90 protein-coding genes, 1 other RNA gene and 3 pseudogenes (1 of these 94 running past the window's edge) are annotated in these 115,343 nt (G+C 58.8%); 52 read left to right on the forward strand and 42 right to left on the reverse strand.

Annotated features, from left to right (window positions below):
• Nucleotides 1-115 precede the first annotated feature (115 nt).
• Nucleotides 116-451, reverse strand: coding sequence for a hypothetical protein (locus ACI77D_RS15895; RefSeq protein ID WP_407017004.1), 336 nt, complete (start codon nt 449-451; stop codon nt 116-118).
• Between the two features lie 487 nt (nt 452-938).
• Here ACI77D_RS15895 and ACI77D_RS15900 point away from each other — a divergent pair.
• Nucleotides 939-1,544, forward strand: a pseudogene (locus ACI77D_RS15900) (mechanosensitive ion channel family protein); the annotation flags it as partial.
• A gap of 47 nt (nt 1,545-1,591) precedes the next feature.
• Here ACI77D_RS15900 and ACI77D_RS15905 read toward each other — a convergent pair.
• From ACI77D_RS15905 to ACI77D_RS15915, 3 genes are all read right to left on the reverse strand, one after another.
• Nucleotides 1,592-2,458 (reverse strand): carboxylate/amino acid/amine transporter, encoded by an 867-nt coding sequence (locus ACI77D_RS15905; protein ID WP_064453537.1) that lies wholly within the window; start codon nt 2,456-2,458, stop codon nt 1,592-1,594.
• Between the two features lie 212 nt (nt 2,459-2,670).
• On the reverse strand, nt 2,671-3,273 hold the full coding sequence (locus ACI77D_RS15910) for an FMN-dependent NADH-azoreductase (RefSeq protein WP_262665854.1): 603 nt from the start codon (nt 3,271-3,273) through the stop codon (nt 2,671-2,673).
• Nucleotides 3,274-3,424: 151 nt separating this feature from the next.
• Complete coding sequence (locus ACI77D_RS15915) at nt 3,425-3,739, reverse strand: hypothetical protein (RefSeq protein WP_064453539.1); 315 nt, start codon at nt 3,737-3,739, stop codon at nt 3,425-3,427.
• 49 nt (nt 3,740-3,788) lie between these two features.
• Between ACI77D_RS15915 and ACI77D_RS15920 the strand changes: the two genes are divergently transcribed.
• From ACI77D_RS15920 to ACI77D_RS15935, 4 genes are all read left to right on the forward strand, one after another.
• Nucleotides 3,789-4,712, forward strand: coding sequence for a LysR family transcriptional regulator (locus ACI77D_RS15920; RefSeq protein WP_064453540.1), 924 nt, complete (start codon nt 3,789-3,791; stop codon nt 4,710-4,712).
• A 14-nt stretch (nt 4,713-4,726) separates the two neighbouring features.
• Nucleotides 4,727-5,530 carry an alpha/beta fold hydrolase gene (locus ACI77D_RS15925; protein ID WP_407017005.1) on the forward strand — a complete coding sequence of 268 codons (804 nt, stop codon included), beginning with the start codon at nt 4,727-4,729 and terminating at the stop codon, nt 5,528-5,530.
• A gap of 3 nt (nt 5,531-5,533) precedes the next feature.
• Nucleotides 5,534-6,097, forward strand: coding sequence for a peptidylprolyl isomerase (locus tag ACI77D_RS15930; protein WP_128590780.1), 564 nt, complete (start codon nt 5,534-5,536; stop codon nt 6,095-6,097).
• Between the two features lie 82 nt (nt 6,098-6,179).
• Nucleotides 6,180-8,012, forward strand: coding sequence for an ABC transporter ATP-binding protein (locus tag ACI77D_RS15935; RefSeq protein ID WP_262665858.1), 1,833 nt, complete (start codon nt 6,180-6,182; stop codon nt 8,010-8,012).
• A gap of 36 nt (nt 8,013-8,048) precedes the next feature.
• Here ACI77D_RS15935 and ACI77D_RS15940 read toward each other — a convergent pair whose 3' ends face one another.
• Entirely contained in the window at nt 8,049-9,173 is a 1,125-nt protein-coding gene (locus tag ACI77D_RS15940; RefSeq protein ID WP_407017006.1) for a GNAT family N-acetyltransferase, read from the reverse strand.
• Between the two features lie 284 nt (nt 9,174-9,457).
• On the opposite strand from ACI77D_RS15940, the gene ACI77D_RS15945 reads away from it, so the two are divergent.
• Nucleotides 9,458-10,780 carry a putative porin gene (locus ACI77D_RS15945; RefSeq protein ID WP_064453545.1) on the forward strand — a complete coding sequence of 441 codons (1,323 nt, stop codon included), beginning with the start codon at nt 9,458-9,460 and terminating at the stop codon, nt 10,778-10,780.
• A gap of 82 nt (nt 10,781-10,862) precedes the next feature.
• Here the strand turns inward: ACI77D_RS15945 and ACI77D_RS15950 are convergent, their stop codons facing one another.
• From ACI77D_RS15950 to aceK, 5 genes are all read right to left on the reverse strand, one after another.
• Nucleotides 10,863-11,096, reverse strand: coding sequence for an anti-sigma factor (locus ACI77D_RS15950; protein WP_064453546.1), 234 nt, complete (start codon nt 11,094-11,096; stop codon nt 10,863-10,865).
• A complete protein-coding gene (locus ACI77D_RS15955; RefSeq protein ID WP_064453547.1) occupies nt 11,090-11,704 on the reverse strand; it encodes an RNA polymerase sigma factor in 615 nt (204 codons plus the stop codon). Before ACI77D_RS15955 ends, ACI77D_RS15950 begins: the two co-directional genes overlap by 7 nt.
• Nucleotides 11,705-11,769: 65 nt before the next feature.
• On the reverse strand, nt 11,770-12,891 hold the full coding sequence (locus ACI77D_RS15960; protein WP_407017007.1) for a beta-ketoacyl-ACP synthase III: 1,122 nt from the start codon (nt 12,889-12,891) through the stop codon (nt 11,770-11,772).
• Between the two features lie 342 nt (nt 12,892-13,233).
• A complete protein-coding gene (hrpA, locus tag ACI77D_RS15965) occupies nt 13,234-17,145 on the reverse strand; it encodes an ATP-dependent RNA helicase HrpA (RefSeq protein ID WP_407017008.1) in 3,912 nt (1,303 codons plus the stop codon).
• A 125-nt stretch (nt 17,146-17,270) separates the two neighbouring features.
• Complete coding sequence (gene aceK, locus ACI77D_RS15970; RefSeq protein WP_407017009.1) at nt 17,271-18,980, reverse strand: bifunctional isocitrate dehydrogenase kinase/phosphatase; 1,710 nt, start codon at nt 18,978-18,980, stop codon at nt 17,271-17,273.
• A gap of 452 nt (nt 18,981-19,432) precedes the next feature.
• Here aceK and ACI77D_RS15975 point away from each other — a divergent pair, with 452 nt between their 5' ends.
• Nucleotides 19,433-20,995, forward strand: a complete 1,563-nt coding sequence (locus ACI77D_RS15975; RefSeq protein ID WP_407017070.1) for a methyl-accepting chemotaxis protein — start codon at nt 19,433-19,435, stop codon at nt 20,993-20,995.
• 64 nt (nt 20,996-21,059) lie between these two features.
• Entirely contained in the window at nt 21,060-21,992 is a 933-nt protein-coding gene (locus tag ACI77D_RS15980) for a DMT family transporter (RefSeq protein ID WP_407017010.1), read from the forward strand.
• Nucleotides 21,993-22,238: 246 nt separating this feature from the next.
• On the opposite strand, the gene ACI77D_RS15985 is transcribed toward ACI77D_RS15980, so the two are convergent.
• Nucleotides 22,239-22,697, reverse strand: a complete 459-nt coding sequence (locus tag ACI77D_RS15985) for a hypothetical protein (protein ID WP_407017011.1) — start codon at nt 22,695-22,697, stop codon at nt 22,239-22,241.
• Nucleotides 22,698-23,933: 1,236 nt separating this feature from the next.
• Between ACI77D_RS15985 and ACI77D_RS15990 the strand changes: the two genes are divergently transcribed.
• The 8 genes and pseudogenes from ACI77D_RS15990 to ACI77D_RS16025 all read left to right on the forward strand — a co-directional run bounded on the left by ACI77D_RS15990 (nt 23,934) and on the right by ACI77D_RS16025 (nt 36,521).
• Nucleotides 23,934-24,767, forward strand: coding sequence for an ABC transporter permease (locus ACI77D_RS15990; RefSeq protein ID WP_407017012.1), 834 nt, complete (start codon nt 23,934-23,936; stop codon nt 24,765-24,767).
• Complete coding sequence (locus ACI77D_RS15995) at nt 24,757-26,076, forward strand: ABC transporter ATP-binding protein (protein WP_407017013.1); 1,320 nt, start codon at nt 24,757-24,759, stop codon at nt 26,074-26,076. Before ACI77D_RS15990 ends, ACI77D_RS15995 begins: the two co-directional genes overlap by 11 nt.
• Nucleotides 26,077-26,080: 4 nt before the next feature.
• A complete protein-coding gene (locus ACI77D_RS16000; protein WP_407017014.1) occupies nt 26,081-30,772 on the forward strand; it encodes a glycosyltransferase in 4,692 nt (1,563 codons plus the stop codon).
• Nucleotides 30,769-32,100 (forward strand): glycosyltransferase family 4 protein, encoded by a 1,332-nt coding sequence (locus ACI77D_RS16005; protein WP_407017015.1) that lies wholly within the window; start codon nt 30,769-30,771, stop codon nt 32,098-32,100. The genes ACI77D_RS16000 and ACI77D_RS16005 overlap by 4 nt, the downstream gene beginning before the upstream one ends.
• 60 nt (nt 32,101-32,160) lie before the next feature.
• Nucleotides 32,161-33,666 (forward strand): glycosyltransferase, encoded by a 1,506-nt coding sequence (locus tag ACI77D_RS16010; RefSeq protein ID WP_407017016.1) that lies wholly within the window; start codon nt 32,161-32,163, stop codon nt 33,664-33,666.
• Nucleotides 33,663-34,610, forward strand: a complete 948-nt coding sequence (locus ACI77D_RS16015) for an NAD-dependent epimerase/dehydratase family protein (protein ID WP_407017017.1) — start codon at nt 33,663-33,665, stop codon at nt 34,608-34,610. The genes ACI77D_RS16010 and ACI77D_RS16015 overlap by 4 nt, the downstream gene beginning before the upstream one ends.
• A gap of 238 nt (nt 34,611-34,848) precedes the next feature.
• Nucleotides 34,849-35,145: pseudogene (locus tag ACI77D_RS16020) on the forward strand (acyltransferase family protein); the annotation flags it as partial.
• 213 nt (nt 35,146-35,358) lie between these two features.
• Nucleotides 35,359-36,521, forward strand: a protein-coding gene (locus ACI77D_RS16025; RefSeq protein ID WP_407017018.1) for an IS3 family transposase whose coding sequence is annotated in 2 segments (ribosomal slippage) — nt 35,359-35,614 and nt 35,614-36,521 — 1,164 coding nt in all. Because the reading frame shifts where the segments join, the coding sequence is not laid out codon by codon here.
• Nucleotides 36,522-37,761: 1,240 nt separating this feature from the next.
• Here the strand turns inward: ACI77D_RS16025 and rfbC are convergent.
• From rfbC to ACI77D_RS16050, 5 genes are read right to left on the reverse strand one after another with little or no spacing between them, the layout of a single operon-like run.
• Nucleotides 37,762-38,307: a dTDP-4-dehydrorhamnose 3,5-epimerase gene (rfbC, locus tag ACI77D_RS16030; protein ID WP_407017019.1), complete on the reverse strand. Its 546-nt coding sequence runs from the start codon at nt 38,305-38,307 to the stop codon at nt 37,762-37,764.
• On the reverse strand, nt 38,307-39,191 hold the full coding sequence (rfbA, locus tag ACI77D_RS16035) for a glucose-1-phosphate thymidylyltransferase RfbA (RefSeq protein ID WP_407017020.1): 885 nt from the start codon (nt 39,189-39,191) through the stop codon (nt 38,307-38,309). The genes rfbC and rfbA overlap by 1 nt, the downstream gene beginning before the upstream one ends.
• Nucleotides 39,192-39,193: 2 nt before the next feature.
• Nucleotides 39,194-40,090, reverse strand: coding sequence for a dTDP-4-dehydrorhamnose reductase (rfbD, locus tag ACI77D_RS16040; protein ID WP_407017021.1), 897 nt, complete (start codon nt 40,088-40,090; stop codon nt 39,194-39,196).
• Nucleotides 40,087-41,157 (reverse strand): dTDP-glucose 4,6-dehydratase, encoded by a 1,071-nt coding sequence (gene rfbB / locus ACI77D_RS16045; RefSeq protein WP_064453568.1) that lies wholly within the window; start codon nt 41,155-41,157, stop codon nt 40,087-40,089. The genes rfbD and rfbB overlap by 4 nt, the downstream gene beginning before the upstream one ends.
• A 4-nt stretch (nt 41,158-41,161) precedes the next feature.
• The gene (locus ACI77D_RS16050) at nt 41,162-42,136 is read right to left on the reverse strand and encodes a glycosyltransferase family 2 protein (protein ID WP_407017022.1); all 975 of its coding nucleotides are present in this window, start codon (nt 42,134-42,136) and stop codon (nt 41,162-41,164) included.
• A 591-nt stretch (nt 42,137-42,727) separates the two neighbouring features.
• On the opposite strand from ACI77D_RS16050, the pseudogene ACI77D_RS16055 reads away from it, so the two are divergent.
• Nucleotides 42,728-44,132, forward strand: a pseudogene (locus tag ACI77D_RS16055) (FAD/NAD(P)-binding protein).
• 69 nt (nt 44,133-44,201) lie between these two features.
• Here ACI77D_RS16055 and ACI77D_RS16060 read toward each other — a convergent pair.
• Nucleotides 44,202-45,062, reverse strand: a complete 861-nt coding sequence (locus tag ACI77D_RS16060; RefSeq protein WP_407017023.1) for a DMT family transporter — start codon at nt 45,060-45,062, stop codon at nt 44,202-44,204.
• Between the two features lie 420 nt (nt 45,063-45,482).
• Between ACI77D_RS16060 and ACI77D_RS16065 the strand changes: the two genes are divergently transcribed.
• Nucleotides 45,483-46,274, forward strand: a complete 792-nt coding sequence (locus ACI77D_RS16065) for a lysostaphin resistance A-like protein (protein WP_407017024.1) — start codon at nt 45,483-45,485, stop codon at nt 46,272-46,274.
• A gap of 73 nt (nt 46,275-46,347) precedes the next feature.
• Complete coding sequence (locus ACI77D_RS16070) at nt 46,348-47,913, forward strand: PAS domain-containing methyl-accepting chemotaxis protein (RefSeq protein ID WP_221295383.1); 1,566 nt, start codon at nt 46,348-46,350, stop codon at nt 47,911-47,913.
• 95 nt (nt 47,914-48,008) lie between these two features.
• Here the strand turns inward: ACI77D_RS16070 and ACI77D_RS16075 are convergent, their stop codons facing one another.
• On the reverse strand, nt 48,009-48,701 hold the full coding sequence (locus ACI77D_RS16075) for an alpha/beta family hydrolase (protein ID WP_407017025.1): 693 nt from the start codon (nt 48,699-48,701) through the stop codon (nt 48,009-48,011).
• Nucleotides 48,702-48,780: 79 nt separating this feature from the next.
• Here ACI77D_RS16075 and ccoN (ACI77D_RS16080) point away from each other — a divergent pair, with 79 nt between their 5' ends.
• The 14 genes from ccoN (ACI77D_RS16080) (at nt 48,781) to hemN (ending at nt 63,092) form a co-directional block, all read left to right on the forward strand.
• Complete coding sequence (gene ccoN, locus ACI77D_RS16080) at nt 48,781-50,214, forward strand: cytochrome-c oxidase, cbb3-type subunit I (RefSeq protein ID WP_064453575.1); 1,434 nt, start codon at nt 48,781-48,783, stop codon at nt 50,212-50,214.
• Between the two features lie 10 nt (nt 50,215-50,224).
• A complete protein-coding gene (gene ccoO / locus ACI77D_RS16085; RefSeq protein WP_053257421.1) occupies nt 50,225-50,833 on the forward strand; it encodes a cytochrome-c oxidase, cbb3-type subunit II in 609 nt (202 codons plus the stop codon).
• Nucleotides 50,834-50,836: 3 nt separating this feature from the next.
• Nucleotides 50,837-51,037 (forward strand): cbb3-type cytochrome c oxidase subunit 3, encoded by a 201-nt coding sequence (locus ACI77D_RS16090; protein WP_064453576.1) that lies wholly within the window; start codon nt 50,837-50,839, stop codon nt 51,035-51,037.
• The gene (ccoP, locus tag ACI77D_RS16095; RefSeq protein WP_221295385.1) at nt 51,034-51,948 is read left to right on the forward strand and encodes a cytochrome-c oxidase, cbb3-type subunit III; all 915 of its coding nucleotides are present in this window, start codon (nt 51,034-51,036) and stop codon (nt 51,946-51,948) included. Before ACI77D_RS16090 ends, ccoP (ACI77D_RS16095) begins: the two co-directional genes overlap by 4 nt.
• Nucleotides 51,949-52,489: 541 nt before the next feature.
• The gene (gene ccoN / locus ACI77D_RS16100; protein ID WP_064453578.1) at nt 52,490-53,932 is read left to right on the forward strand and encodes a cytochrome-c oxidase, cbb3-type subunit I; all 1,443 of its coding nucleotides are present in this window, start codon (nt 52,490-52,492) and stop codon (nt 53,930-53,932) included.
• Nucleotides 53,932-54,540, forward strand: coding sequence for a cytochrome-c oxidase, cbb3-type subunit II (gene ccoO, locus ACI77D_RS16105; RefSeq protein ID WP_407017026.1), 609 nt, complete (start codon nt 53,932-53,934; stop codon nt 54,538-54,540). Before ccoN (ACI77D_RS16100) ends, ccoO (ACI77D_RS16105) begins: the two co-directional genes overlap by 1 nt.
• Before the next feature lie 5 nt (nt 54,541-54,545).
• Nucleotides 54,546-54,731: a CcoQ/FixQ family Cbb3-type cytochrome c oxidase assembly chaperone gene (locus tag ACI77D_RS16110; protein ID WP_003193169.1), complete on the forward strand. Its 186-nt coding sequence runs from the start codon at nt 54,546-54,548 to the stop codon at nt 54,729-54,731.
• A complete protein-coding gene (ccoP, locus tag ACI77D_RS16115; RefSeq protein WP_064453579.1) occupies nt 54,728-55,705 on the forward strand; it encodes a cytochrome-c oxidase, cbb3-type subunit III in 978 nt (325 codons plus the stop codon). Before ACI77D_RS16110 ends, ccoP (ACI77D_RS16115) begins: the two co-directional genes overlap by 4 nt.
• 431 nt (nt 55,706-56,136) lie before the next feature.
• Nucleotides 56,137-57,552, forward strand: a complete 1,416-nt coding sequence (gene ccoG / locus ACI77D_RS16120) for a cytochrome c oxidase accessory protein CcoG (RefSeq protein ID WP_407017027.1) — start codon at nt 56,137-56,139, stop codon at nt 57,550-57,552.
• A gap of 31 nt (nt 57,553-57,583) precedes the next feature.
• A complete protein-coding gene (locus ACI77D_RS16125) occupies nt 57,584-58,123 on the forward strand; it encodes a FixH family protein (RefSeq protein WP_262665895.1) in 540 nt (179 codons plus the stop codon).
• A 115-nt stretch (nt 58,124-58,238) separates the two neighbouring features.
• Nucleotides 58,239-60,689, forward strand: coding sequence for a heavy metal translocating P-type ATPase (locus tag ACI77D_RS16130; protein ID WP_407017028.1), 2,451 nt, complete (start codon nt 58,239-58,241; stop codon nt 60,687-60,689).
• A 22-nt stretch (nt 60,690-60,711) separates the two neighbouring features.
• Entirely contained in the window at nt 60,712-60,930 is a 219-nt protein-coding gene (ccoS, locus tag ACI77D_RS16135) for a cbb3-type cytochrome oxidase assembly protein CcoS (RefSeq protein WP_064453583.1), read from the forward strand.
• Complete coding sequence (locus tag ACI77D_RS16140; RefSeq protein ID WP_064453584.1) at nt 60,923-61,606, forward strand: sulfite exporter TauE/SafE family protein; 684 nt, start codon at nt 60,923-60,925, stop codon at nt 61,604-61,606. Before ccoS ends, ACI77D_RS16140 begins: the two co-directional genes overlap by 8 nt.
• 103 nt (nt 61,607-61,709) lie before the next feature.
• Nucleotides 61,710-63,092, forward strand: a complete 1,383-nt coding sequence (gene hemN / locus ACI77D_RS16145; protein WP_221295389.1) for an oxygen-independent coproporphyrinogen III oxidase — start codon at nt 61,710-61,712, stop codon at nt 63,090-63,092.
• Between the two features lie 6 nt (nt 63,093-63,098).
• Here the strand turns inward: hemN and ACI77D_RS16150 are convergent, their stop codons facing one another.
• Nucleotides 63,099-63,584, reverse strand: coding sequence for a hypothetical protein (locus tag ACI77D_RS16150; protein WP_064453586.1), 486 nt, complete (start codon nt 63,582-63,584; stop codon nt 63,099-63,101).
• Between the two features lie 153 nt (nt 63,585-63,737).
• Here ACI77D_RS16150 and fnr point away from each other — a divergent pair, with 153 nt between their 5' ends.
• Both fnr and ACI77D_RS16160 read left to right on the forward strand, forming a co-directional pair.
• The gene (gene fnr, locus ACI77D_RS16155; protein ID WP_064453587.1) at nt 63,738-64,472 is read left to right on the forward strand and encodes a fumarate/nitrate reduction transcriptional regulator Fnr; all 735 of its coding nucleotides are present in this window, start codon (nt 63,738-63,740) and stop codon (nt 64,470-64,472) included.
• An 81-nt stretch (nt 64,473-64,553) separates the two neighbouring features.
• Complete coding sequence (locus ACI77D_RS16160) at nt 64,554-65,102, forward strand: adenine phosphoribosyltransferase (protein WP_064453588.1); 549 nt, start codon at nt 64,554-64,556, stop codon at nt 65,100-65,102.
• A gap of 108 nt (nt 65,103-65,210) precedes the next feature.
• Here the strand turns inward: ACI77D_RS16160 and ACI77D_RS16165 are convergent, their stop codons facing one another.
• From ACI77D_RS16165 to dnaX, 5 genes are all read right to left on the reverse strand, one after another.
• Nucleotides 65,211-66,359, reverse strand: coding sequence for an acyl-CoA dehydrogenase family protein (locus ACI77D_RS16165; RefSeq protein WP_407017029.1), 1,149 nt, complete (start codon nt 66,357-66,359; stop codon nt 65,211-65,213).
• Between the two features lie 289 nt (nt 66,360-66,648).
• Nucleotides 66,649-67,251, reverse strand: coding sequence for a recombination mediator RecR (gene recR / locus ACI77D_RS16170; protein ID WP_064453590.1), 603 nt, complete (start codon nt 67,249-67,251; stop codon nt 66,649-66,651).
• Between the two features lie 66 nt (nt 67,252-67,317).
• The gene (locus ACI77D_RS16175) at nt 67,318-68,352 is read right to left on the reverse strand and encodes an NADP-dependent oxidoreductase (protein WP_064453591.1); all 1,035 of its coding nucleotides are present in this window, start codon (nt 68,350-68,352) and stop codon (nt 67,318-67,320) included.
• Between the two features lie 180 nt (nt 68,353-68,532).
• On the reverse strand, nt 68,533-68,871 hold the full coding sequence (locus ACI77D_RS16180; RefSeq protein ID WP_010563853.1) for a YbaB/EbfC family nucleoid-associated protein: 339 nt from the start codon (nt 68,869-68,871) through the stop codon (nt 68,533-68,535).
• A gap of 43 nt (nt 68,872-68,914) precedes the next feature.
• Complete coding sequence (gene dnaX / locus ACI77D_RS16185) at nt 68,915-70,993, reverse strand: DNA polymerase III subunit gamma/tau (RefSeq protein WP_407017030.1); 2,079 nt, start codon at nt 70,991-70,993, stop codon at nt 68,915-68,917.
• Nucleotides 70,994-71,126: 133 nt separating this feature from the next.
• Here dnaX and ACI77D_RS16190 point away from each other — a divergent pair, with 133 nt between their 5' ends.
• Both ACI77D_RS16190 and ACI77D_RS16195 read left to right on the forward strand, forming a co-directional pair.
• Nucleotides 71,127-71,894 carry a substrate-binding periplasmic protein gene (locus ACI77D_RS16190; protein ID WP_407017031.1) on the forward strand — a complete coding sequence of 256 codons (768 nt, stop codon included), beginning with the start codon at nt 71,127-71,129 and terminating at the stop codon, nt 71,892-71,894.
• 54 nt (nt 71,895-71,948) lie between these two features.
• Nucleotides 71,949-72,320: a VOC family protein gene (locus ACI77D_RS16195; RefSeq protein ID WP_407017032.1), complete on the forward strand. Its 372-nt coding sequence runs from the start codon at nt 71,949-71,951 to the stop codon at nt 72,318-72,320.
• Here ACI77D_RS16195 and ACI77D_RS16200 read toward each other — a convergent pair.
• Nucleotides 72,234-73,193, reverse strand: a complete 960-nt coding sequence (locus ACI77D_RS16200; RefSeq protein WP_407017033.1) for a DMT family transporter — start codon at nt 73,191-73,193, stop codon at nt 72,234-72,236. The two genes, ACI77D_RS16195 and ACI77D_RS16200, sit on opposite strands and share 87 nt — an antisense overlap.
• 101 nt (nt 73,194-73,294) lie before the next feature.
• Between ACI77D_RS16200 and ACI77D_RS16205 the strand changes: the two genes are divergently transcribed.
• Nucleotides 73,295-74,158 carry a LysR family transcriptional regulator gene (locus tag ACI77D_RS16205; RefSeq protein WP_221295393.1) on the forward strand — a complete coding sequence of 288 codons (864 nt, stop codon included), beginning with the start codon at nt 73,295-73,297 and terminating at the stop codon, nt 74,156-74,158.
• A 61-nt stretch (nt 74,159-74,219) separates the two neighbouring features.
• Complete coding sequence (locus ACI77D_RS16210) at nt 74,220-75,122, forward strand: DUF2167 domain-containing protein (protein ID WP_407017034.1); 903 nt, start codon at nt 74,220-74,222, stop codon at nt 75,120-75,122.
• Between the two features lie 85 nt (nt 75,123-75,207).
• On the opposite strand, the gene ACI77D_RS16215 is transcribed toward ACI77D_RS16210, so the two are convergent.
• From ACI77D_RS16215 to ACI77D_RS16225, 3 genes are all read right to left on the reverse strand, one after another.
• Nucleotides 75,208-75,798, reverse strand: a complete 591-nt coding sequence (locus tag ACI77D_RS16215; RefSeq protein ID WP_407017035.1) for a hypothetical protein — start codon at nt 75,796-75,798, stop codon at nt 75,208-75,210.
• A 1-nt stretch (nt 75,799) separates the two neighbouring features.
• Entirely contained in the window at nt 75,800-76,846 is a 1,047-nt protein-coding gene (locus ACI77D_RS16220; protein ID WP_407017036.1) for an N-acetylmuramidase family protein, read from the reverse strand.
• A gap of 156 nt (nt 76,847-77,002) precedes the next feature.
• Nucleotides 77,003-77,944, reverse strand: coding sequence for an N-acetylmuramidase family protein (locus tag ACI77D_RS16225; protein ID WP_064453600.1), 942 nt, complete (start codon nt 77,942-77,944; stop codon nt 77,003-77,005).
• Between the two features lie 298 nt (nt 77,945-78,242).
• Between ACI77D_RS16225 and ACI77D_RS16230 the strand changes: the two genes are divergently transcribed.
• On the forward strand, nt 78,243-78,833 hold the full coding sequence (locus ACI77D_RS16230) for a hypothetical protein (RefSeq protein ID WP_407017037.1): 591 nt from the start codon (nt 78,243-78,245) through the stop codon (nt 78,831-78,833).
• A gap of 105 nt (nt 78,834-78,938) precedes the next feature.
• Here ACI77D_RS16230 and ffs read toward each other — a convergent pair.
• The 6 genes from ffs to ACI77D_RS16260 form a co-directional block, all read right to left on the reverse strand.
• Nucleotides 78,939-79,035: signal recognition particle sRNA small type (ffs, locus tag ACI77D_RS16235), an RNA gene on the reverse strand.
• A gap of 233 nt (nt 79,036-79,268) precedes the next feature.
• Nucleotides 79,269-80,435, reverse strand: a complete 1,167-nt coding sequence (locus ACI77D_RS16240) for a putative zinc-binding metallopeptidase (protein ID WP_407017038.1) — start codon at nt 80,433-80,435, stop codon at nt 79,269-79,271.
• 65 nt (nt 80,436-80,500) lie between these two features.
• The gene (ligA, locus tag ACI77D_RS16245) at nt 80,501-82,867 is read right to left on the reverse strand and encodes an NAD-dependent DNA ligase LigA (protein WP_407017039.1); all 2,367 of its coding nucleotides are present in this window, start codon (nt 82,865-82,867) and stop codon (nt 80,501-80,503) included.
• A gap of 87 nt (nt 82,868-82,954) precedes the next feature.
• Complete coding sequence (gene zipA / locus ACI77D_RS16250; protein ID WP_064453604.1) at nt 82,955-83,818, reverse strand: cell division protein ZipA; 864 nt, start codon at nt 83,816-83,818, stop codon at nt 82,955-82,957.
• 291 nt (nt 83,819-84,109) lie between these two features.
• Complete coding sequence (gene smc / locus ACI77D_RS16255; protein ID WP_407017040.1) at nt 84,110-87,598, reverse strand: chromosome segregation protein SMC; 3,489 nt, start codon at nt 87,596-87,598, stop codon at nt 84,110-84,112.
• A gap of 2 nt (nt 87,599-87,600) precedes the next feature.
• On the reverse strand, nt 87,601-88,260 hold the full coding sequence (locus tag ACI77D_RS16260; RefSeq protein WP_064453606.1) for a GntR family transcriptional regulator: 660 nt from the start codon (nt 88,258-88,260) through the stop codon (nt 87,601-87,603).
• Between the two features lie 280 nt (nt 88,261-88,540).
• Here ACI77D_RS16260 and xdhA point away from each other — a divergent pair, with 280 nt between their 5' ends.
• The 4 genes from xdhA (at nt 88,541) to guaD (ending at nt 94,654) form a co-directional block, all read left to right on the forward strand.
• Nucleotides 88,541-89,989 (forward strand): xanthine dehydrogenase small subunit, encoded by a 1,449-nt coding sequence (xdhA, locus tag ACI77D_RS16265; protein ID WP_064453607.1) that lies wholly within the window; start codon nt 88,541-88,543, stop codon nt 89,987-89,989.
• Nucleotides 89,982-92,381 (forward strand): xanthine dehydrogenase molybdopterin binding subunit, encoded by a 2,400-nt coding sequence (gene xdhB, locus ACI77D_RS16270; protein WP_407017041.1) that lies wholly within the window; start codon nt 89,982-89,984, stop codon nt 92,379-92,381. The genes xdhA and xdhB overlap by 8 nt, the downstream gene beginning before the upstream one ends.
• Nucleotides 92,382-92,499: 118 nt before the next feature.
• On the forward strand, nt 92,500-93,342 hold the full coding sequence (gene xdhC, locus ACI77D_RS16275) for a xanthine dehydrogenase accessory protein XdhC (protein WP_053257456.1): 843 nt from the start codon (nt 92,500-92,502) through the stop codon (nt 93,340-93,342).
• A gap of 7 nt (nt 93,343-93,349) precedes the next feature.
• Nucleotides 93,350-94,654, forward strand: coding sequence for a guanine deaminase (guaD, locus tag ACI77D_RS16280; RefSeq protein ID WP_407017042.1), 1,305 nt, complete (start codon nt 93,350-93,352; stop codon nt 94,652-94,654).
• A 185-nt stretch (nt 94,655-94,839) separates the two neighbouring features.
• Here guaD and ACI77D_RS16285 read toward each other — a convergent pair whose 3' ends face one another.
• Nucleotides 94,840-95,604 (reverse strand): GntR family transcriptional regulator, encoded by a 765-nt coding sequence (locus ACI77D_RS16285; RefSeq protein WP_017134778.1) that lies wholly within the window; start codon nt 95,602-95,604, stop codon nt 94,840-94,842.
• Between the two features lie 227 nt (nt 95,605-95,831).
• Between ACI77D_RS16285 and ACI77D_RS16290 the strand changes: the two genes are divergently transcribed.
• Nucleotides 95,832-97,022: a benzoate/H(+) symporter BenE family transporter gene (locus ACI77D_RS16290; protein ID WP_407017043.1), complete on the forward strand. Its 1,191-nt coding sequence runs from the start codon at nt 95,832-95,834 to the stop codon at nt 97,020-97,022.
• 56 nt (nt 97,023-97,078) lie between these two features.
• On the opposite strand, the gene ACI77D_RS16295 is transcribed toward ACI77D_RS16290, so the two are convergent.
• Nucleotides 97,079-97,423, reverse strand: coding sequence for a YggL family protein (locus ACI77D_RS16295; protein ID WP_003219101.1), 345 nt, complete (start codon nt 97,421-97,423; stop codon nt 97,079-97,081).
• A 237-nt stretch (nt 97,424-97,660) separates the two neighbouring features.
• On the opposite strand from ACI77D_RS16295, the gene dacB reads away from it, so the two are divergent.
• The gene (gene dacB / locus ACI77D_RS16300) at nt 97,661-99,136 is read left to right on the forward strand and encodes a D-alanyl-D-alanine carboxypeptidase/D-alanyl-D-alanine-endopeptidase (protein ID WP_407017044.1); all 1,476 of its coding nucleotides are present in this window, start codon (nt 97,661-97,663) and stop codon (nt 99,134-99,136) included.
• Between the two features lie 108 nt (nt 99,137-99,244).
• Here dacB and ACI77D_RS16305 read toward each other — a convergent pair whose 3' ends face one another.
• Both ACI77D_RS16305 and rlmKL read right to left on the reverse strand, forming a co-directional pair.
• Nucleotides 99,245-101,629: a diguanylate cyclase gene (locus ACI77D_RS16305; protein ID WP_407017045.1), complete on the reverse strand. Its 2,385-nt coding sequence runs from the start codon at nt 101,627-101,629 to the stop codon at nt 99,245-99,247.
• A 159-nt stretch (nt 101,630-101,788) separates the two neighbouring features.
• Nucleotides 101,789-104,053 (reverse strand): bifunctional 23S rRNA (guanine(2069)-N(7))-methyltransferase RlmK/23S rRNA (guanine(2445)-N(2))-methyltransferase RlmL, encoded by a 2,265-nt coding sequence (rlmKL, locus tag ACI77D_RS16310; protein WP_262665940.1) that lies wholly within the window; start codon nt 104,051-104,053, stop codon nt 101,789-101,791.
• A 531-nt stretch (nt 104,054-104,584) separates the two neighbouring features.
• Between rlmKL and rmf the strand changes: the two genes are divergently transcribed.
• Entirely contained in the window at nt 104,585-104,800 is a 216-nt protein-coding gene (gene rmf / locus ACI77D_RS16315) for a ribosome modulation factor (RefSeq protein WP_002553055.1), read from the forward strand.
• A gap of 127 nt (nt 104,801-104,927) precedes the next feature.
• Here rmf and ACI77D_RS16320 read toward each other — a convergent pair whose 3' ends face one another.
• The 4 genes from ACI77D_RS16320 to sctC all read right to left on the reverse strand — a co-directional run bounded on the left by ACI77D_RS16320 (nt 104,928) and on the right by sctC (nt 108,533).
• On the reverse strand, nt 104,928-105,953 hold the full coding sequence (locus ACI77D_RS16320) for a quinone-dependent dihydroorotate dehydrogenase (RefSeq protein WP_221295407.1): 1,026 nt from the start codon (nt 105,951-105,953) through the stop codon (nt 104,928-104,930).
• Between the two features lie 86 nt (nt 105,954-106,039).
• Entirely contained in the window at nt 106,040-106,495 is a 456-nt protein-coding gene (locus ACI77D_RS16325) for a transglycosylase SLT domain-containing protein (protein WP_407017046.1), read from the reverse strand.
• On the reverse strand, nt 106,488-106,889 hold the full coding sequence (locus tag ACI77D_RS16330) for a winged helix-turn-helix domain-containing protein (protein ID WP_221295408.1): 402 nt from the start codon (nt 106,887-106,889) through the stop codon (nt 106,488-106,490). The genes ACI77D_RS16325 and ACI77D_RS16330 overlap by 8 nt, the downstream gene beginning before the upstream one ends.
• A 189-nt stretch (nt 106,890-107,078) precedes the next feature.
• Complete coding sequence (gene sctC, locus ACI77D_RS16335; RefSeq protein WP_407017071.1) at nt 107,079-108,533, reverse strand: type III secretion system outer membrane ring subunit SctC; 1,455 nt, start codon at nt 108,531-108,533, stop codon at nt 107,079-107,081.
• Nucleotides 108,534-108,819: 286 nt separating this feature from the next.
• Here sctC and ACI77D_RS16340 point away from each other — a divergent pair, with 286 nt between their 5' ends.
• The 5 genes from ACI77D_RS16340 to nirB all read left to right on the forward strand — a co-directional run.
• A complete protein-coding gene (locus ACI77D_RS16340) occupies nt 108,820-110,046 on the forward strand; it encodes a CmpA/NrtA family ABC transporter substrate-binding protein (protein WP_064453618.1) in 1,227 nt (408 codons plus the stop codon).
• Nucleotides 110,047-110,060: 14 nt separating this feature from the next.
• The gene (locus ACI77D_RS16345; protein WP_053257467.1) at nt 110,061-110,636 is read left to right on the forward strand and encodes an ANTAR domain-containing response regulator; all 576 of its coding nucleotides are present in this window, start codon (nt 110,061-110,063) and stop codon (nt 110,634-110,636) included.
• Nucleotides 110,637-110,847: 211 nt separating this feature from the next.
• Complete coding sequence (locus tag ACI77D_RS16350) at nt 110,848-112,059, forward strand: NarK/NasA family nitrate transporter (RefSeq protein ID WP_064453619.1); 1,212 nt, start codon at nt 110,848-110,850, stop codon at nt 112,057-112,059.
• The gene (locus tag ACI77D_RS16355; RefSeq protein WP_407017047.1) at nt 112,059-113,729 is read left to right on the forward strand and encodes a protein kinase domain-containing protein; all 1,671 of its coding nucleotides are present in this window, start codon (nt 112,059-112,061) and stop codon (nt 113,727-113,729) included. Before ACI77D_RS16350 ends, ACI77D_RS16355 begins: the two co-directional genes overlap by 1 nt.
• A 234-nt stretch (nt 113,730-113,963) precedes the next feature.
• Nucleotides 113,964-115,343, forward strand: the 5' portion of a protein-coding gene (gene nirB, locus ACI77D_RS16360; protein ID WP_407017048.1) for a nitrite reductase large subunit NirB. 1,074 nt of this gene lie beyond the right edge of the window; the window shows 1,380 of its 2,454 coding nt (coding positions 1-1,380); the start codon lies at nt 113,964-113,966; the stop codon falls past the right edge of the window.

Consider the following 115,343-nt stretch of genomic DNA (forward strand, 5'->3'; position numbering starts at 1 on the left):
TAATGCCGTAAGCTCGAACGCAGGGGCCGGAGGAATCTTGATGGGTTTTTCACCAATTGGCATTAGCAGCACCCCCGGAAAGGTACTGTGATTGCTGAATTACAATATGAGAACATCATAATCCGAGGTCGCGCTCCAACTGAAGAGCTAGGATACGATTTGGCATATCACCAATAATTTTGCTCGGATTATTCCGCAAAGCGCTCGTGAGCTTCTTCAGGAAACGCTGATTCAACTCCATGTTCCCTACCAGTTCACCAATGATGATATCAGGGTAAACATCAGCGCCTTCCAGCCCAATTGTGATCGCCGCGCGGGCTGCGCCAATGGGCTTATCCATTGCGTATTCGACCAGATCAGCGGGATGAAAAACGTATTCCTGCTTCTGTTCCTGTCCGTTTTCCTGTCCGTTTTCCTGTCCGTTTTCCTGTCCCTGTTCCTGCTCACTCATGCATGAGTACCTAGGTTATTGAGATATTGTTCGTATGGGTAATTCGTTTGGGTTCTTGAATTATTGGGCTTCCAGGATTTCGGGCTTTCAAGCGGGCGCTCGTCAAATCGCAGGCACGACGATGACTCCCAACTAACGGCCTCGGGATATGATGATTGTCTGTCTGCGTTTCTGTGGCGTGGCTGATCCATGCCGAGCTCCTACCGCCCCTCTCAATCGCCATGCGAAAGGTACTGGGCATCCGGTGTCCCTACGTAATGGCACAATACTATCTTCATTACGCGGTGCAGGGGAACCCGATTGTGTAGCTTTGGGCCTACCAGGAAGGGTCGTGGAGGCTCTGGTGAGGCAGAGGGCTATGGGACTGCGAGCGTTGCGGAACGGCAGGGCTGTCCATCGACTTGGGGAAAAATGGACAATGGACAGAGAATCTCAAGCTGCTGATTCGTATGGATTTAGCATGTCCATTTACGGGATTAGCTCACTCGTGCAGTACTTCGACAAGACCATCGTCTCCATCCCGACCTGGCGCCTGATGTCCGAGTCGTTCAAGAACTGGCGCGGCATGCAAGCGTCCGGCGGGCGCCGCATCAAGCGCAGCCTGTATATCGACGCCAGCGGCGTGCGGTTCCTGCGCGACGATGAAGAAGTCCGCATGACCCAGGTGCACCTGCTCACTGACTACATCAGCCGCAAGCAGGCCGAACTCAAGGCCTGGAACGAAGCCCAAGGCAACAGCGCGCAACTGTCGGCCAACCGCCGCCGCATGACTAACCTCGGCACTTTCCGCGCGTATGCCCTGGCGTATCTGAAAAGCCACCCGGACATCCAGCCGAACATGACCTGCATGGTGCGCCAGATGCAAACCACCGCCCAGGGCGTGCCGCTGGAAATCTACTGCTTCACCCGCACCACGGCGTGGGCGGATTACGAGCGTATCCAGGGGGATATTTTTGATTATCTGCTGGCGGTGTTGCCGGAGTTCGGCTTGAGCGTGTATCAGCAGCCGAGCGGCAATGATTTACGCGCAGGTGTTTTGCCCGCGGTGTTGGGGGCCAGTCATTTGCCCGCACTCGAACGCAGCGCTGTATAACGCCACCCTTCTCCTGTGGGAGCGGGATTGCCCGCTCCCACAGGCGGTCAGCGGTGGATCGCTTCCTTGCGTACACCCAACCGACTGATCCACACCGCCCCCAGAATCACCAAGCCACCCAGCGCCAAGCGACCCAGCGGCTCGTGCTGGTTCCAGATCAGCAGGTTCAGCAACAGCCCCACCGGCACATGCAGGTTGTTCATCACCGCCAGGGTGCCACCATTGACCAGGCAAGCGCCCTTGTTCCACCAGTACATACCCAGCGCGGTGCTGACCAACCCGAGGAACACCAGCACGCCCCATTGCAGTGGCGCTTGCGGCAGGAAGTCGGCTTTGCCGAACAGCAGGAATGCCGGCAACACCACGATCAATGCGCCGAGGTAGAAGTAGCCAAACCGCCGATAATGCGGCAAATCACTCGGATAACGCGCCACCAGATGCTTGTACATCACCTGCCCGGCCGCGTAGGTGAAGTTGGCCAGTTGCAGCAGCAAGAAGCCGCCAAGGAAGTGCGGGGTGATCTGGTCGAAACGGATCACGGCCGCGCCGCCCACCGCCACCAGTGCAGCGACCAGCGCCCAAGGATTGAAGCGTCGATTGAGGGCATCTTCAATCAGCGTCACGTGCAATGGCGTGAGGATGGTGAACAGCAACACCTCCGGCACCGTGAGCACGCGAAAGCTCAGGTACAGGCACACATAGGTCACGCCGAACTGCAGCGCGCCAATCACCAGCATGCCGCGCATGAACCTGGGTTCTACCGAACGCCAGCGGGTCAGCGGGATAAACACCAACCCGGCCAGCACCACGCGCACCAGCACGGCGAAGTAGCTGTCGACATGACCGGCGAGGTATTCGCCGATCAAGCTGAAGGAAAATGCCTGAATCAGGGTGACAACCAGTAGATAGCCCATGCGCGCCTCGTTTCGAATGGGCGCGACTTTAAGGGTTTTCGGTGTTTGACGGAACTCGGGGCAAAAAAAACCCGACCTCGCTATAGCGGCAGTCGGGTAGGAGCACTCAGGAGCAACAAGTGCAAAGGGAGGTTCGATACGCGTACTTGAAGGGTTTGCGTGAAGCGATATAAACACCCCGCGATTATGTGACGATTAAACGTTTACTCGGCTCATGCCACGAGTTGCGCCAGCAGCGCTTTGGCGTGGTTAATGCCTTTTTCCTGGAAGTCACCGCTCAAGTTCACCCCTTCGGCATGAATGAAAGTGACGTCATGAATCCCGATAAAGGCCATGACCTGGCGCAGGTAAGGTTCCTGGTGATCGGAGCTGGCACCGGTATGGATGCCGCCGCGAGCGGTCAGCACAATGGCGCGCTTGCCGTTCAGCAAACCCTGTGGGCCAGTGGCGGTGTACTTGAAGGTCACACCGGCACGCAACACGTGGTCCAGCCAGGCCTTGAGGGTGCTGGGGATAGCGAAGTTGTACATCGGTGCAGCCATTACCAGCACGTCGGCGGCGAGCAATTCGTCGGTCAATTCGTTGGAGCGGTCCAGGGACGCCTGTTCGATAGTGCTGCGCTGTTCGGCGGGCTTCATCCAGCCGCCGAGCAGGTTGGCATCCAGGTGCGGCACGGGGTTGAGCGCCACGTCACGCACGGTGATCTGATCCGCAGGGTGAGCATCCTGCCATTGGCTGATGAACTGTTGGGTCAGCTGGCGGGAGATTGAATCCTGCTGGCGGGCGCTGCTTTCGATGATCAGAACGTTGGACATGGCTAGGTAGGCTCCATCTGCAAATGCTGTAAGGCGATGGAGAAAAGATTAGCCAGGGCTCATTCGATAAAAAAGCGCAAAAAACTGCTATAACCAATCTATAAATTTGTTTATAAGCGGAGTATTGCCGTGGGCATGCTCCGCTGCTGCTTTATTTTGGAACGCAGGTCAGCTTGATGCGCATTTTGATAATGCTCCGGCTGAAATTGACCGTGGTGTTGGTGCTTTTTCCCGCTTCGACCGTGACTTTACGCGCACGCGGCGCCTCCGGGCCGTTGGTGAAGACCATTTTGCATACCGCGTCGTTGGCCCCGTAGTTGGTCAATCGAATCGAACTGATATTGCTGTCGATGTCGGACGCGCTGTAATCGATCTTTACCCCCTGAATATCTTTGGAAACATCAGTGGTATAGGCAAACGCGGTCAATGGCAGCAGCGCCAGCAGCACACAACAGAATTTTCTCATTCGGCAGTCTCCAATAAGGACTGCCAGCTTAGGACAAGAGGAGCTCATCTTGAAAGCGCCCCGCGTTACCCTCGATCAATGGCGCACGCTGCAGGCCGTGGTCGACCATGGTGGCTTCGCCCAGGCGGCTGAAGCGCTGCACCGTTCGCAGTCCTCGGTGAGTTACACCGTGGCGCGCATGCAAGACCAGCTCGGCGTGCCGCTGCTGCGCATCGACGGGCGCAAGGCCGTACTCACTGAAGCCGGTGAAGTGCTGTTACGGCGCTCCCGACAACTGGTGAAAAACGCCAGCCAACTGGAAGACCTCGCCCACCATATGGAACAAGGCTGGGAAGCCGAAGTACGCCTGGTGGTGGATGCCGCCTACCCCAATGCGCGCCTGGTGCGCGCCCTCACCGCCTTTATGCCGCAAAGCCGTGGCTGCCGCGTTCGCCTGCGCGAAGAAGTGCTGTCAGGCGTTGAAGAGCTATTGATGGAGGGCGTGGCCGACCTGGCCATCAGCAGCTTTATCATCCCGGGCTACCTGGGCACGGAATTGAGCGATGTGGAGTTTATTGCCGTGGCCCACCCCGAGCATTCCCTGCATCGCCTGAACCGCGAGTTGAGTTTCCAGGACCTGGAGAGCCAGATGCAGGTGGTGATCCGCGACTCCGGCCGCCAGCAGCCGCGGGATGTCGGCTGGCTCGGCGCCGAACAGCGCTGGACCGTCGGCAGCCTGGCCACCGCCGCCGCTTTCGTCAGCAGCGGTTTGGGCTTTGCGTGGTTGCCCCGGCACATGATTGAGCGCGAACTCAACGAAGGCCTGCTCAAGCAGCTACCCTTGGAAAAGGGCGGCAGCCGCAACCCGACGTTCTACCTCTATGCGAACAAGGACAAACCTCTGGGCCCGGCCACGCAGATTCTTGTGGAGTTGCTGCGCACCTTTGACACCGCCCCTCTGGATGCGCCTTTCGCCGCCCCCCAGCAAGCCTGAAACGGAGTTCGTACATGGCCTGGTTCGACCATGAAGGATGCAGCCTGCATTACGAGGAATACGGCCACGGCACCCCGCTGATTCTGATCCACGGCCTGGGTTCCAGCAGCCTGGACTGGGAGCTGCAAATTCCAGTGTTGGCCAGGCATTACCGCCTGATCGTAGTGGATGTACGCGGTCACGGTCGTTCCGACAAACCGCGCGAGCGCTACAGCATCAAAGGCTTCACCGTCGACCTGATCGCCTTGACTGAACACCTGAACCTGCCACCGGCCCATGTGGTGGGCTTGTCCATGGGCGGCATGATTGCCTTTCAGTTGGCCGTGGATGAACCCCGTCTGGTCAAGAGCCTGTGCATCGTCAACAGCGCGCCCGAAGTCAAAGTGCGCAGTGCCGATGACTATTGGCAATGGGCCAAGCGCTGGAGCCTGGCGCGATTGCTTAGCCTGGCGACCATCGGCAAGGCGTTGGGCGACCGATTATTCCCCAAGCCGGACCAACACGACCTGCGTCGCAAGATGGCCGAGCGCTGGGCAAAGAACGACAAACGTGCTTATCTCGCCAGCTTCGACGCAATTGTGGGCTGGGGCGTGCAGGAACAACTTTCCAGAATTACCTGTCCAACCCTGGTCATCAGCGCCGACCACGATTACACCCCCGTGGCGCAGAAAGAAATCTATGTAAAACTGCTGCCCGATGCGCGGCTGGTGGTGATCGAGGATTCCCGCCATGCCACGCCCTTGGATCAACCCGATGTCTTTAACGCTACCTTGCTCGATTTTCTAAAGACAGTCGAAACCACTACCCAGGATCACTGACCCATGCTGAAAAAAATCGCCTTCTTTGCCGGCTCCGTACTGTTCGCGGCCAACCTGATGGCTGCCGAGCCCGCCAAGGCCCAGCACGTACTGATCACCACCACCAATGGCGACATTGAAATCGAACTGGACCCGGTCAAGGCGCCAATCAGCACCAAGAACTTTCTGGCCTACGTCGACAGCGGTTTCTACACCAACACGATCTTCCACCGGGTAATCCCGGGCTTCATGGTCCAGGGCGGCGGGTTCACCGCGCAGATGTCGCAGAAGGAGACCAAAGCGCCCATCAAGAACGAAGCCAGCAACGGCTTGCATAACGTGCGGGGCACTTTGTCCATGGCGCGCACCAATGACCCGAACTCGGCCACCAGCCAGTTCTTCATCAACGTGGCCGACAATGCGTTCCTCGACCCGGGCCGTGACGCCGGTTATGCCGTGTTCGCCAAAGTCGTCAAAGGCATGGACGTGGTAGACGTCATCGTCAACTCGCAGACCACCACCAAGCAGGGCATGCAAAACGTGCCTATCGATCCTGTTTTGATCAAGTCGGCCAAACGCATCGACTGAGGTCTGCAGGTAGTTCCGTGCGGTGCTCACAAGGCACCGCGCGCATTTGAACAGGAGAGCCCGCCAGGCGGGCGTCAACCTAATGCTCTATCGTCGCTTTGAACAACTGATCGATATCTTCCGCGACGCCCCCAGCGCCGCCCCTCCCGACAAAGTCCTGCCCTTCTACCTCTACTACCTGCGCCAGGTGTGGCCAAGCTTTGCCGCCTTGCTGGTGGTGGGCCTGATCGGCGCGCTGATCGAAGTGGCATTGTTCAGCTACCTAAGCCGCATCATCGACTTGGCCCAGGGCACGCCGCCTGCCAACTTCTTCCAGATCCACAGCACCGAGCTGATCTGGATGGCCGTGGTCGCCCTGTTGCTACGCCCGATCTTCAACGGCCTGCATGACTTGCTGGTGCACCAGACCATCAACCCCGGCATGACCAGCCTGATTCGCTGGCAAAACCACAGCTACGTGCTCAAGCAGAGCCTGAATTTCTTCCAGAACGATTTCGCCGGGCGCATCGCCCAGCGCATCATGCAAACCGGCAACTCGTTGCGTGACTCGTCGGTGGCGACGGCGGAAGCCATCTGGCACGTGTCGATCTATGCGATCAGTTCGCTCGTATTGTTTGCCGAGGCCGACTGGCGGCTGATGATCCCGCTGATCAGCTGGATTATTTGTTACAGCGTTGCACTGCGCTACTTCGTGCCCCGCGTGAAGGAACGCTCGGTGATTTCCTCCGAGGCGCGATCGAAGTTGATGGGCCGTATTGTCGATGGCTACACCAACATCACGACCTTGAAGCTGTTCGCCCATACGCAGAATGAGCAGGAATACGCCAAGGAAGCGATCATCGAGCAAACCGAAAAAACCCAACTGGCCGCACGCGTGCTCACCAGCATGGACGTGACGATCGCCATCTTGAACGGCCTGCTGATTGTCACCACCACCGGCCTGGCCTTGTGGCTGTGGACGCAGTCACTGATCTCCGTCGGCGCGATTGCCCTGGCCACCGGCCTGGTGATTCGTATCGTCAACATGTCCGGTTGGATCATGTGGGTGGTCAACGGCATCTTCGAAAACATCGGCATGGTGCAAGACGGTCTTAAAACCATCGCGGCACCGCTGGCGGTGACCGACCGCGAGAATGCCCCCCGCCTGAACGTGCCGCATGGCGAAGTGCGTTTTGAGCAGGTGGATTTCCACTACGGCAAGAAGAGCGGGATCATTGGTGGCCTGAACCTGAACATCAAGGCCGGGGAAAAAATCGGCTTGATCGGCCCGTCCGGTGCAGGCAAGTCGACGCTGGTCAACCTGCTGCTGCGCCTGTACGACCTGCAAGGCGGGCGTATCCTGATCGACGGTCAGAACATCGCCGAAGTCGCCCAGGAAAGCCTGCGCGCACAGATCGGCATGATCACCCAGGACACCTCGCTGCTGCACCGCTCGATCCGTGACAACTTGCTGTACGGCAAGCCGGATGCCACCGACGAGGAACTCACTGCCGCCATCCGCAAGGCCCGCGCCGATGAATTCATCCCGCTGCTGTCGGACGCCGAAGGCCGCAACGGCCTGGATGCCCACGTGGGTGAGCGCGGCGTGAAGCTTTCCGGCGGGCAACGCCAGCGCATCGCCATCGCACGGGTACTGCTCAAGGACGCGCCGATTCTGATCATGGATGAAGCCACTTCGGCGCTGGACTCGGAAGTGGAAGCGGCGATCCAGGAAAGCCTGGAGACCCTGATGCAGGGCAAGACGGTGATTGCAATTGCGCACCGGCTGTCGACCATTGCACGGATGGACAGGCTGGTCGTGCTGGAGAAAGGCCAGATCGCCGAGACGGGCAGCCATGCCGAGCTGCTCGCCCATGGTGGGCTGTATGCCAGGTTGTGGCAGCACCAGACTGGCGGGTTTGTCGGCATCGATTAATGCGTTGGGGCTCAGCCAAGCCCCTTCTGCACGAATTCAGCCCTGCCGATAAGGCAGGGCTGCCCTCGCCTCTTCGGCATACGCCAGAATCCCCACGCGCTCGCGCTCCAGAAAATCCTCGACAGCACTCTTCAAACCCGGATGGCGCAGGTAGTGCCATGAGCGCGTAATCACCGGCTCAAACCCGCGAATCAACTTATGCTCGCCCTGGGCGCCCGCGTCGAAGCGTTGCAGGCCTTCGGCGATGGCGTAATCCATACCCTGGTAGAAGCAGGTTTCGAAATGCAGGCGGTCGAACTCCGCCAGGCAGCCCCAATAACGTCCGTAAAAGCTGTCGCCACCGATCAGGCTGAATGCCATGGCCACCGGGCGTGACCCTTGTTTGGCCAGCACCACGCGAATCGCCTCGGGCATACGCTCGGCCAGCAGGCTGAAAAATGCACGAGTCAAGTAGGGCGATTGGCGGCGCACCGCGTAGGTGTTGGCGTAGCAGGCGTAGACAAAATCCCACTGCGCTTCGCTCAGTTCATGGCCTTGCAGCCATTCGAAGTCGATGCCCTGCCCCGCCACTTGCTCGCGTTCTTTGCGCATCTGTTTGCGCTTGCGCGAACTCAAAGCGTCAAGGAAGTCCTGAAAGTCGCGGTAGCCCCGATTTTGCCAATGAAACTGGCAGCCCAAACGTTGCAACCAGCCCGGTTGTTGCGACAACGCATCGTCGGCCAGCGGGTCGGTGAAATTGATGTGGGCGCTGGAAAGCCCTTCGATTTCCAGGTAGCCCGGCAGGCTGTTGAGCAGTTCAAAACCGTCCTCGACGTTCCTCGCCAGCAAGCGCGGCCCGCTGACCGGACTGAACGGCACCGCCGTCAGCAACTTGGGGTAGTAATCAATGCCCGCGCGCTCACAGGCATCCGCCCAACCGTGATCGAACACGTATTCGCCGTAGGAATGCCACTTGCGATAACTAGGCAGTGCCGCCACCAGGTGATCGCCCTCCCAATGCAGCAGATGCTCAGGTTGCCAGCCCGATTGCGGGCCGAGGCTGGCGCTGTCTTCCAGGGCACTCAGGAATGCATGCCGCACAAAGGGCTGCGCCTGCGGCACCAGGGCATCCCAAACATGGGGGGCGATTTCGGACAGGTTGTCCAGGCGTTGCAACGGCATCGGCATCCTCACTGTTTGTTGGCGTGAAAGCTTCGCGAGTATCGCCTATCACAGCGCTGGGCACACCTCGAACCACGCCAGACAAACCCAGAAACAATTGGTTCCGTTATTAAATAATTTGTCATCTGTGTGACATCACTTAGCCACTGTCTCGTCATGAGTGATCGCGATACTGACGCCTGTTTTTTAGAGCGCCTGGTTCTAGCAGGCGGCTATTTTCCGTCCGTCATCGGTCGGTTGTGTCCTGGATGGTTTGCCATCCCTCCTCACTTTCGGAGATTGATATGCGTCTTGCTTCCACTAAAACTGCGGCGGTCCTGTGTGGCGGCCTGTTGCTGGCCCTCAGCGTTCCGGTCAGCGCTGCAGTCGACGCTAAATTGCTCGACATGCTCAAGGCCAACGGCCAGATCACCGCTGCGCAGTACACCGAACTGCAAGCGGAATTGGCCAAAGACCAGAAGGAAAAGCAGATCGCACAGCAAGCTCAACAAGAGACCAACGAACAGATCGCGGCCACCGCGAAAAAAACCAACGACCTGAGCGTGTTCGACCAGAAGCTGGCGTGGGCCGCCCGCACCCAACTCAAGGGTGACGTGCGCTTCCGTCAGGAAACCGTGAAGATTCAGGGCGAATCCAACAACGGTGGCCGTGACAAGGACCGCCAGCGCATCCGTGCCCGCCTGGGCGCGTACACCGAAGTCAACTCGCAAGTGGACACCGGCATTCGCATTGCCACCGGCAGCAGCGACGACGCGCGGTCCACCAACCAGGACCAGGACAACTACTTCGACAAGAAGTCGATCTGGCTGGACCTGGGCTACATCGACTACCACCCGGATCAGATCAAGAACCTGCACGTGATCGGCGGCAAGATGCTGCAGCCGTGGGTGAACATGGGCGATGTGATCTGGGACAGCGACATCAACCCGGAAGGCCTGGCCCTTACCTACAAATACCCATTGGGCAGCAGCGCAGAGCTGTTCGGCAGCCTGGGTAACTACAACCTCAAGGACAACGTCGACGGCGACGGCGTGCAATTTCGCCACGACCTGCGCCTGACATCCGGCCAGTTGGGGACGCGTTTCTCGGTCACCGACAACCTGAAAATGACCCTGGGTGGCAGTGTCTACGCCTACCAGAACGACAAGGACAGCCGGTGCACGACGACCACTACGCCTTGCGCACTGGCAGTCAACGGCAACTCGGCCGACAACCAATTCCGCCTGTATGAAGGTTTCGCCCAGGCTGACATCGGCGGCCTGGCAGTGCCCCTGGCGTTCTACGGCCAGTACGTGAAAAACAACGATGCCGTGACCGATCAGGACACCGCGTGGTTGATCGGTGCCAAGTCCAAGGTGTTCGGCTTCAACCTGGACTACAACTACCGTGATATCCAGCGTGACGCCGTGGTTGGCGCCTTCACCGACTCGGACTTTGCCAACGGCACCACCGGTTCGCGCGGTCACAAGATGAAGGTCAGCTACGACATCGACAAGAACTTTGCCCTCGGCGCCACGTACTTCCTGACCAAGGCTGACTACGCCAGCCGCACCCAGCGTGATGCCAACACCAACACCCTGCAGTTGGATGCTGAAGCCAAGTTCTAGAAAAACAGCGTTGAGCGGCAAGTGGCAAGCTTCAAGAAGAGGCGCGCCACTTGCAGCTTGTAGCTTAAAACTTGTAGCCGCTTCACTTCCCTTTCAGGCGTTCGGCCGCCAACTGCTCAGCCAATGCATCAGCATCCTTCACCGGCGCCTCCGGCATGATTTTCAGCGTCGCCTGCATCAGGCGCATCTGGCGGATAAATCGCCGGCAATTAGGGCAGAACATCAAGTGATGACGCACCAGCAGACGCTCACGAAAGGTCAATTGCCCATCGAGATAGTCACTGGACCGCGCCACTTGCTCTTTACAGGTCAACATTCGCCCGTTTCCTCAAAATGCTCCACCGTGGCGAAGACTTTAAGCCGTGCTCGATGCAACAGCACACGAACATTGGAGAGCGAGAGCGTCAGAAGATTACAAATCTCCTCCAACTCCAAACCTTGGCGCTCACGCAGCACCAGCACGCTGCTTTGCAACTCCGACAAACTCAGCAACGTATGCTCCAGGCATTTGCGCAGCTCATCCTCGGTCAGCAGGGCTTCCGGAGTGTCCTGGTGCCAGGCGTAGGGGGCGACAGCCCAGTGCCCGTCGTCGGGGACGAAGCGATCGTCACCGATGGTGCCATGGGGTGAGGGCAAATCGTCGAGCAATACTTCCCGTCGATTTTGTTTATAGCGGCCCTTGGCCGAGTTGGCCGTGATGGTCAGCAGCCAGGTCTTGAGGCTGGAGCGCCCTTCGAACTTGGCCAGGTTGCGCACCACCGACAGCCAGGCGTCCTGCACGACTTCGTCGGCGTGACGCTGGCCGACAATCGCATAGGCCACCGCGCGCATGGCGCTCTGGTAGGTCGTGACCAATTCTTTATAGGCCCGCTGCTCGCCTTTGAGCAGCCGTTCAAGCAGGTGCGCGTCGTCCGCTGCCGCCATTGGAACCTCTATTTCAAAGTGCAAACCCAATCAGTGTGGCAAACCCGATGCCACATTGACCACGTTTAGCGCTTGCGCAGGATCACGCTGCCGATCGAATAGCCCGCACCAAACGAACTGAGCACTGACACGGAGCCTTTGGGCAAGTCATCCTGGTAGGTGTGGAACGCAATCACCGAACCGGCCGAACTGGTGTTGGCGTAGGTGTCGAGAATCACCGGCGCCTCTTCCACCGAGGCTTCACGGCCCAGCAGTTTTTTTACGATCAGGTGGTTCATGCTCAGGTTGGCCTGGTGCAGCCAGAACCGCTTCACGTCGGAGACATTCAACTGGTTTTCTTCAAGGTGCACAGCGATCAGTTCGGCGACCATCGGGCAGACATCTCGGAAGACTTTGCGGCCTTCCTGCACGAACAGTTTGTCTGGCGCGCCGACACCCTCTTCCGCCGTGCGGTTGAGAAAGCCGAAGTTGTTGCGGATGTTGTTGGAGAACTTGGTCAGCAGCTTGGTGCTCACCACGTCGAACTGATGCTCGGAGGTCGCCAGGTCGGCGCGCTCGAGGATCACCGCAGTGGCCGCATCACCAAAGATGAAGTGGCTGTCGCGGTCGCGGAAATTCAGGTGACCGGTGCAGACTTCCGGATTGACCATCAGGATCGCCCGCGCCTGGCCCAGCTGGATGCTGTTGGCGGCGTTCTGGATACCGAAGGTGGCCGAGGAGCAGGCCACGTTCATGTCAAAACCAAACCCCGCGATGCCCAGGGCTTCCTGGACTTCGATGGCGATGGCCGGATAAGCGCGTTGCAGGTTGGAGCAGGCAACGATTACGCCGTCGATGTCGGCAGCCGTCTTGCCGGCGCGCTGCAGGGCTTGCTCGGCAGCACCGATGGCCATCTGGCAGAGTACCGACCACTCGTCATTGCTGCGCTCGGGCAGGCGCGGCGCCATGCGCTGCGGGTCGAGGATACCGTCCTTGTCCATGACAAAACGGCTCTTGATGCCGGACGCCTTTTCGATAAAGGCCGCACTGGACTCGGTCAGCGCCTGCACGTCACCGCGCTCGATGGCGGCAGCGTTGTCGCTGTTGAACTGCTGCACGTAGGCGTTGAAAGACTGCACCAGCTCTTCGTTGGAGATGCTGTTGGCCGGGGTGTACAGGCCAGTGCCGCTGATGACGACGTTATGCACGGTCGTTCCTCTAAATCTGTCAGGCAGAAGATATTGGTACCGTCGTACCAAACTTTAAGTCGTTCGATCCCGTCCAGCGGGCATCAAACTGGCAACGCTTTATTCCATCGCGCCGCGGCTGCGCACCAGCCCATTACGACGATCCCGGCATTTATAACCGCGAAGTTTGCCACAACCCTGGGGATTTGGCGCCATTTGCCGGATAAACCCCCGATTCATCTGTAGGAACTGGCTTGCCTGCAATGGCATCGACCCGATATCAATCAGACACGGTGGTGTCAGCATCGCGGGCAAGCCAGCGCCCACATTGGATGGGGTGTGTCCGGTTAGCCAAGAACCACGTCAAGCTTCCACCAGGCTCCATTGCTTGCTCAAACGCTTGTCGGAAATCGGCACTTTGGTGCCCAACTGCTGGGCAAACAACGACACCCGATATTCCTCCAACCACCAGCGATAGAGTGCCAGCTGGGGGTCGCGCTTGCCTTCCTGGGCGTGTTTGTTCAGGCGGTTCTGGTACTGCGCCCACAGGCCGCCCAGCTCAGAGCTCCAAACGCGATCTTTTTGCACCTGGCTTGGCAACTTCTCCAGGCGCAGCTCGATGGCCTTGAGGAAACGCGGTAACTCCTTGAACCACTGCGCCGGCGTTTCCCGGACAAAACCGGGATAAACCAGGTTGCTGAGCTGTTGCTTGATATCGTTCAACGCCACAGCCTGGGCCAGGTCGATCTTGCCTTTGAAACGCTTCTGCAAGCCGTGCCACAGTTTCAGCACCTCCAGGGTCAGGCGGGCCAGGCGCTCGGCGTGTTCGGTCCAGCTGCCACGCTTGCGCTCGGCCAGGGCGGCCAGGCCCGCGCCGTCTCGCGGCAGGCTGGCTTCGCCGTCCAGTACGCAGGTGTCGAGGCTGGCCAACAAAATGTCTTCCACCAACGCGTCAATGCGCCCCAACTCGCGGTACATGAGGCCCAACTCGGTCAGCCCGGGCAATTTGCCACGCAGGAACTTGGCCGGTTCCGCCAGTTGTTGCATCAGCAGGCGTTGCAAGGCGCGGCGGTGCTGGAACTCGGCTTCGGCGGCCGTCGAAAAGCGCCCTTCCTTGACCGTAGCGTTCTCTTCGACCAGCGCCGGGTAGACCGTCATCGACAGGCCGGCGATCTTTTGCTGGGTCTTCTCAGCCACCGCCGCGAACACCTTGGCCTCAACCGGCTGTTGGCTTTTCGCGGTTTGCGGCACGGCCAAGGCAGCCTGGCTGGCCTCGGCAAAGCGTGCAGTCAGCTCGGCCAAGTCGCGGCCTTCGCCGAGGAACTTGCCCTGGCCGTCGACCACTTCCAGGTTCATCTTCAGGTGGTTTTCCACCTGCTGCGCCGCTTCGGCCCAGGCTTCATCGCTGACCCGTGCGCCCGTCATGCGCAGCAATTCGCGCCCGAGCGCCTGGGGCAGTGAACCCTGGCCAAATTCGATACGTTGCAGCGCCGCCTTGACGAAATCCGGCACTGGCACAAAGTTTTTGCGCAGCGCCTTGGGCAAGTTGCGCACCAGCGCGATGCACTTGGCTTCGATCACCCCCGGCACCAGCCAGTCCAGGCGCTCCGGCGGCAGCGCCGGCAGCAGCGGTGCCGGCACGCGCAGCGTCACACCGTCGCGCGGGTGGTTGGGTTCAAAGTGATAGCTCAGGGCCAGGGCCAAGTCGCCCAGGTGAAGGGTGTCCGGGTAATGCGCGGCGGTGACTTCACTGGCCTCGCGGGCCAGCACGTCTTCCTCGCGCATGATCAGCAATTGCGGGTCTTTCTGACTGTTGACCTTGTACCAGCTGTCGAAGGTGGCCGTCTGGTGGATCTCCGCCGGCAGCCGCGCGTCGTAGAAGGCGTAGAGGGTTTCTTCGTCTGCCAGAATGTCACGACGCCGCGCCTTGGCCTCCAGTTCATCAAGCTGCTCCAGCAGTTGCTGGTTCGCGGTCAGGCACTTGGCCCGGGATTGAATCTCGCCCCGCACCAGACCTTCGCGGATAAACAGCTCGCGCGACACCACCGGGTCAATCGGCCCGTAATGCACCGGCCGCCGCCCGACCACAATCAACCCGAACAGGGTGATCTGCTCAAACGCCACGACCTGGCCGCGCTTCTTCTCCCAGTGCGGTTCGAAGTGGTTTTTCTTGATCAGGTGCCCGGCCAGGGGCTCGATCCAGTCCGCATCAATTTTCGCCACCATGCGCGCATACAGCTTGGTGGTTTCCACCAGTTCAGCGGTCATCAGCCATTGCGGGCGTTTTTTGCCGATGCCCGAGGACGGGTGAATCCAGAAGCGCCGCTGACGCGCGCCGAGGTAATCGCCGTCTTCGGTCTTCTGGCCAATTTGGCTCAACAGACCGGACAGCACGGCTTTGTGCAGTTTCGCAAAGTCCGCCGGCTCTTTGTTAACGGTCAGCTGCATATCGCGGCAAATCAGGCTGAGCTGGCGATGAGAATCGCGCCACTCGCGCAGCCGCAGGTAATTCAGGAAGTTCTTGCGGCACCAGTTACGCAACGGGCTGGCGGTGAGTGCCTGGCGCTGTTCTTCAAAACCACGCCACAGGTTAACCAAACCGGCGAAGTCGGAATCCACATCCTTCCACTGTGCGTGGGCCTGATCGGCAGCTTGCTGACGCTCGGGCGGGCGCTCGCGCGGGTCCTGGATCGACATCGCACTGGCGACAATCAACACTTCCTGCAAGCTGCCGAGCTTGGCAGCTTCGAGCAACATGCGCCCCATACGCGGGTCCACCGGCAGACGCGCCAATTGGCGCCCCAGTGGCGTCAGTTGGCTGTTACGGTCTACCGCCGAGAGTTCTTGCAGCAGGTTGAAACCGTCGCTGATGGCCTTGCCATCCGGCGGCTCGATAAACGGGAAGTCGGTGATTTCGCCAAGGCGCAGGTGCAGCATCTGCAGGATGACGGCAGCAAGGTTGGTACGCAAAATTTCCGGGTCGGTAAATTCCGGGCGCCCAATAAAATCCTCTTCGCTGTACAAGCGGATGCAGATGCCCGGCTCTACACGGCCACACCGGCCTTTACGCTGGTTGGCGCTGGCCTGGGAAATCGCTTCGATCGGCAGGCGCTGCACTTTGGCGCGATAGCTGTAGCGACTGATACGCGCGGTGCCGCTGTCGATCACATAACGAATGCCCGGCACGGTCAGCGAGGTTTCCGCCACGTTGGTCGCCAGCACTACGCGCCGACCCGGGTGGGACTGGAAAATACGCTGCTGTTCGGCCGGTGACAGCCGCGCATACAGCGGCAGAATTTCGGTGTGTTTGAGCTGTGCCTTGCGCAGCATGTCGGCGGCGTCGCGAATCTCGCGCTCACCCGGCAAAAACACCAACACATCACCGGGGCTGCGCCGTTCGCTGCGCTCATAGGCGGCAATTTCATCAAGGGTGGCGAGGATTGCCTGGTCAACGGTCAAATCGTCCTCGACACGGTTGCCCTCCTCGTCCTGCTCCAGGGTCAGCGGGCGATACCAGGTGTCCACCGGGAAGGTGCGGCCCGAGACCTCGACAATCGGCGCATCGTCGAAGTGCTTGGAAAAGCGCTCCAGGTCGATGGTCGCCGAGGTGATAATGACTTTGAGGTCCGGACGACGCGGCAGCAGGGTTTTCAGGTAGCCGAGCAGGAAGTCGATGTTCAGGCTGCGCTCGTGGGCTTCGTCGACGATGATCGTGTCGTAGCGTTCCAGGTAGCGGTCGTTCTGGGTTTCGGCCAGCAAAATACCGTCGGTCATCAGCTTGATCAGGGTGTTGGAGTCACTCTGGTCTTCGAAGCGCACCTGATAGCCAACCAGCGCGCCCAGCGGCGTCGCCAGTTCTTCAGCGACACGGCTGGCGACGCTGCGCGCCGCAATTCGGCGCGGCTGGGTATGGCCGATTAAACCGTACTGGCCCCGACCGATTTCCAGGCAGATCTTCGGCAACTGGGTGGTCTTACCCGAGCCGGTTTCGCCCGCAATAATGAGCACCTGATGCTTGAGGAGTGCCTCTTTGATCTCGTCGCGCTTGGCGGCAATCGGCAGGCTGTCGTCATAACGAATCACCGGCAGGCTGGCACGCCGCGCCGTCACCTGGGCGCAGGACGCCTGCATGCGCGTAACCCATTGCGCCAGCTTCTCCTCATCGGGTTTCTTGCGCAGCTCGAGCAACTGGCGCCGCAAGCGGTGGCGGTCGGCGAGCATGGCGTGATCGAGGTTTTTCAGCAGTTGGTCGATAGCGGGCGCTTGGTCAGTCATCAGGTACTTTGCAGGTCGTCTATTTATGCACGGCCGGCAAGTGTGGCAGAAAAGCAGCTATTAGCGTCAAGCTTCAAGCGGCAAGTAGAAGCAAAACCGCTTACTTGTGGCTTGCCGCTTGAGGCTTACAGCTGCTCTTTTCTGCGGTACGGGAACACGTCGATGACCTTGCCGGCGCGAATCGCCTCCTGCAGGCCTTTCCAATAATCGGCGTTGTACAACTCGCCATGCAGCTCATTGAACAGCTTGCGCTGGCTGGCGTCGGCAAACAGAAAGGGCGGGAATTCCTCGGGGAACACGTCCAGTGGGCCGATGGAGTACCAGGGCTCCGAGGCCATTTCATCCTCGGGGGTACGCGGTGCGGGGATATGCCGAAAGTTGGCCTCGGTGAGGAAGCAGATTTCGTCGTAGTCGTAGAACACCACGCGACCGTGTCGGGTAACGCCGAAGTTCTTCAGCAGCATGTCGCCGGGGAATATGTTCGCCGCCGCCAGTTGCTTGATGGCCAGGCCATAGTCCTCAAGGGCTTCGCGCACCTGGGCGGCGTTGGCGTTGTCGAGGTAAAGGTTGAGCGGGGTCATGCGCCGTTCGGTCCAGCAGTGGCGGATGAGCACGCTGTCGCCCTCCACTTCCACCGTACCGGCAGCGACTTCAAGCAGCTCGGCCAGGCACTCGGGCTCGAACTTGCTCAGGGGGAAACGGAAGTCGGCGAACTCCTGGGTGTCGGCCATACGCCCAACCCGGTCGACGCTTTTTACCAGGCGATACTTCTCGATCACCGTGGCGCGATTGACGTTTTTCGACGGTGAAAAACGGTCCTTGATGATCTTGAACACGGTGTTGAAGCCCGGCAGCGTAAACACACTCATGACCATGCCGCGCACGCCGGGTGCCATGATGAATTGATCATCGGTGGTGGCCAGGTGGTTGATCAGCGCGCGGTAGAACTCCGACTTGCCATGCTTGTAGAACCCGATGGAGGTGTACAACTCGGCGATGTGCTTGCCGGGCAGGATGCGCTTGAGAAAGCCGATGAATTCCGCCGGCACCGGCACGTCGACCATGAAATAGGAACGGGTGAAAGAGAAGATGATCGACACATCGGCTTCGTCCGTGATCAGCGCGTCGATCTGGATGCCGCGCCCTTCGCGGTGCAGCAGGGGAATAACCAGCGGCCATTGTTCGTCGCGGGTATAGATGCGCCCTACGAGGTAGGCGCCTTTATTACGGTAGAGCACCGAGGAAAACAGCTCGACGTTGAGGTCCGGGTCTTTGCATACCCAGTCCGGCAGGTTCTCGCGCAGTTGGGCTTCGAGCCGGCGCACGTCGGCCGCCAGGTCCGCATAGGGTTCGCTGAAACGGTAATCGGCGAAGATCTGCGCCAGCGTCAACGCCAGGTCGCCCGTCGGTTTATAGGTCCGGGTCTGCGCCGCACGCGCACGGCGCAGGCTGGGCCGTGTGGTGTGGATGAACATGCAGCCATCACTGATCAGGTCATGGCTGAACAGGCCGCAGAAGATCGAGTTGTACCAGGTCTCGGACAACTCATCGTCAAAGCGCAGGTCGATCAGGCCGATATACGCGCTCTTGACCAGGGGCCATGTGTCGATCTCCAGCAAGGCAGCCTCGTCGAAGCCGGCCCGCAGGCGCGCCGTCACTTCAGCCACCTTGTCTTCATACAAGTTGATACGCGCCGCCGAAGCCGCCTGCCCCTGCTGCCACTGGGCCTTTTCGAAACGTTCGCGGGCGCCGTCGGTGATCTGGCGAAAGTGCTCACGGTAATCGTCGAAGCCATCGAGGATCATGCGGGCGATGGCGAGGGCGGATTGCGACATGCGGGAAACCTCGAACGGGCATCTGGAAGCCCTGAGCTTAGCCAGTGAAACGAGGCAGGAGAAGGATGATTTTCAGGGCGTATCTGTACACCTTCGCGTGACTTGTACATTTATTTTCAAATTTCACAACTCGACCAAGCGGTCAGTAAATACACCGAAAAGTCCCCTGGCACACCGCTGTAGACCCATAACCGCGTGGCTTGGCGCTGGCGCTGGAAAAAACCTGTGCTGTCACAGATTCACAACACCTGTAACCGCTTTGATACACCGTAAGGGAAACCCTGATTACCACCTTGATGGCACTTTGATATATAGCGCGCCCTCTCCCACCCTAACAAGGTCAGAAGACCGATCCGGGAACAGATTCTAATCGCCTAAGGAGCACCAAGATGTCATTGAGGAATATGCGAATCGGTCTGCGCGCCAGTCTGAGTTTCGGGGTTTTGGCCAGCATGCTGGTGATTGTCGGTCTGTTTGGCCTGGGCCAGATGGCCAAGCTGCGTGAAAGCGCGCTGATCATCGAAGAGTCGTGGATGCCGAGCATCGAGAATATCCACGACGCTGCTGCCTGCATTGCCAGCATCCGCCTGGAATCCATGCGCATGGCGACTACCGACGAGTCCCGGATCCGCGACAACAGCAAAAGCCTGATCGCCAGCCAACGCAACGAACTCAAAACCCTGCTTGAACACCACGAAAGCCTGCTCAGCGGTGATGAAGAACGGGCGATGCTCAAGCAGCTCAACGTTAACGTGAACACCTACAACAGCATCGTCAGCCAGATGGTTGAACAGGTCGACAAGGACCAGCAGCAAGACGCCATTGACCTGCTCACCACCCGCCTCGGTCCCCAGGGCACCGTCCTCAATAAAAGCCTGGAGGACATGATCACTTTCAACCAGAAAGGCGTGGAAGCCGCGGCCGACTCGGCAGCGCAGATGTACGCCAGCGCGCAATGGGTGGTTGGCCTGATCATCGTGTGCGCATTGATTGCGACCTTATTACTGGCCTGGCTACTGACCCGCAGCATCACGGCACCGCTCGGCCAGGCGCTGGCTGTGGCGCGCACCATTGCCGGTGGCGACCTGAGCCGGCCGATTGTAGTGAAGGGCAGCGACGAGCCGGCGCAATTGCTGACGGCCCTGGCCACCATGCAGGACCAGCTTAAAACCACCCTTCGCGGTATCAGCGAGTCGGCGCAGCAACTGGCCTCTGCCGCCGAAGAGATGAGCTCGGTGATGGAACAGAGCACCCGTGGCCTGCAAGCGCAGAACGATGAAATCGAACAGGCCGCGACCGCCGTCAACGAGATGAGCGCAGCCGTGGATGAAGTGGCGAACAATGCGGTGTCCAGCGCCGAGGCGTCCAAGGCGTCCGACGAAGACAGCAAGCACGGCCACTACCAGATCAGCGAAACCATCAGCGCGATCCAGAACCTGGTCGACGAAGTGCTCGGTGCATCGAACAAGGCCGAGGGCCTCGCGGTCCAGGCCCAGGACATCAGCAAAGTGCTGGAAGTGATTCGCGGCATCGCCGGGCAAACCAACCTGCTGGCGCTCAACGCCGCCATCGAAGCTGCCCGCGCAGGCGAGGCCGGGCGTGGTTTTGCGGTGGTCGCCGACGAGGTGCGCTCCCTGGCGCAGCGCACACAGGATTCCACCGAAGAAATCGAGCAGATGATCAACGGCATCCAGCAAGGCACCCAGGGCACCGTCGACGCGCTCAACAGCAGCGCTGAACACGCCGGCCAGACCCTGCAACGGGCCAATAGCGCCGGCAGCGCCCTGGAAAAAATCACCGCCGCCATTTCGCAGATCAGCGAACGCAACCTGGTCATTGCCAGCGCCGCCGAACAACAAGCGCTGGTCGCCCGTGACGTCGACCGCAGCCTGGTGAACATTCGCGACCTGTCCACCCAGACCGCCGCCGGTGCCACCCAGACCTCGGCGGCCAGCCAGGAGCTGTCACGCCTGGCAGTGGACCTCAATGGCCTGGTCACGCGGTTTGCCCTGTAATTAGCGATTGTGTCAGGCATGCCTCTAGGCAACACTCGCCGCCTTATTGATGTAGGAGTGTTCCGTGAGACCTGTCGACACCCTGTACCTGTTGGGGCTGGCTGCCATTTGGGGCGCGAGCTTCCTGTTCATGCGCATCATCGCGCCGGAAATCGGCACGGTGCCGACGGCGTTTTTTCGCGTCTCGATTGCAGCGGCGGGCTTGCTGGTGATCCTCACGTTGATGCGCGTGAACTGGGACTTCCAGGGCAAATTCAAGACCGTCCTGCTGCTGGGCGTGATCAACTCCGGGATTCCCGCGACCATGTACTCGGTGGCGGCCCAAGTGTTACCGGCGGGTTATTCGGCGATCTTCAATGCCACCACGCCGTTGATGGGTGTGTTGATTGGCGGGCTGTTCTTCAGTGAACGCCTGACGCCGTCGAAAATCGCCGGGGTCAGCCTGGGCTTGTTTGGCGTAGGCGTGCTGACGCGCGCGGGGCCGGTGGCGTTTGATCTGGAATTATTGATGGGCGCATTAGCCTGCCTGTTGGCCACCACCTGCTATGGCTTTGCCGGCTTCCTCGCACGGCGCTGGCTCGATCAACGTGGCGGCCTGGACAGCCGACTCGCGGCGCTGGGCAGCATGCTGGGCGCTAGCCTGTTTTTGCTGCCGTTCTTTGCCTACAGCGCCATCACCCACCCTCCAGCAAGTTGGGGCGGCTGGCAGGTGTGGGCGTCACTGCTGGGGTTGGGACTGGTTTGCACGGCGTTTGCCTACATCCTGTACTTCCACTTGCTGTCATCCATTGGGCCGGTCAAGTCGATGACCGTGACGTTTATGATTCCGCCGTTTGGCGTGTTGTGGGGCGCGTTGCTACTCGATGAGCCGTTGTCGATGGCCCATCTATATGGCGGCCTGCTGATTGCGGGGGCGTTGTGGTTGGTGTTGTGGGTGGGGAAGCTGGACAACGCAAGGAAGAAAAAAGCTAGCCTCCACAGGCTTGATCGCAGCTGATCTATAAAAGTTCGGGCGAATCAATACAGCGATTGCCGCCTGCTTTGGACCTGAAACATCTACCCGATGAATCAAGGCGGCGGTAATGAATCGCTACCCGCGAACAGTTCCGAGGCGGATCAGTATCCGCCTCATCACTTCTAATCGCGGCCTAAGCAGCAAAGAAACTGGGACCAGTGCTTCAAAATAGACGAATTTGCAGCTCCTGTAGAGTGCTCAGGCCTGGTATACCGAGCAAGCCCTATCTCAGTTCGTTGGGAAGATAGCGCGATGACCATCCCAGTCCGAACGGCCTTCCTTCACTACCAATTGAACGCCTGGCGTACTGTAGGCGACAACGCCCAGCGATTTGGAGTGCTCGAAACCACTCAGGGAGAGCGGAATGGAACAAGTCAATACGTCGGTTCCCGTACAAAATTTAGCTAACTCAAAATCACCCACATTTTCCGCGATAGTTTGCTTGTCATCATTCAAGTGAACCGCAAACGACAGACCGCTTTCCTTGCCGCGTGCCACCTTCATCACAGCAACTTTATGCTTATCCAACGAATCGGTTGAGTCGAAACGCAGATCCGAGATGGTCGTACCATCGGCGAATACAGTTGTTTTGGACCCCACTGGGCTTTGCGTAGCGGTCGACGTGTAAATGATGCCAGCTACGATTGCAGCAACCGCTACCGCAGGAATAATCCAAAATTTGCTCATGCTACGTTCCTTTTCAATTCAGTTGGATACAACAATTCAGTGGACACAAACACACGTTATAGAGGAGGCACGCTGCGACTATCCCAGGGGGCATTACAACAACCCCACGCCGAGGAAAGGCAGTGTCATAGCAACAAATTCGGCTCTTACATAAAAAGATTTGACCGAATTGGCTGCCATTGCTTGATGACTTTACGACCTTCCATACGGACAACTGACGCGGCTATTACCATCTATCAACAGCCTAACCCGAAGCATGAACACCGAAGTCACTACCGGCTACTTCAAGGACAGAGGTCCTATGAATTCGAAAGCACCATTTGCAAAGCCTTCTCTACACTCTATAGGCCGGCATTTTGACGGGCAGGTATCATAACTTTGTACAGCCAGCTTTGGTAGGGCAAGTGAGCAACGAAAACGCCTGCGCGCTCACCCCAAAGGCTACCCACTCTCGTTTGCATCTCCTTGCCCACCCTTCGTTGAAGTAAATTCCCACCGCCACGTTGATCTCGAGACCTGAGAAGCTTTATTACCGGCCTTTGACACACAACCGCCTGAATTTATCCGTCGCCAGGCTAGCCATCTGTCGGATCACTGCAGCATGTGGATCCAAGGAAGGTGCGGCCTTAAGACTGCCCGTGGACGAAATCGATCGGAGGGTGCAAAGCCTCATCTCCGCTGAGGTTTGCGTGTACCGAGATGCTTAGCGTTGCAAAAATTCAGGCACGAGCGCTTCCGCTTACTGACCCATGGACCAGACGAATGGCCACAAGAAATTATCGCTAGTCCCATAATGCCAATAAAGCTAAACTCTACGCTTTGAAGCTTTAGCCGACATCGGTACCGCTTTTTGACACGACCGAGCAACGTCTGAATGAGTCCGCCAAAGCAAAAAAATCTCGATGAACGCCATAACGTCAAGATCTGGAGAGGCAGCGTCAAAGGGCCCAATCAGACGCCTGCAGAGGTCATCGCCCCTCCCTTTGGCACTCGACAAAGGTCAATTTATGGGACGCACGCTCCTCTGCACCCGCTTTTCATTCTTAATTGCTGAATCCCTGCTCAAAGCCCAATTTTCCCGGATGAAGAGAAAGCATCTGCTATGAAAGCGCCGTCCATTCAAATACCCGATACCGTTTTTATTGAACAAGTAGTAGTGGACGATGGTCAATCCTATTCTATTAATGACCGTATTCAGCAATACGCTCTAAATTTACATCAGGTTAGAATCAACTAATGGAAATGCATACCGCTCAACCACTTTCCCCTTGGCAGATGCTGAAAAGTGGCTTTAGACATCGTCAATTGATATTCCAATTGACCCAACGAGAGATTTCCTCGCGCTATCGTGGCTCCGTCATGGGCGTGGCGTGGTCATTTATCAACCCGCTTCTGCTACTCACCATTTATACATTTGTATTTTCGACGGTCTTCAAGGCACGCTGGGGCGCTGGCTTGGGCTCTGAGTCAAAAGTCGACTTCGCGCTCGTGCTATTCGCCGGACTGATCATCCATGGCTTCTGTGCAGAATGCATCAACTCGGCACCCAAGCTGATCCTGAGCAACGTCAACTATGTCAAAAAAGTAGTATTCCCTATTGAAGTGCTTACTATGACCTCAGTACTGAATGCCTTGTTTCACTTTACAGTTAGCCTAAGCGTACTACTCGCCACTCAGCTTTTTTTCAACCACACAGTCCCGCTGACGGTGCTCTACTTCCCAATAATTATAATACCGCTGGTATTTATGATGATGGGCATCTCATGGCTACTGGCTGCACTCGGCACTTATATCAGAGACATCGGTCAAATTACCGGCATGGCAGTGACGGCGCTACTCTTTTTGTCGCCGGTTTTTTACCCTACATCGGCACTGCCTGAACAGTATCAAGGCTGGCTATATCTGAACCCACTGACAGCCATTATTGAAAACGGAAGAGCGACCTTGCTATTTGGACAACTACCAGACTGGCACAGCTTGGCAATAAGCTTCGGGATTGGAGTTATCACTTGCGCCTTGGGCTACGCCTTCTTTCAAAAAACTCGTGCAGGTTTCGCAGATGTACTCTAACGATGTTGCTATCAGTGTCAGCGGTCTGTCCAAGCGTTTCAATATGTATGAAAAAGCTCAAGATCGTCTGTTGCAAATGTTTCTCCCCTCGTTGAAGGCGCACAAAGAATTTTGGGCGCTTAACGATATTAACTTTGAAATCGCACGCGGCGAATCGGTCGGCATCATTGGCAAGAATGGTTCAGGCAAATCAACGCTGCTACAAATTATTTGCGGAACGTTAACCCCCACCTCTGGCACAGTAAATGTGAACGGAAGGATTGCCGCTTTGCTGGAACTCGGGTCTGGCTTCAATCCAGACTTCAGCGGTCGTGAAAACGTTTACCTCAATTGTGCTATTCACGGCTTGAACCGCCAACAAACCGATGAATTGATGGATGACATTCTTTCTTTCGCAGATATCGGTACGTTTATCGATCAGCCCGTAAAAACGTACTCCAGTGGCATGTTCGTTAGGCTGGCGTTTTCCGTACAGGCTAACCTGAAACCGGATATCCTGATCGTCGATGAAGCGCTTGCCGTCGGTGACGCCCTCTTTCAGAAACGTTGTTACGAACGCATCGAAATGCTGACCAGCAGTGGCACTACTCTGCTTTTTGTATCTCATGATGAGGAGTCGGTGCGCACACTCACCCAGCGCGCAATTTTCCTGTCCAATGGCAGAATTCAAAGCGCTGGGCCTTCGGCAGAAGTCATTCTGGATTACCGGAGAGACCTGCACGCCCAAGAAAGTGCCTACCTTGCGCACCTGACGAAAGTTGTTTCAAACAAGACTCAGGCAGCGCCCTCCGTCAAAGGCAAAGCCCCTGACAAGTTCTCATTCGGCAATTTCGACGCAGAAGTCATTTCGGTCAAAGTGCTTGACACGGACGGCGCAGAGAAACAAGTTTTCTACCCTACCGAGACCGCAGTACTGCGCGTAGAGTGCGTCAGTCACTCAGACCTTAGCAATCTCAACGTCGGTATTCGGCTGCGCAACAAAGAAGGCGTGAAAATTTACTCCTGGGGCACGTTGAATCAGGACATGGCTATTGATGCGAAACTCTGCGAGGGCGAGCACTTTTGGGGTAAAAGTTTCTCCGCGGGCGAAACATTCACCGTAGATTTCGAATTTGTCTGCAGCCTTGGTGTAAACCTTTATGAGGTGCAGGCGGCCATTTCCCACGAAGGTAAACCTTATTACGCAGAACAGCGCATCATTCACTGGCGCGATGAGGCTGCTTTTTTCTCGATTGCGACCAAGCCTCGTGAATACCATTTTGGCGGTGTAATGGACCTCCGCATGAAAGCCATTTCGATTAAGGGTTGAACAGATGACTTTGAATTCTGCTGATCTTATTGAATACAGCTCAACCTGCGCACCCATTTTCATGTCGTCCGATGAAATATCCAAAGTTGCCGAGCAGTTGCTTGGGAGTTGCGGTAACGGCCCGCTTTTGCATATAGGTCTTTCTGACCTACCCCTTATTCAGTATTTTTTGGCCAGTGGTATTCAAGTCATCAGCCTGGGAATGGATCCCGCCCGAACTGACTATTGTGCACACCGGCTAAACGGTCGCTTTCAACAGCTTGAGGGTGAGCAGTTTCCGTTCGCCAATAACCAGTTCAACACTGTTTTGGTCACCGAACTCCCTCAACCGGGTGTTCTGGAGACGCGCTTTATAGAAGAGATTATTCGCGTCTCCAATGCTAACGTGTTTTTGTATCTGGACCATCCAGAACCCTCGCAGGCTTCTGCGTTCCGCAAATACTGTGAAGCTCAGTTTTTTCAAGCCGGAATGCGTAAGCACGCGGCTTACTACAGAGTAAACGACTACCAGGCGCTTCAAGAGGAACAAGGCAAGGTCGCCATCCCGCTGGAGAAAATCCCCACCGAGGCCGCACTTAAGTACCCACTGACTGCGCTGGTCGAAGAGCGCGACTTGCACATGGATATGACCCGTGAGCCAGGTAGTCGCTCTGATGCTCATATCATTCGCTACGTTTTAGCCAGCCGCTATATACGTCCGGGCGATCGCGTGCTCGACGCTGCATGCGGGCTGGGTTACGGCTCCTACCTTTTACGCAAGTGCTCTGATGCCGCTAGCGTATTGGGTATTGACGGCAGCGAATACGCTATTGAATACGCCAAGCTAAACTTCGCATCGCAGTCGACCCACCTGAGTTTCAAAGAAGGGTGGCTTCCAGAAGCACTCTTTGATATCCCTGACAACTCGATCGACCTGGTCACGTCTTTTGAAACCTTGGAGCACGTACAGGATCCGAAAGCCTTGATGGCAGAGTTCCACAGGGTGCTTACGCCCGCGGGGCGCATCGTGTTGTCCGTTCCCAGGGACTGGTCCGATGAGACCGGAGAAGACCCCAACCCCTTTCACTTTCATGTCTACACATGGGAAAAAATCCTCCAGGAAACACAACAGCACTTTTTGGTGGAGGCTGCGTTCGGGCAAACAGCCGATCAATATAAGAAAAACAAACAATGGGCGGTGGGCACACGCCAACTTTTCCAAACCAGCGTCGACGCACTCGCCACAGACGACCCAGAATGCGAGTGGTGCTTGCTGGTCGGAATGAAAGCACCGAGTAAAGGCGCTGATGTGCCTTACACGGAAACAACCTATGACCAATATCCGGAGAACCCGGAATGGCACGTAACGCGATTCGAAGAATACGACAACCCTTGGCTGGTCAAAGGTATGGTCACGATCGGGCATCGCATCAGTAATGCCCAACTGCTCAGCGCCCTCAGCCAGCAGGTAGCACTGGAGGCCCCAGCGACCACACCAGACCAGGGCGCGGCGCTATGCGTGTCGGGTTATCAGCTATACGCCAGCGCTGAATGTGGCTGGCTTGATGTTGAGCTCTTTGAAGGGCAATGCCAGCCTTATCTGAACGCGACTGCTTCAACGCCTCAGCAACTAAGATGGCAGGTCTCCCTTTGCTATCTGCTTGCGCAGCTCTGGCAAAAATACGGTGAGAGCGAAAAAGCTATCTCTTATTACGTAGCCTGCACCGCCTTCAACTGTGCCGATTACAGCCCAACGCTCATCACCAAACAGATTCATGCATTCTTGAATCTCGGACTGATAGAGTCCGGCCGCTCTCACACTCAGGCCGCTATTGACTACTGGCAACAAGGCTTAATCGCAGCCGAAGTGGCATTGAAACTCGATTGGAAAGCCGCCTATGGATCGCTGGAAAACCCAAGCGACTTTGGCCTGTATGAACTAGGCGCTATCGTTGAGTATGCAACCTCCTGCGCGTATGCCTTGAGGTACGTAGAAAATGCCGAGCAGAAAACTCCACAATGGTGGCACCAACTACAACGCGACCGGATCTCGCAGCTGCGCCAGCTCGATAAAATGCGCGTTGAAATTGATCGACTGAATAAGCTCCTGATTAACAAAGACATTTTAATAGGTGAAGTGTCTGAAATGGCGAAGCGTGAAGTTAACGCGTTTTATAGCCACACCGTAGAAAAAGACCAGAAACTCAACCAATCTGGTCTGGAACTGCAAAGATTGAATTTATTGATCGAGGCTAAAAACGGCCTGCTGAATGAGATCGGTCAAAAACTCAACCACCTGGATCATGTTATTGTTGAAAAAGACCTGCGCCTGAATGAAGTTGGTCAGGAAATTGCTTCGCTAAGTTCAACCACCAGTCACAAGGAATCCAAGCTCAATGAGCTGGGCGTCGAGATCAATCGTCTGAACCTGCTGTTGACCGAAAAAGACGCTTACCTCAATGAGCTGGGCAGTGAGATTGCTCTTTTCAGTGAACAAAGTGAATTAAAAAGCACCCAGCTATACGAACTTGGCACTGAGGTGCACCGCCTACAATCGATGATTACAGAGAAAGACTCTCGTCTCAATGAACTGGGCAATGAAATTGCCAGCTTCAATGAACAGTATGAATTAAAAAACATCCAGCTAGGCGAACTCGGCACCGAGGTGCACCGCCTGCAACTGATGATTACAGAGAAAGACTCTCAGCTCAGTGAACTGGGCAACGAATTTGCCAGCTTCAGTGAACAGTATGAATTAAAAAACACCCAGCTAGGCGAACTCGGCACCGAGGTGCACCGCCTGCAACTGATGATTACAGAGAAAGACTTACACCTCAGTGAATTGGGTAGCGAAATCGTTGTTTTCAGTAAACAGAGTGAATTAAAAAGCACTCAGCTAGGCGAACTCGGCGCAGAGGTACACCGTCTGCAACTGATGATGACAGAGAAAGATTCGCGCCTCAGCGAGCTGGGCGAAGCCCTTTCCAACCTTAACGAACAGTATGAGCAAAAAGGCAATCACCTTGGCGAGCTGGCGCTTGAGCTAAACCGCTTGAATTTGGCGATTGTCGAAAAAGACTTGCTACTCAATGAGACCGGTCGGGAAATATCCCGGCTCAACGCTCATTGCGAGGATAAGGAACACCAATTGAGCGAACAAGGGCTGGAGGTTGAACAGCTTAACCTCATGCTCTTGGAAAAAGACTCATTGCTTGCCAACACCCACCAGGAAATTTTCGAGGCCAATTTGCAAATCCGCCAGAATGACTCTCAGCTAGATGAGCTGAGCACGGAAGTTAATCGTCTCAACGCGGCGATTAACGAAAAGGATAATGTCATCAACCTACTGAAGGAACAGCTGGAACGGTCCGCAGTGCAATTATCGGAAGAACAAAAAAATTGGTCTCATGCGATCGAGCAAGAAAAATCTCGCTTTAACCAATTGCGCCAAACTCGACTGCTGCGCTGGCGTGATGCGATCGCGGCACGCCCCGTATCACTACGAGGTATAGCCAAAATCATCTACCTGAGTGGTAGTCTGGTCATGCCGTCCGCACTGAGAAACCGACTGCGTGTTGCACTGCTCCCAGCGGTACGCCGGTTGCGTAATCAACAAGGGGGTACCGCCGTCAGTACGACTCCTGAGACCGGCTATCTGGTAAAACAGCCGAAGAAACTGGCCGCGGCCCGGCCGGTTGTGGTGCATGTCATTGCTAACTTTATGACCGGCGGCTCATCACGATTAGTAGTCGATATTTATGAATATCTGGGCGGAAAGTACGACCAGAGGATAGTCACCAGCTACGCCCCTCAACCAGCGGCATATGTTGGAATCCCCGTTGAAGAAGTTCGCTTCCCCGACGATGAAGCACCGTTCGTAAAACTTTTTAAAGACACTCAACCAGACTTTATCCACATGCACTATTGGGGTGACTGTGATGAGCCATGGTATGCGAAGGCGGTACAGGCGGCCGAGGTGATGGGCATCCCTGTCATTCAAAACATCAACACCCCGGTTGCACCCTACTATTCGGAAGCGATCAAACGCTACGTGTACGTCAGCGATTACGTAAGACGTGTATTCGGGAAAGATCAATCCAACCACCTCACGGTTTACCCCGGCTCTGACTTCGCCATGTTCCAGTCGCGTAATAGCCGCAAGCCCAAGGAAGACTGTATCGGTATGGTTTACCGCCTTGAGGGCGACAAACTCAACTCCGAATCCATTATGCCTTTCATTCTCGCCGCCCAGAAAAAGCCATCGATCAAAGTATTGATCGTGGGTGGAGGCAGCCTGATGGAGCCTTTTATGAAGGCTACCGAAGAGGCCGGTGTTGCGGAAAACTTTGAGTTCACCGGTTACGTGCCTTACGACACCCTGCCTGCCATTTACGACCGCATGAAGATTTTCGTCGCCCCCGTCTGGAAGGAAAGCTTCGGCCAGGTCAGCCCGTTCGCGATGAACATGCGTGTGCCGGTGGTGGGCTTCGATATCGGCGCTATTGGAGAAATCGTTGAAGACGATTCTCTGCTCGCACCGCCAGGCAACTCTGATGCGCTGTCCGATATCATTGTGTCGTTGCTTGAAGATGATCCTCGTCGCCTGAAAATCGCTGAACTTCACAGAAAACGAGCCCAGAATAATTTCTCTATTCAAGCAATGATTAAGGGTTATCAAAATATTTACAGCGACATCATGGTTGAAAAGAAAAAATGAAAATCGTCTTTTTTGTACATTGTTTCTTCCCCGACCATTTCTATGGGACGGAAACTTATACCTTGGAGCTGGCGAAAAACTATGCTGCCTGGGGCCATGACGTTACTGTCGTGAGCGCGATTTTTCAGGGCGAGCCCGCAACAGAAAATCTTCTCTCTCATTTTGAGTATGAGGGCATTAAGGTTATCTGCCTGGACAAGAACAAGGTTCCGCACAGCCGTATCAAAGAGACGTACTACCAGCCGGAAATGCGCGAAATTCTCAAGTCGCTGCTGTCTGAGCTGCAACCAGATGTCGTGCATGTCACACACTTGATCAATCATACTTCTGTGCTGCTCGAAGCGACAACGGCACTGGGTATTCCGACTTACGCCACATTCACCGACTTCTTTGGTTTTTGCCTCAACAATAAACTGGAAGCCGCAGATGGCGCGCTCTGCGCGGGCCCGTCCCGGAGCCGATCCAACTGTGTCGCCTGCTACATAAAAGAAGCTGCTCGCGGCAAGGTTGGGGGCTGGATGGGGTATGCCAAATCAGCCACGGCAGCAAAGGTCATTGCGACCTCAGCCACGTTCTTGCGCAAAATGCCAGGGCTCAAAAATGGTGAAATTGACGGCACTATTGAAGACATTGCACGCCGCCCCGACACACTGATTTCGCTTTATAACCAGGGCTACAAAGGGGCCGTCGCGCCTACGGCGTTTCTGAAAAAAGCCTACCTGGCCAACGAAGTAAAAGTGCCTATGCACGCACTCTGGTTCGGCATTGATATTGATCGTACGGCCAAGCCTACGCGTTCGTCCGATCATGTCCCGACCATAGGCTTTATCGGTCAGATCGCTCCCCACAAGGGCACGGACCTGTTGGTAGACGCCTTCCAACGGCTGCCGAAAAACTCTGCGCGCTTGAAGATATACGGTCCGGCGGATCAGGACCCAGCCTACATGGCTGACCTCAAAGCGAAAGCAGCGGGTGGCGACATCGAATTCCTAGGCACCTTTGACAAAGGTGACATGGTCGATATCCTGAAGGATCTTGACCTGCTCGTCGTGCCGTCAAAATGGTACGAAAACAGCCCGCTGGTATTGCTCAATGCATTGGCAACGCACACCCCTGTGCTCGTTTCCGATGTACAGGGCATGACCGAGTTCCTCGAACCAGGCGTTAACGGGTTAGCGTTTGCCAGAGGAAGTGCCGACGACTTGTATAAAAAGCTGTCCAGCCTGGTGTTGGCGCCGGCCACACTCTATGGCATGTCCACTACCACAAATTATGACCGGACCCCGGAAACGATGGCCAAGGAAACCTTTGCCATGTATGGCGTCTGATTATTGAACCGACGACTGCCATCAACACCGCCCAAGGTTTGATGGCAGGCCGTTGCCAAAATGAAGTACGTTATCACGCAGCATGCTTTTCCTTCCGTCGACCCCGTATTCAAGGCGAGGGCCGTAAATGGCGATTTCCTCCGAGGCCATATGAGCAGCTTATCCTTGCCCTCCAGCGCCCCACGCATTCTGCTTTGCGTCCATCAATTTTTTCCGACGTTCAGTGCTGGCACCGAAGTGCTCACTCTATCTACCGCTAAAGCGCTGCGTAGCCTTGGCTATGACGTGCGTGTGGTGACGGGCGCCCTGACGCAAGCTCAGCTCTATTCCAGCGATAGCTACGAGTTTCAAGGTTTTACCGTCCATCGTATTTGGACGCCCTATCGACAGGGGCAATTCACAGCCGAGACGGTCGTGGATGAGTATGACAATCAAAATATCGTGCCCGAGTTTGAGGCGGTACTTGAGTCATTTGAACCAGACCTAGTACATTTTTTTCATTTTAAAAACCTCACGTTATCGTGCTTGCAATCCTGCCTTAAGCGAAATATACCCACTGTATTTACGCCTACCGATTATTGGCTGACGTGCAGGACCTGTCAGTTGCTGAAACCTTGGGGAACTCCGGAGTGCAATGGTCCGGCCAGCCACGCGGAAAATTGCCTGAAGCATCTTCTGATGAATACCAATAAGAGAGTGTTGGTGGACTCGGTAAAAATAGTACCCGCAAAGATGATTGCTTTGCTCTTCCAGATCCTCTCATATCTCCCGTTTTCAAGGCTGGCTCGATATCGAAGAATGTATATCGATCTAAAAAGTCGAAAGTCAATTATTACTGGCTATTTATCAAAAACAGACTTGATCCTGCCGCCGACGCGGTCAATTAAATCCTTACTTGAAGCCAATCAAATTTCCGGAAGAAAAATACAGCCGCTTAAGTACGCGGTCGAACCTCCTGTCATTACGCAGGAACTGATACTCAGGGAGCACTCGAAGTCAGGCAGCTACACCATTGGCTTTATAGGCACGCTAATAACCCATAAAGGTTGCCATGTGTTGCTGGACGCCATCAAGATGATCGACAACAAAAATATCGACATCCGAATCTACGGCGATACCGAACATTATCCAGACTATGTAGCTTCACTACGGGCACAGTGCGCAGAAGACGAGCGGGTTCATTTCGTCGGCACCTTCGCTCCCGATTTGATCGGTGACGTCATGGCCGATCTCGACGCTCTTGTCATCCCATCAATTTGGAGAGAAAACGCACCCTTGGTGCTCCTGAATGCCTTAGCAAGTGGCCTTCCTGTGATCGCCAGTGACGTCACCGGCATCACGGAGTACCTCAATAGCGAAGACGCCGTTGAATTGTTTCCAGCAGGTAACAGTCATGCACTCGCTCAGGTGCTGAAAAACCATCTCAACGCATTCAAGTCTGGAACCACTGGCCTACATCGAACGCCAAGAGTTGCAGGCTCTACCTTAAAAATATACGCCAAGGCTCTGGACAAAGCGTATATAGGGCTGATTAAAAGGCCTCATGAAAAAACGGAGATTTTATGAAATATGTAATTTTTGGTGGCGGCGGTTTTATTGGTTCCACAATCGCGGATCAACTGCTGAAAGAAGGGCACAGCCTGCGTATTTTTGAGCGCCCCCGTGTGGAGCCTTACCGCAAATTTAAGGACGACGAATCGGTTGAGTGGATCACCGGTGACTTCCAGAGCAAGCACAATCTTCACAGTGCCATGGAGGGCACCGACGGGATACTTCATCTGGTATCCACCACCCTGCCCAAGTCTTCCAACGAAGATACCATTTACGACATTCAAACCAATGTCGTCAGCACCTTGAATATGCTCGACTCCATGGTTGAGCTTAACATCAAGAAAATTGTGTTTATCTCGTCGGGCGGAACTGTTTACGGTCGTCCACATCAGATGCCGATTCCTGAGACCCACCCCACTGAACCGGAAGTGTCTTACGGTATCAGCAAGCTGACTATCGAAAAATATTTATATCTCTATAGCCAACTTCACGGCATCGAGCCTATTACCTTGCGGGTTGCCAATCCATATGGAGAGCGTCAGCGTATCGAGACCGCCCAAGGCGCAGTAGCTGCCTTTATCAATCGTGCGGTAGCCAACAATCCCATCGAGATATGGGGTGACGGCAGCGTGACCCGTGATTATATTTATATCAAAGATCTCGCCGACGCTTTCGTCAAAGCACTGCGTTATACCGGTAAACAACAAGTTTTCAATTTGGGTTCCGGCACCGGCACTTCGTTGAATGAGCTTATTAATGTTATTGAGAAAATCGTCAACAAACCGATTGAGCGCACGTACAAACCCGGTCGCCCCTTCGACGTACCCATGAACGTGTTGGACTGCAGCCTAGCCGAACAGGAATTGGGCTGGTCTACTCAACACAATCTGACAGGTGGCCTTACCAGAACTATTGCGTGGTACTTAGAGCAAATGGAAAATAAACCTAAAACTGGCTGAAAAATGCGCCCTCTCCTGAGTCAGTCTAACTCTCGCGAGAAATACGCGGCATCAGCGATAGGTCAGGAGTGGGCGGGTTGATGGTATACAATTTGCAGCCGCCTACATGCGTATCCTTAAAAGGATGGCTACTTAGAACGTAAAGCGGGCGGTGCGCCAGCACCAAGTTATTTTCGTCATTTTTATTGATAGGCCATGTGATGGAACACAATGAAAAAAGCTTGACGCCTTAACATCCTTACGATTTTTCGCGGCGGCGATGATCGTATTGGGTCATAGCCATCCGCTATTCGGCTCCTTTGGCATAGCCAATAATTTCTCCCTTTCTCAGGGCGTCTCGTTTTTTTTCACGTTGAGTAGCTTCATCTTAGCCTACAACTACGAGAGCCTGCCGGATTGGGATTCGGCAAAGCGGTTCATAGTCTCGAGGTTTACTCGTATTTGGCCTCTGCATATTGCAGCCCTGCTGTTATGGATGCTGCTTATAACGCCTAGAATTTCCATGGAGTTTTCTGCCCCGGGGGGCAATGCTTAAACTGTTGGCCAACGTGACATTGTTATAGTCTTGGACCTTTACCGCGCCTTACGTGCTCTTATTTAACGGCGTGGCCAGGAGCATTTCCACCAAAGCATTCTTCTATGTGATTTTTGTCTTTGTCGCCCTGAGCCCGAGAAAGCGGCTACTGTAGTGGTCTAATGAAACCGGACACCCATTTAGGCGAGAATGCTCGCCAGATCGAGGTGTCAGATGACCAAACAACGCCGTTCCTTTGCTCCTGAATTCAAGCGCGAGGCTGCTGATCTCGTGCTCAAACAAAACTACAGCTACATCGAAGCCAGCCGTTCACTCGGCATTGGCGAGTCGGCATTGCGCCGCTGGGTTGACCAGATTCAGAAAGAACATAAAGGCATCACCCCGCAGAGCAAGGCGCTGACGCCGGAACAGCAAAAGATTCAGGAACTGGAGGCCCGAATCGCTCGGCTTGAGCGAGAGAAATCCATACTAAAAAAGGCTACCGCGCTCTTGATGTCGGAAGATCACGAGCGTTCGCGCTGATTGACCAGTTGAGCGCCCATGAGCCGGTTGATTGGCTGTGCAAGGTGTTTGACGTCACTCGCTCGTGTTACTACGCCCAGCGCCTGCGGCGCCGCACGCCCGACGTTGAACGGCTTCGATTGCGTAGTCACGTCAGTGAGCTGCTCTCGCAAAGTCGTAGCTCTGCGGGCAGTCGCAGCATCCTGTCGCTGATGCGTGAAGACGGTGAGCAACTCGGTCGATTCAAAGTGCGTAGCTTGATGCGCGAGCTTGATTTAGTCAGCAAACAACCCGGCTCCCATGCCTACAAACGAGCAACAGTAGAAAGACTCGATATCCCGAACACATTGAACCGCGAGTTCGATGTGCCAGCGCCCAATCAAGTCTGGTGCGGCGATATCACCTACATTTGGGCGCAAGGAAAGTGGCATTACCTGGCTGTCGTCCTGGATCTTTGCACGCGTCGGATCGTGGGTTGGGCGCCGTCGGAAAAGCCAGACGCTGAGCTTGTGATCAAAGCGTTGGATATGGCCTACGAGCAGCGTGGCAGGCCTTCGGATCTGCTATTCCACTCGGACCAAGGATCGCAATATGCAAGCCGACTCTTTCGCCAGCGGTTGTGGCGTTATCGCATGCGTCAGAGCATGAGTCGTCGAGGAAATTGCTGGGACAACGCGCCGATGGAGCGCGTGTTCCGCAGCTTGAAAACTGAATGGATACCGACCGTGGGCTACAGAACTGCTCAAGAAGCCCAGCGCGATATCAGCCATTTCTTGATGCATCAGTACAACTGGATTCGACCCCATCAATTCAACGGTGGGCTGGCGCCAGCTCGGGCCGAAGAAAAACTTAACGTCGTGTCCGGGATTAGTTGACCACTACATCTAGCCGAAGCCCTGTGGCGAGGCTGTTATCAACCCGACCGCAAGTGTTTTTGGGTGAGATCAGCTTTGCACTCTATCTCGTACACATGATCTTCTTTAACTTGGCAAGCTTGAACGCCCCCTTATTCAAGGGGTTAACCTGGGGATGCCCATCTTCTGGCTTATCTGCATTACAAGCGCCGCCGCCTTACACTTGACTGTGAAGACCCGTGCAGACGTCTGATCGTCAACTGGTGGGACAAAAAGCCACGCATTGCTATCAAGAAACTTTATCGTGCCCCGCAGTGGCCAATCCTGATTGTTCTCGTTGTAGGGTCTACCGTGGCCTCTAATTACCAACCAAGCACAGTCGTCGGCATTAGTCGCCCACAAAACCCCATTGAGAGCGCAGGGAGCGTAATTCCCACTAACCGTTTCGCAAACGGTATTAGCTTGACCGACATCACCTCGTCCGCGCCTAAAGACGGCTTGATCACTCTCAACTTTACTTTACGACCCGCGACGATATCTCTCTCAATCGTCACTTGGGTATCCACCTTAACGATGAAAGGGGAAATATTATCGCCGTGGTAGGGGATATCGTGATTGATAGATCCAGCACATCACACGCGAAGGGGTTTTCGTGGATGAACAAGATAACTGTTAGGGAGGCTAATCTGAAAAACACAGTTCCAATTGGCATTGCCAACTTTCAAGATGTAAACACATTGAATGAGATCGTCGAAAGACCATCGGTTTGGGGTGGAAAAAGGCTAGTGATATCAACAGCGTGTCTTCGGCAATAACCAGTCCGCACACCTCGCTTTGCTTTTTACTTCCGCGCGATCGCTGACCAGACCTCCGCCAAGGAAGAGGGTATACTTAAACTCAAGTACACTCCCCTTCTAAGCGTTACAAGAGCATTTCACCGCATGCGTCCTAACATCCTGCCCTACGTAACAAAGCAGACTATCAAATAAGCTGCAATCCTGCACAACAACATGAATAATGTTGTGTAAGGTTTTTTTGGCCTATTTAGTAGCCATCGCGTCCGCTTAAATACAACAAGACAGCATATCATTGAACTGTAAGGATTGAGAACGAAAGGCGTGTTGAATGTTTGCTTATTGCAAATCGACCTGCGGCGCCGGATCGGAAAGAAGAGTGGCTAAAACCTAATCTTTCATTCTGAAACAGAATGAAATCACCTTAAATTACGCCCACTCGCCTCTCCTTTGACAATTGCCTATCCTTATTCAAACACCTCAGCATCTGCGATGAACTTGGCACTTGCATCCTTTGCAGCCAATATAACATCCCCCTCAAATGGCCAATCAATAGCCAGCGAGGGATCATTCCAACGAATACTACGCTCATATTCAGGAGCGTAGTAATCCGTGGTTTTATAGAGAAACTCCGCCGTCTCAGAGAGCACAACAAAGCCATGCGCGAAGCCTTCCGGCACCCATAGCTGGTGTTTGTTCTCGGCAGACAAATAGGTACCTACCCATTTGCCGAAAGTCGCGGAGCTACGACGAATATCCACAGCCACATCAAATACTTCACCTTGAACCACACGCACCAACTTCCCTTGAGCCTGTTGGATTTGGTAATGCAGCCCGCGTAACACACCCTTTGCCGATCGCGAATGGTTGTCCTGAACAAATTGCACAGTACGACCGATAGCACTTTCAAACTGTTGGTGGTTGAAGCTTTCGAAGAAAAACCCCCGATCGTCGCCGAATACCTTGGGTTCGAATAGCACTACTTCAGCAATAGCTAACGGCGTTGCTTTCATTAGTAAATGGTCTCGCTCAACAGCCGCTTGAGGTATTGCCCGTAACCGTTTTTGGCCAGTGGTGCCGCCAGACGCTCCAGTTGCTCAGCATCGATCCACTTCTGACGGAACGCAATTTCTTCAGGGCAGGCAACTTTAAGACCCTGTCGATGCTCCAGAGTGGCGATAAAGTGACTTGCTTCAAGAAGAGACTCGTGAGTACCGGTATCCAGCCAAGCATAACCCCGCCCCATGATCTCGACAGAAAGACTGCCTCGCTCCATGTAAACGCGATTGAGGTCTGTGATCTCCAGCTCGCCACGAGGCGAAGGTATGATACTTTTGGCAATATCAACTACCTGCTGATCATAGAAATACAGCCCAGTGACCGCATAGTTCGATTTCGGCTTGAGCGGTTTCTCTTCCAGGCTCATTGCCTTGCCCTGCTTATCGAACTCCACCACGCCATAGCGCTCCGGATCGTTCACGTGATAAGCAAAGACGCTCGCGCCTTCCTCGCGGACCATTGCACTTTTGAGCAACTGATCAAAATGATGACCGTGATAAATATTGTCACCCAGCACTAGGGCAGACAAATGATTACCGATGAAATCTTCGCCAATGATGAACGCCTGCGCCAAGCCATCCGGTGAAGCCTGCACGGCATACGAAATGTTCAAGCCCCACTTGCTGCCATCACCTAAAAGCTGCTCAAAGCGCGGGGTGTCCTGCGGCGTGGAAATGATCAGGATGTCGCGAATACCCGCCAGCATCAGCGTGGTCAGCGGGTAGTAGATCATTGGCTTGTCGTAAACCGGCAGCAATTGCTTGGAGATTGCCAAGGTTGCAGGGTGCAGGCGTGTGCCCGAACCACCGGCCAAAATGATTCCTTTACGTTTAAGCATGGTCATTTCTCTAGAATTTCTTTAAGCATCCGTGCCACGCCGTCCTGCCATTCAGGCAGGCGCAGTGAGAAGGCATTCTGCAGTTTTTGAGTGTTGAGTCGGGAGTTGCCAGGGCGCTTGGCCGGCGTCGGGTAGGCCGCGGTGGTGATCGCGCCCACGTTGGCCGGTTCGACCTTGAGCTGCACACCCGCCGCTTGCGCCTGTTCGAGCACAAAGCGGGCATAGCGGTGCCAGGTGGTCTCGCCCGCAGCCGCGAGGTGATACACCCCGCTCAACTGCGGGTTTGAGCCCAGGATGCGGATCGCGTGAGCGGTGACGTCGGCCAGCAGGTCCGCCCCGGTGGGCGTGCCGAACTGGTCGTCAATCACGTTCAGGCTGTCACGCTCGATGGCCAGGCGCAGCATGGTCTTGGCGAAGTTGTTACCGCGTGCTGCGTAAACCCAGCTGGTACGCAAGATCAGGTGCGCACAGCCACTGGCCTGAATGGCCTGCTCGCCCTGCAGCTTGGTCGTGCCGTAGACGCTCAGCGGGCCGACAGGGTCGCTTTCCAGCCAAGGTGTGTCGCCGGTGCCGGCGAACACGTAGTCGGTGGAATAGTGCACCAGCAAGGCATTCAGCTTCAGCGCTTCGGCCGCCAGTACCGCCGGGGCTTCTGCGTTGACACGCAGGGCCTGGGCGGGCTCGCTTTCGGCTTTGTCGACGGCGGTGTAAGCGGCGGCGTTGACGATGACGTCAGGCGCAAACCGCTGCACAGTCGCGGCCAAGCCCTGCAGATCGTTCAGGTCGCCGCAGTAGTCCTGGCTTTTCGAGTCGAGCGCAAGCACTTGGCCCAAAGGGGCCAAGCTGCGTTGAAGCTCCCATCCCACTTGGCCATTTTTGCCAAGTAGAAGGATCCTCATGCCGAACGCTCGGCGTAGTTCTTTTCTACCCACTCGCGGTACGAACCCGATTGGATATTGCTCACCCAATCCTGATTGTCCAGGTACCACTCCACGGTCTTGCGAATACCAGTCTCGAATGTCTCGGCCGGTTTCCAACCCAACTCACGCTCCAGTTTGCGTGCGTCGATGGCATAACGGCGGTCATGGCCAGGGCGATCCGTCACGTAAGCGATCTGGTCGCTGTAAGGCTTGCCATCCGCTTGAGGGCGCAGTTCATCGAGCAAGGCGCAAACGGTGTGGACGATGTCCAGGTTTGGCTTTTCGTTCCAGCCGCCCACGTTATAGACCTCACCCACAGTGCCAGCTTCCAGTACACGACGGATAGCGCTGCAGTGGTCTTTTACGTACAACCAGTCACGAATTTGCTGACCGTCGCCGTACACCGGCAGTGCTTTGCCTGCCAGTGCGTTGACGATCATCAACGGAATCAATTTTTCCGGGAAATGGTACGGGCCGTAGTTGTTCGAGCAATTGGTCGTCAGTACCGGCAAGCCATAGGTATGGTGGTAGGCACGTACCAGGTGGTCGCTCGCAGCCTTGCTCGCCGAGTAAGGGCTGTTAGGCTCGTACTGATGAGTTTCGGTGAACGCAGGATCGTCCTTGGCCAGGGAGCCATAGACTTCGTCAGTCGACACATGCAGGAAACGGAAAGACTGCTGTGCATCAGCGTCCAAACCTTTCCAGTAGGCGCGCACCGCCTCCAGCAGACGGAAGGTACCGACGACGTTAGTCTCGATAAAGTCTTCCGGGCCATGGATAGAGCGGTCAACGTGCGACTCGGCGGCGAAGTTCAGGATAGCGCGCGGCTGGTGTTCAGCGAGCAAGCGCTGGACCAGTTGGGTATCGGCGATATCGCCCTGTACGAACACGTGGCGCTTGTCACCCTCGAGCGAGCTGAGGTTCTCCAGGTTGCCGGCATACGTCAGCTTATCCAGATTAATGACCGGCTCATCCGCCTGGGCTACCCAGTCCAATACAAAGTTTGCACCGATAAAGCCAGCACCGCCGGTTACTAAGATAGTCATTGAGTCAGATCTTTTTCAGTAGTGTTGCAAGAATTAGCCCGAGGTTACCCATGAACGTCTGCCGATATAAACCGGCCGACCGGAACCCCAGCACTCGTCTAAATAACGTTTGACTCCGCGCACCTTTAAAGCGCGCAAGGGTCGTTCGATGCTCTTCGCAAAGACGATGCTGCATGGCTTCGAGTGCACGAATGTTCTGTTCGTTCCACTCGTAAAAACGTCCTTGAAAGATCATCCGTAGCCGAACCAGGCGAGCTGCCCAGCTGGAATTGCTGCCAATCAGATTTTCATCATGCTGGCGGTACTGCATTCTAGGCTCGGGATCGTAGTGAACGACGCCTCCCGCACCCGTGACGAGCTGATACGCCCACCAATCATGAGAAGGGACTACGACATCCAGCCCCGCTTCCATGATCAACTCGCGAGCCGCCTGGTTGAACACCATCGTATTGCCGCCCGCAATGCTCTGAACGAGCGCGTTCGAGAAGTGAGGAGGCAACGTGAATAGCGGCGAATAACCAAGCGTGACACCCGAGTCACTGACCAGTTGAGTGCGGCCACAGTAAAGGGCCGGAACATCTGAGGGCTGGGCCTGCAACCACTCAATGGCCACCTGCAGCTTCTCGTCATTCCAGATATCGTCCTGATCGCACCATGCAAAATAATCTGCCTGGATATCGGCGCGACACGTGAGCGACAGAAAATTGGCGACAAAGCCTTTTTGAGGACCCGCCACGACGCGCAAGCGGTCGCTGCCCCAACGATTGCAGTACTTCTGGAAGATCTGCGAAGTACCATCTTTGGAACCGTCATCAGAAATGACTAATGTCCAGCCGCTATGGCTCTGCCGTTCAATGGAGTCGAGCTGTTCAGCAAGGAACGCTTCACCATTGTACGAGCACATCAATACCGCGACGTTTGCCAGGCAAACATCGTTCGGCAGAGCATTGGAAAGGCTACGCGATGCTAAAATAGACACAATATCCCTTTGCGAGCGTACTACATATCCTGTAGGGAGGTAGGATATAGGCCACAATAAGGTCGGAATTATTACAGCATTACATGGTAAGAGCAATCTTACTGGTGACCAACGGTCGACGGCCTCGCCTCCCTCAAATGCTCTAGTATGAGGTGTTGCGCCTCCAGACCGGGGGTTAGTAACGTTACGCTGCCTAAATAGCTGGATGGCATCAATCCCACACCCGTCCGACATGACGAGCTAATGTGAGTGCGCCATCGACTCATCAGCCCAACAGCAGCGACTTGCCCCACACGCAGCGACCGGAAAAACCTATTCATCCGAGGCGCCCGGGCTGCAAACGCCGAGGAAGGTATAGTTCATATTCAGCTATGATGCGTCGACAACGCCTATCGGGAGTGCGACTGATCTATATCAACGAACGCTGAATGGCCGCAGTTGCGCACTGGATGACGAACCCGATCCACTTCATTATCACGCTCATACAATCCATCGGTCGACTCTACACATCACTTATCGGCTCTTATTCAAAAAGAGCAATAGAACAACTTTGTCAAATGAAAAATGAGCAGCGTTGAAACTGGAGCTGGAATGAATACCAAGACCCTCGCGATTATCGGCGCAGGCTTCTGCGGCTCGACGCTGGCCGTACATTTATTGCGCCACCCGCCGGTCACCCCTTTGAAAATTCTGTTGATCAGCCGGCCTGGCACTATGGCCCGGGGTGTCGCCTACAGCACCCGTGCCCGCGCGCACGTACTCAACGTGCCCGCAGGCAGAATGAACGCCCTCGCCGGCGAAGACGACAGCTTTTATGACTACGTCAAACGCAGCACCCCCAACGGCTACACCCGGCTCCTTTGTAGAGCGGCGCGTGTATGGCGATTACCTGGAAGCGCTGCTTAACGATGCAACCTGCCGCGCACCGCTGGGCTGCGAGCTGCAAGAAGTTATTGGGGAAGTGGTGAAAATAGTTCCCCAGCCCAATGCACAGGGTGCACTGCTCTTGATGGATAACGGAGAGCATTATCGGGCCGACACCATCGTTTTGAGCATTGGTAGTTGTGCACGCCAAGCACCTTCTATTGCCCCCCAATATCGACAGTTCTACGAAAGCCCACGCTACGTGCATGACCCATGGCAACCCGGCGCACTCGATGGCATCAGTGCAAATGACCCTGTCTTCCTGATCGGTAGCGGGTTGACGATGCTGGATGTCGTGCTCGACTTACGTGATCGGGGCCACAAAGGCACTATTCAGGCCGTCTCACGCCGTGGCCTTCTGCCACAGCCCCACCGTGAGTTGAATGCACATCCTGCTTACGACGAAGGGCTGTCACAGCACATGTTGACCGATTGCAGGGTGCGTCATTACGTGCGCGCAGTCCGTGATGCGGTCAGGCTGCACGCCCAAACCGGAGGAGACTGGCGCGACATCATCGGTGGGTTGAGGTCTGCCACCCTGCAGTTGTGGCATGCATTGCCGCTCGATGAACGCCGGCGATTCTTGCGGCATATACGCCCCTACTGGGATGCCCATCGGCATCGTTGCGCGCCCCAACCGGGAGCCCGCCTGCACGAAGAACTTGCCAGCGGACAGCTCAAGCTGCTGGCCGGGCGCATCGTCGGCTACGCGTCCAATCCTCAGAGCGTAAGCGTGTCGGTACGTCGTCGTGGCGCAAGCACCGAGGAACATCTGGAGGTCAAAGCGGTGATCAATTGCACGACGCCGGCACTGGACCTTCGCCAATTGGACGACCCCCTGCTCAAATCCCTGCGTGCAGATGGGCTGTTAGTGCCTGACGCACTCGGAACGGGTATGGCTATCGCACCGTCAGGCGCACTGCTCGATTGCAATGCAGTGCCGTCAGACTGGCTGTATTACGTCGGCCCCTTCCTCCAGGCGCGTGACTGGGAAGCCACCGCAGTGCCTGAATTGCGCGAGTATGTGAAAAGCATGGCGCAGACGCTGACGACTGCACTCACTCGACAATAGATCGCAGGCCTGACGGGCGCCCGTTTTGGCGGGCTCCCGTCAGGGTTGATTCAGCGCTCAGCGCCACACTCAACGTCTACGAAACACAAACCCCAACCCTATGATGATCAACCCCATCCCCAGCAGGCTCAACAGCGCGAGCCGATTGCCAAAGATCAGGTAATCCATCACCGCCGTCACCGCCGGCACCAGATAGAACAAACTGGTGACATTCACCAGATTGCCGCGCGCGATCAGACGGTACAGCAGCAGCGTCGCCAATAACGACACCACCAGCCCCATCCACAGCACCGGCAGGTAAAAGCTGGCGCTTTGCTCAAAGTGGAAAGGCTGGAACGGCACAAACACGGCACACAGCAGCAGCCCCGCCAGGTACTGCACGGGCAACGTCCCGAGAGGGTTGTCGGTGATACGCTTTTGCATGATCGAGCCGAACGTCATGCTCGCCAGCGCCAGCAAGCCGAACACCATCCCGGCCAGGGACATGCCCGACACTCCAATGCCCTGATAGACCACCATGATCAATCCCGCCAGCCCCAGCCCAAGACCGAACATCCGGCTTAACGAACGCTGACGCTCTACCAGTACCACCGTGAGTATCGGCTGCACGCCCATGATGGTGGCCATCACCCCTGGCGTGACTTTGAGATCCAGCGCCAGCAGATAGAAAATCTGATACGCCCCTAGCAACACCAGCCCCGTCGCCGCCGCATACAGCAGGGGCTTGCCGGGACGTGGCAGTTTCAACCTGAGGATCGGCACCAGAACCACCAACCCCGCCAGGGCGATGGCAAAACGAATCAGCAGAAAGGCAAAGGGCGAAGCATGGGCCAGACCCCACTTGGAGAAAATCGCCCCGCTGCTCCACAACAGGACAAACAGGCTCGTCGAGGCCGCCGCGGCCACGGATTGTTTCGAAAGAACAGACATGGTTACCACCTGTCATCAGGCAAAAAAGCCAATTCAGCCAAGGCTGAAACTCAGTAGGTTTTTTTCAGGCGGGCACAGGGCACAGCGATTCGCTGATCAGCCCGTAATGCCAACACCCGGCGGTGATACGACTGCGTACACCGGCGTGCGACTGACAGGTGGGGGGTAGTGACTGATCTGCGCAGGCTGCTTATTCCCGCACGGCACGACCACAGCGTTGACCGCTGAATCGACTACCGCTATGCGCAGGGAAGCTGGCATGTGCTGATCTTTTTTGAAGGGATAAGGACGCGACGACTATAACCAGCCGCCTTGCAGTTATGCAATCACTTCCACCAGGCGCTGTGCGTGGAAGAGTTTTCATGCCTGCGAACAAGCTCGGTCGCTATAATGCCGGCCAGTTTTTTTGAAGGATTTCACATGATCGCTTTGCCCTGGCTGTACCTGGTGCTTCTTTCCATTGGCTATGTTCTGGCCTTGACCTACGGGCAATTGGGCATCCTGGCGGTGGTCTCCGTTGCGATGCTGCTGATCGCCGGGTACGCCGTACGCCAGCAACGCAGCCCTTGGGCGCGCTACCTCGGGCATGGATTGTTCGTGGTGCTGGCATTGGGCCTGGCGATGCACTGGCTGCCGGGCTTCTACAACGGCCGTGGCATCGCGCCCGAGCGCCTTACACCGGACTCGGTGCCGTTCTCGATGTACCTGAACCAGGACAAACCGCTGATTGGCTTCTGGCTCCTACTCGCTTGCCCATGGATTGTGGCGCGGCGTTCGTTGCGCCTGTCGATTTATGTCGCCACCCTGGCGGTGACCCTGACGGCGGTCGCGGCCTTGGGTGGCGCCGCATTGCTGGGGATGATCAGCTGGGCACCCAAATGGCCGGAACAGGCGTGGCTGTGGGTGCTGAATAACCTGCTGCTGGTGACCCTGGTCGAAGAGGCGCTGTTTCGTGGCTATATCCAGGGCGGCCTGAGCCAACGCTTCAAACACCTGCCCTACGGCGAGAACTTGGCACTGCTATTGGCCGCGCTGTTATTCGGCCTGGTGCACCTGGGCGCAGGCTGGCATTGGGTGCTGCTGGCGAGCATCGCAGGCGTCGGTTATGGGCTGGCCTATCGCTTTGGCGGCTTGGGTGCAGCAATCGCCACGCATTTTGGCTTGAATCTGCTTCACTTCGGGTTGTTTACCTACCCGATGCTGGCGGGCTGATTGTTGCAAAAATAAGTTAAATAAATGCCCGCAATGGCCGACAACCCATGAAAGCCTTGCGGATTGAACAATCATGCGTAATAACCAACCCGTTACCCAGCGCGAACGTACCTTCCCCGCTCAGCAACGGTTGATCTCCACCACAGACGCCAAAGGCGTGATTACCTACTGCAACGACGCCTTCGTCGAAATCAGTGGGTTCACTCGCGACGAGCTTATCCGTGCCCCGCACAACCTGGTCCGTCACCCGGATGTGCCACCGGCCGTGTTCGCGCACATGTGGTCCACGCTCAAACAAGGCTTGCCATGGATGGGCATCGTTAAGAACCGCTGCAAGACGGGCGATCACTACTGGGTTAACGCCTACGTGACGCCGGTCTTCGATGGCAACCAGGTGATCGGCTACGAATCGGTGCGCATCAAGCCCACCGCCGAGCAGATCCGACGGGCCGAAGCGCTCTATCAACGCATCAACCAGGGCAAGTCGGCCGTGCCTCAGCGGGACAAATGGCTGCCGGTGCTGCAAGACTGGCTGCCGTTTATTCTGGTCAGCCAGTTGAGCTTCATGATCGGTGCTTCGCTCAACTCCCACTGGGGCTTTGCCCTTGCGGCGGGTTTGTCGGTGCCGCTGGGCCTGCTGGGCCTGAGCTGGCAGCAGCGCGGCCTCAAGCGCTTGTTGCGCCTGGCTGAGCAGACCACTTCCGACCCGTTGATCGCGCAGATGTACACCGACAGCCGTGGCGCACAAGCGCGGCTGGAGATGTCGATCCTCAGCCAGGAGGCGCGTTTGAAGACGTGCCTTACACGTTTGCAGGACACTGCCGAGCACCTTAACGACCAGGCGGCGCAGTCCAACACCCTGGCGCACAACAGCTCCAGCGGCCTGGAACGTCAGCGTGTAGAAACCGAACAGGTGGCCACCGCAGTCAACCAGATGGCGGCGACCACCCAGGAAGTCGCCAGCCATGTGCAGCGCACCGCCGACGCCACTCAGGAAGCCAATCGCCTGACCGGTCGCGGCCGCGACATCGCCGGGGAAACCCGCGAGGCGATTCAGCGTCTGTCGGTCGCCGTGGGCGAAACCGGTGTGACCGTTACGCAATTGGCCAAGGACAGCGATGAAATCGGCGGCGTAGTCGATGTGATCAAAGGCATCGCCGACCAAACCAACCTGCTGGCGCTGAACGCCGCCATCGAAGCGGCGCGGGCCGGTGAGATGGGCCGCGGTTTTGCGGTGGTGGCCGACGAAGTCCGTCAACTGGCACAGCGCACCGCTGAGTCCACCGGGCAGATCCATGCCCTGATCGCCAAGCTGCAGCAGACCGCCGCCGCTGCGGTGCAAACCATGGACGCCGGGCATCGCCAGGCCGAAGAAGGTGTGGCGCGGGTGATGGAGGCGGATCAGGCGTTGGTGGGCATCAGTGAGGCCGTGGCCAATATCACCGACATGACCACCCAGATCGCCGCTGCCACCGAGGAACAAAGCGCGGTGGCCGAAGAGATCAGCCGCAACATCAGCACGATTGCGCTGTTGGCGGATCAGACCTCGGAACAGGCGATGAACTCGGCTCAGTTGAGTGAAGAGTTGACGCATACCGCCAATACCCAGTATTCGCTGGTAGAGCGTTTCAACCGGTAGACCGCTATCGCAGGCAAGCCAGCTCCCACATTTGACCGCGTTGTTCTGAATGAACATGGTCAAAATGTGGGAGCGGGCTTGCTCGCGAAGGGGCCCTAACAGGCACCCAGAAACTCAGCGACTTTCACCGCCGCAGCCTCCACATGCTGCTCATGACTAAACCCCGACGCCTTCAACGGCTTCAAGTCATGATCGCCCGCCACCAGCCACATCACCTCGATGCTCGGCGACAGCTCATACCCCTCCACCGCCGCTCGATTGCCCAAGGCATCGCGCTCACCCTGCACAATCAACGTCGGCGTCTTCAGCCCGGCCAGATGCGCAACCCGGGGCTTTTCCGGCTTGCCCACCGCGTAGAACGGATAGCCCAGGCACACCAACCCATCGGCGCCCAAATCATCGGCCAAAATACTGGCCATGCGCCCGCCCATGGACTTGCCGCCAACCGCCAATTTCCCAGCGACATGACGTCGCACCTCGGCATACACCTGATGCCAGGCTTCCAGCAGTTTCGGCGCCGGGTTCGGCGGACGTTTGCCGCCGTCCAACCGGCGCTGAGCCATGTACGGGAACTCGAAGCGCAACACGTTCACGCCGTGCCCGGCAAGGCGTGCAGCCATGTCGCTCATGAAGGATGAGTCCATCGGCGCACCCGCGCCATGAGCCAGGATCAGCGTCACCGGCGCACGCGCGATAGACCCGGTCGCGGCATCCCACAACCAGCCATGCTCCCGCACACACTGCGCCCATTGATCCCCGTCAATACTGGCCTTGTGCTCTTTGCCCATGCTTGCCTCGCTTTTTAGTCTGCCTATAACTCCAGCCCAAGTGCCGCATTTGCTTGGGTTGAACCGTGGATGGGGAACCATGAACACTACTTTAAGTACCGCCTATAACTACAAGGTGGTCCGCCAATTCGCCATTATGACGGTGGTGTGGGGCATCGTCGGCATGGGGCTCGGGGTTTTTCTCGCCGCCCAATTGGTTTGGCCTGCACTCAACTTCGACTTGCCCTGGACCAGCTTCGGCCGCTTGCGCCCGCTGCACACCAACGCGGTGATCTTCGCCTTCGGCGGCTGCGCACTGTTCGCCAGCTCCTTCTACTCGGTGCAACGCACCTGCCAGACACAGCTGTTCGCACCGAAAATTGCCGCGTTCTGCTTCTGGGGTTGGCAATTGGTGATTGTGCTGGCGGCCATCAGCTTGCCGCTGGGCTACACCACTTCCAAGGAATACGCCGAGCTGGAATGGCCGATCGCTATTCTTATCGCCATTGTCTGGGTCGCCTACGGCATCGTGTTTTTCGGCACGGTGATGAAGCGCAAGACCAAGCACATCTATGTCGGTAACTGGTTCTTCGGCGCGTTTATCATCACCGTGGCCATCCTGCATATCGTCAACCACGCCTCCCTGCCGGTGAGTTGGACCAAGTCCTACTCGGCCTATGGCGGCGCGACAGATGCCATGGTGCAGTGGTGGTATGGGCATAACGCGGTAGGCTTTTTCCTCACCGCCGGCTTCCTCGGGATGATGTACTACTTCGTACCGAAACAGGCCGAGCGGCCGGTGTACTCCTATCGCCTGTCCATCGTGCACTTCTGGGCCCTGATCACCCTGTACATCTGGGCCGGCCCGCACCACCTGCACTACACCGCACTGCCGGACTGGGCACAGTCGCTGGGCATGGTGATGTCGCTGGTACTGCTGGCACCGAGCTGGGGCGGCATGATCAACGGCATGATGACCCTGTCGGGCGCCTGGCATAAGTTGCGCAGCGACCCGATCCTGCGCTTCCTGGTCGTCTCCCTGGCCTTCTACGGCATGTCGACGTTCGAAGGGCCGATGATGGCCATCAAGACCGTCAACGCCCTCTCCCACTACACCGACTGGACCATCGGCCACGTGCACGCCGGCGCCCTCGGTTGGGTGGCGATGATCTCCATCGGCGCGCTCTACCACATGATCCCGAAAGTCTTCGGCCGCGAGCAGATGTACAGCCTCGGCCTGATCAACGCGCACTTCTGGCTGGCCACTATCGGCACCGTGCTCTACATCGCCTCGATGTGGGTCAACGGCATCGCCCAGGGCCTGATGTGGCGTGCGATTAACGAAGACGGCACGTTGACCTACTCCTTCGTCGAAACCCTGGTGGCCAGCCACCCTGGCTTCATCGTGCGACTGGTGGGCGGGGCGATCTTCCTCAGCGGCATGTTGCTGATGGCTTACAACACATGGCGCACCGTGCGTTCGGCGTCATCCCTCCAAACCGCCGAACACGCCACCGCTGCGCAGATGGCCTGAGGAGTCAGTGATGAAACACGAAACGATTGAAAAGAACGTCGGCCTGCTGATGCTGCTGATGGTGCTCGCCGTGAGCATCGGCGGCCTGACCCAGATCGTCCCGCTGTTCTTCCAGGACGTCACCAACAAACCGGTGGAAGGCATGAAGCCCTACACCGCGCTGCAACTGGAAGGCCGCGACATTTACATCCGAGAAGGCTGTGTGCAGTGCCACTCGCAGATGATCCGCCCGTTCCGCGCCGAGACCGAACGCTACGGCCACTACTCGGTCGCCGGCGAAAGCGTATGGGACCACCCGTTCCTGTGGGGCTCCAAGCGCACCGGGCCGGACCTGGCGCGCGTCGGCACGCGCTACTCGGATGACTGGCACCGCGCGCACTTGTACAACCCGCGCAACGTCGTGCCGGAATCGAAAATGCCGGCCTATCCATGGCTGGTCACCGCCCCCGTCGACAGCAGCCACACCGAGACCAAGTTGCACGTGATGCGCACGCTCGGCGTGCCGTACACCGACGAAGACATCAGCGGTGCGGTAGCAAGCCTCAAGGGCAAGACCGAGATGGACGCGCTGGTTTCTTACCTGCAAGTGCTCGGCACTGCCATCAAGAGCAAGAGGTGAGCCATGGGATTTGAATTCGATGCGGGCACCATCCGCGGCCTGGGCACGCTGGTGGTCGCCATCGCCTTTATCGGCCTGTCGCTGTGGGTGTTCAACAACCGGCGCAATGAAGAGTTCGAGCAGGCACGCCTGCTGCCTTTCGCCGATGAACCTTCCCCATCCGACGCTCAAGAAGAGCCTGCAACAAGGAGCACTCGCCCATGACTACCTTCTGGAGTACATGGATCTGCGTACTGACCCTCGGCAGCCTGATCGGCCTGACCTGGCTGTTGATCGGCACCCGCAAGGGCGAGACCAAGGGCAGCGTCGACCAGACCATGGGCCACGCCTTCGACGGCATTGAGGAATACGACAACCCGCTGCCCCAGTGGTGGTTCATGCTGTTCGCCGGCACTTTGGTGTTTGCCGTCGGCTACCTGATCCTCTACCCGGGCCTGGGCAACTGGAAAGGCGTGTTGCCGGGCTATGAAGACGGATGGACCTCGGCCAAGGAATGGGACAAGGAAATGGCCAAGGCCGATACCAAGTTCGGGCCGATCTTCGCCAAGTTCGCCGCCATGCCGGTAGAAGAAGTCGCCAAGGACCCGCAAGCGCTGAAGATGGGCGGTCGCCTGTTCGCCTCCAACTGCGCGGTGTGCCACGGCTCGGATGCCAAGGGCGCGTATGGCTTTCCGAACCTGGCGGACAACCTATGGCGCTGGGGCGGCTCGGCCGACGCGATCAAGACGACCATCCTCAATGGTCGCCACGCGGCGATGCCGGCCTGGGGCGAGATATTAGGCGAGGACGGTGTGAAAAACGTCGCCGCCTTTGTGCGCCACGACCTGGCCAAGCTGCCATTACCCGCTGACAGCACCGCGGATCTGGCGGCCGGTCAAGCCGCCTTCAACACCACCTGCGTGGCGTGCCACGGGCCACAAGGCCACGGCACGGAAGCCATGGGCGCGCCGAACCTGACCGAGCCTGCCGGCTTTATCTACGGCACCAGCCTGGCGCAATTGCAGCAGACCATCCGCCATGGCCGCCAAGGCCAGATGCCGGCGCAGGACGCGCTGCAAGGTAATGACAAGGTGCACCTGCTCGCGGCCTATGTTTACAGCCTGTCCCATCAATAGCAGCAGGTGAGCTGCAAGTTTTAAGCTTCAAGCTGCAAGTGAAGAGCTCCCAACTTTGATCTTGCAGCCGTTTTTTCTTGGGGCTTGCAACTTGCCGCTTGACGCTGCCGCCCCGCGGCTCTTTGTCACACCCTTCCCCACCCCAACTTTCCCCTCCTGCCATTCGGGTCTACGCTTGTTCCCACAGTGGATCGGTATTGACCGGTCGACGGCCGATTTGCACTCGATGGGTTGAACATTTTTGCAGGGTGACAGGCGCAAAGGCTGGCAGTGACCGGCTATCGTGCCACTGACCACTCGTCACCTCGAGAGCGTGTTTACACACACCAAGTTACAAGTCCCCGCCAGCAATAAAATTTCCTGTCCACTCGATCAGCTTTCTATTTCCGATTTTGTCCTTACGTAAAACATGGAAAGGGCGCAGAATCTGGCGTGGAACGCATTGATACAGGTCAGCCATTGCGTTGCAATGGCCCCTCGCTTTCTACATACTTGCGGCCGATTTATACCTATAAAAAAACCTAAACCGTGGAACCTTAGAATGAGCACAGCAATCAGTCCGACTGCTTATAACTATAAGGTAGTCCGCCAGTTCGCCATCATGACGGTGGTCTGGGGGATCCTTGGCATGGGGCTCGGGGTGTTTATCGCCTCGCAACTGGTTTGGCCGGAATTGAATTTCGGTTTGCCATGGACGACCTTCGGCCGCCTGCGCCCGCTGCACACCAACCTGGTGATTTTTGCCTTCGGTGGCTGTGCGTTATTTGCCACTTCCTACTATGTCGTGCAGCGAACCTGCCAGACGCGACTGATCTCCGACGGCCTCGCGGCCTTCACCTTCTGGGGTTGGCAAGCCGTCATCGTCGGTGCGGTCGTGACCCTGCCGCTGGGCTACACCACCACCAAGGAATACGCCGAGCTGGAATGGCCGATCGCCATTTTGCTGGCCATCGTCTGGGTGACCTACGCCGTGGTGTTCTTCGGCACCATCGTCAAGCGCAAGACCAAGCACATCTATGTCGGTAACTGGTTCTACGGTGCCTTCATCCTCGTGACGGCGATGCTGCACATCGTCAACCACGCGTCCCTGCCGGTCAGCCTGTTCAAGTCCTACTCGGCGTATGCCGGTGCGACGGACGCGATGATCCAGTGGTGGTATGGCCACAACGCCGTAGGCTTCTTCCTCACCACCGGTTTCCTGGGGATGATGTACTACTTCGTGCCGAAACAGGCCGAGCGCCCCATTTACTCGTATCGCCTCTCTATCGTGCACTTCTGGGCGCTGATCACCCTGTACATCTGGGCCGGTCCTCACCACCTGCACTACACCGCGCTGCCGGACTGGGCGCAATCGCTGGGCATGGCGATGTCGATCATCCTGCTGGCCCCGAGCTGGGGCGGCATGATCAACGGCATGATGACCCTGTCGGGCGCCTGGCATAAGCTGCGCACCGACCCGATCCTGCGCTTTCTGGTGGTGTCACTGGCGTTCTACGGCATGTCGACCTTCGAAGGGCCGATGATGGCGATCAAGACCGTCAACTCCCTGTCCCACTACACCGACTGGACCATCGGCCACGTACACGCCGGCGCCCTCGGTTGGGTGGCGATGATCTCCATCGGCGCGCTGTATCACATGATCCCCAAACTGTTCGGCCGTGCGCAGATGCACAGCGTCGGGCTGATCAACACCCACTTCTGGCTGGCCACCATCGGCACCGTGCTCTACATCGCCTCGATGTGGGTCAACGGCATCACCCAGGGCCTGATGTGGCGTGCGATCAACGATGACGGCACCCTCACTTACTCCTTCGTCGAAGCGCTGCAAGCCAGCCACCCGGGCTACATCGTCCGCGCCATCGGTGGTGCGTTCTTTGCCAGCGGCATGCTGTTCATGGCCTACAACGTCTGGCGCACCGTGCGTGCTTCCGACCCGGTAGAAGCCGAAGCCGCCACCAAGATCGCCGTTGTGGGAGCTCACTGATGAAGCATGAAGTAGTCGAGAAGAACATCGGCCTGCTGGCCTTCTTCATGGTCATCGCCGTGAGCATCGGCGGCCTGACCCAGATCGTTCCGCTGTTTTTCCAGGACGTGACCAACAAACCCGTAGAAGGCATGAAGCCGCGCCCCGCGCTTGAAGTTGAAGGCCGTGACGTGTTCATCGCCAACGGCTGTGTGGGTTGCCATTCGCAAATGATCCGTCCGTTCCGCGCCGAAACCGAACGCTACGGCCACTACTCGGTTGCCGGTGAAAGCGTCTGGGACCACCCGTTCCTGTGGGGTTCCAAACGTACCGGCCCGGACCTGGCCCGCGTCGGCGGTCGTTACTCCGATGACTGGCAGCGTGCGCACTTGTACAACCCGCGCAACGTGGTGCCTGAGTCGAAAATGCCAGCGTATCCGTTCCTCGTGGAAAACAAGCTCGACGGCAAGGACACCGCGAAGAAACTCGAAGTCCTGCGCACCTTGGGCGTGCCCTACACCGATGAAGACGTCGCCGGTGCAGCCGCCGCCGTGAAGGGCAAGACCGAAATGGACGCACTGGTGGCCTACCTGCAAGGCCTTGGCACCATCATCAAAAGCAAACGGTGATCTTCATGGATATCGGGATGATTCGAGGCCTGGGCACCGTTGTCGTGATGGTGGCCTTTATCGGCCTGGCGTTGTGGGTGTTCAGCCCACGGCGCAAGTCGGAGTTTGACGACGCGACCATGCTGCCCTTTGCAGATGATCCCGAAGCCATCAAGCACGTCGAGCAAGCGTCTAGGAGTAACAAAGAATGACTACGTTCTGGAGTCTGTACGTCACAGTCCTCAGTCTGGGTACCATTTTCGCCCTGACCTGGTTGCTGCTGTCGACCCGCAGGGGGCAGCGCGCCGAGCAAACAGACGAGACAGTCGGCCACTCGTTCGACGGCATCGAGGAGTATGACAACCCGTTGCCGAAATGGTGGTTCATGCTGTTCGTCGGCACCATCATCTTTGCCCTTGGCTACCTGGCGCTGTACCCCGGCCTGGGTAACTGGAAGGGCTTGCTGCCGGGCTACAACTACCTCGACAACGACAAGCAAACCCCATTCGCCAATGGCCAGACCGGCTGGACCGGCGTGCACGAATGGGAAAAGGAAATGGCCAAGTCGGACGCCAAGTTCGGGCCGATCTTCGCCAAGTTCGCCTCAATGCCGATCGAAGACGTCGCCAAAGACCCGCAAGCCTTGAAGATGGGTGGCCGCCTGTTCGCCTCCAACTGCTCGGTATGCCACGGTTCCGACGCCAAGGGTGCCTACGGTTTCCCTAACCTGACCGACGCCGACTGGCGCTGGGGTGGTGAGCCCGCCACCATCAAGGAAACCATCATGAAAGGCCGCCATGCAGTGATGCCGGCCTGGGCCGAAGTCATCGGCGAGCAAGGCGTGGCCGATGTGGCAGGCTTTGTGGTGACCAACCTCGACGGCCGCAAACTGCCCGAAGGCGCCAAGGCCGACGTCGCCAACGGCGCGAAACTCTTCGCCGCCAACTGCGTGGCCTGCCACGGCCCTGCCGGCAAAGGCACCCCAGCCATGGGCGCGCCGGACCTGACCCACCCGGGTGCATTCATCTACGGTTCGAGCTTTGCGCAACTGCAGCAGACCATCCGTTATGGCCGCCAGGGCCAGATGCCTGCGCAGGAACTGTTGCAAGGCAATGACAAGGTGCACTTGCTGGCAGCGTATGTTTACAGCCTGTCCCATGGCGATAAGCAGGCTGAAGCGCAGTAAGGCAGACGCCAATAGAAGGAGGCTCTGTCAGCCGTCGCTGACAGGGCCTTTTTTCTGCACACACTACAGATCCAGTGTGGGAGCGGGCGTGCTTGCGAATGCAGTGTGTCAGTAATGAATAAGGTGACTGACACCGCGAATTCGCGAGCAAACCCGCTCCCACATTCGAACTGTTTGTTGTTAGACCTCGGTCTCTTGGGTGGAGGGCTTTAAGACTCGCACGACCACCACAACCGCCAAAACCGTCCATACTTGCCAAGTCAATTGATCCAGATCACGTACACCATCAATTGATTTCCCCCAACGCGACCAAAGGTCGCACCCTTTGAGCAGGACCGGAGGCGTATCATTACGCCACTGCAAGACCCTATTTTTGACCCCGGTTGGCACGTACTGGCCGAGGCAAATCTCCACCGCCGTGGGATGCAATGATGAGCAACCAGATACCGGTAAACGACGTTACCCCGCCTGCCAAAAACGCCAGCAACACGGTCGACCTCTATGCGTCGCGAGAGAAAATCTACACCCGCGCTTTCACCGGCCTGTTCCGCAATTTGCGCATGCTCGGTGGTGCCGGTTTGTTCCTGCTCTACTTCGGTACCGTGTGGCTGAATTGGGGTGGCCACCAGGCCGTTTGGTGGAACCTGCCGGAGCGTAAATTCTTCATTTTTGGCGCGACCTTCTGGCCCCAGGATTTCATCCTGCTCTCGGGCATTCTTATCGTTGCCGCCTTTGGCCTGTTCTTTATCACCGTGTATGCCGGACGCATCTGGTGTGGGTATACCTGCCCGCAAAGCGTGTGGACGTGGATCTTCATGTGGTGCGAAAAGGTCACCGAAGGCGACCGTAACCAGCGTATCAAACTGGATAAAGCGCCGATGGGCGCCAACAAAATCCTGCGCAAATTCAGCAAGCACACGCTGTGGCTGTTGATCGGTTTTGTCACCGGCATGACCTTCGTCGGCTACTTCTCGCCGATCCGCGAACTGGTGTTTGATTTCTTCACCGGCCAGGCCGATGGCTGGTCGTATTTCTGGGTCGGTTTCTTTACCCTTGCCACCTATGGCAATGCCGGTTGGCTGCGCGAACAGGTGTGCATCTACATGTGCCCGTACGCGCGGTTCCAGAGTGTGATGTTCGATAAAGACACCCTGATCGTGTCCTACGACCCGCGCCGTGGCGAAGAGCGTGGCCCACGCAAGAAAGGCATCGACTACAAGGCCGAGGGCCTGGGGGATTGCATCGATTGCACCATGTGCGTGCAGGTGTGCCCCACCGGTATCGACATCCGCGACGGCCTGCAAATCGAGTGCATCGGCTGCGCCGCGTGTATCGACGCTTGCGACAACATCATGGACAAGATGGACTACCCGCGCGGCCTGATCAGCTACACCACCGAGCACAACCTGTCCGGGCAGAAAACCCATAAGTTGCGCCCCCGCCTGATTGGGTATGCCCTGGTGTTGCTGGCAATGATCAGCCTGTTGGCCGGCGCATTTTTCATGCGCTCGCTGGTGGGATTCGACGTCAGCAAGGACCGCGTGCTGTACCGGGAAAACGCTGAAGGGCGCATCGAAAACGTCTACAGCCTGAAAATCATGAACAAGGACCAGCGCGACCACACCTACGTGCTCGACGCCTCGGGCCTGCCGGACCTCAAACTGCAAGGCCGACGCGAAATCAAGGTCGCCGCCGGAGAAATTTTCAGCATGCCGGTGGAGCTGTCCAGCGCGCCGGAGCAACTGCCGTCGAGTACCAACGAGGTGAAATTCATCCTCAAGGATGCCGATGACGACAGCGTCCACATTGAAGCCAAGAGCCGATTCATCGGCCCACAAGTCCGTTAAACATAAAGTTCGCTAACTAGAGAGCACAACAATGCCCGTAGCTACTGCCGCAAGCCCTTGGTACAAGCACCTCTGGCCCTGGATCATCATTGGAATCCTGACCTGCTCGGTGACCTTGACCTTGTCCATGGTGACCATTGCGGTGAAAAACCCGGACAACCTGGTTAACGACAACTACTACGAAGCCGGCAAGGGTATCAACCGCTCCCTGGACCGCGAACTGCTGGCCCAGACCCTGCAACTGCGGGCCAACGTGCACCTGGACGAACTGACCGGTGAAGTCGAGTTGCACCTCACCGGCAACAGCAACCCGAATACCCTGGAGCTGAACCTGATTTCCCCGACCCAGCCGGAAAAGGACCGCAAGATCAACCTGGCCCGCAGCGACAGCGAGCCCGGCCGCTACGTCGGCCAGGTTACCGACAAGGTCGAAGGCCGACGCTTCGTGGAACTGCTGGGTGTGGAAGGCGACAAGACCTGGCGCCTGTTTGAAGAAGAACAGGTCAGCCACGATAAGGACTTGCTGCTGGGGGATGAGCCGTTGCAAGGTGCGGAAGACCTGAAAAAGTAAGCAACCTGCGCTTCGCGCATCGCGGGCCAGCCCGCTCCCACAAGGACACCATGATCCAATGTGGGCGCCGGGTTTGCCCGCGATGAGGCCCTCCCAGCCATCAAAGATCCAAATCATGACCAGCCCGATTCCCTGCTACCACTGCGCCCTGCCCGTCCCTCCCGGTAGCCGGTTTACCGCCGTAATCTTCGGCGAACGTCGCGAACTGTGCTGCCCAGGCTGCCAGGCGGTGGCCGAAGCCATTGTGGCCGGTGGCCTGGAAAGCTATTACCAGCACCGCAGTGAAGCCTCGGCCAACCCCGAGACGCTGCCGGTACAACTGGTGGACGAGTTGGCGCTGTACGACCGCGCCGATGTGCAAAAGCCCTTTGTGCGCCACGACGGCGAGCTCGCCGAAACCACCCTGCTGATGGAAGGCATCAGCTGCGCCGCCTGCGGCTGGCTGATCGAGAAACACCTGCGCAGCCTGCCCGCGGTGGCCGAGGCACGGTTGAACCTGTCCAACCATCGCCTGCAGGTGCGCTGGGCCGACGGGCAATTGCCGTTGAGCCAACTGCTCGCTGAGCTGCGCCATATCGGCTATGCCGCCCATCCTTACCAGGCTGATCGCGCTGCCGAGCAACTGGCCGGCGAAAACCGCCTGGCCTTGCGCCAACTGGGCGTGGCGGGGTTGCTGTGGTTCCAGGCGATGATGGCGACCATGGCCACCTGGCCGGAATTCAATATCGACCTGAGCCCGGAGCTGCACGTGATCCTGCGCTGGGTGGCGATGTTTCTTACTACACCCATCGTGTTCTACAGCTGTGCGCCGTTTTTCAAGGGCGCCCTGCGCGACTTGCGCACGCGCCACCTGACCATGGATGTGTCGGTATCCCTGGCGATTGGCGGCGCCTATTTCGCGGGTATCTGGACGGCCATCACCGGCGTTGGCGAGTTGTACTTCGACGCGGTGGGCATGTTCGCGCTGTTCCTGCTGGCCGGCCGCTATCTTGAGCGCCGGGCGCGGGAACGTACGGCCGCCGCGACCGCGCAATTGGTCAACCTGTTACCCGCCTCCTGCCTACGCCTCAACGCTGACGGCCAGAGCGAACGCATCCTGCTCAGTGAACTGGCGTTGGGTGACCGGGTGCTGGTGCATCCCGGCGCTGTACTGCCGGCGGACGGAGTGATTCTTGACGGCCAGTCCAGCATCGATGAATCCCTGCTCACCGGTGAGTACCTGCCACAGCCTCGGCACAGCGGTGATGCAGTCACCGCCGGCACGCTCAACGTCGAAGGCGCACTGACCGTCGAGGTCCGTGCCCTGGGCCATGACACGCGCCTGTCCGCCATCGTGCGCCTGCTGGAGCGCGCCCAGGCCGAGAAACCGCGCCTGGCACAAATCGCTGACCGTGCCGCGCAGTGGTTCCTGTTGTGTTCACTGATTGCCGCCGTATTGATCGGCCTGGTGTGGTGGGAACTGGATGCCTCGCGGGCATTTTGGATCGTGCTGGCGATGCTGGTGGCGACCTGCCCGTGCGCGCTGTCACTGGCCACACCGACCGCCCTCACCGCCGCCACCGGCACTCTGCACAAACTCGGGTTGCTGTTGACCCGTGGCCATGTGCTGGAAGGCTTGAATCAAATCGACACAGTGATTTTCGACAAGACCGGTACGCTGACCGAAGGTCGCTTGGCGTTACTCGCGATCCGCCCCTTGAGCGCACTGAACAGTGATGAATGCCTGAGCCTCGCCGCCGCCCTGGAAAACCGCTCCGAGCACCCGATTGCCCGGGCTTTCGGCCGAGCGCCGCTGGCCGCCGATGAAGTCCTCAGCGCCCCGGGGCTCGGCCTGGAGGGTCGCGTAGGCGAACGCCGGTTGCGCATCGGCCAGCCCGGTTTTGTCTGCGAATTGAGTGGCTGCCCGATTCCCGATTCGCCGGATGAGGCCGGCCAATGGCTGCTGCTGGGCGACCGCACTGGCGCCCTCGCCTGGTTCGTGCTGGACGACCGCCTGCGCAGCGACGCGCCAGCACTGCTGGCCGCGTGCAAGGCGCGGGGCTGGCGTACGCTGCTGTTGTCGGGCGACAGCTCGCCGATGGTTGCCAGTGTCGCGCTGGAGTTGGGCATCGACGAAGCCCATGGCGGCCTGCGTCCCGACGACAAGCTGCAGGTGCTGCAGCAACTGCACAGGGATGGCCGCAAGGTGCTGATGCTCGGCGATGGCGTCAATGATGTGCCCGTGCTCGCCGCCGCCGATATCAGTGTGGCAATGGGCTCGGCCACGGACCTGGCTAAAACCAGCGCCGATGCTGTGCTGCTGTCCAACCGCCTCGACGCGCTGGTGCAGGCGTTTACCCTCGCGCGGCGCACACGCCGGGTAATCATCGAAAACCTGTTGTGGGCCGGGCTGTACAATGGCCTTATGCTGCCGTTTGCCGCCCTCGGCTGGATCACCCCGATCTGGGCGGCGATCGGCATGTCCCTCAGCTCGTTGACCGTGGTGCTCAACGCCTTGCGCCTGACTCGCCTGCCGAGCGCGCAGGCTAAAAGCGCCGCCTTAGTAACCCGCCCGCTGCCGGCTTGAGCCGCACAGGCATGGAGTGCAGATGCCAGCTCTATACGTGATGATTCCGGCGGCGCTGCTGTTAGTAGGCGTAGCCATTTACATCTTCTTCTGGGCGGTGGACAGCGGCCAGTACGACGACCTCGACGGCCCGGCTCACAGCGTGCTGTTCGACGACCAGGACCCGAATCACCTGGCCGCCGTCGACGAAGCCAACGGGCCCGAGCAACCGCCCGCGCCAAAAGAACCACCCCATGCTTGAACTGGCGCCGCTGCTGGTCTCCGCGCTGATCCTCGGACTGCTCGGCGGCGGCCATTGCCTGGGCATGTGCGGCGGGCTGATGGGCGCGTTGACCCTGGCCATTCCAAAAGAGCAACGCAGCCGCCGCTTTCGCCTGCTGCTGGCGTACAACCTCGGCAGAGTGCTCAGCTATGCCACCGCTGGGTTATTGATTGGCCTGGCCGGCTGGGCGGTGGCCAACAGCCCGGCGGCGATGTTCATGCGCGTGCTTGCCGGGTTGCTGCTGATCAGCATGGGGTTATACCTGGCCGGCTGGTGGAGCGGCCTCACCCGTATCGAAAGCCTCGGGCGCGGCCTGTGGCGCTACCTGCAACCCGTCGCCAACCGTTTGCTGCCGGTGTCCAGCCTGCCCCGCGCTTTGCTGCTGGGCGCGCTATGGGGCTGGTTGCCGTGTGGGTTGGTCTACAGCACCCTGCTGTGGGCTGCGAGCCAGGGAAATGCGCTGGACAGTGCATGGCTGATGCTGGCTTTCGGGCTGGGCACCTGGCCGGTGTTGCTCGCCACCGGGCTGGCGGCCGAACGTGTCACGGCGTTGCTGCGCAAACGCAGCGTGCGCGTGGCCGGGGGGTTATTGGTGATTTTCTTCGGTGTCTGGACGCTGCCCGGTCCGCATCAGCACTGGTTGATGGGCCACTAAACGCCCATGTGGCATAGCGCCGCTCCCCGTTGATACAAGTCAACATGCCATTGCGGCCATGCCCCTAGACTCGGTCCACTAGCCTATCCGGGGGACCACCCGCATGCTCGACGCCATTCGTTGGGACACAGATCTGATTCACCGTTACGACTTGGCGGGGCCGCGCTACACGTCCTACCCCACCGCCGTACAATTCGACAGCCAGGTCGGCACCTTCGACCTGCTCCACGCCCTGCGCGACAGCCGTAAGGCCGTGCGCCCGCTGTCGCTGTATGTGCATGTGCCGTTCTGCGCGAACATTTGCTACTACTGCGCCTGTAACAAGGTCATCACCAAGGACCGTGGCCGCGCCCAGGCCTATCTGCAACGACTGGAGCAGGAAATCCAGCTGGTGGCCTGCCACCTCGACCCGAAACAGCCGGTGGAGCAGTTGCACTTTGGCGGTGGCACCCCGACCTTTCTCAGCCACGACGAACTGCGCCAGGTAATGACAAGCCTGCGCCAGCATTTCAATTTGCTCGATGATGACTCCGGCGACTACGGCATCGAAATCGACCCGCGTGAAGCCGACTGGGCGACCATGGGCCTGCTGCGTGAACTGGGCTTCAACCGCGTGAGCATTGGCCTGCAAGACCTCGACCCCGAGGTTCAACGGGCGGTCAACCGCCTGCAAAGTCTGGAAGAAACCCGCGCAGTGATTGATGCGGCGCGCACCCTGCAATTTCGCTCGATCAATGTCGACCTGATCTACGGCCTGCCCAAGCAGTCGCCGTTGAACTTCGCGCGCACCGTCGAAGAAGTCATCAGCCTGCAGCCGGATCGCCTGTCGGTGTTCAACTACGCGCACCTGCCAGAGCGTTTCATGCCTCAGCGGCGGATCAACGCCGACGACCTGCCCTCCCCGGCAGAAAAACTGCTGATGCTGCAAACCACTATCGAGCAGTTGACCCGGGCGGGCTATCGCTACATCGGCATGGACCACTTCGCCCTGCCGGATGACGAACTGGCCGTTGCCCAGGAAGAAGGTAGGCTGCAACGCAATTTCCAGGGCTATACCACCCACGGGCATTGCGACCTGATTGGGTTGGGCGTATCGGCAATCAGCCAGATCGGCGACTTGTACTGCCAGAACAGCAGCGACCTCAACCACTACCAGAACGCGCTGGCCGGCGCGCAGCTGGCGACCAGCCGTGGCCTGGTATGCACCACGGATGATCGATTACGGCGGGAGGTGATTCAGCAGTTGATCTGCAATTTCAGCCTGGGGTTCGAGCGGATCGAACAGGCTTTCAACATCGATTTTCGAGGTTATTTCGACGAGCTATGGCCGCAACTGGAGACGATGGCCGCAGACGGCCTGATTGAACTGGACGCCCGTGGCATTCACGTACTGCCCGCCGGGCGATTGTTGGTGCGCTCGGTGTGCATGGTGTTCGATGCCTACCTGGAGCACCAGAACAGGCAACGATTCTCGCGGGTGATCTGAGCGCCGTTACTTCATCGCCAGGCTCATGGCTTCCAACTGAGCCGCTGGCGGCTCGCCCTTCATGGACTTGCCCAACTGTGTCTGGGCCGTGGTCAGGCCAGACTGCAATGTCATCACATCTCCCTGCAGTCTGGCTATCTTGGCCTGCCGCGCTTCCGGGCTCATGGAAGTGTCAGCCATGGCCGCGGACAGTTCGGCCATTTTCTCGGCAAGCTGCTTTTTCAGTTGGCGGATCATTTTCAACAGTTGCTTGACGCTGTCGCTCAAGCTGCTGTTGTCAATATCGCTGTTGGACGATTGCTCGGCCTTCGATGCGTCCATCCCCGCACCGGAAATGACGACCTTCACGCCTGCGGTGGCCGCAGGCTCAGCAGCCTTGGCTTCGGTTGGCGCCTTGGTGGTGGCGTCTTTATCCTTCGCCGCATCGGCGGACTTCCAAACCGATACCGCCGCCACGTTGATAGTCGGGTTTTGGATCGTACTGACTGACATGATCTGAGCTCCGGCTCATGGAGATATCTGCATGTATCGGCGCTGATACACAAACCTTTATACCGTTGCTGCTTTTTTGCACACGCTGGCCTCACTGCCCCCCAGTGCGTTACCCTTACGTCTTATGTGTGTTTTCCCACAAGGATTTAAGAAATGTCCGAGCCAGTCAAACTGCGCGCTCACAGCCAGACTCACTGCAAGGATTGCAGCCTGGCCCCGCTATGCCTGCCACTTTCATTGAATTTGGAAGACATGGAAGCGCTGGACGAAATCGTTAAACGCGGTCGCCCGCTGAAAAAAGGCGAGTTTCTGTTTCGCCAGGGTGACAAATTCGATTCCGTTTATGCAGTACGTTCGGGAGCGTTGAAGACGTTCAGCCTGAGCGACGGCGGCGAAGAGCAGATCACCGGTTTCCACCTGCCCAGCGAGCTGGTCGGGCTGTCCGGCATGGACACCGAAATTCATCCTGTGTCGGCCCAGGCGCTGGAGACGACATCAGTCTGCGAAATCCCCTTCGAGCGCCTGGATGAACTGGCTCTGCAATTGCCGCAACTGCGTCGCCAGTTGATGCGCGTGATGAGCCGCGAGATTCGTGACGATCAACAGATGATGTTGCTGCTGTCGAAAAAAACCGCCGACGAGCGCATCGCCACGTTCCTGGTCAACTTGTCGGCACGTTTCCGCGCCCGGGGGTTCTCGGCCAACCAGTTCCGCCTGAGCATGTCGCGCAATGAAATCGGCAATTACCTGGGCCTCGCGGTGGAAACCGTGTCCCGCGTGTTCACCCGTTTCCAGCAGAACGAATTGATTGCCGCCGAAGGCAAGGAAGTGCATATCCTCGACCCCATCCAGCTGTGTGCGCTGGCCGGTGGTTCGCTGGAAGGTTGATGCAGAGGCTTGCGGTTGCGCCAATCGGCGAGGCCGCAGGTATACTTCGAGTCCGTTTTCAGCCCTCAGGACTCTTCGACGATGACCTTCGATTCGTTCGACATCAAATCCCTGATTCGCCCCGTCATCGACTTCCCCAAGCCTGGGGTGATCTTTCGTGACATCACGCCCCTGTTCCAATCGCCCAGGGCCCTGCGGCTGGTGGCAGACAGCTTTGCCCACCGCTACGTCGAGGCCGACTTCACCCACATCGGCGCAATGGATGCACGCGGGTTTCTGATCGGTTCGATCATCGCCTACCAACTGAACAAACCGCTGATCCTGTTCCGCAAGCAGGGCAAGCTGCCGGCCGACGTGCTGGCCGAGGGTTACCAGACCGAATACGGCGAAGCCTTCCTCGAAGTGCACGCCGACAGCCTGTGTGAAGGCGACTCGGTGCTGATGTTCGATGACTTGATTGCCACCGGCGGTACCTTGATCGCTGCCGCCAATCTGGTGCGGCGCATGGGCGCAACCATCTTCGAAGCGGCAGCGATCATCGACCTGCCGGAGCTGGGTGGCTCGCAGCGCCTGGAAGACATGGGAATTCCGACGTTCTGCCTGACGCAGTTTGCGTTGACCGAACGTTAATCATTGCCTGAACCGGCCCCATCGCGGGCAAGCCCGGCTCCCACAGGTGATCGCATACCAATGTGGGAGTCGGGCTTGCCCGCGATGAGGCCTGTGAGCCCCCCCACCTTACAACCCCATCTGCTTGCTGATGATTTCATTCATCACTTCGCGGGTACCGCCGCCGATGGACAGGATGCGGTTGTCACGATATAGCCGCTCCACCAGGCTGCCGCGCATGTAACCTTGGCCGCCGAGGATCTGCACCGCGTCGTAGGTAACGCGATCGGCGGTGTCTGTGGCGAGGTTCTTGGCCATGGAGATCTCCTTGATCACACTCATGCCCGCAGCCATTTTCGCTGCCTGGCGATACGTGAATTCCCGCGACACCTCCACCGCCGTCGCCATCTCCGCCAGCCGATGTTTGAGCACCTGGAATTTACCAATGGGCTTGCCAAAGGCTTCGCGCTGGGCGGCCCACTTGAGGCTTTCCTCCAGCGCCAACTGCGCGGTCATATTGGCCATCAACGCCAGGGCCAGGCGCTCACTTTGGAAATTGCCCATGATGCAGGCAAAGCCCATGTTCTCGACGCCGATCAGGTTGCCCACAGGCACCTGGCAATCGTCGAAGAACAACTCAGCCGTGTCCGACGCCCACCAGCCCATTTTCTTCAACGGCTGACCGACCGTGAAACCGGGGGTGTCTTTTTCGATGAGCACTAAGCTGATACCGCCAAAGCCCGGCCCGCCGGTGCGGACGGCTACGGTGTAGAAGTCGGCACGGATGCCGCTGGTGATAAAGGTTTTGCTGCCGCTCACCCGGTAATGCTCGCCATCACGCACAGCACGGGTTTGCAGGTTGGCCACATCGGAGCCACCACCGGGCTCGGTAACGGCCAGGGCGATGATCTTCTCGCCGGCCAACACCTGCGGCGCGACACGTTCGCGCACCTCGGGCCGCGCCCATTTGACGACGGGCGGCAGGCCGATATCCAGCGAACCCAACCCCGCCACCACACCACCGGAACCACACCGCATCAACTCTTCGCTGGCGGCAACCTTGGCAAACAGATCACCTTCGTGACTGCCGCCCAGGCTCTCGGGGTAACCGATGCCGAGAATCCCCGCAGCGCCTGCCTTGAGGTACAGCTCAGGGGGGAAGCTTTCCGCCTCCTCCCATTGCTCGATGCCCGGCAACATCTCGCGCTCGACAAAACGGCGCACGCTGTCGCGGACCAATTGGTGGCTGGGGTCGAAGTAGTCCTGGTAGGCAGACATCGGCAAGCTCCACGGTGAGGTGGAACGAAATTACCAAGCGCTTGCTTGGTTATCAAGCTGTGCGGATTTCACAAAAACTGTGGAAGCTGGCTTGCCTGCGATAGCGGGGGGATTTTTGGTGACTGTGAGGGCGTCTTCGGGAGCAAGCCCCCTCCCACATTTTGATGGGTGAACCCAGTCAAATGTGGGAGCTGGCTTGCCTGCGATGGGGTGTCAGTCAGCAGATGTATTGACTGAACCAGCGCGTTCGCGAGCACGCCCGCTCCCACATGTTGAACTGTGATGGTCTTTAAAGGGCGATCGGTTTGCGACCTGCAAACGAATGCGCCAACGTGCCGCCATCGACCAACTCCAACTCACCACCCAGCGGCACACCATGGGCGATACGCGACGTCACAAGGCCTTTGTTGCTCAACAACTGGGCGATGTAATGCGCGGTCGCCTCACCTTCCACCGTCGGGTTGGTCGCCAGGATCACCTCGGTAAAGGTGCCCTGCTCTTCAATGCGCGCCACCAGTTGCGGAATGCCGATGGCTTCCGGCCCCAGCCCATCCAGCGGTGAGAGGTGCCCTTTAAGCACAAAGTAGCGCCCGCGATAGCCGGTCTGCTCGACCGCGTACACATCCATCGGCCCTTCCACCACGCACAGCAACGTGTCGTCGCGGCGCGGGTCGGCACATTGCGGGCAGAGGTCTTCTTCGGTAAGGGTGCGGCACTGGCGGCAGTGGCCCACACCGGTCATGGCCTGGCTCAAGGCCTGGGCCAACCGGGTGCCGCCACTGCGATCCCGCTCCAGCAGTTGCAGCGCCATGCGCTGGGCGGTTTTCTGGCCCACACCCGGCAAGGTGCGCAGGGCGTCGATCAGTTGGCGAATCAGAGGGCTGAAGCTCATGGGGCAATGGTCCGACAAAACAACGAGACGCGGTTTATACCCGCGCCCCGGATTAGCGTCAAATGGTCAATCCTGCGCGACGCGCACCACCAACTTGCCGAAGTTGCGCCCTTCAAGCAAACCAATAAAGGCTTCGGGCGCCTGCTCCAGGCCCTCGACCACGTCTTCGCGGAACTTGATCTTGCCATCACGCACCCACGGCGCCATGGCGCTGAGGAATTCAGGCTGGCGATCACCGTAGTCATCGAACACGATAAAGCCCTGGATGCGCACGCGCTTGGTCAGCAAGGTGCGTTGCAGCGCCGGCAGACGGTCAGGGCCACTCGGCGCTTCATGGGCGTTATAGCCGGCGATCAAGCCGCACAGGGGAACCCGCGCTTTGGGGTTGAGCAACGGCAACACGGCGTCGAACACCTTGCCGCCGACGTTTTCGAAGTAGATGTCCACACCGTTGGAGCAGGCCAGGGCCAGCTCATTGGCAAAATTGGCGCTCTTGTGATCGATGCACGCGTCAAAACCCAGCTCGTCCACCACGTAGCGACATTTGTCCGCGCCACCTGCGATGCCCACCACCCGCAAGCCCTTGAGCTTGGCCACCTGGCCCACCACCGAGCCGACGGCGCCGGACGCTGCGGCAACCACCAGGGTTTCCCCTTCCTTGGGCTGACCGATATCCATCAGGCCCATGTACGCGGTCATACCCGGCATGCCCAGCACACCCAGTGCCATCGACGGGCTCGCCAGGCCATTGGGCACCGGGATCAGATTTTGTCCATCGGAAACGCTGTGGCTCTGCCAGCCGGTGGAGCCAACTACCAGGTCACCCACTTCGAATTTCGGGTTACGCGATTGCTCGATACGGCTGACAGCGCCACCGGTCATAACCTCGTCGATTTCAACCGGAGCGGCGTAGGACGGTGCGTCACTCATGCGGCCACGCATATAGGGATCGAGGGACAGGTACAGCGTTTTCAATAGCACCTGGCCGTCCGCCAACTCGGGCAAGTTCACGCGTTCCAGGCGGAAATTTTCCGGGGTCGGTGCGCCTTGAGGGCGCGAGACCAGCACGACGCGCTGGTTCAAAATCGGTTCTTCAGACATCAGGGAACTCCTTTATCGAATTCATCGGTATAGGGTGCAGACCCTATATGCCGCGCCAGGGTTCATATTGAACGCAGTGCGTCCTCGCGGCATGACGTTACTGCCCAGCGGACGATGACGGCACACACAAAAATGCCAGGCTCGATGCCTGGCATTTTTATTAAAGCAAAAGCTCACCGATCAGAACGGCAGCTTCATGCCCGGCGGCAGTTGCATGCCGGCGGTCACGCCAGACATTTTGTCCTGGCTGTTGGCTTCGATCTTGCGCACGGCATCGTTGACGGCCGCCGCGAACAGCGCCTCAAGCATTTCCAGGTCATCTTCGCTGGCGCCTGGCAACACGCTTGGGTCAATGCTCACGCGCTTGATGTCGTGACGACCGGTCATCACCACGCTGACCATATCGCCACCGGCTTTACCGGTGACTTCGGCGTTGGCCAGTTCTTCCTGCATCTTGGCCATCTTTTCCTGCATCTGCTGCGCCTGCTTCATCAGGCCGGCCATGCCACCTTTCATCATGGGAATCACCTCAAAAGTACGTGGATCAATAAGTAGCCCGGTTTTATGACGCTTGGGGCACCGGGGCGTCGACAGGTTCAATAGTATCTTGACGCACGACCGCACCAAACTGTTGCATCATTTGCTGGATGAGCGGATCAGCCTGGATCGAGTTTTCCGCTTCTTGCTGACGGTTGATGCGTCGGCGTGTCGCGGCCTGGGCCGGGGTTTCCTGCTCGGGTTTGATCAACTCGATGGCGATGGTCAGCGTGCGCTCATGGTACTGGTTCAGCGCATCGTTGAGCCGGCGTTGCTGGGTCGCGTTGAACAGCGCGCTGTGGGCCGGGTCCAGGTGCAACAGCCAATGGTCGCCATCGATGGCGATCAAGGTGCAGTTGGCCGCGATGCTGCCGGTCATGCCGGAGATCGGCAATTTCGGGAACAGTTCCAGCCACTGTAACGCCAGGCCGGTGGCCGGGGCCGCAGCGGGTTCCGCCTCGGGCTCGGGCGCCGGGTCGGCGGTGTGCTCGCTGGCCAGGTCATCCAGGTAGCTGTAGGCCGAATCCATGTCCGGCTCGATGTAGTCTTCGTCCAGTGGCGGCTCGTCGTCGAGGTCGATGCCCGGCGTTGCAGCGTCGACTTGGGCGACAGTCGGCTCGGGCACCGGCGCAGACACCCACTCGGGCGCGGCCGGCACAACACTGTCCGGCGTCGGTGCAGGCATCGGCGTCAGCTCGGGCTGCTCGCCGGTGGTTTCCAGTACGGGCTCCACGGCAGGCTGTAGCTCGACTTCAGGCTCGGCGTCTACCGGATCATTCCAGGGCAGGTCGACCACCGGGGCCGGTTCGGGCTCAGGCTCAGGCTCGATCACAGGCGCAGGCTGCGACGCTGGCTCGGCCACGGACGCGGCAACCACTGGCGCAGGTGCCGGAGCAACCGGCGCAGGCGCAGCAACCACTGGCGCGGCCACCGCTGCGCCAGCCACTGGTTTGGCGGAATCAACTGTGGCCTGGCTGATCCCCACTGGCTTTAGCGGCTGTCTCGGTGCGTCTGCCATATCGGCGGGCCGGAAGGCCAGCATCCGCAGCAGGACCATTTCAAAGCCACCACGCGGGTCCGGTGCCAAGGGCAAGTCCCTACGGCCGATCAGGCCCATCTGGTAGTAAAACTGTACGTCTTCGGCCGGCAACGCCTGGGCCAGCGCCAATACGCGGTCGCGGTCGCCATGGCCGTTGTCGACACCTTCAGGCAAGGCCTGGGCGATGGCGACGCGGTGCAGCACATTGAGGATTTCCGAGAGCACACCGTTCCAGTCCGGCCCTTGCTCCGACAAGTGGCGCACGGCTTCGAGCAAAGCCTTGGCATCACCTTCGATCAGCGCGTGCAGCACGTCGAAGACCTGGCCGTGGTCGAGGGTGCCGAGCATGGCACGCACATCGGCGGCCATGACCTTGCCTTCACCAAAGGCGATGGCCTGGTCGGTGAGGCTCATGGCATCGCGCATCGAACCATCGGCAGCACGGCCAAGCAGCCACAGTGCGTCGTCTTCGAACGGTACGTTCTCGACGCCCAGCACGTGGGTCAGATGCTCGACCACTCGCTCGGGGGTCATGTTTTTCAGGGAGAACTGCAGGCACCGCGACAGAATCGTTGCAGGAAGTTTCTGCGGGTCGGTGGTGGCCAGAATGAATTTTACGTAGGGCGGCGGCTCTTCCAGGGTTTTCAACAGTGCGTTGAAGGAATGACTGGACAGCATGTGCACTTCGTCGATCAGGTAGACCTTGAAGCGGCCACGGCTCGGCGCGTACTGCACGTTGTCGAGCAACTCGCGGGTGTCTTCGACCTTGGTACGGCTCGCGGCGTCGATTTCGATCAGGTCGACAAAACGCCCTTCGTCGATTTCCCGGCACACCGAACACGTGCCGCAAGGCGTCGACGTAATACCGGTTTCACAGTTCAGGCATTTGGCGATGATGCGCGCAATGGTGGTCTTGCCCACCCCCCGCGTACCGGTGAACAGGTAGGCGTGGTGCAGCCGTTGGCTGTCCAAGGCATTGATCAGAGCCTTGAGCACATGGGTCTGGCCGACCATTTCGCGGAACGAGCGCGGACGCCATTTACGTGCAAGAACCTGATAACTCATCGAAAACCGTCGCAACTGGGAAGCGGAAGCCGGTAATGCTAGCGGAGCAAGGGGGAAATTGCATCCGGCACGCTCGCCTAATCTGACTAAGCTTGCGTGACTGGCCCCACGAAGGCCTCAACCCGGAGAGTATATGCGCGTAATCCTGGGCGCTTTATGGATGATTTCCCTCACCTGCCTCGCGGCACCCGCGCCGTTGCGCTTCTCGATTTCCGACAGTTGGGCGATGCCCATGGCCGAAGTCGAAAACAACCGGCCCACCCAGGGCATTCTGTATGACTTGATGTTGAGCCTGGCCACTCAGGTCGGGCGCCCGGCCGAGTTCCACGTACTGGCCCGTGCCCGCATCGCCGGTGCCATGGCGCACGGCGACATTGACGTGCGCTGCTATGTCGCCCAGGACTGGGTCGATAACCTGTCCGGCGACTACACCTGGAGCGTGCCCCTGATGGTGCAACGCAATGTGATGGAGAGCAGTCCTGCAGCGCCGCAACCGGTGCACGTGAGTGAGCTGGCACCCCAGTCGATCGGCACGGTGCTTAACTACCGCTACGCCGTCCTCGACCCGCTGTTCGCCAGCGGCCAACTGACCCGTGACGATTCCCGCAGCGAGGCGCTCGTGCTGCAAAAGTTGGTCGCCGGGCGCTTTAAATACGCCGTCATCAATGAATGGGCCCTCGACCGCTTCAATCTCAACCTGCCTGCGAGCCAGCAGTTGCACAAGGGCGCAGTGATCGACGAGCAAAGCCTGGGCTGCATCGTGCGCAATGATCCGAACGTGCCGGTGCAGCGGATCTTGCGCACGCTGCTGCGGATGAAAATGTCGGGGGAGATCGATGACATCATCAAGCTGTACACCGGCGAAAATGCGCAACCGCTGCCGACTCCTGACAAGAACTGACAGGGCCCTCCCCTAGACTGGCCTCACTCAACCGCCCGTTCTCAAGGAGCCTGCATGAACACCGTCGCCCATTACTTCCTGCTGTACGTAGACAGCCCGGCCACCAGCGCCAACTTCTATAGCCGCCTGCTGGACAAGCCCCCGGTGGAGCTGAACCCGACGTTTGCCCTGTTCATCCTCGACAACGGTGTGAAGCTGGGGTTGTGGTCGCGGCACACCGTCGAGCCGGCGGCCCAGATCACCGGCGGCGGTGGCGAGGTGGGCTTTTCCCTGCCCGACCATGCCGCTGTCGACGCCCTGCACGCTCAGTGGGTAGCGCGCGGCGCGACGATCATCCAGTCACCGGCCACCCTGGACTTCGGTTACACCTTTGTCGCCCAGGACCTTGATGGCCACCGGCTGCGCGCGTTCAGCCTGAGCGACTGATCGCCAGCGGCCCTCCAGGCTGATGGCAGCGACGCTGGCCAACACAATCACGCCGCCCAGCACTACCTGCACGGCAATGTGTTCGCCCAGCAACGTCGCGGCCATCACCATGGCGACCGGCGGAATCAGGTACATCGCCACCGAGGCACGGCTGACCTCGATGTGTTTCAACACATAACCCCACGCCAGATACGCCAGGGCACTGGGAAAAATACCCAACACCAGCACCGCCAGGTTTTCCGGCAACGGCGCCTGCCCGACGGCATTGGCCAAGCCCGGCAGGTTCACGCAAAGCATCAGCGTGCCCGCCCACACCATGTAGCACGCCATGGTCAGCGGGCTATAGCGGTGGGCATAGTGTTTCTGGATGGCGAAGTACACGCTCCACGAGACAGCCGCCAATAGAATCAGCAAACCGCGCGGGTCGATGCCCCCTAGGCCATGATCGCCCCAGATCACCACCAGCACGCCGATCAACCCCAATAGCACGCAGCCCCAACGCCAGGCACTGACCCGCTCCTTCAAGCCAAAAAACGCGAGCAGCACACTGAACAGCGGCGCCGACTGCGCGAGCACACTGGATGCCGCCGCCGTCACCCATTGCTGCCCATAATTGAGGCAGGTGTGGTGCAGGAACACCCCGAAAAACCCCAACACCAGCAGCCACGGCAGATCCTGCAAACGCGGGCGGGCAATGCCCACCACCAAGGCCACACCCGCCATGAATATCGACGCGATCAAGAACCGCAGCAGCGCCAACTGACCAGGGCTATAGCTGTGCAGGCCCATGTGCACGCCAATCGGCGAGTAAGCCCAACAGAGGATGACGCCGGCGATGACTAGCGTAAGCTTTAAGGATGACGGGGTATTCATCGACGGCGCCCAGAACTGAGAAGGAATGCCGTCAGTCTTGGCCTGGGCAAGGCGTAGGACAATTAACCGTTTCTGACTTCTGAAATCACTGGAACTGAGCAATGGAACTGGCCCAACTGAAAATGGTGCGAGCCGTGGCGCAAACCGGCAGCGTGGCCCAGGCCGCTCTGCAATTGCACTGCGTACCCTCCAACATCACCACACGTATCAAGCAGTTGGAAGGCGAGTTGGGCACGCCGCTGTTTATTCGTGCGGGCCGTGGGCTGGCGATCAGTGCCGCCGGTGAAATTTTCCTGGACTACTGCGAGCGCATCCTGGCGCTGGTGGACGAGTCCAAACGCGCGGTCGATGCCAACGCCATTCCGCGCGGCACCTTGCGCATCGGCGCGGTAGAGTCCAGCGCCAGCGGCCGGCTGCCGCCATTGCTGGCGGAATACCATCGCCGCTACCCGGACGTCACACTTGAGCTGGTCACCGGCGCCTGGGCGCAACTGCTGGACGACCTGCAACACCATCGTCTCGACGTGGCGTTGGTCGCCTCCGGCGGTAAACGCGCCAAGCTCGAACGCAGCGTGGTCTACAGCGAGCGCCTGGTGCTGATTGCCAGCGCGTCCAGCGCGCCGATCAACAGCGCCGAAGACCTCGCGGGCCGCACGCTGCTGGTGTGGCCACCCGGCTGCCCGTATCGCGCCGCGCTGGAAAACTGGATCAAACCCCATGATTTCAAGCCAAGCATCGCCAGCTATGCCAGCTGGGGCACGATCATCGGCTGTGTCAGCGCAGGCATTGGCGTGGCCCTGGCACCGGAAGGCATCCTGGCCCGCTATGAGCAGGCGAACCAGCTGACGTCCTACCGGTTCGAGGCGTTGCAGGCCGTGGACAACCTGCTGTTCTGGCACACAGACACCCAACGGCACCTGGCGCGGGATGCGTTTGCCGAGCTGCTGCGGGAGGCTTTCGGCTAACCCAGGCGAGCCCGTTTAAGCTATTCTCCGGCGAAATTAATTCAAAATGTAAGGGACTACCATGAATTACTTCCGCCTATTGCTCGCGGCGGCCGCCCTGAGCCTGCCTGCCGCACTCGCGTTTGCCGCCCCCACGCCTGCGCCCGTTGAAGCCAACGCACCGGCCGAAACCGCCGAGCATTTTCTCGCTTCACTCAAGCAGAAGACCGGCACGGTTACACTGCCCAGTGGCATTGCAACCCTCAAGCTTAACGACGAGTTCTACTACCTTGACCCCGCCGACACCGAGCGCCTGCTGACCGATGGCTGGGGCAACCCGCCAGGCTTCAAGACCCTGGGCATGATCGTGCCAAAAGCGGTGAGCCCACTGTCGGAGCGCGGCTGGGGCGTCATCGTCAGCTACAAGGCAGACGGCCACGTATCCGACGAAGACGCCGCAAAAATCGACTACGCCGAACTGCTCAAACAAATGCAGGAAGATGACGACGCGGATAACAAAGAGCGCCAGAAACAAGGCTACGCCGGCCTGCACTTGTTGGGCTGGGCCGAGCCGCCGCGCTACGACGACACCACCCACAAAATGTACTGGGCCCGCGAACTGAAAGCCGACGACGCCCAGCAGACCACCCTCAACTACAGCATCCGCGTATTGGGTCGTGAAGGGGTTCTGGAGCTCAATGCCGTCGCCGCCATGGCCGACCTGCCGACCATCAAGCAGGAAATGCCCAAAGTCCTCGCCTTTACCAACTTCACCGACGGCAACCTGTACACCGATTTCAACCCGAAGACCGACAAGCTTGCGACTTACGGCCTCGCGGCGTTGGTTGCCGGCGGGATCGCCGCCAAGGCCGGGCTGTTCGCCAAAATCGGCATATTCCTGCTGGCGGCGAAGAAGTTCCTGGTAATCGGTGTTGTGGCGCTGCTCGCATTGATCCGCAAGCTGTTCAACCGCAACAAGACCTGAACCGCGCACATAAAAACGCCGCGGTGTGCCTGGCACACTGCGGCGTTTTTATGTGTGGGATAACTCAGGCTATCCGTGGCATTGCTCAGCCTTTGGGCGCAGACACACGGCGGTATTGATCCTGGCTGATCCAGCCAGTGAACGAGCGGCCCTTGGCATTGGTGAACTCAACCTTGGCCGAACCCTCCTTGTAGGCCAACACACCGACCACATCATTCTTGACGATATACGGGCGCTTGGCAGCGTCGGCGCCTGGGGTTTTCAGCAGGTAAGCCTTGTCGGCAGACACCGTCACGAGGCCGATCCATTTTTTGTTGGCTGTTTGGGTCAACTCCAGGCCCGTCGCGATTTCCGGCATCAGCACGCTGATACAACCAGGATGCTGACGCCCCTGCTCCACCGTCAGGGTGACGCCGTCGGATGAGGCCACCACACTGCCTGGGTAAGCATCGTCGAGCCAGGTGGTAAGCGCCTCTGGCTTGCCTTGCAGGTAGAACGTGCAACTGCGGGTCACACCCTCGCCGAGTGCTTCCGAATAATAGCCTTCGACCTGATGCTCGGGCGTGACCGCGAGCATCAGCCCTTCGTACGTGCCCGAGTGCAGTTCAGTAGCGCCTGCCCATACAGGCAAGGCAGCGCACAACGACAACACGGCGATTGCTGAAAAACGGCTCATCTTATTTTTTCCCTTCCAGTGCGTCGTAGGCTTTTTTAATCAGCACATCATAGTTGCCATAATCATCGCCGTTATAGCCTCGCGCCATGCCAACATAATCCTTGTTTTTCATGGCCTTCATCATTGAAGGGCTTTGGCTGCAAAAGGACACGAAGGCTTTCAACTGGTTACCGGCATTAATCTTTAAGGCCGCGACGAACTCAAATACTGTCTTGTAGCCGCACGATCCAAAGTTGAACCCCATCACCTGGAACATGCCCCAGGAGGCCGACATCAACGCCGCCTCCTGATCCAGGGCAAATGCGGTCGCCATGGTTTCCCACGCCTTGACCTGATCCTTGTTATTGACCTGCCACTGCGGCCCGGCCTTTCTCACATAGGGGTACGACAGCAATGGGTGCGCCTGGTCGTAGATCTTCTTGGTGTACTTGCGAAAATGATGCCCTTCAAACGCGATCACCGGCAATTTGGCCGGCCCGAAACCGGAGCGCCCACTGGACTCCACGGTGGCGAACGCCCTGATGATGTTCACCGAAATACCGTTGCCCAGCTGTGTGGCTGCGTTCTGAAAGTCGGTATCGGTGAGCGTCATGCCGCCATCGCAGGTGGACTGCAGCATTAATTGCCGATTACGCCGCTCGGCCTCGACCATCGCGCGCATGCGGTCCAGGTACACATTGACCGTGGCTTGCACCGCATCGCCACTGTTATTGCCGAAGACGTTGAGGAAGCTCGGAATACGCATCGTCGGATACGCCTTCACCGGCACCTTCACCGCTTCTTCGATCAAGCTATTGAAGGTCCGACCGGTGGGGTCGATCACGCCATCGGGGTGCGCGTACTTGAGATGACGGAACTGATACTGACTGATGCACTGCACCAATTGGCCGTCGCACTTGCCATTTTCAGCCAGCGTAAAACCCATCTTGGGAATGATCAAATTGAATAAATACTGGATGCACTGAACATCGGCGGGCAAGTTACGCGCTTTACCGGGCGCACCGACCGAAGCACTGATGAGACGGGGCAACCCTTGCAGGCTTTTCATCACAGACATCCTTGTTAGTTAATGAAGTGATGGCACTTCAACATCAAACCAGCACACTTTTCAAACCCTGAAACGAGCGGCTGGCGGAAACTAACAAGATGGTTTTGGGTTGTCCAGTAGGCGCTCTGAACATTGTGAGGCAGCCATCATGTGCTGCTATTTTTTCCTTTCAAGCGCATCAAACGCTTTTTGGATTCGCTTGTCGTAGTCGCCGTAATCCTTACCGTTGTAATGGGAGGCCATGCCCACATAGTCCTTACTCTTGATCGCCTTGACCAAGGCCGGGTTTTTACTGCAAAAACCGACGAATGCCTTTAATTGAAGACCAGCGTTGGTTTTCATCGCAGTGACGAAGTCGAACACGGTCGTGTAACCGCAGACGGCAAAGTTGAAGCCCATGATTTGAAACATGCCCCAGGACGCGGACATCAACGCCGCCACGGGGTCCAGCTTATAAGCAGCGACCAGCGTCGCCCAAGCCGTCGTCTGGTTCTTGTTATTGGCACGCCATTGCGGGCCAGCCTTTTCCACGTAAGGGTATGACAAAAAGGGGTGACTTCTGTCGTACTTCTGCTGAGTGTACTTGCGGAAGAGGTGCCCTTCGTAAGCAATCACCGGCATTTTGGCCGGGCCAAACCCGGAGCGCCCACCCGACTCCACCGTGGCGAACGCCTTGATAATATTCACCGAAACAGCGTTGCCCAGCGCTGTGGCGGCGCTCTGAAAATCGGCCTCGGTGAGGATCACTCCACCGTCACAAGTAGCCTCGGTTATCCATTGCTGCCGGTCTGGCTCGGCGGCCGGAGTATCAGGATTTGCCTTGCGCGTATCCTCGACCAGGCTGTTGAACGTGCGGCCTTGCGGGTCAATCACCCCGTCGGGTTTGGTGACCTTGAGACGATTCAACTGATAATCGCTGATGCGCTGAACCAACAGAGCACCGCACTTACCGTCTACCACCAGGAGCGAACCAGATTTGGGCGCAATCAGATTAAACAGACACTGAATGTATTCAACGTCAGCAGGCACATTACGCGCCTTGCCTGGGGTGCCGACTGAAGCACTGATAGGTCTGGGTAAACCTTGAAGGTTGGTCATGGCAATTATCCTTATTGATCAAAGGAGTGCCATCACTTCTTCACTACTCCAGCACGGGGTCGCTTGCATGATTGAAGCTAGCAGGCGGCGTGGCGTTGTCCAGCCGCGAGATAAAGAGTTGTGAAAAGCTCAAGGTTCTTCACAACCCAACAGCTTTGCCCCCCTTTCGCCCCACAGTAACCAGGTATTTTTCGAGGGACGGTAGATCCAACACGCTTCATTAAATAAGCGCATTCAGTCACCTATTGAACTACTGTTTCTTGCGCAAGATGTCCCTTTCAAATATTCAAGGATTGAAATGAAAGCCTCCCTGCTCATCCTGTCGGTCCTGGTTCTGCTATCCGGTTGCGCCTGGACGTCGAGACCTGCCAACCCTGTCCTGCCGCGCCCCTCGGTTGCTGAAACCAAATCGCTCATATTCGCGGGCAAAACGTTCGTCCTGAAATACCAGACTGACGGCCAGATTCCACTGAAGGAATACTTCCTGCCGGAGGAAAGCGTTGATACCTGGAGCGACATGGCGGACTTTCGTGTCGCGCCCCCACAGCTGAACGATCTGCTGCCGGTGGACCTCGCTAACCGGGCCGCCCTGCTTCATCAACAAGATTACCCACAGATGACGGTGCAGCTGAATACCGATGAAAAAACCGGAGTCACGACCCTGATGCTGTTTTACCCCTCCTCCCTGCGCAAGGACGGGCGGTTCTCCGAATTCAGCATCTTCAAGTTTTACAAGGACAGCGCAACGGGGCAGAACATCACCTTTCACTTCGCCCGAAACATACCGGTAGCGACGCCTGAAGCAGAGCGCGACCTGGAAAAAAACTTGAGGAAGTTGCAGCAGGAAGTGCTGCCGGCGATGGCAAGGTTCCCGCTTTACCGGCCGTAATGCTGTTGAGCGAGCAGCAGAAATCGATTCGCAGGCAGTGATTGCCGGCAAAACATCTATAGCTTGGGATTTTTTTGAGCTTCAGGAAGAGCGTTATGGAGGCAACCCCACCAGCCACACCCCGGCACACAATGTTCCCGCTGTGGCTGCTGCCTTCCGGCTCTGACCAGGTTCACGGGTAATCGTTGCGGGGGGACCGATGGGGTCACCATAACGACGCTGGCCTCTCGGCAAGCCGCGCCATTGTACCGATCTCATCGGAAGTTACAACCGTTGGTGTCGGATTAAAATATGAAGGGGCTCAAGCACTTGCCATAACCTTCAGCGTCACCCCTGTCCCATGTGGGAGGAGGCTTGCTTCCGAAAGCAGTCTGCCCGCCAGTCAGGCCGGTGACTGATCCACGTTGTTGGCAGTAAGCCTCTCGCACATTTTGATCATTGTGCCTTCAGGACATCATCGGCCCTGCCACCCTCTTCCTGGATCACCAGGTGAATAAAGTGCAGCTTGGCGATCACTGCCGGCGGCAATACAAAGGGATAAAAATCCGGCTGGCCCATGCTGCGCGACAGTTCGTTGAGCATGCCGGCCAGTTCGATCCAGGCGTTTACGAACGACAAGAAGGCCGGGCCGCCAGGGTGTTCGGGGTCGTAGAGCGTGGTGAGCGGGAACGGTTGATAATCCAGGTCCATCTCACGGGCGCTCATGCCAAAGCCCAGCGCGGTGTCGACGGCGTCCATCATGTGCAGGTAATGGGCCCATGTCTCGGCCCAGTCTTCCCAGGGGTGCATGGTGGCGTAGGCACTCACGCAGGTTTGCTGCCAGTCGGGGCGTGGGCCGTTTTGGTAATGCTGGTCGAGCGCCTCGGCGTAACTGGCGCGCTCGTCGCCGAACAGGCTGCGAAACGGTTCAAGCCAGTGGCTGTTGGCGATCAGTCGATCCCAGTAGTAATGGCCGACTTCATGGCGAAAATGGCCGAGCAAGGTGCGGTAGGGTTCACGCATCTGCACACGGATTTTTTCGCGGTGCGCGTCGTCGGCTTCCTTGATGTCGAGGGTGATCAGACCGTTGGCATGGCCGGTGGTGGGCGCGTTGCCTTCCAGGTCGATGCCGACGAAGTCGAAGGCCAGGCCGGTGTCTTCGTCAACGCTCTTTGGCACGACTTGCAGGCCCAGGCTGATCAGTTGTGCCACCAGCCGGCGCTTGGCGGTTTCTACCTTGCGCCAGCGTTCGGGGTTTTCCGGTACGGAAAGGTCCGGAATGGTGCGGTTCAGGCTGCACGCCACACACAGCGGTGCTGTGCTGTGGGCGGGAATCAGCCAATTGCAGGCGGCCGCAGTGTCGAGGTTGGCGCAGCGGCGGAAGGCTCCGGCGTCGAGGTTATCGTCCTGCAGCCAGGTGTCGGCGACGGGCCCGGGCTGTAGAGACGACAACCGGCTTTGTTGCGGTTGGTAGCCCAGCAACGCCTGACAGGCCAGGCACTGGCTGTTGCAAAAGAACAGCGCCTGGCCGCAGCGGCATTGCCACACCTTGCTGTTACGCGAGGATCCGGCCATGAACGGTGCGGCGATGCGCGAACTGAGTTGCTCGAAGTAGCGGAACATGGCGATCTCTCCCTGGGTGCTTGCCAATACTAGAGCATCGCCAGGAAGAGATCGTTCAGTCCAAATCAGACCGTAATGTTGTGCTTGGCCAGGAACGCGACAAACGCCTCCTCATCCAACACTTTCAGGCCCAGTTCGCTGGCCTTGGCCAGTTTCGAACCGGCGCCCGGGCCAGCCACCACGCAGTGCGTTTTCGCCGACACCGAACCGGCCACCTTGGCGCCGAGGCTTTCAAGCTTGTCCTTGGCCACATCGCGGCTCATCAGCTCCAGCGAGCCGGTAAGCACCCAGGTATGCCCCGCCTCCGGCAGCCCTTCGACCACCTTCTTCTCGCTCTCCCAGTGCATGCCAAAGTCCTTGAGCTGCTGCTCGATGGCCAGGGCGTGGTGGGCATTGTCGGGGTTATCGAAAAAGTCGCGCACGGCCTTGGCCTGCTTCTCGGGCAGCGCCTGGCGCATATCCAGCCAGTCGGCCTTGATCACCCCTTCCAGGGAGCCGAACTTGTCCGCGAGTTTCTGTGCGGCACCCGGGCCAACGCTGGGTACGTGCAGCTTGTCGAGCAGGCCGCCCAGCGTGGTGCTGGCGGCAAACTCGGCGCTCAGGTCGCCCTGATCCTGCAATTGCAGCGCGCATTCGTCCGGTGACAACAGGGCGCCAATCACGTCCTGGTTATGGCTGTCTTCGAAGAAGCTGTGAATCTCGTGCGCCACTTCCAGGCCCACGTCCGGCAAGTACGTCAGCACTTCCGGCAACGCCTTCTGCACCCGCTCCAGAGACGCCAGCGAGCGCGCCAGCACCTTGGCCGTCTCCTCACCTACGTCCGGAATACCCAGCGCGTAGATGAAGCGCGCCAGGGTCGGCGTCTTGCTGTTTTCGATGGCGGTGATCAGCTTCTTGCTGGAAATATCGGCAAAGCCTTCCAGGTCGATGACCTGCTCGTACTTGAGCTTGTAGAGATCGGCCGGCGAACCGATGAGCTTTTCATCCACCAGTTGCTCGATGGTCTTGTCGCCCAGACCGTCGATGTCCATGGCGCGGCGCGAAACGAAATGGATAATCGCCTGCTTGAGCTGCGCACCACAGGCCAGGCGCCCGACGCAGCGGTACACCGCGCCTTCGCTGACGGTTTCCTTGCCCTTGCTGCGCTTGACCAGCTGCGTGCGCTCCACGTGGGAACCACACACCGGGCAGCGCTCGGGAATCTGCACCGCGCGGGCGTTTTCCGGCCGGCGCTCGGGCACGACGGAAACGACTTGCGGGATCACATCACCGGCCCGGCGGATGATCACGGTGTCGCCGATCATCAGGCCCAGACGCGCGACTTCGTCCATGTTGTGCAAGGTGGCGTTGGACACGGTGACACCCGCAACCTTGACCGGTTTCAACCGCGCCACGGGCGTCACGGCGCCGGTGCGGCCGACCTGGAACTCCACGTCGAGCAACTCGGTAAGCTCTTCCATGGCCGGGAATTTATGCGCGATCGCCCAACGCGGTTCGCGGGCGCGGAAGCCCAGTTCACGCTGCGAGGCGATGCTGTTGACCTTGAACACCACGCCGTCGATTTCATAACCCAGGCTGTTACGCCGCTCGCCGATATCGCGGTAGTAGTCCAGGCATTCCTGGATGCCTTTGGCCAACTTCAACTCGTGGCTGATCGGCATGCCCCACTTCTGCAACTGCTTCAAGTTGCCGATATGGGTGTCGCTGATATCTGCGGTCACTTGGCCAATGCCATAGCAGCAAAACTCCAGCGGGCGACTGGCGGTGATCTTCGAATCCAGCTGTCGCAGGCTGCCGGCCGCGGCATTGCGCGGGTTGGCGAAGGTCTTGCCGCCGACTTCCAGCTGCGAGGCGTTCAGCCGCTCGAAACCGGCTTTGGACATGAACACTTCACCGCGCACTTCCAGGGTGGCGGACCAGCCGGTGCCCTGCAGCTTCAGCGGGATATTGCGCACGGTGCGCACGTTGACGCTGATGTCTTCACCCGTGGTGCCATCACCCCGGGTAGCACCGCGCACCAGCTCGCCATCTTGATACAACAGGCTGACCGCCAGGCCATCCAGCTTGGGTTCGCAGCTGTATTCCACCACCGCGCCACCGCCAAACAGATCGCCCACCGGCAGGTCGAGGCCTTCGGTGACCCGGCGATCAAACTCGAGCATGGTGGTTTCATCAAAGGCGTTGCCCAGGCTGAGCATCGGAATTTCGTGGCGTACCTGGGTAAACGCCGACAACGCCGCACTGCCGACCCGCTGCGTCGGCGAATCACGTGTCACCCATTCCGGGTGCTCGGCCTCAAGGGCCTTGAGCTCATGGAACAACCGGTCGTACTCGGCGTCCGGAATGCTCGGCTCGTCGAGGACGTGGTAACGGTAGTTGTGCTGATCCAGTTCAGCGCGCAGTTCGAGGATGCGGGTATGGGCGGCGGTCATGGGTGTTCTCTCATAAAGCAAAAGAGCAGCCGAAGCTGCTCAATATGTTAGTGCACGGATTCTACAGACAACGCTTAAGATCGAACCTCAGCGTTTCTGTGTCAGGGCGCGACGCTCGAACTCGACGATGCGCTGACGGTAGTGTTCGATGGTCTGGGCCGTGAGGACGCTGCGTTGGTCGTCCTTGAGCTCGCCGTTGAGTTCCTGGGACAGCTTGCGGGCGGCGGCCACCATCACGTCGAACGCTTGTTTCGGGTGACGTGGGCCTGGCAAGCCGAGGAAGAAACTCACTGCCGGGGTGCTGAACAGGTCGATATCGTCCAGATCGAAAGTGCCCGGCTTGACCGCGTTAGCCATCGAGAACAGCACTTCGCCGTTACCGGCCATGCTTTCGTGACGGTGGAAAATATCCATCTCGCCAAAGCGCAGGCCGCTTTCGAGGATGTTCTGCAACAGCGCCGGGCCTTTGAAGCCGGCGGCGTCGCGGCAGATCACGCTGATCACCAACACTTCTTCAGCGGCCGGCTGATCGTTTACCGATTGGCGTGGCGCGCTTTTGGTCGGGGTCTCGTCAGGGAAGTCGTCATCGCGGCTGCTGAAGCTCGGGCCTTCATCGACGTCGAGGTTCAGGTCGCCCTGATGCGGCTCGGCCACCGGCGCACTGCCGCGCTTGCCACGCTTGGAGGACGGCTCCCGCGCTTCACGCATTGGCGCGCTCATCGACGGCAAGTCGTGCTCGTCCAGCTGCGGCTCTTTATGAGTATCCAGCACACGGGGCGGCCCCAGCAGCTCGGCGCTGCCGTCGTCGTCGGGCAAGTTGGACAGGTTACGGTCCAGACGGAATTTGAGCTTGCCCTTGCCACCGCGCATGCGGCGCCAGCCATCAAAAAGAATACCGGCAATGACAATAATGCCGATGACGATCAGCCACTCGCGCAGACCGATTTCCATGTAATCCCGTGCCTCTAATAAAAAATGCTGAAAAATAAGGGGTTTAGCACCGTGCAAACCGCTTTAAAACGTGGCGCCAACTCTATGTTCTGACTGACGTTTTGCCCACGCATACGAAAAATTGACATTAAATTAGCACAGTTGGCGAAAGATGTATTGGATTGGCATCTTCGCTCCCCAATAGCATTTTCACACGCTAGCGCCAACTGTGAGCTACAAGCTTCAAGTGACAAGCCTCAAGCTCAAACCCACTCACTTGAAGCTTACAGCTTACAACTGAAAACTACGCCGCTAGGCGTCCACCATCGCCATCGCTTCCTCGACATCCACTGCCACCAATCGCGAACAACCCGGCTCGTGCATCGTTACACCCATCAATTGGTCCGCCATTTCCATGGCGATCTTGTTGTGGGTGATATAGATGAACTGCACGGTCTGGGACATCTCTTTCACCAATCGAGCGTAGCGTCCAACGTTAGCGTCATCCAGCGGGGCGTCAACTTCGTCGAGCATACAAAACGGCGCCGGGTTCAACTTGAAGATGGCAAATACCAGAGCCAATGCGGTCAGGGCCTTCTCGCCGCCGGACAACAAATGGATGGTGCTGTTCTTCTTGCCTGGAGGCCGCGCCATGATCGTTACCCCTGTATCGAGTAGATCTTCGCCCGTCAGTTCCAAGTAGGCGCTGCCTCCACCGAAAACTTTCGGGAATAACGCCTGTAAACCGCTATTAATCTGATCAAAGGTATCTTTGAAGCGATTACGGGTTTCCTTGTCGATCTTGCGAATCACGTTTTCCAGGGTGTCGAGGGCTTCCACCAGATCGGCGTTCTGAGCATCCAGATAACGTTTACGCTCGGACTGCTGCTGGTACTCGTCGATGGCCGCAAGGTTGATCGCACCGAGCCTTTGAATACGCGCAGCAATCCGTTCAAGTTCTTCTTCGGCGTCTTTTTCGTTGGCCTGGGCGGTCAAGGTATCGAGTACGCCGTGCAGGTCGTAGCCGTCTTCCAACAACTGGTCTTGCAGGGTCTTGCGGCGCACGGTCAGGGCTTGCCATTCCATGCGTTGCTGTTCGAGCTGACCACGGATCAGTTGGGATTGCTGCTCGGCCTGGGTCCGACGTTTTTCTGCGTCGCGCAATTCGCGGTCGGCGTCCTCCAGGGCGATCTGCGCAGTCTTGAGTTCTTCGTCGACGGTCATGCGCTTATCGAGCAATTCTTCGAGCTTGAGCCGCAACTCTTCCAGCGGCGCTTCGCCCTCCTCCAGATTGAGGCTCAGCTGCTCGCGCTTTTCGGTGAGGCGCTCGGATTGCATCTCCAGGCGCTCAAGGGCCTGGCGCGTGGAATCGTACTGCGCGCGCAAAGAGCCGAGGCGCACCGCCAATTGGTGGGCGTGGTCCTTGTGCTGGCGGGCTTCCTGACGCACGCGATCGAGGCGCTCGCGCAGGCTGTCACGCTGGGCCAGCAGCAGTTCGCGCTGCTCGGTGTCGAGGGCCATGCTGTCGAGGGCTTCTTGCAATTGCAGGCGCGCTTCGCCGATTTGTTCGTGTTCCAGGGCACGCTGCTCGCCCATCTCGACCACTTCGTCGTCGAGGCGGGAGCGGCGCAGTGTCAGTTGCTCGGCCTTGGCCTTGCTCGCCGACAGCTGGGCTTTCAATTCACCTTGCTGGCGCGCCTCATCCTGCAACAGGCGGCGCAAATGTTCGCGACCGGTCTCTTGCTGGCGCTGGGTAGCGCGCAAGGTTTGCAGTTCGGTTTCCAGGCGTTCGAGGGTGGCTTCGCGCTCCTCGCGCTCGGCGGTCAGGTTGACGATTTCCTGGCCACGGGCCAATACGCCGCTTTCCGCTTCGCTGGCACGGCGCACCCGCAGGAAGTGCCGACCAACCCAGTAACCGTCACGGCTGATCAGGCTTTCACCGGCGCCCAGCTGACCGCGTTGGGCCAGGGCCTGCTCCAGGGAATCCACTGGTTTGACCTGGCCCAGCCAGGGCGACAGATCAATCGCCGCCTCGACCTTGTCCAGCAGACTACCCGGCACGCGGGTGCCATCGGCCGCCGGGCTGAGTAAGCGCAGATCGCCCTGGGCAAAACCGGCCAGGTCGAAGCCGCCAAAATCATCCACCAGCACGGCTTGCAGGTCGGCGCCGAGCACGGTTTCCACCGCCAGCTCCCAACCGGCCTCAACCTTCAAGCCTTCGGCAAGGCGCGGGCGCTCGGCAAGATGCTGGTCGCGCAGCCATTCGGCGGTGCCGGTGCCCGGGTCCAGTGCGGCTTGCTGCAAGGCTTCAAGTGACGCCAGGCGACCGTTGAGCCGCTGCAAGTCGCCCTGGGCCTGCTGCTGGGCCTGGGTCGCCTGTTGCAACTGCTGACGCAATTGCTCCAGGCGCTCCACTTGTTGTTCTTCGCTGGCTTCCAGCTCTTCCAGCGTCATTTCGCTCTCGGCCAGTTGCTCGCTGAGTGCCATGATCGCCGCGTCTTCCGGGTCGGCGGCAAGCAACACACGTTCTTCCTGCAGACGGCGCTGGCGCTCGGCCAGGCGTTCCATGCTGGTTTCCAGCTGCTGGATACGCGACTGCTGCACCTCAGCCTGACGGCGCGGCTCGGCGGATTGCAGGTTGAAAGCGTCCCACTGTTCCTGCCAGCCGTGCATGGTGGTTTCGGATTCTTCCAGCGCAGCGGCCGCTTCTTCGGCGGCAGCGCTGGTGATTTCCTGCTCGGGGGTGAGCATGTCGAGCTCTTCGCCGAGGGTCAGCAACAAGGTGCGGTCATGGCCCAGGTGCGATTCGGTTTCCAGGCGCGCGCGTTCGGCTTCCTTCAAATCATCCTGCAACTGGCGCAGACGCTGCTGGCCGTGCTGGATGCTCTGCTCGACCCGGGCGATATCACCCCCCACCGAGTAGAAACGGCCCTGCACCAGGTTGAAGCGCTCGGACAGGTCATGGTGCCCATCGCGCAGGCGCTCAATGCTGGCGTCGGCATTGCGCTGCTCGGCCACCAGCGCTTCAAAGCTGATTTCCTGGGTGCCAATGATCGCTTCGCGCTGGCCGACCTGATCATTCAGCGCCTGCCAACGCAGGGCCGACAGTTGCGCCTTGAGCTGACGCTCCTCGCCCTTGTATTCCTGATACTTCTCGGCGGCCTGGGCCTGGCGGTGCAGGCGCTCCAACTGGCGCTCCAGCTCTTCGCGCAGGTCGGTCAGGCGGGCAAGGTTTTCATGGGTGCGGCGAATACGGTTTTCAGTCTCGCGGCGGCGCTCCTTGTACTTGGAGATGCCGGCCGCCTCTTCGATAAAGTTGCGCAGGTCTTCGGGCTTGGCTTCGATCAGCTTGGAGATCATGCCCTGCTCGATGATCGAGTAGCTGCGCGGGCCCAAGCCTGTGCCGAGGAAGATATCGGTGATGTCACGGCGGCGGCACTTGGTGCCGTTGAGGAAATAACTGTTCTGGCTGTCGCGCGTCACTTTGCGGCGGATCGAGATTTCCGCGTAGGCCGCGTATTCACCGACCAGGGTGCCGTCGGAGTTATCGAACACCAGCTCGATGCTGGCCTGGCTCACCGGCTTGCGGCTGGTGGAGCCATTGAAGATGACGTCGGTCATCGACTCGCCACGCAGGTTTTTTGCCGAGCTCTCGCCCATCACCCAGCGCACGGCGTCGATGATGTTCGACTTGCCGCAGCCATTGGGCCCGACCACCGCCGCCATGTTACTGGGGAAGTTCACCGTGGTCGGGTCGACGAAGGATTTGAACCCCGCCAGTTTGATGCACTTGAGCCGCACGCTTAGGCGTCCGCCAACGCAGCGATCACCAGCGAGGAACTGCGCTGGCCATAGGCCGATAGCACTTGGCGAATCTGCGCCAGGTCACGGGCCAGCACGGCGGCGAGCAGTTGCTCGAACAATGCCAGGTACTCGCTCATGGACGCCTTGCGTTGATCCAGCGCCAGGTAATACGCGCGGTTCATCGCCGGTTGCAGGTTCTCGACGGTTTCCTGCAAATACGGGTTGTTGGCGAAGGGGTACGCGGCGCGCATCACGTTGAAGCTTTCTTCGACGAAGGCACGGATGTCCTCGCGTTCAAAACTGGTCACCAGTCGCTGCTGGATTTGCAGGAACGGCGCCATGTCGGCCTGAGTCCGCCAGCCATCCGCCACTGCATTACCGAGCAGGATGTACAACTCGCTCATCAACGTACACAGGCTCTGCACCTTGTGCGCGGTGAGTTCGGTGACGTGGGCGCCACGGCGCGGCAGGATCGCGATCAGGTGGCGGCGCTCAAGGATCAATAAGGCTTCACGCACGGAACCACGGCTGACATTGAGCGCCAGCGTGACTTTCTGTTCCTGGATCCGCTCCCCAGGCTTGAGATCGCCGCGAATGATACGTTCGGCGAGGTGGTGAGCGATTTGCTCGGCGAGACTGTCCGGCGCCTTGAACGTCATGTTTTTCCTTCAAAATCGTCTATCGGTACAAGCGCGGCAGTGTAGCGCATTGGCTAGCTGATGGCGCTACGCCCACGGTGGCGAATTTGGCACGAAATAAGCAACGATGAACAGCCAGAAGCCGCCAAAAACGCCGGTTCCAGAAGACTGGACCATAATTGAAAGTGTTGCGATCGCATTTTCTTGACCTGTAGGTCAAAAAACCATTGACCGAAAAGTCAGATATGACTAGATTCGGCGCAAAGCGGTTAACAACAATAATGAGTCTGCGAGGCCTTCCGTGATCCAGTTTTTACTTAACCAGGAACTCCGTAGCGAGCACGCCCTGGACCCCAATCTGACCGTGCTCAACTATTTGCGCGAGCATGTGGGCAAACCCGGTACCAAGGAAGGCTGCGCCAGCGGCGATTGCGGTGCATGCACCGTGGTGGTCGGCGAGCTGCATACCAATGAGCAAGGCGCAGAGCAGATTCGTTATCGCAGCCTCAATTCGTGCCTGACCTTCGTATCGTCGTTGCACGGCAAACAACTGATCAGCGTCGAAGACCTCAAGCATCAAGGCCAGTTGCACAGCGTGCAGCAAGCCATGGTTGAGTGCCACGGCTCGCAATGCGGCTTTTGCACGCCGGGTTTCGTGATGTCGTTGTTTGCCCTGCAAAAGAACAGCGACGCCCCCGACAGCCAAAAAGCCCACGAAGCCCTGGCCGGCAACCTCTGCCGCTGCACCGGCTACCGCCCGATTCTTGCCGCAGCCGAACAGGCCTGCTGCAATAAACCGGTGGACCAGTTCGACAGCCGCCAAGCCGAGACCATCGCCCGCCTCAAAGCCATTGCGCCGACGCAAACCGGCGAGCTCAACAGTGGTGATAAACGCTGCCTGGTGCCGCTGACCGTTGCCGACCTGGCCGACCTCTACGACGCCTACCCACAAGCCCGGCTGCTGGCTGGCGGCACCGACCTGGCGCTGGAGGTCACCCAGTTCCACCGCACGCTGCCGGTAATGATCTACGTTGGCAATATCGAAGAGATGAAGCGCATCGAAAACTTCGACGACCGCCTGGAAATCGGCGCTGCCACTGCGCTGTCCGATTGCTACAACGCGCTGCATCACGAGTACCCGGACTTTGGCGATCTGCTGCACCGCTTCGCCTCCCTGCAAATCCGCAACCAGGGCACCCTGGGCGGCAATATCGGCAACGCCTCGCCGATTGGTGATTCGCCGCCGCTGCTGATCGCCCTCGGTGCGCAGATCGTGCTGTGCAAAGGCAATACCCGCCGCACCCTGGCGCTGGAAGATTACTTCATCGACTACCGCGTTACCGCGCGCCAGGACAGTGAGTTCATCGAGAAAATCATTGTCCCCAAAGGCCATTCCCTGTTCCGTGCCTACAAGGTCTCCAAGCGCCTGGACGATGATATTTCCGCCGTGTGCGCCGCCTTCAACCTGAAGATCGAAAACGGTGTGATCAACGAAGCACGCGTCGCCTTCGGTGGCATGGCCGCCACGCCCAAACGCGCCAAGAGCTGCGAAGCCGTGTTGGTCGGCGCCACCTGGAACGCCGCCACCGTGGAGAAAGCCTGCGCCGCACTCGCCGAGGATTTCACCCCGCTGTCGGACTTCCGCGCCAGCAAGGAATACCGCCTGCTAAGCGCACAGAACCTGTTGCGTAAATACTTCATCGAGCTGCAAACACCGCACATCGAGACTCGGGTGACCGCTTATGTCTAACCATCCCGCCGTCGTTAAAACCCAGGCCGAACTCGCCGCGCTGTTTGCCCAGGACCTGACCTCCGGCGTCGGGCGCAGCGTCAAGCATGACAGCGCCGCCAAGCACGTCAGCGGCGAAGCGCAGTACATCGACGATCGCCTGGAATTCCCCAACCAGTTGCACCTGTATGCGCGCATGTCCGACCGCGCCCATGCCAGAATCATCAGCATCGACACCGCGCCCTGCTATGCGTTTGAAGGCGTACGCATTGCTATCACCCATGAAGACGTACCGGGCCTGAAAGACATCGGCCCTCTGATGCCCGGCGATCCACTGTTGGCCATCGACACGGTGCAGTTCGTTGGCCAAGTGGTACTGGCCGTCGCCGCCCGCGACCTGGAAACCGCGCGCAAAGCCGCCATGGCGGCCGTGATCGAATACGAAGACCTGGAACCGGTGCTGGATGTGGTCGAGGCCTTTCGCAACAAGCACTTCGTGCTGGACAGCCACACCCACCAACGCGGTGACTCGGCCGGTGCGCTGGCCACGGCGAAAAACCGTATCCAGGGCACGCTGCACATCGGCGGCCAGGAACACTTCTATCTCGAAACCCAGATCTCATCGGTGATGCCCACCGAAGACGGCGGCATGATCGTCTACTGCTCCACGCAAAACCCCACCGAAGTGCAGAAACTGGTGGCCGAAGTGCTGGACGTGTCGATGAACAAAATCGTCGTGGATATGCGCCGCATGGGCGGTGGTTTTGGCGGCAAGGAAACCCAGGCGGCCAGCCCGGCGTGCCTGTGCGCGGTGGTCGCGCGCCTCACCGGCCAGCCGACCAAGATGCGCCTGCCGCGCGTCGAAGACATGCTGATGACCGGCAAGCGCCACCCCTTCTATATCGAATACGACGTGAGCTTCGACGACAGCGGCCGCCTGCATGGGATCAACCTGGAACTGGCGGGTAACTGTGGCTGTTCGCCGGACCTGTCGAACTCGATTGTCGACCGCGCGATGTTCCATGCCGACAACTCGTATTACCTGGGCGACGCCACCGTCAATGGTCATCGCTGCAAGACCAACACCGCCTCCAACACGGCTTATCGAGGCTTCGGTGGCCCGCAAGGCATGGTCGCCATCGAGGAAGTGATGGACGCCATTGCCCGCCATCTGGCGCTGGACCCATTGGCCGTGCGCAAGGCCAACTACTACGGCAAGACCGAGCGCAACGTCACCCACTACTATCAGACCGTCGAGCACAACATGCTCGAGGAAATGACCGCCGAGCTTGAGGCCAGCAGCCAATACGCCGAGCGCCGCGAAGCGATTCGCCTGTACAACGCCCACAGCCCGATCCTGAAAAAAGGCCTGGCGCTGACGCCGGTGAAGTTCGGCATCTCGTTCACCGCGAGCTTCCTGAACCAGGCGGGCGCCCTGATCCATATCTACACCGACGGCAGCATCCACCTGAACCACGGCGGCACCGAGATGGGCCAGGGCTTGAACACCAAGGTCGCGCAAGTGGTGGCCGAAGTGTTCCAGGTGGAAATCGACCGCGTACAAATCACCGCCACCAACACCGACAAAGTGCCCAACACTTCGCCGACCGCGGCCTCCAGCGGCGCCGACTTGAATGGCAAGGCTGCGCAGAACGCCGCCGAAACCATCAAGCAACGGCTGGTGGAATTTGCCGCGCGCAAGTACGACGTGAGCGAAGCAGATGTGGAATTCCATAACGGCCATGTGCGCGTGCGCGACCAGATCCTGACCTTTGAAAGCCTGATTCAGCAGGCGTATTTCGCCCAGATCTCGCTGTCGAGCACCGGGTTCTACAAGACGCCGAAAATCTTTTATGACCGCAGCCAGGCAAAGGGTCGGCCGTTCTATTACTTCGCGTTCGGCGCGGCCTGCTGCGAAGTGATCGTCGACACCCTGACCGGCGAATACAAGATGCTGCGCACCGACATCCTCCACGACGTGGGCGCCTCGCTGAACCCGGCCATCGATATCGGCCAGGTCGAAGGCGGCTTCATCCAGGGCATGGGCTGGCTGACCATGGAGGAACTGGTGTGGAACAACAAGGGTAAGTTGATGACCAATGGCCCGGCCAGTTACAAGATCCCGGCCGTGGCGGATATGCCGCTGGATCTGCGCGTGAAGCTGGTGGAAAACCGCAAGAACCCGGAAGACACGGTGTTCCATTCCAAGGCTGTGGGTGAGCCGCCGTTCATGCTCGGGATCGCCTCGTGGTGTGCGATCAAGGATGCGGTGGCGAGTTTGGGTGACTATCGCCATCAGCCGAAGATCGATGCACCGGCCACGCCGGAGCGGGTGTTGTGGGGCTGTGAGCAGATGCGGCAGTTGCAGGCGGCGAAGGCTGTTGAGACTGACGCCGAGATGGCTTCGCTTTAGGACCGAGGTGCTGCCATCGCAGGCAAGCTGGCTCCCACATTTGGCGGTGTTCACACTCAAAAAAGTGGGAGCGGGCTTGCCCGCGATAGCGGCCTCACAGACACCACAAGAGGTGACTATGAACAACTGGATCAGCGCCCTCGCCGACCTGCAGAACCAGGGTGAACCCTGCGTGCTGGTGACCATTATCGAAGAGCTCGGCTCCACGCCGCGCAATGCCGGCTCCAAGATGGTGATCAGCGCCGCGCAGACCTTCGACACCATCGGTGGCGGGCACTTGGAATACAAGGCGATGCAGATCGCCCGCGACATGCTCGTGCGTGGCCAGCAGAACACCCATCTGGAGCGCTTCAGCCTCGGCGCGAGCCTTGGCCAGTGCTGCGGTGGCGTGACCGTGCTGCTGTTCGAACCCATGGGCCAGGTACAGGCGCAGATCGCCGTATTTGGCGCAGGCCATGTCGGCCGCGCGCTGGTGCCACTGTTGGCGAGCTTGCCGTGCCGGGTCCGCTGGATCGACTCCCGTGACCAGGAGTTTCCGGAACATATCCCCCAAGGCGTGCGTAAAATCGTCAGCGAAGAGCCGGTCGACGAAATTGCCGACCTGCCGGCAGGCAGTTACTGCATCGTCATGACCCACAATCATGCGCTGGACCTGGAACTGACCGCGGCACTGCTCAAGCGCAATGACTTTGCTTACTTCGGCTTGATCGGTTCAAAGACCAAGCGGGTCAAGTTCGAACACCGCCTGCGTGACCGCGGCTTCGATACCGCACAGTTGCAACGCATGCGCTGCCCCATGGGCCTCACCGAGGTGAAGGGCAAATTACCGGTGGAGATCGCCATCTCCATCGCCGGCGAAATCATTGCCACCTATAACGCGAATTTCGGCCAGCACACCGCGAGCGCCGAACCCATTGCCAAACTGCTGCCGGTATCACGCCGCAGCCAAGCTATCAGTTGAGATGACCATGCCTTTGACTCGCAAAGCCTACCGTGCCGCCATCCTGCACAGCATCGCCGACCCTGCTGAAGTAGGGATCGAAGCCTCCTACGAGTATTTCGAAGACGGCCTGCTGGTGATCGATAACGGCCAGATCCGTGCCTTGGGCCATGCCAGCGATTTGCTGCCGACGCTGCCCGCCGATATCGACGTCACCCATTACCAGGATGCGCTGATCACACCGGGCCTGATCGACACCCACATCCACCTGCCGCAAACCGGCATGGTCGGCGCCTATGGCGAGCAACTGCTGGATTGGCTCAACACTTACACCTTCCCGTGCGAAAGCCAGTTCGCCGACAAGGCCCATGCCGAAGAAGTCGCGGACATCTTCATCAAGGAACTGCTGCGCAACGGCACCACCACCGCGCTGGTGTTCGGCAGCGTGCACCCGCAGTCGGTGAATTCATTCTTTGAAGCGGCCGAGAAACTCGACCTGCGCATGATCGCCGGCAAGGTGATGATGGACCGCAACGCACCGGACTACCTGACCGACACCGCCGAATCCGGCTACCAGGAAAGCAAGGCGCTGATCGAGCGCTGGCACGGCAAGGGCCGTTTGCACTACGCGGTCACGCCGCGCTTCGCACCGACCAGCACCCCTGAACAACTGACACTGGCCGGGCAACTGCTGGGCGAGTACCCGGACCTGTACATGCAGACTCACATCAGTGAAAACCTGCAGGAAGTGCAGTGGGTGAAGGAGCTGTTCCCGGAGCGCAAAGGCTATCTGGATGTGTACGACCACTACAAACTGCTGGGCGAGCGCTCGGTGTTTGCCCATGGTGTGCACCTGTGTGACGACGAGTGCGCGCGGCTCGCAGAAACGGGTTCGGCCGTAGCGTTCTGCCCAACGTCGAACTTCTTCCTCGGCAGTGGTTTGTTCAACCTGCCGATGGCCGAGAAGCACAAACTGAACGTGGGCCTGGGCACGGACGTGGGCGGCGGTACCAGCTTCTCGCTGCTGCAAACGTTGAACGAAGCCTACAAGGTCATGCAGTTGCAGGGCGCGCGGTTGAGCCCGTTCAAGTCGCTGTACCTGGCCACGTTGGGCGGTGCGCGGGCACTGCGCCTGGAAGACAAGATCGGCACTTTGCAGCCGGGCACCGATGCGGACTTTCTGGTACTGGATTACAACGCCACGCCGCTGCTGAGCTATCGCTTGAAGCAGGCCAATAATATTGCCGAGACGTTGTTTGTGTTGATGACGCTGGGGGATGATCGGGCGGTGTTGCAGACGTATGCAGCGGGTCAGCTCGTGCACCAGTGCTAATTTCAGGGCCGCCATAAATCAATGTGGGAGCGGGCTTGTGTGGGAGCCGGGCTTGTGTGGGAGCTGGCTTGCCTGCGATAGCATCACCGCGGTGTAACTGATACACCTCGGTGACTGCATCGCGGGCAAGCCAGCTCCCACACAAGCCCGCTCCCACATTTTTAGTCCCAGGCGAACCTGGAAAATTACAGTTTTACTGAAGAACGCCCTGGCTTCTTGGTCTGCAACAAATGCGAGAACACTGCATGCAAATCATCCGACGCGCTTTCCTCATCGAGGTTGAGCTTGCTGTCGATGTGATCCATGTGATGCATCATCAGATTCACCGCCAGCGTCGCGTCCCGTGCTTCGATCGCATCGATCAGCTGAGTGTGCTCATCGTAGGAACAGTGCGAGCGGTTGCCGCTTTCGTACTGGGCGATGATCAACGACGTTTGCGAAACCAGGCTGCGTTGGAAGCTGATCAGCGGCGCATTCTTCGCCGCTTCGGCCAGCTTGAGGTGGAATTCGCCGGAAAGACGGATACCCGCACCGCGATCCCCGCGTGAAAAGCTGTCGCGCTCGTCGTTGACCATCTGGCGCAACTCGGCCAGTTGCTCAGCCGTGGCGTGTTGCACCGCCAATTCAGTGATCGCCCGCTCGACCAGACGCCGGGCCAGGAACACCTGGCGCGCTTCTTCTACACTTGGGCTCGCCACCACCGCGCCGCGATTGGGCCGCAGCAACACCACGCCCTCATGGGCCAGGCGCGACAGCGCGCGGCGAATGATGGTGCGGCTGACGCCGAAGATTTCGCCCAGTGCCTCTTCACTCAATTTGGTTCCGGGCGCCAGGCGTTGTTCGAGGATCGCCTCGAAGATATGCGCATAGACGATATCGTCCTGGGTTCCGCTGCGACCGGCCTTGCCGGCTCGCGGTTGTTTCTTGAGAGGTTGCAACTGTTCGTTCATGGGCACTCGGGTAGGGAGAACGGCGGCGAATTAACGGTAATACGGCAACAGCGTGTCGCTGGCAAGTATCACCTAAAAACAGGGCACATTGTACACAACCGAGTGCGCCAACACACTGTACGGCTGTTTGCGGCCTCGGCTGTATTGCAATGAGTCGTTACGTTTGAGTTTAGGCTTGAATCCGGGCCTTCACCGGCAAACACCCAGGTAAAAGGAACACCCCCTCCATGACTGACGCCATCCAAGCGCCCTTGCGCCCGCTGGCCGACACTTCAACGTCGGCCGTCGTCGCCGGCTTCATCGCGATGATGACCGGCTATACCAGCTCCCTGGTGTTGATGTTCCAGGCCGGACAAGCCGCAGGCTTGACCACTGCGCAGATTTCCTCGTGGATCTGGGCCATCTCGATCGGCATGGCGGTGTGCAGCATTGGCTTGTCCCTGCGTTATCGCACGCCCATCACCATTGCCTGGTCGACCCCCGGCGCGGCGCTGCTGATCACCAGCCTGGGCGGCGTGAGTTACGGCGAAGCGATTGGTGCCTACATCACCTGCGCGGTCCTGGTGACGCTCTGCGGGCTGACCGGCAGCTTCGAAAAACTGGTCAAGCGCATTCCCGCCTCATTGGCGGCGGCACTGCTGGCGGGGATTCTGTTCAAGATCGGCAGCGAGATTTTCGTCGCCGCGCAACATCGCACCGGCCTGGTGCTGGGGATGTTTTTCACCTACCTGCTCATCAAGCGCGTGTCGCCACGTTATGCCGTGCTGGCCGCGTTGGTCATAGGCACGCTGCTGTCGGGCCTGATGGGGCTGCTGGACTTCAGCGGTTTTCATCTGGAAGTGGCAACGCCGGTGTGGACCACCCCGCACTTCTCGCTGGCGGCGACCATCAGCATCGGCATCCCGCTGTTCGTGGTGGCGATGACCTCGCAGAACATGCCCGGCGTCGCCGTACTGCGCGCCGACGGCTACACCGTGCCCGCCTCGCCGTTGATCACCGCAACAGGCCTGGCCTCGCTGGTGCTGGCGCCATTCGGTTCCCACGGGATCAACCTGGCAGCGATCAGTGCGGCCATCTGCACCGGGCCGCATGCCCATGAAGACCGCAACAAGCGCTATACCGCGGCCGTGTGGTGCGGGGTGTTCTACGGGATTGCCGGGGTATTTGGCGCCACGTTGGCGGCGTTGTTCGCAGCCTTGCCCAAGGAGCTGGTGCTGTCGATTGCGGCCTTGACGTTGTTTGGCTCGATCATCAATGGCTTGAGCATCGCCATGAATGAGCCAAAGGAACGGGAAGCGGCGCTGATCACCTTTATGGTCACCGCGTCAGGCTTGACGTTGTTTTCCATCGGTTCGGCGTTCTGGGGGATTGTGGCGGGGGTGTTGACGCTGCTGATTCTGAATGGGCGCAAGGCTTGATCGTTTAAGACCGCGCAACGAAAAAGCGACCCGGGAGGGTCGCTTTTTTTATGACATCAGACTGCCGGATTGATCGGCTTTTCTGGGTGCCAAGCGTCCAACAGGGCGCTGACTTCAACGCGGGTCAGCTCTGGACGAGCCTTCAGCCACGCTTCAACAGCTGCACGCTGCTCTTCGTTGACCGAACCACGGGTGGCTTTGCAAACCAGACCGAAGTCATCGCCGCCGACGTAGTCCAGGCCGTTGCCGTCCATTGCTTCAGTCAGGAATGCTTCGAGGAAAGCGTCTACCGCTTCATCGTCCAAACCTTCTTTGAAGTCCAGGTTCAGTTCGAAACCCAGCTCTTGAAATTCATCAACGCACAGTTTTTTGCGCAGACGCCGGGAACGGTTAGTCGCCATTGGAACAATCCTCATAAGTAATAACGGGCGGCACTTTAGCAGTTTAAGGCGGCAATTGCCCGACTCTCTGGGACAGGCGGCTATGCGCCAGTTAAAAAAACGCCGATTACCAGCTATCGTTGAGCTACAAGTGGCTCCAGGTTGGGGCATAATGCCGACACTTTCGTGACCAATGAGGGATTTTCTTCCATACCCCTCGCCTTTTTCACCCTCCTCTACCGTAGGGTTTTATTCCTTATGATCAACTCTTTTCGTTCCCATTCTTTACGTTCAATGTTGTTTGCCGGTTTTTTGCTGCCACTGGCCTTTTCCGTTACCGCTGCGCCGATCAATAACACCCTGCCACCCAATGTTCAGCAAGCCCTCCAAAAAGCCAAAATCCCTAATACTTCGCTGTCCCTGGTGATGCTGCCGCTGACCGGCCCCGGCACCCCGACCGTGTTCAACGCCGATGTTTCGGTAAACCCGGCATCCACCATGAAACTGGTCACCACCTATGCGGCCCTGGAAATGCTCGGCCCCAACCACCAGTGGAAGACCGAGTTCTACACCGACGGCACCCTCAGCGGTGGCGTGTTGCGCGGCAACCTCTACCTTAAGGGTGGTGGCGATCCCAAGCTGAACATGGAAAAACTCTGGCTGCTGATGCGCGACCTGCGCGCCAACGGCGTGCAACAAGTCACCGGCGACCTGGTGCTGGACCGCAGCTTCTTCAACCAGCCGCAATTGCCCGAATTCAATGACGACGGTAATGACGAGAACAAGCCGTTCCTGGTCAAGCCCGACGCCCTGCTGGTCAACCTCAAGGCCCTGCGCTTCGTTACCCGCAATGATTCGGGCCGGGTGATCGTGTCGGTCGAGCCGCCGATTGCCAGCGTCCGTATCGACAATCAGGTCAAGGTGTCCAACGCCAAACAATGCACCGGCGACGTGCGCTACAGCCCCGTAACTGCCGCCGATGGAAGCGTCACCGTGACCGTCAGTGGCCAGTTGGGCGATGGTTGCAGCTCGCAGACTTACCTGTCGCTGCTCGACCATGCCACTTACACCGCCGGCGCCGTGCGCGCGATCTGGCAGGAGTTGGGCGGCACCATCCAGGGCCGTGATATCCAGGCGCCGGTCCCCAAGGACGCCAAGGTGCTGGCCCGTGCATTTTCGCCGGACCTGGCGGAAATCATTCGCGACATCAACAAATACAGTAACAACACCATGGCCCAGCAGTTATTCCTGAGCCTCGGCGCGCAGTTCCGAAACGATGCCGATGGCGATGATGCCAAGGCCGCACAACGCGTAGTGCGTCAGTGGCTGGCGAAGAAAGGCATCACCGCACCGCACCTGGTGATGGAAAACGGTTCCGGCCTGTCCCGCGCCGAACGGGTCAGCGCCCGCGAGATGGCCGCCATGCTGCAAGCCGCCTGGAAAGGGCCGTATGCGGCGGAATACATCAGCTCGCTGCCGATTGCCGGCACCGACGGCACCATGCGTAAACGCCTGAAAACCACCGCCCTGCGCGGCGAGGCCCACGTCAAGACCGGCACCCTGAACACGGTGCGCGCCATCGCCGGGTTCAGCCGCGATAACAACGGCAATAGCTGGGTGGTGGTGGCGATCCTCAACGACTCGAAGCCTTGGGGTGCTTCGTCGGTGCTGGATCAGGTGCTGCTGGATTTGTATCGCCAGCCTAAGCTGACGGCGGCGGCGCCGGTACTCTAAAGGCAACACAGATCAAGTGTGGGCGCTGGCTTGCCTGCGATAGCGGTGTATCAGTATCAGATGCATCGACTGACACTCTGTAATCGCAGGCAAGCCAGCCTCCCACCTTCAGGCACGCAAGCGCTCGGCTTCCACCCGGTCGCGCCCCGCCTGCTTGGCCACATACACCGCCGAATCCGCGCGCAGCAGCAGCTCATCTACGCCTTCATCGACCCGCCAACTGGCCACCCCGAAACTGGCGGTCACGACCCCCACGGGGTCCATCGACGTAGTGCGCAGTGACTGCCACAACTCCATCGCCAGGCTGTAAGCCTGATCACAATGGGTGTGCGGGCACAGCACCACGAACTCTTCGCCACCCAGGCGACAGAACACGTCCGTGCGACGCAGGCGCTGGCTGATGCGCTTGCACACTTCCTGCAGGGCACCATCCCCCACCGCATGCCCATGCTGGTCGTTGATCCGCTTGAAGTGATCGATATCGAACATGATCAACGACAGCGCCCCTGCAGTGCGGTTGAGCCTGAGCATCTCGGCCTGCAGGCGATCCTGAAAATAGCGTCGGTTATAAATCCCCGTCAGCGAGTCGGTAATGGATAATGCGCGCAGTTCCTCCTCTACCCGCTTGAGATCGGAAATGTCCGAAACGTAGCCGTGCCACAAGGTTCCGCCGCCGGGTAACTCCTCCGGCGTGGCTTCGCCGCGAATCCAGCGCAGACCCCGTTGCGGCAATACCACGCGATACTCTTCGCGCCAATGGCTCAACTGCAACGCCGACAGCCGCATCGAGAGTCGTACCCGCTCTACGTCCAGAGGGTGGATACGTTCAAAAACCTTAGTCGCGTCGTGCTGCAAGACGCCGGGTTCGATTTCATAGATATCGCGCATGCCATCGCTGGCGTAGATAAAGCGCCCGCTTCCCTGGGGGTCCAGGGTGAACTGGAAGATTCCGCCGGGCACGTGGGCACTGAGTTTTTTCAGTAAGCGGTCACGCGCGGCCAGCGCTTCGTAGGCGCGCTTCTGCTCGGTGACATCCAGGTAGATCGCCAAGTGCCCGACCCACAGGCCATAGTCATCCAGTAATACAGTGGTCAGCATATTCACCGTCAAATGGCTGCCATCCTGGCGCAACAGTGTCCATTCCCGCGCCTCGAGCAGGTTGTCCGGACTTTCCACCAGCATCGCCTGACTCGGCGCAATACGCTTGCCCAAGGCCACACTTAAACTGGCGGCGCGGGTTTCGAGCTCCAGGGTCAGGTGCAGGCTCTCAAGCGTCAGCCGCCCCACAACTTCGTCGGCCTTGAACCCAAGCATCTGCTCGGCACCGGCATTGAACGTGTTGATCACGCCTCTGAGGTCAGTGGCAATGATCGCAACCTGGGTGGCGGCATTGAGCACGCTGCGCAATTGCCCATGCGCCCCACGCAACTCCAGCTCACGCAGGCGCAACTGTTCTGTGCGTTGCTCCACCAGTTCCAGCGCGCGTTGGCGCTGGCTGACCAGCACATACAACAAAGCACTCAGCAGCAGGCTGAGGAGCACGCCCATGGTCAGGATCGTGCTCTTCGAAGAATGGTTAGCCTGGTCGAAGACCTGGCTGGCGCGAATACTCAGGGCGTACACATGGTCGCCAAGGGTCAGACGGCGCGCGGCAATCAGATCACTCTCGCCTACCGCATTGCTGGACGCGTACAGCACGCGCTGTTGAGTGTCGGAGGTGTCGATGATCTGCATCACCAGGTTGTCCCGCTTCGGCTTGGGCAACCCATCGGCGACCAGCTGGCGCATGCTGATCACCGCCATCACAAAACCGAAAGGCTCTGCGCCAACGGGCTTGCTGACGGGCGCCACCAGCAACACACCGGCAGCATAAGCCGGCTCCACGCCCACCAGTTGCATGGGTTGAGACACCGCCGGCTTGCCGCTTTTTTGCGCACGCTCAAGCGCCGAGCGACGCAGCGGCTGGGCCAACAGGTCAAAACCCAAGGGTGAGCCCAGCAGGCTTTGAGTCTGGCTGTACAGCACCGGCACGTATTCATCGCGCTCCGCGGCAGGCGCCAGCTCACCCGACGCACTCAATTCACGGATCGCGAAGGGCACGCCTCGCTGGCGGGAAATTTCCTGCTCAAACGAGCTGCGCTGATCGCGCGATATCCGTGGCGCCCAGGCATAGGCGCGGGCGCGCAACAACAAGGGTTGGGCGAAACCATCAAACTCGGCGCGGGAAACACCACTGGAATTGACGAAGAAACGTTGCAGGCTTGCCAGGCGTTGCTCCTGGTCTTCAAAACGTTCCTGAAGGCGGGCGTAGCGCTCATTGACCAGCAACTGGAAACGCTGGCGAACCTGCTGCTGATAAAGGTCGGCAGCCCCCCAGGCAACGATGATCGTCAGCGTGCAACCTGCCAGTAATACCGCCAATGCCACCAGCCAAGCCGACGCCTGTTCACTGATAAAGCCTAGGATTTTCGGGCGAACAGCTTGTAACGTCATAGGCAACACTCACAACGCCAGCGTGCGGGGGTGTCACTTTGGCTAGGCGTTAAGTTATAGCCATGAGGCCGGTATTTGACCAGCGCAAAAAAGCCGCAAGCCCGGTTTAATCCAGGCTTGCGGCTTTTTGGTGCAACGTGATGCGTCGTGGTGCAGCGATCAGCGCGCGGTGATTTTCCATGCACGGTGGATCTTCGCATTACGCGCGAAATCCGGGTCGAGGGTCTTGTCGCTGATTTCCTCTACGGCATAGCGTTCACTGAGGTTGTCCTCAAGCACGAACTTGCGGAAGTTGTTCGAGAAGTACAGGACGCCACCTGGTGCCAGGCGGGCCATGGCCAGGTCGAGCAACTGCACGTGGTCGCGCTGCACGTCGAAGATGCCTTCCATGCGTTTGGAGTTGGAGAAGGTCGGCGGGTCGATGAAGATCAGGTCGAACTCATCGCGGCTGGCTTCCAGCCACGCCATCACGTCACCCTGCTCCAGACGGTTCTTGTCGGAAAAACCGTTGAGCGAGAAGTTGCGACGCGCCCAGTCCAGGTAGGTTTTGGACAAGTCCACGCTGGTGGTGCTGCGCGCACCGCCCTTGGCTGCGTGCACACTGGCGGTGGCGGTGTAGCAATACAGGTTGAGGAAACGCTTGCCGGCCGCTTCCTTCTGGATGCGCATGCGCATTGGGCGGTGGTCGAGGAACAGACCGGTGTCCAGGTAGTCGGTGAGGTTGACCAGCAGCTTCACGCCGCCTTCGCTGACCTCGGTGAACTTGCCCTGGGCACTCTGGCGCTCGTACTGCTTGGTACCGCTCTGACGCTCGCGACGCTTGACCACGACGCGGCTCTTGTCGACGTTCAGCGCCTGGGGAATGGCCGCCAGCGCATCGAACATGCGTGCGGAGGCTTTTTCCGGGTCGATGGACTTCGGCGCAGCGTATTCCTGGACGTGAACCCAATCGTGGTACAGGTCGATGGCCATGGAGTATTCCGGCATGTCGGCATCGTACACACGGTAGCAATCCACCCCTTCACGCTTGGCCCACTTGCCCAGCAGCTTGAGGTTCTTCTGCAAGCGATTGGCGAACATCTGCCCGCCTTCGCTCAGGCGCGCCTGCTCGACCACCGGAGCCGGTGCTGGCTTGATCGGGTTACCGTTCTTGTTGTACTGGCGCTCTTGCGGCTCGGTCGGGGCTTGATCGTAAGCGGCTTGCTCACGCTCGGCCTGACGCTGTTCCGGGGTACGGCGCTCGCCGGTGACGAACTGGTCCGGGTTGACCTTGATCAGCAGCAATTTGCACGGCAACGCGCCGTTCCAGAACGAATACTGTTTGTGGCTGCGAATGCCCATGCGCTTGCCAAGGTCCGGCGCGCCGGTGAACACCGCCGCTTCCCAACCCATACACGCCTGGCGCAGACGCTCGCCAAGGTTTTGGTAGAGGTACAACAGGCTGGCTTCGTCACCCAGGCGCTCGCCGTAGGGTGGGTTGCAGATCACCAGGCCTTTCTGGTTCTGGTCCGGGCGCGGTTCGAAGGTGCCGACTTCGCCCTGGTACACCTTGATCCAGTGGCTCAAGCCTGCGCGTTCGATGTTGTTGCGGGCTGGCTGGATCAGACGCGGGTCAGCTTCGTAACCACGGACCCACAGCGGCGGTTTGTTCATGCCGATGGCGGCACGCTCACTGGCTTCGGCGTGCAGTTTCTTCCACAGCGCCGGGACGTGACCGAGCCAGGTGGTGAAACCCCACAGTTCGCGGTTGAGGTTGGGTGCCATGTCGGCGGCGATCATTGCGCCTTCCACCAGGAAGGTACCCACGCCGCACATCGGGTCCGTCAACGCGCCGCCTTCGGCAGCAATGCGCGGCCAGCCGGCGCGAATCAAAATCGCAGCGGCCAGGTTTTCCTTCAACGGTGCAGCGCCCTGCTGCAGGCGGTAACCGCGCTGGTGCAAGCTGTGGCCGGACAGGTCGAGGGAGAGAATCGCTTCGCCACGGTCGAGGCGCAGGTGGATACGCAGGTCCGGGTTGATCTTGTCGATGGACGGGCGTTCGCCGGTCGGGGTGCGCAGCTTGTCGACAATCGCATCCTTGACCTTCAGCGCGCCGAAGTGGGTGTTGTCGATGCCCGAGCCGTGACCGCTGAATTCTACCGCCAGGGTGCCGTCCGAGACCATGTGGTCAGCCCATTCGATATCCAGCACGCCGTGGTACAGGTCTTCGGCGTCCTTCATCGGGAAGCGCTTGAGCACCAGCAATACGCGGTTGGCCAGGCGCGACCAGAGACACAGGCGGTAGGCAGTTTCCATATCGGCCATGCCGCGCACGGCCGAAGTGTGCTCGCGGGCTTCCTCAAGGCCAAGCCCGACGGCTTCCTCGATCAGCAGGCCTTCGAGGCCCTTGGGGCAAGTGAGGAAGAGTTCAAAACGGTCCGACATGGGCATTCCAGGCTTTTCAGCAATAAATGAACGGGCGACGCATCGCCGGCTCGGTTTTCAATCAAGCACTTTTCTTGAAGAGTGCTCGCGTGGCACGAATGTGCCGTTCCACCCCGGCTGCCGGGCCTTTCGGCCAAAATTTCCGGGGCAGATAAACAATTGTTTGCAACAAAAAGAAATATTCCGACCCTTCGTCGAATAATAACCGACTGCAACGAGCGGGCATTCTCACTAAAGGATTAAACCCATCCTCTTTGCAAGGCACATCATAGCTGGCTTTGCCCAATAAATGGGGCGAAAAGCCATCCCAGCTTATGGCTATAGCATCGTTATCGTTACGTGCTTATGACAAAACGATCATTGAATCCATGTGACCTATTGGTTAGAACTCAACACAGGTTGGCGCCGTAACGACGCCGACACATTGGCTCGCCACGCCGGCAGCGAGCCCACCAACGGCAGAAAAACTCTGCCCGGCCTCAGACGAGGCCGAAGGATATCTACACAGTCAACAAGTGAGGGAAACACCCTATGAGAAGACTTAAGCGTGATCCGTTGGAAAGAGCATTTTTACGCGGATATCAGTATGGCGTTCATGGCAAATCCCGTGAGCTTTGCCCATTTACTCTACCGTCGGTACGCCAAGCCTGGATCAACGGCTGGCGAGAAGGACGCGGCGACAATTGGGACGGTATGACCGGCACTGCGGGGATACATAGACTCAACGAACTTCACGCCGTCGGCTAACACAGGGCACTTAATCCGACATACCACCTAGAAGATTATGTAACGACTTAACCACGCACGTCCTATCCGGGCGGCGGGCTTCGGCCCAGGGAGCTCCTAATGGAGCCCTTTTTAATGGCCGATACTTTCAGGCCTTCGGCAACGCGGCAATCGCATCCACCGACTCGCGAATCAGCGCCGGGCCCTTATAGATAAAGCCGGAGTACAACTGCACCAGGCTCGCGCCCGCCGCAATCTTCTCGGCGGCGTGCTTGCCTTCGGTGATGCCGCCCACCGCGATGATCGGCAAACGCCCCGCCAGCTCAGCGGCCAGCACCTTGACGATATGGGTGCTCTTGTCACGCACCGGCGCACCCGACAGGCCGCCCGCTTCATCACCATGCGCCAACCCTTCAACGCCGACACGGCTGAGGGTGGTGTTGGTAGCAATCACCGCATCCATACCCGAATCGACCAACGCCTGGGCAACCAGAACAGTTTCTTCATCACTCATGTCTGGAGCAATCTTGATGGCCAACGGTACGCGCTTGCCATGGCGCACCGTCAATTCTTCCTGGCGCTGACGCAAGGCTTCGAGCAATTGCTTGAGGGAATCACCAAACTGCAGGCTGCGCAGGCCCGGGGTGTTGGGTGAACTGACGTTGACCGTGACGTAGCTGGCGTGGGCGTAAACCTTATCCAGGCAGATCAGGTAATCATCGACGGCGCGCTCTACCGGGGTATCGAAGTTCTTGCCGATATTGATACCGAGAATGCCCTTGTACTTCGCTGCCTGAACCCGCGACAGCAGGTGATCAACGCCCAGGTTGTTGAAGCCCATGCGGTTGATGATCGCCTCGGCTTCCGGCAAACGAAAGATGCGCGGCTTAGGGTTGCCCGGTTGCGGCCGTGGCGTCACGGTGCCGATTTCGACAAAGCCGAAACCCAGTTGCGCAAAACCGTCGATGGCCGCGCCATTCTTGTCCAGGCCGGCAGCCAGCCCGACCGGGTTGGGGAAATCGAGCCCCATCACCGTCACCGGCATCTTTGCCGGTGCCTTGCATACCAGGCCATTGAGCCCCAGGCGACCACCGGCACCGATCAAGTCCAGGGACAGATCGTGGGAGGTTTCCGGAGAGAGTTTGAACAACAACTGGCGGGCCAGGGTATACATGGGCGGGCTAGACTCGGATGGCGGCGAAAGGTGGCGCCGATTATAGCCGGGGTGGCACGCCAGGTGCGAGGCGTGCCGTCCAATCGTCATTGGCGTTGCGGAACCAGCACCTCATACCGAGCCCAGATCTTTTGTGCATAACGTAAGCGCAACGCCTCACGCTCAGGCGCAGCCCCTGCGTTGTATGAGCCAATAGCTGTCCAGTTGTAACCGAAGCGCTGGATGAACTCGGCGAGGATCGAGGCGCCCACTTCAATCGACAAACAAGGCTCACTCAGCAGCCGCTCCTGGGTAATCCCCTGCTTGAGCAAGCGAGGCAAATGCATGCTGTTGATTTGCATCAAGCCAATATCCCGGGAGCCATCGCTGTTGCCGGCGTTCAAGGCTTGCGCCTGGTACCCCGACTCCACGGCAGCAATGGCCTGCAACAGTTCCGGTTCGATGTCGTAACGACGGGCTACTTCATCCCAGCAACTTGCCCAGGCTGGAAGACTGCCCATCAACAGGCTCAACAGTAAACTTTTGCACAGGCGCCTAATCATGTCTCACCTGGCCACAAGCCGAACAGATGCGCTGCGCACGTCCCAGCCCTGTCTGTCGAGGTTCGTGTTGCCGGACGTTCACGGCACAGGTAAAGCGATAGCCCCTGCCATAGATCGTCTTGATAAACCGCTTGTCCATCTTCAAGTGTTTGCGCAACGCATAAATGCAGCGGGTGAGCGACTCTTCAGCAACCTCTCCCCGTGGCCAGACCCACTCAAGCAAACGATCCTTGGTGATCAGTGCGCCATCGGACGCCAGCAGCAGCCGCAGTACCTGCCACTCCTTGGGCGGCAACTGAATGTCCACACCATCGCCAGTCAACCGTCCATCGCCATGCAAGGTCCACCCGGCAAAGACCGATGAGGCCGTCGGCCCTTCATTCGTGAGGGTCATACACACCTCTGCATCCAACTACTGACATTGAATTCCTTGTTTCAAGAAATGGCGAAACGCCAACCCCGCGACTATAAAAACCTGAACCTGGGACAGCGCTAGGAAAAGACCGATGAATTCGAGGCTTTCGGCGGGTACCGCGTAGGATTTTTCGCCACTACGGTCAACAAGCGTGCTTAAACGGCTATCTCATTCAGAGACATCATGGTTTTGGCGCACAAACGCACGTTGCACGCGCTCATATTGAGCCTGCGTCAGCGGCGGCGGCCCCACAGCGCCAGCCAACATCCTGGGCTCACTCCCAACCGCACGCGCCTGGATTACAAACAACCGGACCTCGGCGCGTCGCCCGCGACTCGCCCCCTCGTCATCACGTCGAAAACCGCCCAGCCACAGGCGTTTACCCTGCGCCACGCGCACCACCGTGCTGATTCCCACTCTGCCTGCCGCCCCTGCGGCGCCAGGCGTGGTTTTACCCGCCATCTGGCGGCCATCCTCGAGACTCAGCAGCATTTCGATCTGATTCGCTTGAGCAAAGCGCGGTAGCACACTGGCTTCGGTGCCATAGCGTACGGGCTGCCATTCGCCTTTATTGTCACCGGGGTTGGGCAGGTAGAACGTGTGCTGATCCTGGAACACCGCTGGTACATTTTCCTGGGTGAGTATCACCGGGTACGCTGTGATCCTGGCTTTGCGGCGACGCTCCAGCGCATTGAGTTGCACCATCAAGCGGTTATCGTCCAAGGGTTCCATGACGCGCGTCACGGAAGCCACGCCGTCGGTTTCCCGGGCCCAGGCTGCGCCGAGCTTCTCGAGTTCGTCGCGGTCCACATCGACCTGCCACAGTGACACTTCAATCGGACGTTTGGGCTTGTCCAGCTCCGCCACCAGGTCTTCAATCACCTTCACCTGGGCAGGCTTGCCCTTGATCAACAAACTGTTGGAGTCAGGATAGGCAATCACTAACAAGCTCTTGTCAGCCAGTAAACCCGGCTGGCGCTGCGTGGCATCCTTCTGCTCGATCGCCAGCAGGTTTTCGATTATCGAGGCCATGCCCGGCACATTGACCTTGTCGTTACCCATGGCGTATTGACGGTCCGCCACGTGGGTATTGAATACCTGCACCACGCCGAAGATCTGCTTGCCCATGCGCACCTCGGTGCGTTGCCTGTCCATCAGCCGGGCCAGGTGCAACACCTGATCCACATAATTGGGTGGCCCGGCCACATAGAACGTCCGCCCGCCGCTCTCCCTGAGGGGATAACGTGATTCATCTAGCCCCGAACGGCGCATGAACCCTCGCAACCTGTCGACCGAGATATGCCGCAGCGCCACCGCCGAGCTTTTTGCTTCGCCGGCGTCATACAGATAAAGCACCTGCCCGTCGCTGTACCAGATCAGACCTTGTTGCGCGGCGACCGCCTCCAGGGTCTGCTGAGCCACCCCCAAATCGAATACCCCGGAGATACGCTTGCGCGCCACGTCGCGGCTGACGACGACGGGCTGGCCCAAAGGCACCGATAACGCGGTAAAAAAGGTATGCAGGCTTTCATCCCGCGCCTGGTAGCTTTCCCCCAGGGCGGGAGCGTTTGCCAGCAACAACGTAAGGCACATCAGCCAGGGGCACAGCCTGTGGAAACTCATCATTGCCGGGGGTTCGATATACACGCAGGGGTTCCTGGCAGTCTGGCGCAAAGAAGCGGCCATACTGAAAGGCCGTCGACTTTCAATCTTGATGGAAAGCTGACGGCAGGCCACCTCTATCTGCCCGTGGCATGTGCCTTGCTATGGACTTTGCATCAGAGCGCGCACCAACGTCGGAGCGTGCCTACAGACAAAGGCGTCGTTACCCCGCAATGGCCTGCGCAGGCATCACCGCGCTGCCATCTAAGGAAACGACGCTTTTTTTTGACAGAAAAGGTAGGTGTTGATGAACGATTCGGTCGGCAACAGCCCGGTGAACAATGCGCTGGCCTGGGTAAACGGCAGTGACGCCCCGGAAAAGAGCAGCCTCGACCTGGGCTTCATGGCGCTGACCGATTGCGCCTCGCTGGTGGTCGCCGCCACCCAGGGCTTCGCTCAGCCCTACGGCCTGACACTGAACCTCAAACGCCAATCATCCTGGGCCAACCTGCGCGACAAACTGGTCAGCGGTGAGCTGGACGCCGCCCACAGCCTGTACGGGCTGGTCTATGCCGTGCACCTGGGCATTGGCGGCGTAGCCTCTACCGATATGGCCGTGTTGATGGGGCTCAACCAAAACGGCCAGAGCATCAACCTCTCCCACAATCTGCAACAACAGGGGGTGGTCACTCCTGATGCACTGGACCGTCACGTGCACCAAAGCCGAACAAAGCTGACCTTCGCCCAGACATTTCCCACAGGCACCCACGCCATGTGGTTGTATTACTGGCTGGCCAGCCAAGGCATTCATCCATTGCAAGATGTGAACAGCGTGGTGGTGCCACCGCCGCAGATGCTCGCGCACTTGCAAGCCGGGCGTATCGACGGTTTTTGCGTCGGCGAGCCCTGGTGCGCCAGCGCAGTCAAGCAAAACCAGGGGTTCACGCTGGCGACCACGCAAGCGATCTGGCCGAACCATCCGGAAAAAGTACTCGGCTGCACCCAGGCGTTCGTCGATCAATACCCGAACACTGCCCGCATGCTGGTAATGGCGATTCTGGAGGCCAGCCGCTTTATCGAAGAAAGCCAGGAAAACCGCCGCTCTACGGCGCAATTGCTCAGCGCCCGCGACTACCTCGATACGCCGCTCGACTGCATCGAGCCACGCCTGCTGGGCGCTTATGACGATGGCCTCGGCAACCAGTGGCAAGACCCGCATGCCTTGAGGTTTTTTGCCGATGGCGAGGTGAACCTGCCGTACCTCTGCGACGGCATGTGGTTCATGACCCAGTTCCGGCGTTGGGGCCTGCTGCGCGAAGACCCGGACTACCTCGGCGTTGCCCGCCAGGTGCAGCAACTGGACCTGTATCGTCAAGCGGCCGCTGCCGTCGGCGTTCCGGCAAACGGCCAGGACATGCGCAGCAGCCAGTTAATCGACGGCAAAATCTGGGACGGCTCCAACCCCGCCGCGTATGCCCGCAGTTTCCGCCTGCACGCCATGGCCGACCCTTCCAGCCGCCACGCCCAGCGTTGACAGGAGGACCCACGATGTTGCGAATCCTGTTGATCAACGATACCCCGCGCAAAGTCGGGCGCCTGAAGGCCGCGCTGACCGAAGCAGGATTCGAGGTAATCGATGAGTCCGGCCTGACCATTGACCTGCCTGCGCGCGTCGAAACGGTGCGACCGGACGTGATCCTGATCGATACCGAGTCGCCCGGTCGCGATGTGATGGAGCAAGTGGTGCTGGTCAGCCGCGACCAACCCCGGCCGATCGTGATGTTTACCGACGAGCACGACCCGAATGTGATGCGCCAGGCAATCAAATCCGGTGTCAGCGCCTACATCGTTGAAGGCATTCAGGCCCAACGCCTCCAGCCCATCCTGGACGTGGCCATGGCGCGTTTTGAAAGCGACCAGGCCCTGCGCGCGCAGCTCCAGGCCCGGGATCAGCAACTGGCCGAGCGTAAACGCATCGAGCTGGCCAAAGGCATGCTGATGAAAATGAAGCACTGCAATGAGGAAGAGGCCTACACCCTGATGCGCCGCCAGGCCATGAGCCGCCAACAGAAACTGATCCAGGTGGCGGAGCAGATTATTGCGATGAGCGAGTTACTCGGCTGAACTGGCGCAGCTCTTGCTAAAGAATCCTCACAGGTAACCAACGGCGGTTGCCCCTTCTACGACAAAGACGTCGCCCACTCGGTTTGCCCTCGCAAACCCGGTGGCGGCGTTTTTTTGTTTTGGCCCCAGAACATGGGGCCGGTGGGGCGGCCCTAAACGGCTGTTCCATCACCAGGCCTTCTTACAAGACTCCCAACCGTTGAGGTGCGTGATGAAATCAAGCTTCTGGAAATCCGGGCACACCCCGACCCTGTTTGCCGCGTTCCTGTATTTCGACCTGAGCTTCATGGTCTGGTACCTGTTGGGCCCGCTGGCGGTACAGATCGCCGCCGACCTGCACCTGACCACCCAGCAACGTGGCCTGGTGGTGGCGACGCCGATCCTGGCCGGCGCGGTACTGCGCTTTTTAATGGGCATGCTGGCCGACAAGCTGTCGCCCAAGACCGCCGGCCTGATCGGTCAGGTGATTGTGATCGCAGCATTGTTCGGGGCCTGGAAGCTTGGCATCCACAGCTACGAGCAAGCCCTGCTGCTCGGCGCGTTCCTTGGCATGGCCGGAGCGTCCTTTGCGGTTGCCCTGCCCCTGGCGTCCCAGTGGTATCCCGCTGAACACCAAGGCAAGGCCATGGGCATCGCCGGCGCCGGTAACTCCGGCACCGTGTTTGCCGCGCTGCTGGCACCGGTGCTGGCCGCTGCGTATGGCTGGAGCAATGTGTTCGGCTTCGCGCTGATTCCGCTGATCCTCACCCTGATTGTCTTCGCCTGGCTTGCGCGCAATGCCCCTGAACGTGCGAAAGCCAAATCCATGGCTGACTACTTCAAGGCCCTGGGCGACCGCGACAGCTGGTGGTTCATGTTCTTCTACAGCGTGACCTTCGGCGGCTTTATCGGACTGGCCAGCGCCCTGCCCGGCTACTTCAACGACCAATACGGCCTGAGCCCGGTGACCGCCGGCTACTACACCGCCGCCTGCGTATTTGGTGGCAGCCTGATGCGTCCGTTGGGCGGCGCCCTGGCTGACCGTTTCGGCGGGATTCGTACCCTGCTCGGCATGTACAGCGTGGCGGCAATCTGCATCGCTGCGGTCGGGTTCAACCTGCCAAGTTCCTACGCTGCATTGGCGCTTTTCGTCTGCACCATGCTCGGCCTCGGCGCGGGTAATGGCGCGGTGTTCCAACTGGTTCCCCAACGTTTTCGCCGCGAGATCGGCGTGATGACCGGCCTGATCGGCATGGCTGGCGGTATCGGCGGCTTCGCCCTCGCTGCGGGTATGGGTGCGATCAAACAAAGCACTGGCAGTTATCAGATGGCCCTGTGGTTGTTCGCCAGCCTCGGCGTGGTGGCCTGGTTTGGCCTGCACGGCGTCAAACGTCGCTGGAGAACCACCTGGGGCTCGGCCGCCGTGACCGCCGCACGCGTCTGATGAGCCTGCAACTGAGCATCGCCCACGCCAGCGCCATCGGCCCTCGAGCGGAAAACCAGGATGCCCTGCGCGTGGTCACCCCGGTGGCGGAACTGGCCGCAAGCAAGGGTTACCTGTGCGCCATGGCCGACGGTGTCAGCCAATGTGCCGACGGTGGCCTGGCCGCGCGCTCGACCTTGCAGGCGCTGGCGCTGGACTACTACGCCACGCCGCAAACCTGGGGCGTAGCACAGGCGCTCGAACGTTTGCTGCTGGCGCAGAATCGCTGGCTACAGGCCAACGGCGGCGGCCAGCCACTGTTGACCACCCTCAGCGCCCTGGTGTTTCGCGGCCAACGCTTCACGCTCGCACATGTCGGCGATTGCCGGGTCTATCGCTGGCTGGACGGCGAATTGCAGCGCATCAGCGAAGACCACGTGTGGGAGCAACCGGGCATGCACCATGTGCTCAAGCGCGCCCTTGGCCTGGATCAACACCTGGTACTGGATTTTCTCGACGGCGAATTGCGTGAGGGTGAATGTTTCCTGCTGCTCAGCGATGGCGTGTGGGCCACCTTGGGCGATCAAAGCATCCGGGCGATTCTGCGTGAGCAAACCGACCTGGATCTGGCGGTCAACACCCTGGTCAACGCCGCACACCTGGCCGCCAGCCAGGACAATGCCAGCGCGCTGCTGGTGCGTATCGACAGACTGGGTGCCGCCACCCTTGGCGATGCGCTGGTGCAGTTGCAGCAATGGCCGCTGCCACCGGCCCTGAAAGCCGGGCAACACTTTGAGGGCTGGCAGGTTGAAAGCGTGTTGGCGCAGAGTCGCCAGTCCTTGTTGTACCGCGTACGCGATGCACAGCAGCAGCCTTGGCTGCTGAAAACCTTGCCGCTTAACCGCGAGGATGACAACGATGCGGGCCAAGCGCTGCTCTCGGAAGAATGGTTTCTGCGGCGAGTGGCCGGGCGCGCGTTTCCTGAAGTCCATGCGGCCAGTGGGCGTCAGCATTTGTACTACGTGATGCGTGAATATCCGGGGCACACCCTTGCAGAACTGTTCCAGCATCAGGGCCCATTGCCCCTGGCGCAGTGGCAGTCCATCGCCGAGCGCTTGTTGCGGGCGGTAGGCATGCTGCATCGGCGGCAGATCCTGCACCGGGACATCAAGCCGCAGAACGTATTATTGGGTGACGATGGCGAACTGCGCGTCTTGGATTTCGGCCTGGCGTATTGCCCGGGGCTCTCCGAGGACCGCGCCCATGTGCTGCCCGGCACGCCGAGTTTTATCGCACCCGAGGCTTTCAGTGGCGAACCTCCTACGGCGCAACAAGACTTATACGGCGTCGGTGTCACGCTGTATTACCTACTGACCGGGCATTACCCCTACGGCGAAATCGAAACCTTCCAACGACCCCGTTTCACCCAGCCCGTCAGCGCCAGCCGCTATCGCCCCGACCTGCCGGACTGGTTGCCCCTCAGCCTGGAACGCGCGGTGGCGGCTCACCCCGCACAACGCTATGAAACAGCCGAAGAATGGCTGCTGGTGCTGGAGCAGGCCGACCGCCGTGAGTTGAGCGTGCGGCCCAAACCGCTGCTGGAGCGCGAACCGCTCAAGGTCTGGCAAACCGTGGCGCTGGCATCGCTGCTGGTCAATCTGGTGCTGGCTTACTGGCTGTTGCACCACTAGAGGGCGAATAAACTCAGGGATATCGGCACTCTCCCCAATAAAACCGGGCGCTGGGTAACTTGGCACAACCACTGCATTAACTTTTTCAACAACACACATATAGCCGCTCCTTCAACGTCGAAGGGCCGAGCTTCCCGAGAGAACGGGACTAGGACAAAGGCGTCCTCGCTAGCTAACTAGCGGGGACGCCTTTTTTGTTTGCGCGTGATTTGTCGAGCCATTACGGAGAACGACATGAAAAGACTCAAATTGGTGATGATCGGCAACGGCATGGCCGGGGTTCGCACCCTCGAGGAATTGCTCAAGCTGAGCAGCGAACTGTACGACATCACCGTGTTCGGCGCCGAGCCCCACACCAACTACAACCGAATTCTGTTGTCGCCGGTGCTGGCGGGCGAGCAGACGTTTGAAGAGATCGTGCTCAACGATCTCAGTTGGTACCTGGATAACAACATCAAGCTGTTGCTCAACCGCAAAGTGGTGCAGATCGACCGCGTCAAACGCATCGTTATTGCCGAAGACGGCAGCGAAGCCGAATACGATCGCCTGCTGATCGCCACCGGCTCAACGCCGTTTATCCTGCCGATCCCCGGCAACACCTTAAAGGGTGTAATCGGCTACCGCGACATCGCCGATACCCAGGCCATGATCGACACCGCCAAGACCCACACGCACGCCGTGGTGATCGGCGGTGGTCTGCTCGGCCTGGAAGCCGCCAACGGTCTGATGCTGCGCGGCATGCACGTGACTGTGGTGCATATCGGCGAATGGCTGCTGGAGCGCCAGCTGGACAAGACCAGCGGCCAGTTACTGCAAACCGAACTGGAAAACCGTGGCCTGGTGTTTCGGCTGTGTGAACAGACCCAGGCCCTGCACGACGCCGGCAATGGCCGCGTTGGCTCCGTGCAATTCAAGAATGGCGACATCATCCCCGCCGATCTGGTGGTAATGGCCGCCGGTATCCGCCCCAACACTGAACTCGCGGAAAAGTCCGGCATCCCCTGCAACCGTGGGATTCTGGTCAACGACACCCTGCAAACCTACGACCCGCGCATCTATGCCATCGGTGAATGTGCCAACCATCGCGGGATTGCCTACGGGCTGGTGGCGCCGCTGTTCGAGCAAGCCAAGGTCTGCGCCAATCATCTGGCCCAGTTGGGCTTTGCGACCTATAAGGGTTCGGTCACTTCGACCAAATTGAAGGTGACCGGCATCGAATTGTTCTCGGCTGGCGACTTTATGGGCGGCGAAGGCACCGAGACCATCACCCTCTCCGACCCGATCGGTGGCGTTTACAAGAAACTGGTGATCAAGGACGACATCCTGGTCGGCGCCTGCCTGTACGGCGATACCGCAGACGGCGGTTGGTATTTCCGTCAGATCCGTGAGAACCACGCGATTGGCGAGATCCGCGATCACTTGATGTTTGGCGAAAACACTCTCGGCGATGTAGGCCATCAAGGCCAGGACAAGGCCATGAGCATGGCCGACAACGCCGAAGTCTGCGGATGCAACGGCGTGTGCAAGGGCACCATCGTCAAGGCGATTCAGGAACATGGGCTGTTCAGCGTTGACGAGGTGAAAAAGCACACCAAGGCCGCCAGCTCCTGCGGC

It is taken from the genome of Pseudomonas sp. O39 (assembly GCF_045447295.1).
In the GTDB taxonomy this organism is placed as follows: domain Bacteria; phylum Pseudomonadota; class Gammaproteobacteria; order Pseudomonadales; family Pseudomonadaceae; genus Aquipseudomonas; species Aquipseudomonas antarctica_A.

Coding starts and splice junctions, on each gene's coding strand:
- ACI77D_RS15935 (WP_262665858.1), top strand. CDS start 6,180: ATGCTCTATCGTCGCTTTGAACAACTGATCGATATCTTCCGCGACGCC.
- ACI77D_RS15905 (WP_064453537.1), bottom strand. CDS start 2,458: ATGGGCTATCTACTGGTTGTCACCCTGATTCAGGCATTTTCCTTCAGC.
- ACI77D_RS15930 (WP_128590780.1), top strand. CDS start 5,534: ATGCTGAAAAAAATCGCCTTCTTTGCCGGCTCCGTACTGTTCGCGGCC.
- ACI77D_RS16160 (WP_064453588.1), top strand. CDS start 64,554: ATGACCTTCGATTCGTTCGACATCAAATCCCTGATTCGCCCCGTCATC.
- ACI77D_RS16325 (WP_407017046.1), bottom strand. CDS start 106,495: ATGATTAGGCGCCTGTGCAAAAGTTTACTGTTGAGCCTGTTGATGGGC.
- ccoO (WP_053257421.1), top strand. CDS start 50,225: ATGAAACACGAAACGATTGAAAAGAACGTCGGCCTGCTGATGCTGCTG.
- rfbA (WP_407017020.1), bottom strand. CDS start 39,191: ATGCTTAAACGTAAAGGAATCATTTTGGCCGGTGGTTCGGGCACACGC.
- sctC (WP_407017071.1), bottom strand. CDS start 108,533: ATGAGTTTCCACAGGCTGTGCCCCTGGCTGATGTGCCTTACGTTGTTG.
- ACI77D_RS16110 (WP_003193169.1), top strand. CDS start 54,546: ATGGATATCGGGATGATTCGAGGCCTGGGCACCGTTGTCGTGATGGTG.
- ACI77D_RS16070 (WP_221295383.1), top strand. CDS start 46,348: ATGCGTAATAACCAACCCGTTACCCAGCGCGAACGTACCTTCCCCGCT.
- ccoO (WP_407017026.1), top strand. CDS start 53,932: ATGAAGCATGAAGTAGTCGAGAAGAACATCGGCCTGCTGGCCTTCTTC.
- ACI77D_RS16195 (WP_407017032.1), top strand. CDS start 71,949: ATGAACACCGTCGCCCATTACTTCCTGCTGTACGTAGACAGCCCGGCC.
- dacB (WP_407017044.1), top strand. CDS start 97,661: ATGATCAACTCTTTTCGTTCCCATTCTTTACGTTCAATGTTGTTTGCC.
- xdhB (WP_407017041.1), top strand. CDS start 89,982: ATGTCTAACCATCCCGCCGTCGTTAAAACCCAGGCCGAACTCGCCGCG.
- ACI77D_RS16205 (WP_221295393.1), top strand. CDS start 73,295: ATGGAACTGGCCCAACTGAAAATGGTGCGAGCCGTGGCGCAAACCGGC.
- ACI77D_RS16130 (WP_407017028.1), top strand. CDS start 58,239: ATGACCAGCCCGATTCCCTGCTACCACTGCGCCCTGCCCGTCCCTCCC.
- ACI77D_RS16295 (WP_003219101.1), bottom strand. CDS start 97,423: ATGGCGACTAACCGTTCCCGGCGTCTGCGCAAAAAACTGTGCGTTGAT.
- ACI77D_RS16260 (WP_064453606.1), bottom strand. CDS start 88,260: ATGACGTTCAAGGCGCCGGACAGTCTCGCCGAGCAAATCGCTCACCAC.
- ccoN (WP_064453578.1), top strand. CDS start 52,490: ATGAGCACAGCAATCAGTCCGACTGCTTATAACTATAAGGTAGTCCGC.
- ACI77D_RS15995 (WP_407017013.1), top strand. CDS start 24,757: ATGTACTCTAACGATGTTGCTATCAGTGTCAGCGGTCTGTCCAAGCGT.
- ACI77D_RS16165 (WP_407017029.1), bottom strand. CDS start 66,359: ATGTCTGCCTACCAGGACTACTTCGACCCCAGCCACCAATTGGTCCGC.
- ACI77D_RS16355 (WP_407017047.1), top strand. CDS start 112,059: ATGAGCCTGCAACTGAGCATCGCCCACGCCAGCGCCATCGGCCCTCGA.
- ACI77D_RS16345 (WP_053257467.1), top strand. CDS start 110,061: ATGTTGCGAATCCTGTTGATCAACGATACCCCGCGCAAAGTCGGGCGC.
- recR (WP_064453590.1), bottom strand. CDS start 67,251: ATGAGCTTCAGCCCTCTGATTCGCCAACTGATCGACGCCCTGCGCACC.
- ccoS (WP_064453583.1), top strand. CDS start 60,712: ATGCCAGCTCTATACGTGATGATTCCGGCGGCGCTGCTGTTAGTAGGC.
- dnaX (WP_407017030.1), bottom strand. CDS start 70,993: ATGAGTTATCAGGTTCTTGCACGTAAATGGCGTCCGCGCTCGTTCCGC.
- ACI77D_RS16060 (WP_407017023.1), bottom strand. CDS start 45,062: ATGTCTGTTCTTTCGAAACAATCCGTGGCCGCGGCGGCCTCGACGAGC.
- ACI77D_RS16210 (WP_407017034.1), top strand. CDS start 74,220: ATGAATTACTTCCGCCTATTGCTCGCGGCGGCCGCCCTGAGCCTGCCT.
- ACI77D_RS15955 (WP_064453547.1), bottom strand. CDS start 11,704: ATGGCGGCAGCGGACGACGCGCACCTGCTTGAACGGCTGCTCAAAGGC.
- zipA (WP_064453604.1), bottom strand. CDS start 83,818: ATGGAAATCGGTCTGCGCGAGTGGCTGATCGTCATCGGCATTATTGTC.
- ACI77D_RS16350 (WP_064453619.1), top strand. CDS start 110,848: ATGAAATCAAGCTTCTGGAAATCCGGGCACACCCCGACCCTGTTTGCC.
- ACI77D_RS15915 (WP_064453539.1), bottom strand. CDS start 3,739: ATGAGAAAATTCTGTTGTGTGCTGCTGGCGCTGCTGCCATTGACCGCG.
- rmf (WP_002553055.1), top strand. CDS start 104,585: ATGAGAAGACTTAAGCGTGATCCGTTGGAAAGAGCATTTTTACGCGGA.
- ACI77D_RS16090 (WP_064453576.1), top strand. CDS start 50,837: ATGGGATTTGAATTCGATGCGGGCACCATCCGCGGCCTGGGCACGCTG.
- ACI77D_RS15975 (WP_407017070.1), top strand. CDS start 19,433: ATGCTGGTGATTGTCGGTCTGTTTGGCCTGGGCCAGATGGCCAAGCTG.
- ACI77D_RS16340 (WP_064453618.1), top strand. CDS start 108,820: ATGAACGATTCGGTCGGCAACAGCCCGGTGAACAATGCGCTGGCCTGG.
- ACI77D_RS16010 (WP_407017016.1), top strand. CDS start 32,161: ATGAAGTACGTTATCACGCAGCATGCTTTTCCTTCCGTCGACCCCGTA.
- rfbC (WP_407017019.1), bottom strand. CDS start 38,307: ATGAAAGCAACGCCGTTAGCTATTGCTGAAGTAGTGCTATTCGAACCC.
- ccoP (WP_064453579.1), top strand. CDS start 54,728: ATGACTACGTTCTGGAGTCTGTACGTCACAGTCCTCAGTCTGGGTACC.
- ACI77D_RS15950 (WP_064453546.1), bottom strand. CDS start 11,096: ATGTTGACCTGTAAAGAGCAAGTGGCGCGGTCCAGTGACTATCTCGAT.
- ACI77D_RS15945 (WP_064453545.1), top strand. CDS start 9,458: ATGCGTCTTGCTTCCACTAAAACTGCGGCGGTCCTGTGTGGCGGCCTG.
- hemN (WP_221295389.1), top strand. CDS start 61,710: ATGCTCGACGCCATTCGTTGGGACACAGATCTGATTCACCGTTACGAC.
- ACI77D_RS16330 (WP_221295408.1), bottom strand. CDS start 106,889: ATGACCCTCACGAATGAAGGGCCGACGGCCTCATCGGTCTTTGCCGGG.
- ACI77D_RS16140 (WP_064453584.1), top strand. CDS start 60,923: ATGCTTGAACTGGCGCCGCTGCTGGTCTCCGCGCTGATCCTCGGACTG.
- ACI77D_RS15940 (WP_407017006.1), bottom strand. CDS start 9,173: ATGCCGTTGCAACGCCTGGACAACCTGTCCGAAATCGCCCCCCATGTT.
- ccoN (WP_064453575.1), top strand. CDS start 48,781: ATGAACACTACTTTAAGTACCGCCTATAACTACAAGGTGGTCCGCCAA.
- ACI77D_RS16125 (WP_262665895.1), top strand. CDS start 57,584: ATGCCCGTAGCTACTGCCGCAAGCCCTTGGTACAAGCACCTCTGGCCC.
- rlmKL (WP_262665940.1), bottom strand. CDS start 104,053: ATGTCGGACCGTTTTGAACTCTTCCTCACTTGCCCCAAGGGCCTCGAA.
- fnr (WP_064453587.1), top strand. CDS start 63,738: ATGTCCGAGCCAGTCAAACTGCGCGCTCACAGCCAGACTCACTGCAAG.
- ACI77D_RS16225 (WP_064453600.1), bottom strand. CDS start 77,944: ATGACCAACCTTCAAGGTTTACCCAGACCTATCAGTGCTTCAGTCGGC.
- ACI77D_RS16005 (WP_407017015.1), top strand. CDS start 30,769: ATGAAAATCGTCTTTTTTGTACATTGTTTCTTCCCCGACCATTTCTAT.
- ACI77D_RS16150 (WP_064453586.1), bottom strand. CDS start 63,584: ATGTCAGTCAGTACGATCCAAAACCCGACTATCAACGTGGCGGCGGTA.
- ACI77D_RS16015 (WP_407017017.1), top strand. CDS start 33,663: ATGAAATATGTAATTTTTGGTGGCGGCGGTTTTATTGGTTCCACAATC.
- ACI77D_RS16065 (WP_407017024.1), top strand. CDS start 45,483: ATGATCGCTTTGCCCTGGCTGTACCTGGTGCTTCTTTCCATTGGCTAT.
- ACI77D_RS16190 (WP_407017031.1), top strand. CDS start 71,127: ATGCGCGTAATCCTGGGCGCTTTATGGATGATTTCCCTCACCTGCCTC.
- aceK (WP_407017009.1), bottom strand. CDS start 18,980: ATGTCGCAATCCGCCCTCGCCATCGCCCGCATGATCCTCGATGGCTTC.
- ACI77D_RS16215 (WP_407017035.1), bottom strand. CDS start 75,798: ATGAGCCGTTTTTCAGCAATCGCCGTGTTGTCGTTGTGCGCTGCCTTG.
- ACI77D_RS16290 (WP_407017043.1), top strand. CDS start 95,832: ATGACTGACGCCATCCAAGCGCCCTTGCGCCCGCTGGCCGACACTTCA.
- ACI77D_RS16075 (WP_407017025.1), bottom strand. CDS start 48,701: ATGGGCAAAGAGCACAAGGCCAGTATTGACGGGGATCAATGGGCGCAG.
- ACI77D_RS15990 (WP_407017012.1), top strand. CDS start 23,934: ATGGAAATGCATACCGCTCAACCACTTTCCCCTTGGCAGATGCTGAAA.
- ACI77D_RS16240 (WP_407017038.1), bottom strand. CDS start 80,435: ATGTTCCGCTACTTCGAGCAACTCAGTTCGCGCATCGCCGCACCGTTC.
- ACI77D_RS16000 (WP_407017014.1), top strand. CDS start 26,081: ATGACTTTGAATTCTGCTGATCTTATTGAATACAGCTCAACCTGCGCA.
- ACI77D_RS16180 (WP_010563853.1), bottom strand. CDS start 68,871: ATGATGAAAGGTGGCATGGCCGGCCTGATGAAGCAGGCGCAGCAGATG.
- ACI77D_RS16285 (WP_017134778.1), bottom strand. CDS start 95,604: ATGAACGAACAGTTGCAACCTCTCAAGAAACAACCGCGAGCCGGCAAG.
- ACI77D_RS15895 (WP_407017004.1), bottom strand. CDS start 451: ATGAGTGAGCAGGAACAGGGACAGGAAAACGGACAGGAAAACGGACAG.
- xdhC (WP_053257456.1), top strand. CDS start 92,500: ATGAACAACTGGATCAGCGCCCTCGCCGACCTGCAGAACCAGGGTGAA.
- ACI77D_RS16200 (WP_407017033.1), bottom strand. CDS start 73,193: ATGAATACCCCGTCATCCTTAAAGCTTACGCTAGTCATCGCCGGCGTC.
- rfbB (WP_064453568.1), bottom strand. CDS start 41,157: ATGACTATCTTAGTAACCGGCGGTGCTGGCTTTATCGGTGCAAACTTT.
- ligA (WP_407017039.1), bottom strand. CDS start 82,867: ATGACCGCCGCCCATACCCGCATCCTCGAACTGCGCGCTGAACTGGAT.
- ACI77D_RS15925 (WP_407017005.1), top strand. CDS start 4,727: ATGGCCTGGTTCGACCATGAAGGATGCAGCCTGCATTACGAGGAATAC.
- hrpA (WP_407017008.1), bottom strand. CDS start 17,145: ATGACTGACCAAGCGCCCGCTATCGACCAACTGCTGAAAAACCTCGAT.
- ACI77D_RS16220 (WP_407017036.1), bottom strand. CDS start 76,846: ATGAAAAGCCTGCAAGGGTTGCCCCGTCTCATCAGTGCTTCGGTCGGT.
- ACI77D_RS16305 (WP_407017045.1), bottom strand. CDS start 101,629: ATGACGTTACAAGCTGTTCGCCCGAAAATCCTAGGCTTTATCAGTGAA.
- ccoG (WP_407017027.1), top strand. CDS start 56,137: ATGAGCAACCAGATACCGGTAAACGACGTTACCCCGCCTGCCAAAAAC.
- ACI77D_RS15985 (WP_407017011.1), bottom strand. CDS start 22,697: ATGAGCAAATTTTGGATTATTCCTGCGGTAGCGGTTGCTGCAATCGTA.
- ACI77D_RS15910 (WP_262665854.1), bottom strand. CDS start 3,273: ATGTCCAACGTTCTGATCATCGAAAGCAGCGCCCGCCAGCAGGATTCA.
- rfbD (WP_407017021.1), bottom strand. CDS start 40,090: ATGAGGATCCTTCTACTTGGCAAAAATGGCCAAGTGGGATGGGAGCTT.
- ACI77D_RS16230 (WP_407017037.1), top strand. CDS start 78,243: ATGAAAGCCTCCCTGCTCATCCTGTCGGTCCTGGTTCTGCTATCCGGT.
- guaD (WP_407017042.1), top strand. CDS start 93,350: ATGCCTTTGACTCGCAAAGCCTACCGTGCCGCCATCCTGCACAGCATC.
- ACI77D_RS16175 (WP_064453591.1), bottom strand. CDS start 68,352: ATGTCTGAAGAACCGATTTTGAACCAGCGCGTCGTGCTGGTCTCGCGC.
- ACI77D_RS16320 (WP_221295407.1), bottom strand. CDS start 105,953: ATGTATACCCTGGCCCGCCAGTTGTTGTTCAAACTCTCTCCGGAAACC.
- ccoP (WP_221295385.1), top strand. CDS start 51,034: ATGACTACCTTCTGGAGTACATGGATCTGCGTACTGACCCTCGGCAGC.